Source organism: Polaromonas sp., from assembly GCF_029945685.1.
Lineage (GTDB): Bacteria > Pseudomonadota > Gammaproteobacteria > Burkholderiales > Burkholderiaceae_C > Polaromonas.
Genome location: NZ_JAQSDA010000014.1, coordinates 57,672 through 139,153 on the forward strand (window position 1 = coordinate 57,672; position 81,482 = coordinate 139,153).

General features: G+C 62.9%; 89 protein-coding genes and 2 tRNA genes (1 of these 91 only partly in view). 62 read left to right on the forward strand and 29 right to left on the reverse strand.

The genetic code is table 11. From position 1 onward, the window contains the following. The 9 genes from hisA to tatC form a co-directional block, all read left to right on the forward strand. A protein-coding gene (gene hisA, locus PSV26_RS10400) for a 1-(5-phosphoribosyl)-5-[(5-phosphoribosylamino)methylideneamino]imidazole-4-carboxamide isomerase (RefSeq protein WP_300511823.1) crosses the window boundary here: on the forward strand, positions 1-85 show its 3' end. The gene continues 656 nt to the left of window position 1, outside the view; 85 of the gene's 741 nt are visible here — the last part of the coding sequence; its start codon lies beyond the left edge, outside the window; the stop codon is at positions 83-85. 106 nt (positions 86-191) lie between these two features. Next, positions 192-971: an imidazole glycerol phosphate synthase subunit HisF gene (gene hisF, locus PSV26_RS10405; RefSeq protein ID WP_300570384.1), complete on the forward strand. Its 780-nt coding sequence runs from the start codon at positions 192-194 to the stop codon at positions 969-971. A 200-nt stretch (positions 972-1,171) separates the two neighbouring features. After that, positions 1,172-1,570: a phosphoribosyl-AMP cyclohydrolase gene (gene hisI / locus PSV26_RS10410; RefSeq protein ID WP_300511821.1), complete on the forward strand. Its 399-nt coding sequence runs from the start codon at positions 1,172-1,174 to the stop codon at positions 1,568-1,570. A gap of 3 nt (positions 1,571-1,573) precedes the next feature. Continuing rightward, positions 1,574-1,954: a phosphoribosyl-ATP diphosphatase gene (locus tag PSV26_RS10415; RefSeq protein WP_300570387.1), complete on the forward strand. Its 381-nt coding sequence runs from the start codon at positions 1,574-1,576 to the stop codon at positions 1,952-1,954. Between the two features lie 22 nt (positions 1,955-1,976). Then, complete coding sequence (locus tag PSV26_RS10420; protein WP_300570390.1) at positions 1,977-2,348, forward strand: hypothetical protein; 372 nt, start codon at positions 1,977-1,979, stop codon at positions 2,346-2,348. 21 nt (positions 2,349-2,369) lie between these two features. Continuing rightward, positions 2,370-2,744 carry a histidine triad nucleotide-binding protein gene (locus PSV26_RS10425; RefSeq protein ID WP_300570393.1) on the forward strand — a complete coding sequence of 125 codons (375 nt, stop codon included), beginning with the start codon at positions 2,370-2,372 and terminating at the stop codon, positions 2,742-2,744. A gap of 166 nt (positions 2,745-2,910) precedes the next feature. Beyond that, positions 2,911-3,153, forward strand: coding sequence for a Sec-independent protein translocase subunit TatA (tatA, locus tag PSV26_RS10430; RefSeq protein ID WP_300570396.1), 243 nt, complete (start codon positions 2,911-2,913; stop codon positions 3,151-3,153). Positions 3,154-3,215: 62 nt separating this feature from the next. Further along, positions 3,216-3,695: a Sec-independent protein translocase protein TatB gene (tatB, locus tag PSV26_RS10435; RefSeq protein WP_300570399.1), complete on the forward strand. Its 480-nt coding sequence runs from the start codon at positions 3,216-3,218 to the stop codon at positions 3,693-3,695. 63 nt (positions 3,696-3,758) lie between these two features. Beyond that, the gene (gene tatC, locus PSV26_RS10440) at positions 3,759-4,559 is read left to right on the forward strand and encodes a twin-arginine translocase subunit TatC (protein WP_300570402.1); all 801 of its coding nucleotides are present in this window, start codon (positions 3,759-3,761) and stop codon (positions 4,557-4,559) included. Between the two features lie 70 nt (positions 4,560-4,629). Here tatC and PSV26_RS10445 read toward each other — a convergent pair whose 3' ends face one another. Further along, positions 4,630-5,784 carry a trypsin-like peptidase domain-containing protein gene (locus PSV26_RS10445; protein WP_300511814.1) on the reverse strand — a complete coding sequence of 385 codons (1,155 nt, stop codon included), beginning with the start codon at positions 5,782-5,784 and terminating at the stop codon, positions 4,630-4,632. Between the two features lie 242 nt (positions 5,785-6,026). Here PSV26_RS10445 and cysK point away from each other — a divergent pair, with 242 nt between their 5' ends. Both cysK and PSV26_RS10455 read left to right on the forward strand, forming a co-directional pair. Further along, positions 6,027-6,950 carry a cysteine synthase A gene (gene cysK / locus PSV26_RS10450; RefSeq protein WP_300570404.1) on the forward strand — a complete coding sequence of 308 codons (924 nt, stop codon included), beginning with the start codon at positions 6,027-6,029 and terminating at the stop codon, positions 6,948-6,950. 117 nt (positions 6,951-7,067) lie between these two features. Beyond that, on the forward strand, positions 7,068-7,850 hold the full coding sequence (locus tag PSV26_RS10455) for a Nif3-like dinuclear metal center hexameric protein (protein ID WP_300511812.1): 783 nt from the start codon (positions 7,068-7,070) through the stop codon (positions 7,848-7,850). 15 nt (positions 7,851-7,865) lie between these two features. On the opposite strand, the gene PSV26_RS10460 is transcribed toward PSV26_RS10455, so the two are convergent. Further along, entirely contained in the window at positions 7,866-8,870 is a 1,005-nt protein-coding gene (locus tag PSV26_RS10460) for a hypothetical protein (RefSeq protein ID WP_300570406.1), read from the reverse strand. A 193-nt stretch (positions 8,871-9,063) separates the two neighbouring features. On the opposite strand from PSV26_RS10460, the gene pdxA reads away from it, so the two are divergent. After that, complete coding sequence (gene pdxA / locus PSV26_RS10465) at positions 9,064-10,125, forward strand: 4-hydroxythreonine-4-phosphate dehydrogenase PdxA (protein WP_300570408.1); 1,062 nt, start codon at positions 9,064-9,066, stop codon at positions 10,123-10,125. A 161-nt stretch (positions 10,126-10,286) separates the two neighbouring features. On the opposite strand, the gene mscL is transcribed toward pdxA, so the two are convergent. After that, positions 10,287-10,715, reverse strand: a complete 429-nt coding sequence (mscL, locus tag PSV26_RS10470; protein ID WP_300511808.1) for a large conductance mechanosensitive channel protein MscL — start codon at positions 10,713-10,715, stop codon at positions 10,287-10,289. A 240-nt stretch (positions 10,716-10,955) separates the two neighbouring features. On the opposite strand from mscL, the gene petA reads away from it, so the two are divergent. The 6 genes from petA to PSV26_RS10500 all read left to right on the forward strand — a co-directional run bounded on the left by petA (position 10,956) and on the right by PSV26_RS10500 (position 15,306). Beyond that, on the forward strand, positions 10,956-11,579 hold the full coding sequence (gene petA / locus PSV26_RS10475) for a ubiquinol-cytochrome c reductase iron-sulfur subunit (RefSeq protein WP_300563400.1): 624 nt from the start codon (positions 10,956-10,958) through the stop codon (positions 11,577-11,579). 72 nt (positions 11,580-11,651) lie between these two features. Then, positions 11,652-13,052 (forward strand): cytochrome bc complex cytochrome b subunit, encoded by a 1,401-nt coding sequence (locus PSV26_RS10480; protein ID WP_300511806.1) that lies wholly within the window; start codon positions 11,652-11,654, stop codon positions 13,050-13,052. 17 nt (positions 13,053-13,069) lie between these two features. Continuing rightward, positions 13,070-13,837, forward strand: a complete 768-nt coding sequence (locus PSV26_RS10485) for a cytochrome c1 (RefSeq protein ID WP_300511881.1) — start codon at positions 13,070-13,072, stop codon at positions 13,835-13,837. A gap of 88 nt (positions 13,838-13,925) precedes the next feature. Further along, positions 13,926-14,537 (forward strand): glutathione S-transferase N-terminal domain-containing protein, encoded by a 612-nt coding sequence (locus PSV26_RS10490; protein ID WP_096667159.1) that lies wholly within the window; start codon positions 13,926-13,928, stop codon positions 14,535-14,537. 150 nt (positions 14,538-14,687) lie between these two features. Then, the gene (locus PSV26_RS10495; RefSeq protein ID WP_300511804.1) at positions 14,688-15,218 is read left to right on the forward strand and encodes a ClpXP protease specificity-enhancing factor; all 531 of its coding nucleotides are present in this window, start codon (positions 14,688-14,690) and stop codon (positions 15,216-15,218) included. A gap of 12 nt (positions 15,219-15,230) precedes the next feature. Continuing rightward, positions 15,231-15,306 (forward strand) — tRNA-Thr (locus PSV26_RS10500). A 109-nt stretch (positions 15,307-15,415) separates the two neighbouring features. On the opposite strand, the gene PSV26_RS10505 is transcribed toward PSV26_RS10500, so the two are convergent. Then, positions 15,416-15,736, reverse strand: coding sequence for a hypothetical protein (locus PSV26_RS10505; RefSeq protein WP_300511803.1), 321 nt, complete (start codon positions 15,734-15,736; stop codon positions 15,416-15,418). Positions 15,737-15,773: 37 nt separating this feature from the next. Here PSV26_RS10505 and PSV26_RS10510 point away from each other — a divergent pair, with 37 nt between their 5' ends. The 5 genes from PSV26_RS10510 (at position 15,774) to PSV26_RS10530 (ending at position 22,391) form a co-directional block, all read left to right on the forward strand. Continuing rightward, positions 15,774-16,754 (forward strand): M23 family metallopeptidase, encoded by a 981-nt coding sequence (locus tag PSV26_RS10510; RefSeq protein ID WP_300511802.1) that lies wholly within the window; start codon positions 15,774-15,776, stop codon positions 16,752-16,754. Positions 16,755-16,889: 135 nt separating this feature from the next. After that, positions 16,890-19,655, forward strand: coding sequence for a preprotein translocase subunit SecA (secA, locus tag PSV26_RS10515; RefSeq protein ID WP_300511801.1), 2,766 nt, complete (start codon positions 16,890-16,892; stop codon positions 19,653-19,655). A 37-nt stretch (positions 19,656-19,692) separates the two neighbouring features. Further along, entirely contained in the window at positions 19,693-20,934 is a 1,242-nt protein-coding gene (gene argJ, locus PSV26_RS10520) for a bifunctional glutamate N-acetyltransferase/amino-acid acetyltransferase ArgJ (RefSeq protein ID WP_300570411.1), read from the forward strand. Between the two features lie 18 nt (positions 20,935-20,952). Then, a complete protein-coding gene (locus PSV26_RS10525) occupies positions 20,953-21,924 on the forward strand; it encodes an ATP-binding protein (RefSeq protein ID WP_300511798.1) in 972 nt (323 codons plus the stop codon). After that, on the forward strand, positions 21,921-22,391 hold the full coding sequence (locus PSV26_RS10530) for an NUDIX domain-containing protein (RefSeq protein ID WP_300570414.1): 471 nt from the start codon (positions 21,921-21,923) through the stop codon (positions 22,389-22,391). The genes PSV26_RS10525 and PSV26_RS10530 overlap by 4 nt, the downstream gene beginning before the upstream one ends. Before the next feature lie 126 nt (positions 22,392-22,517). Here PSV26_RS10530 and PSV26_RS10535 read toward each other — a convergent pair whose 3' ends face one another. Then, a complete protein-coding gene (locus tag PSV26_RS10535; protein ID WP_366945994.1) occupies positions 22,518-23,066 on the reverse strand; it encodes a lytic transglycosylase domain-containing protein in 549 nt (182 codons plus the stop codon). 140 nt (positions 23,067-23,206) lie between these two features. Further along, positions 23,207-24,949 (reverse strand): proline--tRNA ligase, encoded by a 1,743-nt coding sequence (locus PSV26_RS10540; RefSeq protein ID WP_300570420.1) that lies wholly within the window; start codon positions 24,947-24,949, stop codon positions 23,207-23,209. Between the two features lie 114 nt (positions 24,950-25,063). Here PSV26_RS10540 and PSV26_RS10545 point away from each other — a divergent pair, with 114 nt between their 5' ends. Further along, on the forward strand, positions 25,064-25,762 hold the full coding sequence (locus tag PSV26_RS10545) for an RNA pyrophosphohydrolase (protein ID WP_300570423.1): 699 nt from the start codon (positions 25,064-25,066) through the stop codon (positions 25,760-25,762). Continuing rightward, complete coding sequence (locus PSV26_RS10550; protein WP_300570426.1) at positions 25,752-26,249, forward strand: CNP1-like family protein; 498 nt, start codon at positions 25,752-25,754, stop codon at positions 26,247-26,249. The genes PSV26_RS10545 and PSV26_RS10550 overlap by 11 nt, the downstream gene beginning before the upstream one ends. Here the strand turns inward: PSV26_RS10550 and proB are convergent. The 4 genes from proB to rplU form a co-directional block, all read right to left on the reverse strand. Next, positions 26,239-27,375: a glutamate 5-kinase gene (gene proB, locus PSV26_RS10555; RefSeq protein ID WP_300570429.1), complete on the reverse strand. Its 1,137-nt coding sequence runs from the start codon at positions 27,373-27,375 to the stop codon at positions 26,239-26,241. The genes PSV26_RS10550 and proB overlap by 11 nt on opposite strands. Positions 27,376-27,466: 91 nt before the next feature. Beyond that, entirely contained in the window at positions 27,467-28,552 is a 1,086-nt protein-coding gene (gene cgtA / locus PSV26_RS10560; protein WP_300570432.1) for an Obg family GTPase CgtA, read from the reverse strand. A 131-nt stretch (positions 28,553-28,683) separates the two neighbouring features. Then, positions 28,684-28,941, reverse strand: a complete 258-nt coding sequence (rpmA, locus tag PSV26_RS10565) for a 50S ribosomal protein L27 (protein WP_096667180.1) — start codon at positions 28,939-28,941, stop codon at positions 28,684-28,686. A 28-nt stretch (positions 28,942-28,969) separates the two neighbouring features. Then, entirely contained in the window at positions 28,970-29,281 is a 312-nt protein-coding gene (rplU, locus tag PSV26_RS10570; RefSeq protein ID WP_300570435.1) for a 50S ribosomal protein L21, read from the reverse strand. A gap of 159 nt (positions 29,282-29,440) precedes the next feature. Here rplU and PSV26_RS10575 point away from each other — a divergent pair, with 159 nt between their 5' ends. The 9 genes from PSV26_RS10575 to PSV26_RS10615 all read left to right on the forward strand — a co-directional run bounded on the left by PSV26_RS10575 (position 29,441) and on the right by PSV26_RS10615 (position 36,547). Continuing rightward, entirely contained in the window at positions 29,441-30,424 is a 984-nt protein-coding gene (locus tag PSV26_RS10575; RefSeq protein ID WP_300570438.1) for a polyprenyl synthetase family protein, read from the forward strand. Between the two features lie 19 nt (positions 30,425-30,443). Next, positions 30,444-30,520, forward strand: a tRNA-Pro gene (locus PSV26_RS10580). Between the two features lie 157 nt (positions 30,521-30,677). Further along, on the forward strand, positions 30,678-32,414 hold the full coding sequence (gene pilB / locus PSV26_RS10585; RefSeq protein ID WP_300511788.1) for a type IV-A pilus assembly ATPase PilB: 1,737 nt from the start codon (positions 30,678-30,680) through the stop codon (positions 32,412-32,414). A gap of 83 nt (positions 32,415-32,497) precedes the next feature. Next, positions 32,498-33,715, forward strand: coding sequence for a type II secretion system F family protein (locus PSV26_RS10590; protein WP_300511787.1), 1,218 nt, complete (start codon positions 32,498-32,500; stop codon positions 33,713-33,715). Further along, positions 33,715-34,575: an A24 family peptidase gene (locus PSV26_RS10595; protein ID WP_300511786.1), complete on the forward strand. Its 861-nt coding sequence runs from the start codon at positions 33,715-33,717 to the stop codon at positions 34,573-34,575. The genes PSV26_RS10590 and PSV26_RS10595 overlap by 1 nt, the downstream gene beginning before the upstream one ends. A gap of 4 nt (positions 34,576-34,579) precedes the next feature. Beyond that, the gene (coaE, locus tag PSV26_RS10600; protein WP_300511785.1) at positions 34,580-35,179 is read left to right on the forward strand and encodes a dephospho-CoA kinase; all 600 of its coding nucleotides are present in this window, start codon (positions 34,580-34,582) and stop codon (positions 35,177-35,179) included. Between the two features lie 38 nt (positions 35,180-35,217). Further along, on the forward strand, positions 35,218-35,973 hold the full coding sequence (zapD, locus tag PSV26_RS10605; protein WP_300570441.1) for a cell division protein ZapD: 756 nt from the start codon (positions 35,218-35,220) through the stop codon (positions 35,971-35,973). A 57-nt stretch (positions 35,974-36,030) separates the two neighbouring features. After that, entirely contained in the window at positions 36,031-36,237 is a 207-nt protein-coding gene (locus tag PSV26_RS10610) for a DNA gyrase inhibitor YacG (RefSeq protein WP_300511783.1), read from the forward strand. 64 nt (positions 36,238-36,301) lie between these two features. Then, positions 36,302-36,547: a hypothetical protein gene (locus PSV26_RS10615; protein ID WP_300570444.1), complete on the forward strand. Its 246-nt coding sequence runs from the start codon at positions 36,302-36,304 to the stop codon at positions 36,545-36,547. A 64-nt stretch (positions 36,548-36,611) separates the two neighbouring features. On the opposite strand, the gene grxD is transcribed toward PSV26_RS10615, so the two are convergent. The 4 genes from grxD to hemA form a co-directional block, all read right to left on the reverse strand. After that, the gene (gene grxD / locus PSV26_RS10620; protein WP_300511781.1) at positions 36,612-36,932 is read right to left on the reverse strand and encodes a Grx4 family monothiol glutaredoxin; all 321 of its coding nucleotides are present in this window, start codon (positions 36,930-36,932) and stop codon (positions 36,612-36,614) included. A gap of 98 nt (positions 36,933-37,030) precedes the next feature. Then, the gene (gene prmC / locus PSV26_RS10625; RefSeq protein ID WP_300570507.1) at positions 37,031-37,903 is read right to left on the reverse strand and encodes a peptide chain release factor N(5)-glutamine methyltransferase; all 873 of its coding nucleotides are present in this window, start codon (positions 37,901-37,903) and stop codon (positions 37,031-37,033) included. Positions 37,904-38,016: 113 nt separating this feature from the next. Continuing rightward, on the reverse strand, positions 38,017-39,135 hold the full coding sequence (gene prfA, locus PSV26_RS10630; RefSeq protein ID WP_300511780.1) for a peptide chain release factor 1: 1,119 nt from the start codon (positions 39,133-39,135) through the stop codon (positions 38,017-38,019). Positions 39,136-39,241: 106 nt separating this feature from the next. Continuing rightward, the gene (gene hemA, locus PSV26_RS10635) at positions 39,242-40,522 is read right to left on the reverse strand and encodes a glutamyl-tRNA reductase (protein ID WP_300570447.1); all 1,281 of its coding nucleotides are present in this window, start codon (positions 40,520-40,522) and stop codon (positions 39,242-39,244) included. Between the two features lie 139 nt (positions 40,523-40,661). Here hemA and PSV26_RS10640 point away from each other — a divergent pair, with 139 nt between their 5' ends. Continuing rightward, positions 40,662-40,952 (forward strand): hypothetical protein, encoded by a 291-nt coding sequence (locus tag PSV26_RS10640; protein ID WP_300511778.1) that lies wholly within the window; start codon positions 40,662-40,664, stop codon positions 40,950-40,952. 9 nt (positions 40,953-40,961) lie between these two features. On the opposite strand, the gene ugpQ is transcribed toward PSV26_RS10640, so the two are convergent. The 5 genes from ugpQ to ugpB all read right to left on the reverse strand — a co-directional run bounded on the left by ugpQ (position 40,962) and on the right by ugpB (position 45,876). Continuing rightward, positions 40,962-41,708, reverse strand: coding sequence for a glycerophosphodiester phosphodiesterase (gene ugpQ / locus PSV26_RS10645; RefSeq protein WP_300570450.1), 747 nt, complete (start codon positions 41,706-41,708; stop codon positions 40,962-40,964). 4 nt (positions 41,709-41,712) lie between these two features. Next, on the reverse strand, positions 41,713-42,717 hold the full coding sequence (locus tag PSV26_RS10650; RefSeq protein ID WP_300511776.1) for a sn-glycerol-3-phosphate import ATP-binding protein UgpC: 1,005 nt from the start codon (positions 42,715-42,717) through the stop codon (positions 41,713-41,715). 14 nt (positions 42,718-42,731) lie between these two features. Continuing rightward, positions 42,732-43,583, reverse strand: a complete 852-nt coding sequence (gene ugpE / locus PSV26_RS10655) for a sn-glycerol-3-phosphate ABC transporter permease UgpE (protein WP_293594205.1) — start codon at positions 43,581-43,583, stop codon at positions 42,732-42,734. Then, complete coding sequence (ugpA, locus tag PSV26_RS10660) at positions 43,583-44,470, reverse strand: sn-glycerol-3-phosphate ABC transporter permease UgpA (RefSeq protein WP_300511775.1); 888 nt, start codon at positions 44,468-44,470, stop codon at positions 43,583-43,585. The genes ugpE and ugpA overlap by 1 nt, the downstream gene beginning before the upstream one ends. 98 nt (positions 44,471-44,568) lie before the next feature. Further along, complete coding sequence (ugpB, locus tag PSV26_RS10665; protein ID WP_300511774.1) at positions 44,569-45,876, reverse strand: sn-glycerol-3-phosphate ABC transporter substrate-binding protein UgpB; 1,308 nt, start codon at positions 45,874-45,876, stop codon at positions 44,569-44,571. A gap of 211 nt (positions 45,877-46,087) precedes the next feature. Here ugpB and PSV26_RS10670 point away from each other — a divergent pair, with 211 nt between their 5' ends. The 21 genes from PSV26_RS10670 (at position 46,088) to PSV26_RS10770 (ending at position 68,143) form a co-directional block, all read left to right on the forward strand. Then, a complete protein-coding gene (locus PSV26_RS10670) occupies positions 46,088-50,041 on the forward strand; it encodes an FAD/FMN-binding oxidoreductase (RefSeq protein WP_300570453.1) in 3,954 nt (1,317 codons plus the stop codon). Positions 50,042-50,063: 22 nt separating this feature from the next. Beyond that, the gene (locus tag PSV26_RS10675) at positions 50,064-50,477 is read left to right on the forward strand and encodes a DUF971 domain-containing protein (RefSeq protein WP_300511772.1); all 414 of its coding nucleotides are present in this window, start codon (positions 50,064-50,066) and stop codon (positions 50,475-50,477) included. 160 nt (positions 50,478-50,637) lie between these two features. Next, on the forward strand, positions 50,638-51,369 hold the full coding sequence (gene ubiE, locus PSV26_RS10680; protein WP_300511771.1) for a bifunctional demethylmenaquinone methyltransferase/2-methoxy-6-polyprenyl-1,4-benzoquinol methylase UbiE: 732 nt from the start codon (positions 50,638-50,640) through the stop codon (positions 51,367-51,369). Positions 51,370-51,392: 23 nt separating this feature from the next. Next, complete coding sequence (locus PSV26_RS10685; protein ID WP_300511770.1) at positions 51,393-52,337, forward strand: Tim44 domain-containing protein; 945 nt, start codon at positions 51,393-51,395, stop codon at positions 52,335-52,337. Between the two features lie 180 nt (positions 52,338-52,517). Continuing rightward, positions 52,518-53,099 carry a hypothetical protein gene (locus PSV26_RS10690; protein WP_300511769.1) on the forward strand — a complete coding sequence of 194 codons (582 nt, stop codon included), beginning with the start codon at positions 52,518-52,520 and terminating at the stop codon, positions 53,097-53,099. Continuing rightward, positions 53,096-54,649 carry a ubiquinone biosynthesis regulatory protein kinase UbiB gene (ubiB, locus tag PSV26_RS10695; protein WP_300570456.1) on the forward strand — a complete coding sequence of 518 codons (1,554 nt, stop codon included), beginning with the start codon at positions 53,096-53,098 and terminating at the stop codon, positions 54,647-54,649. Before PSV26_RS10690 ends, ubiB begins: the two co-directional genes overlap by 4 nt. A 44-nt stretch (positions 54,650-54,693) precedes the next feature. Then, a complete protein-coding gene (locus PSV26_RS10700) occupies positions 54,694-56,139 on the forward strand; it encodes a sodium:solute symporter family protein (protein WP_300511767.1) in 1,446 nt (481 codons plus the stop codon). A 152-nt stretch (positions 56,140-56,291) separates the two neighbouring features. Further along, complete coding sequence (locus PSV26_RS10705; RefSeq protein ID WP_300570459.1) at positions 56,292-56,627, forward strand: FmdB family zinc ribbon protein; 336 nt, start codon at positions 56,292-56,294, stop codon at positions 56,625-56,627. Continuing rightward, positions 56,627-57,247: a DUF502 domain-containing protein gene (locus PSV26_RS10710; RefSeq protein WP_300570462.1), complete on the forward strand. Its 621-nt coding sequence runs from the start codon at positions 56,627-56,629 to the stop codon at positions 57,245-57,247. Before PSV26_RS10705 ends, PSV26_RS10710 begins: the two co-directional genes overlap by 1 nt. Before the next feature lie 48 nt (positions 57,248-57,295). Next, complete coding sequence (aspS, locus tag PSV26_RS10715; RefSeq protein ID WP_300570465.1) at positions 57,296-59,095, forward strand: aspartate--tRNA ligase; 1,800 nt, start codon at positions 57,296-57,298, stop codon at positions 59,093-59,095. Positions 59,096-59,270: 175 nt separating this feature from the next. Continuing rightward, a complete protein-coding gene (gene nudB / locus PSV26_RS10720; RefSeq protein ID WP_300570467.1) occupies positions 59,271-59,717 on the forward strand; it encodes a dihydroneopterin triphosphate diphosphatase in 447 nt (148 codons plus the stop codon). Positions 59,718-59,727: 10 nt separating this feature from the next. Beyond that, positions 59,728-60,972: a cardiolipin synthase ClsB gene (gene clsB, locus PSV26_RS10725; protein WP_300570469.1), complete on the forward strand. Its 1,245-nt coding sequence runs from the start codon at positions 59,728-59,730 to the stop codon at positions 60,970-60,972. A gap of 33 nt (positions 60,973-61,005) precedes the next feature. Further along, the gene (locus tag PSV26_RS10730; RefSeq protein ID WP_300570472.1) at positions 61,006-62,064 is read left to right on the forward strand and encodes a ligase-associated DNA damage response exonuclease; all 1,059 of its coding nucleotides are present in this window, start codon (positions 61,006-61,008) and stop codon (positions 62,062-62,064) included. Further along, positions 62,061-63,755, forward strand: a complete 1,695-nt coding sequence (locus tag PSV26_RS10735; protein ID WP_300570475.1) for an ATP-dependent DNA ligase — start codon at positions 62,061-62,063, stop codon at positions 63,753-63,755. The genes PSV26_RS10730 and PSV26_RS10735 overlap by 4 nt, the downstream gene beginning before the upstream one ends. Before the next feature lie 90 nt (positions 63,756-63,845). After that, the gene (gene folE / locus PSV26_RS10740; RefSeq protein ID WP_300511758.1) at positions 63,846-64,577 is read left to right on the forward strand and encodes a GTP cyclohydrolase I; all 732 of its coding nucleotides are present in this window, start codon (positions 63,846-63,848) and stop codon (positions 64,575-64,577) included. 9 nt (positions 64,578-64,586) lie between these two features. Next, positions 64,587-65,012 (forward strand): BLUF domain-containing protein, encoded by a 426-nt coding sequence (locus PSV26_RS10745; protein ID WP_300511757.1) that lies wholly within the window; start codon positions 64,587-64,589, stop codon positions 65,010-65,012. Positions 65,013-65,076: 64 nt separating this feature from the next. Further along, complete coding sequence (locus PSV26_RS10750) at positions 65,077-65,958, forward strand: DMT family transporter (RefSeq protein WP_300511756.1); 882 nt, start codon at positions 65,077-65,079, stop codon at positions 65,956-65,958. Positions 65,959-65,970: 12 nt separating this feature from the next. After that, the gene (locus PSV26_RS10755) at positions 65,971-66,804 is read left to right on the forward strand and encodes a DUF429 domain-containing protein (RefSeq protein ID WP_300570478.1); all 834 of its coding nucleotides are present in this window, start codon (positions 65,971-65,973) and stop codon (positions 66,802-66,804) included. Positions 66,805-66,895: 91 nt separating this feature from the next. Then, on the forward strand, positions 66,896-67,309 hold the full coding sequence (locus tag PSV26_RS10760; RefSeq protein ID WP_300511754.1) for a thermonuclease family protein: 414 nt from the start codon (positions 66,896-66,898) through the stop codon (positions 67,307-67,309). 138 nt (positions 67,310-67,447) lie between these two features. Continuing rightward, entirely contained in the window at positions 67,448-67,645 is a 198-nt protein-coding gene (locus PSV26_RS10765; protein WP_300570481.1) for a CsbD family protein, read from the forward strand. A gap of 42 nt (positions 67,646-67,687) precedes the next feature. After that, positions 67,688-68,143 (forward strand): BON domain-containing protein, encoded by a 456-nt coding sequence (locus tag PSV26_RS10770; RefSeq protein ID WP_300570484.1) that lies wholly within the window; start codon positions 67,688-67,690, stop codon positions 68,141-68,143. Positions 68,144-68,339: 196 nt separating this feature from the next. Here the strand turns inward: PSV26_RS10770 and PSV26_RS10775 are convergent, their stop codons facing one another. From PSV26_RS10775 to PSV26_RS10800, 6 genes are all read right to left on the reverse strand, one after another. Further along, positions 68,340-68,654, reverse strand: coding sequence for a BON domain-containing protein (locus PSV26_RS10775; protein ID WP_300511878.1), 315 nt, complete (start codon positions 68,652-68,654; stop codon positions 68,340-68,342). 94 nt (positions 68,655-68,748) lie between these two features. Then, positions 68,749-69,171: a hypothetical protein gene (locus PSV26_RS10780; RefSeq protein ID WP_300570487.1), complete on the reverse strand. Its 423-nt coding sequence runs from the start codon at positions 69,169-69,171 to the stop codon at positions 68,749-68,751. A gap of 4 nt (positions 69,172-69,175) precedes the next feature. Next, positions 69,176-69,541, reverse strand: coding sequence for a hypothetical protein (locus PSV26_RS10785; RefSeq protein ID WP_300511750.1), 366 nt, complete (start codon positions 69,539-69,541; stop codon positions 69,176-69,178). A 43-nt stretch (positions 69,542-69,584) separates the two neighbouring features. Then, positions 69,585-69,986 (reverse strand): hypothetical protein, encoded by a 402-nt coding sequence (locus PSV26_RS10790; protein WP_300511749.1) that lies wholly within the window; start codon positions 69,984-69,986, stop codon positions 69,585-69,587. Positions 69,987-70,059: 73 nt separating this feature from the next. Continuing rightward, positions 70,060-70,224, reverse strand: coding sequence for a DUF1328 domain-containing protein (locus PSV26_RS10795; RefSeq protein WP_300511748.1), 165 nt, complete (start codon positions 70,222-70,224; stop codon positions 70,060-70,062). A 211-nt stretch (positions 70,225-70,435) separates the two neighbouring features. After that, positions 70,436-71,776, reverse strand: coding sequence for a CHASE3 domain-containing protein (locus PSV26_RS10800; protein WP_300511747.1), 1,341 nt, complete (start codon positions 71,774-71,776; stop codon positions 70,436-70,438). A 132-nt stretch (positions 71,777-71,908) separates the two neighbouring features. On the opposite strand from PSV26_RS10800, the gene PSV26_RS10805 reads away from it, so the two are divergent. After that, positions 71,909-72,541 (forward strand): response regulator transcription factor, encoded by a 633-nt coding sequence (locus PSV26_RS10805; RefSeq protein WP_096698225.1) that lies wholly within the window; start codon positions 71,909-71,911, stop codon positions 72,539-72,541. A 24-nt stretch (positions 72,542-72,565) separates the two neighbouring features. Here PSV26_RS10805 and PSV26_RS10810 read toward each other — a convergent pair whose 3' ends face one another. Continuing rightward, positions 72,566-72,964, reverse strand: coding sequence for a response regulator transcription factor (locus tag PSV26_RS10810; protein WP_300511745.1), 399 nt, complete (start codon positions 72,962-72,964; stop codon positions 72,566-72,568). A 338-nt stretch (positions 72,965-73,302) separates the two neighbouring features. On the opposite strand from PSV26_RS10810, the gene PSV26_RS10815 reads away from it, so the two are divergent. Continuing rightward, positions 73,303-75,345, forward strand: coding sequence for an AsmA family protein (locus tag PSV26_RS10815; protein ID WP_300570489.1), 2,043 nt, complete (start codon positions 73,303-73,305; stop codon positions 75,343-75,345). A 45-nt stretch (positions 75,346-75,390) separates the two neighbouring features. Here the strand turns inward: PSV26_RS10815 and PSV26_RS10820 are convergent, their stop codons facing one another. The 3 genes from PSV26_RS10820 to gpmA form a co-directional block, all read right to left on the reverse strand. Then, entirely contained in the window at positions 75,391-76,146 is a 756-nt protein-coding gene (locus PSV26_RS10820; RefSeq protein WP_300570492.1) for a HesA/MoeB/ThiF family protein, read from the reverse strand. Positions 76,147-76,223: 77 nt separating this feature from the next. Further along, complete coding sequence (locus tag PSV26_RS10825) at positions 76,224-77,660, reverse strand: S41 family peptidase (RefSeq protein ID WP_300511877.1); 1,437 nt, start codon at positions 77,658-77,660, stop codon at positions 76,224-76,226. Positions 77,661-77,860: 200 nt separating this feature from the next. Beyond that, on the reverse strand, positions 77,861-78,604 hold the full coding sequence (gene gpmA, locus PSV26_RS10830) for a 2,3-diphosphoglycerate-dependent phosphoglycerate mutase (RefSeq protein ID WP_300511742.1): 744 nt from the start codon (positions 78,602-78,604) through the stop codon (positions 77,861-77,863). A gap of 184 nt (positions 78,605-78,788) precedes the next feature. Here gpmA and PSV26_RS10835 point away from each other — a divergent pair, with 184 nt between their 5' ends. The 4 genes from PSV26_RS10835 (at position 78,789) to PSV26_RS10850 (ending at position 81,154) form a co-directional block, all read left to right on the forward strand. Further along, entirely contained in the window at positions 78,789-79,199 is a 411-nt protein-coding gene (locus PSV26_RS10835; RefSeq protein ID WP_300511741.1) for a rhodanese-like domain-containing protein, read from the forward strand. A 41-nt stretch (positions 79,200-79,240) separates the two neighbouring features. Next, complete coding sequence (gene grxC / locus PSV26_RS10840; protein WP_300562825.1) at positions 79,241-79,498, forward strand: glutaredoxin 3; 258 nt, start codon at positions 79,241-79,243, stop codon at positions 79,496-79,498. A gap of 96 nt (positions 79,499-79,594) precedes the next feature. After that, positions 79,595-80,062 carry a protein-export chaperone SecB gene (gene secB, locus PSV26_RS10845; RefSeq protein WP_096667270.1) on the forward strand — a complete coding sequence of 156 codons (468 nt, stop codon included), beginning with the start codon at positions 79,595-79,597 and terminating at the stop codon, positions 80,060-80,062. A gap of 42 nt (positions 80,063-80,104) precedes the next feature. Continuing rightward, on the forward strand, positions 80,105-81,154 hold the full coding sequence (locus tag PSV26_RS10850; RefSeq protein WP_300570495.1) for an NAD(P)H-dependent glycerol-3-phosphate dehydrogenase: 1,050 nt from the start codon (positions 80,105-80,107) through the stop codon (positions 81,152-81,154). Positions 81,155-81,482: the final 328 nt, after the last annotated feature.

The following is an 81,482-nucleotide window of genomic DNA, read 5'->3' on the forward strand; positions in this document are numbered from 1 at the left end:
AGGCGTGATCTGCGGCCGCTCGATTTACAGCGGCGACCTGGACTTTGCCGCGGCGCAGGCCAAGGCAGACGAACTCAATGGATAACCCCCCGAAGCGGCCTGTGGCCGCCTCCCCCGAGGGGGCGCCACCTGCGGACCGGCAAAGCCGTTCCGCGATGGCCCTGATCTAAAACCACGCCGGCCTGCTGATCTTGTTAGCTAAAAGAATCATCCCCTGTCTGGACGTTACCGGCGGCCGCGTCGTCAAGGGCGTCAACTTTGTCGAGCTGCGCGATGCCGGTGACCCGGTCGAGATTGCGGCGCGTTACAACGAGCAGGGCGCCGACGAGCTGACCTTTCTGGACATCACCGCCACCAGCGACGGGCGCGACCTGATCCTGCACATCATCGAAGCGGTGGCGTCCCAGGTCTTCATTCCGCTGACGGTGGGCGGCGGGGTGCGCACGGTGGAAGACGTGCGGCGCCTGCTCAATGCCGGCGCCGACAAGACCAGCTTCAATTCGGCCGCGCTGGCCAACCCGCAGGTGATTGAAGACGCCTCCGGCAAATATGGCGCGCAGTGCATCGTGGTGGCCATCGATGCCAAGCGGCGTTCCGACGAAGAGGCGCTGACACGCGGCCCCGGCTGGGACGTCTACAGCCATGGCGGCCGCAAGAACACCGGGCTGGACGCCGTGGCCTGGGCCAGCGAGATGGCGCGGCGGGGCGCTGGCGAGATTTTGTTGACCAGCATGGACCGCGACGGCACCAAGTCCGGCTTCGACCTGGCCTTGACACGCGCGGTCAGCGACGCTGTCAGCGTGCCGGTGATCGCCTCTGGCGGCGTCGGCAACCTCGACCACCTGGCTGACGGCATCCAGATCGGCGGCGCCGACGCCGTGCTGGCCGCCAGCATCTTTCATTACGGCGAATACACGGTGCAGCAGGCCAAGGTCCATATGGCCGCGCGCGGCATCCCGGTCCGTCTGTAGTTCCAGGCCTTTTTGGCCTCCAGCCCCCGTCTGGTGGTCGCAAGAAGCTATAAATTTGATAGTAAACACGAGCGTGCGCGGAACAGACTCCCATTTCAGCCGGGGCCGCGGGTCCGGCTTTGCCGGCCCGCAGGCGCAGCGCCCCCTCGGGGGGCAGAGAGCTACGCGTAGCGAGCGAACGTGGGGGCGATAATACTTCGATGAACTGGTTAGACGACATCCAATGGGACGACAAGGGCCTGATCCCGGTCATCACGCAAGAGGCATCGAGCGGCGACGTGCTGATGTTCGCCTGGATGAATCGCGAGGCGCTGCAGAAGACTGCCGAACTCGGCCAGGCCGTGTATTTCAGCCGCTCGCGCGGGCGCCTGTGGCACAAGGGCGAAGAGTCCGGCCACCTGCAGACCGTGCACGAGATCCGGCTGGACTGCGACAACGACGTGATTTTGCTCAAGGTGACGCAACTCGGCCATGAACCCGATCAGCCAGGAATTGCCTGCCACACCGGGCGCCACAGCTGCTTTTTCAGCCTCTACAAAAACGGCCAATGGGTGGTGACCGAGCCGGTCCTCAAAGACCCGACAAGCATTTACAAGTAAGCCATGACTTCCAACGACTCCCTGCAGCGCCTCGCGCAAACCATCGAAAGCCGCAAGCCGGCCCGCGGCGGCGACCCGCAAACCAGCTACGTGGCGCGTCTGCTGCACCAGGGCCCGGACGCCTTCCTGAAGAAAATCGGTGAAGAGGCCACAGAAACCGTGATGGCTGCCAAGGACCTGGAGCACGGCGGCGCCACGCCCGAACTCAGCGCGAAGCTGGTGGGTGAAGTTGCCGACCTGTGGTTTCACAGCCTGATCGCGCTGGCGCACTACGGCCTGTCGCCGGCCGACGTGATTGCCGAGCTGGAGCGCCGCGAAGGCACCAGCGGGATCGAGGAAAAAGCCCTGCGCAAGGCGCAAGCCCGCGAAGCCGCTGAAAAATGATACGAAGCAAGAAAGGCTACCCATGAGCGAGACCGACCTGGCTGAATTCGACAGCAAGAACCCGAACGACCGCCTCGTCATGCATGTGCTGTACGGCCTGCACACGCTGGCCTGGTTCAGCGGCGGCGTTTTTGCGGTCGTTGCGCTGATCGTCAACTACGTGCGGCGTGCCGAGGAGTCCGACTTGCTGTACATCGACCACCACAACTACATGATCCGGACCTTCTGGTGGACGCTGATGTGGCTGGTCCTGCTGTCGCCGCTGTGGCTGCTGCTGTTCCTGCCGGGTGCCATCGCCTACGGCATCGTCTGGCTCTGGTACCTGTACCGCTGCATCCGCGGCTGGATGCGCTTCAACAGTCACCGGCCTGCCCGCAACCTGCCTCTTGTCTGACCCCTTGCGCCGCAACCTCCCATGAGCCCGTCCAGCCCCCACGCCCCCGACAACTGCATTTTCTGCAAGATCGCCGCCGGCCAGATCCCCAGCCGCAAGGTGTACGAAGACGACGAGATTTTCGTTTTTCATGACATCCATCCCTGGGCACCGGTGCATTTCCTGATGATCCCCAGGACCCACATGGCGTCGATGGCCGATGTCGGACCCGAACACGCAGGCCTGCTGGGCCGCATGATGGCGCTCGCTCCCCGGCTGGCCCTTGAACAGGGCTGCAAGCCCTATCCAGAAGGCGGTTTCCGCATGGTGGTCAACACCGGCGCGGAAGGCGGACAGGAAGTGCACCACCTGCACATCCATGTCATGGGCGGCCCGCGGCCCTGGCTGAAGGGTTGAGACGGCAGGGTAAATGCCCACTTGAGCCGCCCCCGCCGAGCCCCAGCTAAAGCAGTCACGCTGGCAGGGTGGTTTATGCGGGTCATTCCCGCCCATTCGTGTGGCAAGGCCATTTAGAATGGACACAATGTTGTGCAAGCTTGCAATTAAAGTTTAGGAGAGAAACATGGGCTCATTTTCCATTTGGCACTGGCTGATCGTGTTGTTGATCGTCGTGATGGTGTTCGGTACCAAGAAACTCAAGAACATGGGCAGCGACCTTGGTGGCGCTGTCAAGGGCTTCAAGGACGGCATGAAAGAAGGCGGGCAGAGCGCCGCCGATGCCAAGGACACCCCGCCCGGCCAAGTCAGCCACGCCCAGACCACCGACAAAGCCACGATCGACGTGGAAGCCAAGCAGAAATCCTGATCAGGATGGCTGCCCCCACACTCGCCACCGCATGTGTTGCGTCATGCGGGGCCTGATCTCCAATGATTGATCTCGGCATCTCGAAAATCGCGCTGATAGGCGCTGTGGCCTTGATCGTGATCGGCCCGGAGAAACTGCCGCGGCTGGCGCGCACGGTGGGCACCCTGCTGGGCAAGGCGCAGCGTTATGTGGCCGACGTCAAGCAGGAAGTCAACCGCTCGATGGAGCTCGACGAGCTCAAGAAAATGAAGGAAACGATGGAAGGCGCCGCCCGCGACGTCGAAAACTCCATTCAGACCAACGCCAGTGATTTCGAGAAATCGTGGGCGGAAACCACCGGCACGGCCGCCAGCGACGAGTTGCCCGGGATGATCAGTTTCCCCGAGTACAAACACCCGAAAAAAAACTGGCGCCTCAAGCAGGGCGCCACGCCGCAGTGGTACAAGGCCCGTTCGGGTACGCGCACGCGCGCACAGTCCGGCGCGGCGCGTGTGGCGCGGTTTCGCCCCCGTTCCGGCCCTTCCTCCGGGCGCCATGCCTGATTTTCCTGATCTTCCTTTTTTCGCGCAATTCCCGGCGCCACCCCATCAGCGCAAACACCTTCCATGAGCGACCCCAACACCGACAAGCCCGACGAACTCGCGGGCACCGAGCAGCCTTTCGTGCAGCACCTGATGGAGCTGCGCGACCGGATGATCAAGGTGGTCATCGCGATTGGCGTCTGTGCGGCCCTGCTGGCGCTGTACCCCGGCCCGGGCGCGCTGTACGACCTGCTCGCCGCGCCGCTGGTGGCAGCCCTGCCCAAGGGGGCCACGCTGATCGCCACCAACGTGATTTCGCCGTTTGTGGTGCCGATCAAGATTCTTTTCATGGCCGCCTTCATGATTGCGCTGCCGGTGGTGCTGTACCAGGTCTGGGCCTTCGTGGCGCCCGGCCTGTATTCGCACGAGAAAAAGCTGGTGATGCCGCTGGTCATCTCCAGCACCTTGCTGTTTTTTATCGGTGTGGCCTTTTCCTACTATTTTGTGTTCGGCCAGGTCTTCAGCTTCATCCAGAGCTTTGCACCCAAGTCGATCACCGCCGCGCCAGATATCGAGGAATACCTCAACTTCGTGCTCGGCATGTTCTTGGCGTTCGGCCTGGCCTTTGAGGTGCCGATTGCGGTGATCCTGCTGGTGCGCATGGGCGTGCTCACCGTGGCGCAGCTGCGCGAATACCGCGGCTACTTTTGGGTGATCGCCGCCATCGGTACCGCGCTGGTCACGCCGCCCGACGCCGGCTCGATGATCATCCTGCTGCTGGTGGTCGGCGGGCTGTACGAAGTCGGCATCCTGGCCGCGCAGATGTTCGTCAAGCACACCGTCAAGCCCGGCGCCGAGAGCGACACCGAGGCTGCCAAGCCCTAAGCAAAAAAAGGCCTGCGGCCCTTGTCTACAGGGCGCAGCCAGCTCTCGAAGTGATAGCGTCGGCAGCGCCTTAGCGCTGGATTTTGGGCCGCTGCCGGGTCCCCGGCACCACGCTGATTTCCGTTTTCCTGTCCTTGCGCAGAACCCCCAGCGGTGCCGCCACACCGGGCTTGAGGGCCGCCACCGCGCTCAGCAATTCGGTCACCGTGCGCACCGGCTTGCCTGCCACGGTGGTGATCACGTCGCCCGGCACGATGCCGGCCTGCGCGGCCGGACCGTTTTGCAGCACACCGGTGATGATCACGCCGCCTGCGCCCAGTGCCTCGGGCTTGATGCCAAAGGTCTCGGCGACTTCGGGGCTCAGGTCCTGCGGCTCCACACCTATCCAGCCCCGTGTCACCTGGCCGTCCTTGACGATGCTCTCGAGCACCTGCTTGCCGGTGGACACCGGGATGGCAAAGCCGATGCCCATGGAGCCGCCCGAACGCGAATAGATCGCGGTGTTGATGCCGAGCAGCCGGCCTTGCGTGTCGACCAGCGCGCCGCCGGAATTGCCCGGGTTGATGGCGGCGTCGGTCTGGATGAAGTTCTCGAAGGTGTTGATGCCCAGCTGGTTGCGGCCCAGCGCGCTGACAATGCCGCTGGTGACGGTCTGGCCGACACCGAAGGGGTTGCCGATGGCCAGCACCGGGTCACCCACCTGCAGGGTGTCGGAGCTGCCGAGCACGATGACCGGCAGCTTGTCGAGTTCGATTTTCAGGATCGCCAGGTCGGTTTCCGGGTCGGTGCCTATGACTTTGGCCTTGGCCTTGCGCGTGTCGTTGAGGATGACCTCAATGTCGTCCGCGCCTTCGACCACATGGTTGTTGGTCAGGATGTAACCGTTGGGGCTGACGATCACGCCACTGCCCAGTCCGACCTGCGGCTCGTTTTGCCCCCCCTGGTCGCCAAAAAAGAACTTGAACCAGGGGTCGTCCATGTTCGGGTTGCGGGCTGCCGCCTTGCTGGTGTTGATGCTGACCACCGCCGCCGAAGCCGCCTTGGCCGCCGCGGCAAAGCTGCCGGCCGGTGCCGGCGCGCCCGGCAGGCCGGCCGGCGCTTCGATCACCGCCACCGAGCCGATGCCTGGCCGGTTCAGCCACTGGGGCTTGAGCGTGGCCACCACAAAGTAGGCGGCCAGGAAAACCGTTACGGTTTGGGAAAACAGAAGCCAGAATTTGCGCATGGTGGGTCCAGAAGGAAACGGCCGTGAAGACGGAAAAACCAGAAAAGCAGAAAACGCGGCTGGGCAGGAAAGCGGGGGCCGGCAGGCAATTGCCAGAAGTTTCGATTTTCTCCCACTTTGCGCGGGCGTGGCCGGCCGCGGAGCCATGTCCTGCGCGTCCTGGCTGGAGGGGAGATAATTTGCAGCAACCCTGCGCCCATGCAACCGCTCCGGTTTCGGGCCTCAAACACAAGGAATCCGTCATGAAAGCTGCCAGTGTCCTCGCCACCATCGGAAACACGCCGCATATCCGGGTCAACCGGCTGTTTGGTGCGGCCTGCCAGACCCACCAGATCTACATCAAATCGGAGCGCAGCAACCCCGGCGGCTCCATCAAGGACCGCATCGCGCTGTCCATGGTGGAGGCGGCCGAACAATCGGGCGCGCTCCAGCCCGGGGGCACCATCATCGAGCCGACCTCGGGCAACACCGGCGTGGGCCTGGCGATGGTGGCGGCCGTCAAGGGCTACACGCTGGTGCTGGTGATGCCCGACAGCATGAGCATCGAGCGGCGCCGCCTGATGCTGGCCTACGGCGCCAGTTTCGAGCTCACGCCGCGCGAAAAAGGCATGAACGGGGCGATTGCCCGCGCCAAAGAGCTGGTAGCGCAGACCCCCGGCTCCTGGATGCCGCAGCAGTTTGAAAACCCGGCCAACATCGACATTCACGTGCGCACGACAGCGCAGGAAATCCTGGCGGATTTTCCTGACGGCGTGGACTACCTGATCACCGGAGTCGGCACCGGCGGGCACCTGAGCGGTGTCGCGCAGGTGTTGAAGGCCAAATTTCCGCGCACCCAAGTCTTTGCGGTGGAACCCTCGGCCTCGCCGGTGATCAGCGGCGGCAAACCCTCGCCGCACCCGATCCAGGGCATAGGCGCGGGCTTCATTCCGGCCAACCTGAAAACCAGCCTGCTGGACGGCGTGATCCAGGTCGAAGGCGATGCCGCCAAGGACTATGCCCGCCGCAGTGCGACCGAAGAGGGCCTGCTGGTCGGCATTTCCTCAGGCGCCACGCTGGCCGCCATTGCCCAGAAGCTGCCGGAGATTCCTGCCGGCAGCACGGTGCTGGGTTTCAACTACGACACCGGTGAGCGCTACCTGTCGATTGAAGGCTTCCTGCCTTGAAACAAGCCCCCACGCTTGTTGCTGCGCGTACTGCGCTGCCTCCCGAGGGGGCGCTGCGCCTGCGGCCCGGCGAAGCCGGTTCCGCGGCCCCGGCTGGAAAAGAAAGGTGGGGTGTCCATGAGTTCTGACAGCTCCGCGATTGCGCCGCGCGCCCTGTTGCTGGGCGCTTTTGACCAGTTGCTGCAGCCCGAAGGTTTCAAGGACTATGGGCCGAACGGCCTGCAGGTCGAGGGCAAGGCGGAGGTGCGCAAGATCGTCTCCGGCGTCACCGCCAGCCTGGCGTTGATCGAAGCGGCGGTGGCCGCGCAGGCCGACGCGATTTTTGTGCACCACGGCCTGTTCTGGCGCGGGCAGGACGGCCGGGTCACCGGCTGGATGAAGCAGCGGCTGGCACTGCTGCTGGCACATGACATCAATCTCTACGCCTACCATTTGCCGCTCGACGCCCATCCCGGACTCGGCAACAACGCGCAACTGGGCCTGCAGCTGGGCTTGAAGGCGGACCGCTGGTTCGGCGAGAACAAGCTGGGCTTCCTGGGCGGGCGCAGCGGCGCCGAAGAAGGTTTTGCCAGCGCCGCCAGCCTGGCTGCCCATGTCGAAAATGCATTGAACAGGCCGGTTACCCTTGTCGGTCTTGCGCCGGCAGCTATTAAAAACATAGCATGGTGCAGCGGTGGTGCGCAGGGCTACTTCGAGGACGCGATTGCCGCCGGGGCCGATGCCTTCATCACCGGCGAGATCTCCGAGCCCCAGGCGCATTACGCCCGCGAGATGGGCGTGGCCTTCATTGCCTGCGGTCACCATGCGTCCGAGCGTTACGGCGCGCCTGCGGTGGCGGCGCACGTGGCCGCGCAGTTCGGGCTGGCGCACGAGTTCATCGACATCGACAACCCGGCCTGAGAGTGGTGTGTGTTGTCAGGCCGGCGTCTTGCGTGGGCGGGCGCCATGGCCGTTGCGTGCTTGGTGCGGCCGCACCGAGCGCATGGCATTCCAGCTGACGCCCAGCTGGGCGTTTTCCACCGGCACGGCCTGACGGCTGATCTCGTCGAGCAGGGCGGCGCGTGAGCGCATGCCGCGCGCCGCCATGGCCATCTCCTCGGCCTCGTGCAGCAGCTGGGCCACGTCCCGGCCCGCGCCGGTCAGATGAACCATACCGACGCTGATGTCGGCGCTGATCCGGATGCGTTCGCCACTCAGCGCGCTGATCTCCAGCGGCCGCCGCAGGCTGGAGGCCTCGCGCAATCCCATGGTGCGTATCCAGTCGGGCGAATGCATGCTTTCGATCAGCACCACGAAACAGCGGTCGTCATACCGACCCGCGGGGTTGACGACGCCGGTGTGGCGCTGCATGCCGGTCTGCAGCAGCACTGACGGCCGGCCGGTGTCGAGCGCCAGCCAGTACAGGCCGAGTTGCAGTGGAAGGGTCAGCAGGCAGCCGGCAGCCAGCCCCCAGGCGAGTCGGTCGCCCTGCTGCGCCGCGCGCACGGCCAGCCACAAGGCCACCGACAGGCTCAGGATGGCCAGCGCCGCCGACGCCGGCAGTTGCCAGCCAGGCGCGAGCAGCAGGCACAGCGGCCCACCCGTCAGACACAGAATGCTGGCACTGCGAAAACCCAGTTCGGTGAGCCGGTCGCGCCTGGCGGCGGCCAGCCACTGACTCGCACCGTGCGTACCCAGGCCGCCGCACATGGGCCCGAGCAGCACCTGGGCCGTGTGCAGCCAGGACGCATCGGGGCGTGGCAGCAAGGTTGCAGCAAGACCGCTGAGCAGGAGGAAAAAACCCCAGCAGGCCGTGAGGTAAATCAGGCTCTGCACACTGGCCCGGCTTCGGCTGAAGAGCGCGTCTGCCGCGCCGAGCAGAACCACCAGGCCCATCGATCCTGCGGCGGCGCTCCAGATGATGGTTTCGGCCGTGTTCATGCCGCTTCCTTGTGCGGCGCAGGGGCGCCGCAGAGCGTTTGCGCGAGAATACCGGCAGGATGCATGTCTTCGCTTTCCCTTGCACAGTGGCCCTGTCGGCTACTCGTCCGTCAGGTGGGCCGGCAAGCAGCTTGTGGACGCCGTGGCGCGCCCGGCAAACCATTATGAGACGAACAGACCACCAGAGGAAGACATGCACGAGTTGAGAAACCGGCCTCTGGCCATCACCATGGGCGATCCGGCCGGGATCGGGCCGGAAATCATCGCCAAGGCTTTTCGCGACGCGCCGGCCGAGCTGGCCGGCTGTGTCGTGGTCGGTGATGTCGCCAGCTTGCGCCGCGCCGCACAGCTGGTGGGCGGCGGTGCGGCTCGGGCATCCCCCGTGGCCCAACTCGACGCGGCCAGCCACTGGCAGGACGTGCCGCCGCGCTGCATCCCGGTGCTACAAAAATGTGAGCTGCCTGCGCCCGTGGCGTTTGGGAAAATCAGTGCTTTGGCTGGAAAAGCGGCGGCGGACTGCATTGTCTGGGCGGCCCGCGCGACCCTGGCCGGCGAGTGCGCGGCCATGGTCACCGCGCCGATTCACAAGGAGGCGCTGGCCGCCGCCGGCACGGCGTTTGCGCGTTTCCCCGGCCACACCGAACTGCTGCAGGCCGAAGCCGCGGCCTTTCTCGGCAAGGACGTGTCCGCGTTGCCGGTGCGCATGATGCTGGCCAACGATGAGCTCAAGACCGTGCTGGTCAGCATCCACCTCTCTCTTCGCGAGGCGATAGCCGCCGTCACCTTCGACAACGTGTTGCAGACCCTGCGCATCACGCATCAGGCGGTGCGTAGCGCCTCGGGCGGCAGGGCGCGCATTGCGGTAGCCGGCCTCAACCCGCATGCGGGCGAGGGCGGACTGTTCGGCCGCGAAGAGCTGGACATCATCGCGCCGGCGATCGCCAGGGCCCGCGAAGAGGGGCTGGATGTGAGTGGCCCCTTCGCGCCCGACACCGTGTTCATGAGAGCCCGCGCCCCGGCCGATCGGGACGGCGAGTTCGACGTGGTGGTGGCGATGTACCACGACCAGGGCCTGATCCCGGTCAAGTACCTCGGGGTGGAGCAGGGCGTCAATGTCACGCTGGGCCTGCCGCTGGTGCGCACCAGCCCGGACCACGGCACCGCGTTTGACATTGCGGGCACAGGAAGGGCCGACCCGTCCAGCCTGCTGGCGGCCATTCGCATGGCACGAAGGCTGGCCGCCTTAAGCGGTTAAAACGCCTGCGGTCAAACAGGGACGGGCGTCAACAGCTATCAAATCAATATCAAAAGCCATGACTTTTCAAGCGGGGGCCGCCGGTCTGGCTTCGCCAGCCGGCAGGCGCCGCCCCTGAGGGGGAGGGCCGCTACACGAAGTGAGCGGCCAACGGGGGGAACCTACTTCCTTAGGCTGTCCCGGATCTCCCGCAACAGCACCACGTCTTCGGACGGGGCGGCGGGCGCCGCCGGTGCTGCCGGGGTTTCCCTCTTCAGGCGATTGATCTGCCTGATCATCAGGAAGATGATGAACGCCAGAATGGCGAAGTTGACCGCCACCGTGATGAAGTTGCCATAGGCAAACACCGGAACGCCGGCCTTTTTCAGCGCGTCGAGTGTCATGACCGTGCCCGCAGGCACACTGCCCAGGACGACAAAAAGATTCGAGAAGTCGATCTTGCCGACCAGCGCGCCCACCAGCGGCAGGATCAGGTCGCTGACCACCGAATCCACAATCTTGGCGAAAGCGGCGCCTATGATCACGCCCACCGCGAGATCGACGACGCTGCCCTTGACGGCAAACTCCTTGAATTCCTGCATCATTCCCATGGTGTTCTCCTTGTGCTGCTTCTGTTGGCCGCCACCAGACGTTTCCTGGGGCAAGAAGGCGATTATCAGTGTTGCCGGGCCCACCGTGCCAGCCACCGGTCCTGGGCGCCTGATGCCGCAGTCGCACCGTCGGGATGGCTTTCCCGCCTTGAAAAAGAACTTCGCGCTCCGTTACAATCCCGGGTTGACCCCAATAAGCCCTCTTTCAAGTTTTTCAAGCCCTGTTCTTGTAGGACATCCATGACCCAAGCAAGCCTTAACGTGCCGCCCGGCGCACCGATTGACAAAGACAAAAGAAACTGGATCGTGACCACTTGCGCCGTCGGCGGTGCCGGCGTGGCCGCTGTCGCGGTGCCCTTCGTCAGCACCTTCCAGCCTTCCGAGCGTGCCAAGGCCGCCGGTGCGGCTGTCGAGGTGGATATCTCGGCCCTGAAGCCCGGCGAGAAGCTCACGGTGGAATGGCGCGGCAAGCCGGTGTGGATTGTCAGGCGCACGCCCGAGCAGCTGGCCGAACTGCCCAAGCTCGATGCGGAGCTGGCCGATCCGAAGTCGCTGCGAAAACCCGGGGAACTCACGCCGGAGTACGCGCGCAATGAACACCGCTCGATCAAACCGGAATTCCTGGTGGCCGTCGGCATCTGCACCCACCTGGGTTGCTCGCCCAGCGACAAGTTCCAGCCGGGGGCCCAGCCCTCGCTGCCCAATGACTGGGCAGGCGGTTTCTTGTGCCCTTGCCACGGCTCGACCTTCGACATGGCCGGCCGTGTCTTCAAGAACAAGCCGGCGCCGGACAACCTCGAAGTGCCGCCCCACATGTACCTGTCAGACGCCAAGCTGCTGATTGGCGAAGACAAAAAAGCCTGAAGCTTTGCTGGACATTCCGCAGGCGCCGCGACGCCCGCCAAGTCCCCCATCGAGTAGCAAATAGGACCCCTTATGGCTGAATTCAAAGAAATTTCCCCCGAAGCGCCGGCTGCCGCCAGGTTGATGAACTGGGTCGACAACCGTTTCCCGGCGAGCAAGCTCTACAAAGAGCACATGAGCGAATATTACGCACCGAAGAACTTCAACTTCTGGTACGTGTTCGGCTCGCTGGCCCTGCTGGTGCTGGTCATCCAGATCGTCACCGGCATTTTCCTGACCATGCATTACAAGCCCGACGCCGCACAGGCGTTCGGTTCGGTCGAGTACATCATGCGCGACGTGCCCTGGGGCTGGCTGATCCGCTACATGCACTCGACCGGCGCCTCGGCATTTTTTGTCGTGGTCTACCTGCACATGTTCCGCGGCCTGCTCTACGGCAGCTACCGCAAGCCGCGCGAGCTGATCTGGATTTTCGGCTGCGCGATTTTTCTGGCACTGATGGCCGAGGCCTTCATGGGCTACCTGCTGCCATGGGGGCAGATGAGCTACTGGGGCGCCCAGGTGATCGTCAACCTGTTTGCCGCGATTCCCTTCATCGGTCCCGATCTGGCCCTGCTGATCCGCGGCGACTACGTGGTCGGCGACGCCACGCTGAACCGCTTCTTTGCCTTTCACGTGATTGCCGTGCCGCTGGTGCTGCTGGGCCTGGTGGTGGCGCACCTGATTGCGCTTCACGAAGTCGGCTCCAACAACCCTGACGGTGTGGAAATCAAGAAGCACAAGGATGCAAGCGGCAAGCCGCTCGATGGCATTCCTTTCCATCCCTACTACACGGTGCACGACATCTTTGCCGTCAGCGTGTTCCTGATGATCTTCTCGGCCATCATCTTCTTTGCGCCTGAGGCGGGCGGTTATTTCCTCGAATACAACAACTTCATCCCGGCCGATTCGCTGAAGACGCCGCTGCATATCGCCCCGGTGTGGTACTTCACGCCCTACTACTCGATGCTGCGCGCCATCACCAGCGAGATGATGTACGCCCTGATCGCCTGCGTGCTGGCGGGTGCGGTGCTGGGTGTGCTCAAGGCCAGGATGGCCGGCCTGTTCAAGGCCATCATCGTGGGCGCAGCCGTCGTGCTGATTGCCGCGATGCTGATGATCGACGCCAAGTTCTGGGGCGTGGTTGTCATGGGCGGCGCGGTCATCATCCTGTTTTTCCTGCCCTGGCTGGACAACAGCGCAGCCAAGTCGATCCGTTACCGGCCCACCTGGCACTCCTGGTTGTACGGCATTTTTGTCGTCAACTTTCTGGTGCTCGGTTATCTGGGCATCAATCCGCCCTCAGTGATCAACGAGCGCGTCTCCCAAGTTGGAACGCTGTTCTATTTCGGCTTCTTCCTGTTGATGCCCTGGTGGAGCCGCCTGGGTACTTTCCGGCCGGTGCCTGAGCGCGTGACTTTTGCTGCCCATTGAGCGGAGATCCTGACATGATGAAAACACTGAAAAAAATCGCTCTGGGCCTGGCGACTGTGCTTGCGCTTTCCGCGACCGCTGCATCTGCGGCCACCACCGGCATAGCCTGGGACAAGGCGCCCAGCAAGACCAACGACCTGGGCGCTCTGCAAAACGGCGCCAAGCTGTTCGTCAACTACTGCCTGAACTGCCACTCCGCAGCGTTCATGCGCTACAACCGCCTGAAGGACATTGGCCTGACCGAGCAGCAGATCAAGGACAACCTGCTGTTTCCCACTGACAAGGTGGGCGAGACCATGAAGGCCTCGATCGACCCCAAGCAGGCCAAGGACTGGTTTGGCGGCAATCCGCCTGACCTCACCGTGATCGCCCGTTCACGCGCCGGCGCTGGCGGCTCGGGTGCCGACTACCTCTACACCTACATGCGCACTTTCTACCGCGACGAAACCACCGCCACCGGCTGGAACAACCTGGCCTTCCCCACGGTGGCCATGCCACATGTATTGTGGGAACTGTCGGGCGAGCGCAAGCCCCTGTACGAGGAAAAGGAAGAGCACGGCCACAAGGTGGCGGTCTTCAAGGGCTGGCAGCAAGTGACACCCGGTACCATGACGAACCTGCAGTACGACCAGGCCATGGGCGACCTGGTTGGCTACCTGCAATGGATGGCCGAGCCGGCACAAAATACCCGTGTCAGGGTCGGTGCCTGGGTGCTGTTGTTCCTGCTGTGTCTGACTTTTGTTGCCTGGCGCCTGAACGCGGCGTTCTGGAAAGACATCAAGTAATTTTTTTTCGCCGGGGCTGGCTTCCCGGCACCTTCTGGAGTGGATGCCTTCAACGTATCCACTCCTTTGCATTTAGGAGTTCCGAGACATGATGGTCCTTTATTCAGGCACGACCTGCCCGTTTTCGCATCGCTGCCGTTTTGTGCTGTTTGAAAAAGGCATGGACTTCGAAATCCGCGATGTTGATTTGTACAACAAGCCCGAAGACATCAATGTCATGAACCCCTACGGCCAGGTGCCCATCCTGGTCGAGCGCGACCTGATTCTGTACGAGTCGAACATCATCAATGAGTACATTGATGAGCGGTTCCCGCATCCGCAGCTGATGCCTGGCGACCCGGTCGACCGTGCGCGGGTTCGCCTGTTCCTGCTCAACTTCGAAAAGGAACTGTTTGTGCATGTCAGCACGCTGGAAGCACGCGCCTCCAAAGGCAACGAAAAAGCGCTCGAGAAGGCCCGCTCGCATATCCGTGACCGCCTCACGCAGCTGGCACCCGTGTTTCTGAAGAACAAGTTCATGCTGGGTGACAACTTCTCCATGCTCGACGTGGCGATTGCCCCGCTGCTCTGGCGCCTGGACTATTACGACATTGACCTGTCGAAAAATGCCGCGCCCCTGCTCAAATATGCCGAGCGTATTTTCTCGCGTCCGGCCTACATCGAGGCGCTGACCCCTTCCGAGAAGGTCATGAGGAAGTAATGGCCCCCGCGCTCGCCACTGCGTGTGCTTCGCTGCCCCCCGGGGGGGCGCTGCGCCTGCGGCCCGGCGAAGCCGGTTCCGCGGCCCCGGCTGGTAAAGAGTGCACTGCTGCACATATCGTCCTGGCCCGGATCTCGCGTGGCTGATTTCATGAACGCACTGGACTCCACCTCCACGCGGCCCTACCTGATTCGGGCGCTGTACGACTGGTGTACCGACAACGGCCTGACGCCTTATGTGGCGGTGGCCGTGGATGAAACCGTGCAGGTGCCGCGTGAATACGTCAAGAACAATGAGATCGTGCTCAATATCAGTTTTGATGCGACCAGTTCGCTCAAGCTGGGCAACGACTTCATCGAGTTCAAGGCGCGTTTTGCGGGGAGTGCCCGCGAGATCATGGTGCCGATTGGCCGTGTGATTGCCATTTACGCACGGGAAAATGGTCAGGGAATGGCGTTTCCGCTGGCCGCAGGGCCTTCAGCGGGAGTTTCCCAGTCACCGGTTCCCGCGCAAGCTCAGCCGCCCGCATCGGAGGCAGAGCCGGCTGCTGGATCAGAAGCGAAGATCGTACAATTGGTTCCAGCCAACAACATCTCTTCTGGTCGCGACGATGATCCGGAACCGCCCGAACCACCCAAGCCGCAGCAGGGCACGCGCCCTTCACTCAAGCGCGTCAAGTAAAATAGAGTTTGTGCCGCTTTAGCTCAGTTGGTAGAGCAACCGCCTTGTAAGCGGTAGGTCGTCAGTTCGAATCCGACAAGCGGCACCATTGTCACCCAGCCATCCCCGGCGATTCGCCAGCGGGCAGGACCAACTACCGGTTTGATAGCAGTCCATCCAGTATGGACCGGCCTTAGCCGTGGACCGGCCTAAATTTCCTACGACTTCCGGCTGATTAGTATCTTCAACCGAATTGAGGTAACCTTCCAACCTTTGTCGGTCAGGCGGGACTGGATCAGGGGCAGCAACTGGCGCACTTTGGCTGCAGCGGCATTGCTGCTGACCAGCAGGCACCATGCCCCGTCCTCGATCGGCCCGGCCTGAATAGCGGGGCGCAAGGCTTCGGGAATCAGGGACTCCACGGCCTTGAGCCTGTCGCTGGATTCCTGGACAAGTCCGGCCAGACGCGCCAGCGATGGCGAGTTTTCGACAGCCTGGCTGAAAGTGACGGCCTGGTGAAGGCGAGGGCTGGAGTTCAAGGTGATCAGGCTCTGATTGTGTGAAGGAGACGAACACGTGCATTTGATTATCACGGATGCCTGGTTGGCGCAAAGCCGTGCCATTTATCTGAGTGGGACCAAGCTGGTGGTGGCGGGTTTTGTCGCGGCATTGGGATTGATGCTGGTGGCTGCGGGTATGTACCACTGGGTTTTCCTCAAGGGTGCGCGTGAGGGTTGGCCGGTGATCGGGGCCCTCGTCAAACTGGTGGTCAAGGACGAGTTCGAACAGCGGGACCGCTTCATGCGGGAAAACCTCGACGCCATGGCCAAACGCCTGGGCGAAATGCAGGCCAAGATGATGCAGCTCGAATCGCTCGGTGAGCGGGTGTCGGGGCTGGCAGGTGTCAACCCCAGCGAGATCAGGACCCCGCCCGGGCGCGGCGGTGCATTGGTGGAAGGGCGTTCGCTGAGCATGGAAGAGCTGCAGGCGACCCTGGCCGACCTCGACAAGCTGACGGACCAGCGCGTGGACCTCATGACCGTGATGGAATCCAGGCTGTTTGACCAGAAGATCAAGAAGATGATGGTGCCCACCCAGCAGCCGGTCGCGGGGGGCGTGCTTGGCTCGGCCTTCGGCTGGCGCATCGATCCGCTGAACGGGCGCTCCGCCTTGCACACCGGGCTGGATTTTCCAGCCGAACCCGGCACGACGATCCTCGCCGCAGCGGGGGGCGTGGTGGTCACGCAGGAATATCACCCGGCGTACGGCAACATGGTCGAAATCGACCACGGCAACGACCTGGTGTCCCGCTATGGTCATGCCTCCCGGGTCATGGTCAAAAAGGGCGATCTGGTCAAACGGGGCCAGAAAATAGCCGAAGTAGGCACGACCGGGCGCTCGACCGGGCCGCACTTGCACTTTGAAGTGCTGGTGCAGGGGGTGTTCCAGGATCCCCAGAAATTCCTGACGGCGGGCCAGAAACTGCCCGCACCGGTGGCGCTCGCCACGGTGCCGCCGGCTCCGGGACCGACCGTCCAGGCCGTCCGGCCGAAGTAAGGGCCCGGCAGAGGTAAAATCTGCGCTTCGCGCGCAGTTGAAACCAGCTGGCAGCGCCCACACCTAAGTCGATACTCAATAAGGATTTCGGCCGCACTGCCCGCTCATGGGAGCTGTCAGCGCGGCCTCGCATTTATGGCTTCCAATATCCTGACCAAAATCTTCGGCAGCCGCAACGACCGCCTGCTCAAAACCTACCGCAAATCCATCGAGAAAATCAATGCGCTGGAAGCACCGCTGGAAGCCCTCAATGATGAGCAGCTGCGCGCCAAGACCCGCGAATTCATAGACCGCGTGGCCGCGGGTGAAACGCTTGATGACATCCTCCCTGAAGCTTTTGCCGTGGTCCGGGAAGGCAGCAAGCGTGTCATGAAGATGCGCCACTTCGACGTGCAGATGCTTGGCGGCATGGCGTTGCATAGCGGCAAGATCTCCGAGATGGGAACCGGCGAAGGCAAAACCCTGACGGCGACGCTGCCGGTCTACCTCAACGCGCTGACCGGCAAGGGCGTGCATGTGGTGACTGTCAACGATTACCTCGCCAACCGCGATGCCCGCTGGATGGGCAAGCTCTACAACTTCCTGGGCCTGACGGTCGGCATCAACCTGCCGAACATGCAGCGCCCCGAGAAGCAGGAGGCCTACCGCGCCGACATCACCTATGGCACCAACAACGAATTCGGTTTCGACTACCTGCGCGACAACATGGTCTACGAAGTGGCCGACCGCGTGCAGCGCGGACTGAACTTCGCCATCGTTGACGAGGTGGACTCGATCCTGATCGATGAAGCCCGCACGCCGCTGATCATCAGCGGCCAGGCCGAAGACCATACCGCCATGTACCTGGCCATCAACAAGGTCGTTCCCCTGCTGACGCGTCAGGAAGGCGAGGCCGACCCGCGCACCGGGGAGGGCATCATCAAGCCCGGTGACTTCACGCTCGATGAAAAGACCCACCAGGTGTTCCTGACGGAGCAGGGCCATGAAAATGCAGAACGCATCCTGTTCAGCCTGGGCCTGATCCCCGAAGGCGCCACACTCTACGACCCGGCGAACATCTCGCTGATGCACCACCTGTACGCAGCCCTGCGTGCCAACCACCTCTATCACCGCGACCAGCACTATGTGGTGCAGGACGGCGAGATCGTGATCGTCGACGAATTCACCGGCCGCCTGATGTCGGGCCGGCGCTGGAGTGAGGGCCTGCACCAGGCCGTCGAGGCGAAAGAAGGCGTGGAAATCCAGGCCGAGAACCAGACTCTGGCGTCGATCACCTTCCAGAACTACTTCCGCCTGTACGGCAAGCTGGCCGGCATGACCGGCACCGCCGACACCGAGGCCTACGAGTTCCAGGAAATCTACGGACTCGAGACCACCGTGATTCCGCCGAACCGTCCGAGCCGGCGCGAGGACCAGCTCGATCGCGTGTACAAGACCACACGTGAAAAATACGAAGCGGCCATCAAGGACATCCGCGAATGCCACGAACGCGGCCAGCCGGTGCTGGTGGGCACCACGTCGATCGAAAACTCGGAAATCATCGACCAGCTGCTGGACAAGGAAAAACTGCCGCACCAGGTGCTCAACGCCAAGCAGCATGCACGCGAAGCCGACATCGTGGCCCAGGCCGGCCGCCCCGGCATGATCACGATCGCCACCAACATGGCCGGCCGCGGCACGGACATCGTGCTTGGCGGCAACGTGGAGAAGCTGGTCGAAGCGGTCGAGGCGGATGAGTCGCTGGACGACGGGGCCAAAGCCGTTGAAATCGCCCGCCTGCGCGCCCAGTGGGCGCAGGACCACGAGCAGGTGAAGTCGCTCGGTGGGCTGCGCATTATTGCGACGGAGCGGCATGAGTCCCGCCGCATCGACAACCAGCTGCGCGGCCGCTCGGGCCGACAGGGCGACCCCGGCTCCTCGCGTTTTTACCTGAGCCTGGACGACACGCTGATGCGCATTTTTGCCGGCGACCGGGTCCGCGCCATCATGGAGCGGCTCAAGATGCCGGACGGCGAGGCCATCGAGGCCGGCATCGTGACGCGCAGCATCGAGTCTGCCCAGCGCAAGGTGGAGGCACGCAACTTCGACATCCGCAAGCAGTTGCTGGAATACGACGATGTGGCCAACGACCAGCGCAAAGTGATTTACCAGCAGCGCAATGACATCATGGACGCGGCCAGCCTGGAAGGGCAGATTGCCTCCCTGCGTGAGGGTTGCTTTACCGACCTGGTGCGCCAGTACATCCCCGCCGAAAGCGTGGAAGAGCAGTGGGACATTCCCGGTCTGGAGAAGGTCTTGCGCGACGAGTGGCAGATGGATCTGTCGTTGCAGGGCGATGTGGAGGCTGCCACGGCCATCACCGACGAGGACCTGATGGAAAAGGTGATTGCCGCCGCCAATGCCGCCTTTGCCGACAAGGTCGAGAAAATCGGCGCGGAAAACTTCACCCAGTTCGAGCGCATCGTGCTGCTGCAGAGCATTGACTCGCACTGGCGTGAGCACCTGAGCTCGCTCGACTACCTGCGCCAGGGCATCCACCTGCGTGGTTACGCCCAGAAACAGCCCAAGCAGGAGTACAAACGCGAAGCCTTCGAGCTGTTTGGCCAGCTGCTTGACAGCGTGAAAAACGAAGTCACCAAACTGCTCATGACGGTCCAGGTCCAGTCGGGCGAGCAGCTCGGCCAGGCTGCCGAGGAAATGGAAGACCGCGCCGAGAGGATCGCCAACGTGACCTACACGGCACCCACCGAAACCGGCGAAGTGGAAACCACGGTGGACGAGGAATCACTGCGCTACAAGCAGGCCTTGCCGGCCGGCGCGGTGCCGCGCGTGGGCCGCAACGACCCGTGCCCTTGCGGTTCGGGGAAAAAATACAAACTCTGCCACGGCAAACTCAATTGAGTTGCGTCCGCCGGCCTGCTTCTGGAGTCAAGACAAGATGCCCGTGAACCTCATTGCCACGCCTGCCGACCAGCTCCATCCCGTGCCCGGCGTGCGCTGGGGCATTGCCGAGGCAGGCATACGCAAGGCCGGCCGCAAGGACCTGTCGGTGCTCCTGCTCGATCAAGGCGCCTCGGTAGGCGCGGTGTTCACGCAAAACCGCTTCTGCGCCGCGCCGGTGCAGATCTGCCGCGAGCACCTCGCCAGAAACGGCGGCCAGAGCCTGGGCATACGCGCGATGCTGATCAACACCGGCAACGCCAATGCGGGCACCGGTGCGGACGGCCTGAGCCGGGCGCACGCCAGCTGCATTGCGCTGGCGCGCGAGCTCAATATTGCGCCGGAGCAGATCCTGCCCTTTTCAACCGGTGTGATCATGGAGCCGCTGCCCCATGAGCGCATCGCCGCGGGCCTGCCTGCCGCACTTGCCGATGCCAAAGCCGACAACTGGGGCAGGGCCGCCGAAGCCATCATGACCACGGACACCGTGGCCAAGGCGTTTTCCAGCCGCATCACCCTGGGCGGTGTGCCTGTCACCATCACCGGCACAGCCAAGGGCGCCGGCATGATACGACCCAACATGGCCACCATGCTGGGTTTTCTGGCGACCGACGCCTGTGTGGCGCAAGGCCTGATGGCGCAGCTGGCCACCGAACTGGCCGAGGGTTCTTTCAACCGCATCACGGTCGATGGGGATACCTCCACCAACGACTCGTTTGTCGTCATCGCAAGCAACCAGGCCAGTCATGCCACCATCACTTCGCTGGACAGCCCCGATGGCCAGGCCCTGAAGTCGGCCATGCTGGACATCGCGAAAAAGCTGGCGCAGGCCATCGTGCGCGACGGCGAAGGCGCCACCAAGTTCATCACCGTCCGCGTCGAAGGCGGCAAGACCGGCGCCGAATGCCGCCAGGTGGCGTATGCGATTGCGCATTCGCCGCTGGTCAAGACGGCATTTTTTGCCAGCGACCCCAACCTCGGCCGCATTCTTGCCGCGGTCGGTTATGCCGGCATCGCCGATCTGGATCAGACAAAAATTGATCTGTACCTGGACGATGTGCTGGTGGCCCAACACGGCGGCCGGCATCCGGGCTATGTCGAGGCCGACGGCCAGCGCGTGATGAAACAAAGCGAAATCACCGTGCGTGTGGTGCTGGGCCGCGGCCAGGCCTTTGACACGGTGTGGACCTGCGACCTGTCCTACGACTACGTCAAGATCAACGCCGATTACCGCAGCTGAGAGCTGCCACTACCGACCATGAACGAGCAGTTTGAACGCCTGATGGCGCGCGCGGAATCCCTGCTGGCGCGCATTGAGTCCGTGTTGCCGCAACCGCTGTCCGCACCCGACTGGAGCCAGGCAATCGCCTGGCGCTACCGCAAGCGCAGCTCCGGTCACGGCTCGCTGGAGCCGGTGCGCCACATCGGCACCATGCGCCTCACCGACCTCAAGGAAATCGAGGACCAGAAGGAAAAGATCCGGCGCAACACCGAGCAGTTCGTGCTCGGCAAGCCTGCCAACAACGTGTTGCTCACTGGCGCCCGCGGCACCGGCAAATCCTCGCTGATCAAGGCCTGCCTCAACGCCTATTCGGCGCGCGGCCTGCGGCTGATCGAGGTCGACAAGACCGACCTGACCGATCTCCCCGACATCGTCGACGTGGTCTCCGGTCTGAGCGAGAAATTCATCGTGTTCTGCGACGACCTGAGTTTTGAGGAAGGCGAGCCCGGCTACAAGGCGCTCAAGTCCATCCTCGACGGCTCCATCGCCGCGGCAACGCCGAATGTGCTGATTTACGCGACCAGCAACCGGCGCCACCTGTTGCCCGAGTACATGACGGAAAACCTGACCTACTCCCGCAGCGAGGACGGCGAGGTGCATCCCGGCGAAGTGGTGGAGGAGAAGATTTCGCTGTCTGAACGCTTCGGCCTGTGGGTCAGCTTCTACCCGTTCAGCCAGGACGAATACCTGACCATCGTGGCGCAGTGGCTGTCCTCGTTCGATGTGACGCCCGAGGCCATCACCGCGGCCAAACCGGCGTCGCTGGTCTGGGCGCTGGAGCGCGGCTCACGCAGCGGCCGCGTGGCCTACCAGTTTGCGCGTGACTATGCGGGCCGTGACAGCGACCAGCGGCCGGTCAGCGCAGCGCCCATCGCCGCTTACGAGCGCCCTGGTGCCGTGGCTGCGGCGTCCGACCCCGGCGACCAGGCCGCTGACCACGCGACATGAATGTGCTGGTTGCCGACGGCGAGCGCCCGCGCGAGGGTGGCGCTGACCGCCAGGTGGTCGATGTCGCGGTCGGTGTGTTGCTGCGGCCGGACGGCGACTTCCTGTTGACCTCGCGCCCGCCAGGCAAGGTCTACGAGGGCTACTGGGAGTTTCCCGGCGGCAAGCTGGAGGCCGGCGAGACGGTGGAGCAGGCCCTGCGCCGTGAACTGCAGGAAGAAATCAACATCACGATTGGCGCGGTCCAGCCGTGGAAGGTCGAGCTGGTGGATTACCCGCATGCGCTGGTGCGGCTGAACTTCTGCAAGGTGTTCGACTGGACGGGGGAGCTGCACATGCGCGAAGGCCAGTTGTTTGCCTGGCAGCGCCTGCCGGTGGAGGTCGCGCCGGTGTTGCCGGGCACGCTGCCGGTGCTGTCCTGGTTCGCGGCGGAACGCGCGTTTTCCGGTGCGACACAGGTCGCCGGCTGACCGAGTCACCGAGTCACATTCAGGTCGTGTTAGGTTGCTCTGTTATTGATAGCTGCCGGCGCTTTCCGCATAAGGGCTATCGGCACATTTGACTTGTACATCCGGCGTTCTGCCTGGTGCCCGGCCTCAAGCTGTGAATTCCCACTGTTTTCTCGCACCCAGCACCGCATCGGGGTAGGCTGCCTTGCCACGCGAACCGTTGTAGCGGCCCAGGCCCAGAAACAGGTCGCCTTTCTCCCGGTCCAGGTAATGCCTCAGGATCACGCAACCAAAGCGCAGGTTGGTCTGCATGTGAAACAGCTTGCCGGCATCGCCGTCGCCGATCACCCGGGTCCAGAAAGGCATGACCTGCATGTAACCCCGGGCACCGACGCGGCTGACCGCAAATTTACGGAAATTGCTTTCGACCTGGATCAGGCCCAGCACCAGCGCCACGTCCAGGCCGGCGCGTTTGCTTTCGTACCAGACTGTCTGCAGAAATTCCTTGCGGATCTGCCATTCCGGCTTTTTCTTCCAGAGCCGGTCGCTCATGGCACCCAGCCAGCGCAGGTAGGCGAGGCGGCTTTCGGTATCGCGAAATTCGGGCACTGGCGGCGCCTGGCTGGCAATGGCCGAACTCAGCGCCGTGCGAACCGAGTCGATGAGTGGCTCTTCGATCTGTGCACCAGCCCACACCTGCTCCGAAAACAGGAGCGATCCCCCCAGGGCAGAAAAGGACTGCAGGCACTTTCTTCTTGAAAGCCCGGCAACCGGCGGGGGGGCTGCTGCAGCGGGACTCAATGGCGATATAAAGAAGTTGGACAGCCTCATTGCGCTCAGAGGGCCAGTTTTTCCTTGAGGAAGTTGAAGGCGCGTGCTAGGTCGATCTTGCTCGATGCGGCGTCGCGGCGGTGCTGGTATTCCAGCTGGCCGTCTTTCAGGCCGCGGTCGCCGATGGTGACGCGGTGCGGCACGCCGATGAGCTCCCAGTCGGCAAACATGGCTCCGGGCCGCTCGCCACGGTCGTCCAGGATCACGTCCACGCCGGCCGCGGCCAGCTCGTCATGAAGCTTTTCCGCCGCTGCTTTCACCTCGGGAAAACGATCCGGGCTGATGGGGCAGAGCACCACGGTAAAAGGTGCAATCGCGTCTGGCCAGATGATCCCGCGTTCGTCGTGGTTCTGCTCGATCGCCGCCGCCGGCAGGCGCGTGATGCCGATACCGTAGCAGCCCATTTCCAGGAACTGCGGCTTGCCGTTTTCGTCGAGAAAGGTGGCGTTCATCGCCTGGCTGTATTTGGTGCCCAGGTAAAACACATGGCCCACTTCGATGCCGCGTTCAATCGCCAGCACGCCCTTGCCGTCGGGGGAGGCGTCGCCCGCGACCACGTTGCGCAGGTCGGCGATCAGGTCGGGCTCGGGCAGGTCGCGGCCCCAGTTGACGCCGGTCAGGTGAAAGTCGGGCTCGTTGGCGCCACAGACCCAGTCGGCCAGGGCGGCCACCTCGCGGTCCACGGCCAGCTTGACCGGCTTCTTCATGTTCAGCGGGCCGAGGTAGCCCGGCTTGCAGCCGAAGTGGTCCTCGATTTCGGCCAGGGTGGCGAAACGGAAGCCGGCCAGGCCAGCCACCTTGCCGACCTTGACCTCGTTCATGTCGTGGTCGCCGCGCAGCAGCACCAGCCAGACCTGGGTTTTGTGGACCTTGCCCGCGTCGTCGAGCTCGTCGGTGGCCAGTACCAGGGACTTGACGGTGGACTGCAGCGGGATGGACAGCAGCTCGGCCACCTCGCCGCAAGTCGCCTTGCCCGGGGTCGCGGTTCTGGTCAGGGCCTGCACGGCCGTGGGCCGTCCGGCTGGCGGTGCCAGCGCTTCGGCTTTTTCCATGTTGGCAGCGTAGTTGCTCTCCGGGCAGTAGACGATGGCGTCTTCGCCGGTGGCGGCAATCACCTGGAACTCTTCACTGAGGTCGCCGCCAATCGCGCCGCTGTCGGCCGCGACGGCGCGGTAGGTCAGGCCGAAGCGGTCGAAAATCCGGCGGTAAGCCTGCGCCATGACCTGGTAACTGGCCTTGGCGGCGGTTTGGTCGCGGTCAAAGCTGTAGGCGTCCTTCATGATGAACTCGCGCCCGCGCATCAGGCCAAAGCGTGGCCGGCGTTCATCGCGGAACTTGGTCTGGATCTGGTACAGGTTTTTCGGCAGCTGCTTGTAACTCTTGATGTCCTGGCGCATCACGTCGGTGATGACTTCCTCGCTGGTCGGCTGCACCACAAAATCGCGGCCATGGCGGTCCTTGATGCGCAGCAGTTCCGGGCCCATGCTTTCAAAGCGTCCGGTTTCCTGCCAGAGCTCGGCCGGCTGGATCACCGGCATGCTCATTTCAACGGCGCCGGCGCGGTTCATTTCCTCGCGGACGATGGCTTCCACCTTGTGGATCACACGCAGGCCCATGGGCATGTAGTTGTAGATGCCGGCGCCCAGTTTCTTGATCATGCCGGCGCGCATCATCAGCTGGTGGCTCACCACCTCGGCGTCGGCGGGCGCTTCCTTGAGGGTGGAAATGAAGAACTGGGAGGCTTTCATGGCTTGTTTTTCTGGGCTTCGTGAAGTTTTTGGGACGACCGTCCCGGGGTGCGCTTGGCTCTGAGCATTCTGCTGTGCATAATGGACTCAGTTTAAAAAATTTGAGGTTTGATTATGCTTGACCGGGACGGCTTTCGGCCCAACGTCGGCATCATCTTGCTCAACCAGAGAAGTCAGGTATTTTGGGGCAAGCGTATCCGTACCCACTCGTGGCAGTTTCCGCAGGGTGGCATTGACCGGGGCGAAAATCCCGAGCAGGCCATGTTCCGCGAACTGCACGAAGAAGTGGGGCTGATGCCGCAACATGTGCAGGTGCTTGCCCGGACCCGGGACTGGTTGCGCTATGAGGTGCCTGACCGGTTTATCCGCCGCGATGCGCGCGGACATTACAAAGGCCAGAAACAGATCTGGTTTCTCCTGCAACTGGTCGGCCACGACTGGGACCTGAACCTGCGCGCCACCGACCATCCGGAGTTCGACGCCTGGCGCTGGAATGACTATTGGGTTCCACTGGACGTCGTCGTGGAATTCAAGCGCGGTGTCTATGAAATGGCGCTGACCGAGCTGTCGCGGTTCGTGCCGCGTTTTGACAACCGCTTCGAGCCACGGCCGGACCACCGGAACCGCTATTTGCGTGGTGGCTTGCGCCACCGCGATCCGGCCGATGCCGGCCCGCTGGATCAGGGGATTCACGGGCTGCGTGGTGCCGGTTTGCCCGGCGCATCTTTCGAGTTGCCTCCCGGCGCAACCTTTGAGCCCGATCCCCAGACCAGCCTGATGGCAGCCTCCAGAAAAGACAAGCATGACCTTTAAATCCTGGAGTGCGGCATGTTTGCTGGGCCTTTGCCTGGCAGCCTGGGCGCAGCCCAATATCAATACCGATCCCCTCGACTGGAAAGAAGGCGAGGTGCCGGCGCCACCGGCTTTTGAGACTCGAAAACTCCTGACTTTTGAAGTCCCGGGTTCCTCGCTGGTCTTTGGCGTTGATCCGGCCACCCTGCGCATCTCGGAAGACGGGATTGTCCGCTACGTGATGGTTGCCAGCAGCGCCACCGGTGCGCGCAATGTGTTTTATGAAGGCTTGCGCTGCGTCAGCGGGGAGCTCAAGACCTATGCCCGTTACACCCCGGAAGGCGCCTGGGTCAAGGTGGACAAACCGGAGTGGCGCTCGCTTTTCGGCAGCCCTTCGACTCGCCACGCGCTGCAGCTGGCCAAGGCTGGGGCCTGCAACAACGCTGCACCCCCGACCTCGGTCGAGGAAATGGTCCGACAGATCAAAACCCTGGGATTCAGGCCGTAAGGACCAAGTTGGTCCGGTGAATCATTTCGGCTTCACCGGTATAACCGAGCAGTTTTTCGAATTCTGAAGAGGGTTTGCGACAGATCAGCCGGGCCTCGGCGCTGGAGTAGTTGGCCAGCCCGCGGGCGACTTCGGCGCCGTTGCCGTCGCGAATGGCGATCACGTCGCCGCGGGAAAACTCGCCCTGCACGGCGGTCATGCCGATGGGGAGCAGGCTTTTGCCCTCGTCGCGTACCTTGACGGCCGCGCCGGCGTCCACCGTCACGGCGCCTCGCAACTGCAGATGGTCGGCGATCCATTGTTTGCGGGCCTGGTTCTTTCCCGTCGGGGCAACCAGCAGCGTGCCAATGGCTTCGCCCTGTGTCAGTCGGATCAAGGCATTCGGTTCCCGGCCCCAGGCAATCACGGTGGAAGCGCCGGACCCGGCCGCGCGTTTGGCCGCCAGGATTTTCGTGATCATGCCGCCCTTGCCGATGCTGGAGCCTGCGCCGCCCGCCATGGCTTCCAGCGCAGGGTCGCCGGCTTGCGCCTCATGGACAAAACGCGCCGAGGCATCCTTGCGCGGGTCGGCGGTGTACAGGCCTTTCTGGTCGGTCAGAATGATCAGTGCATCAGCATCGACCAAGTTGGCCACCAGGGCGCCCAGGGTGTCGTTGTCGCCGAACTTGATTTCATCGTTGACCACGGTGTCGTTTTCGTTGATCACCGGCACCACGCCGAGCTGGAGCAAGGTCAGCAGGGTAGAGCGGGCATTGAGATAACGTTCGCGATCGGCCAGGTCGGCATGGGTGAGCAGCACCTGCGCACTGCCGACACCGTTTTCGCGAAGCTGGCTTTCATACACCTGCACCAGGCCCATCTGGCCCACGGCGGCGGCGGCCTGCAGTTCATGGATGGCCTTGGGACGCGTGGCCCAGCCCAGACGTTTCATGCCCTCGGCGATGGCACCGCTACTGACCATGATGACTTCCCGGCCACTTTTGACCAGCACGGCGAGCTGCTGACACCACTGCCCGATCGCCAGCGCGTCCAGCCCCCGGCCTTCGTCGGTGACCAGGCTGGAGCCAACCTTGACGACGATGCGTCTGGCGCTGAGGAGGACGGTGGACGCTGTTTTTTCCTGCATGTTCAGGGTATTTTAGGGCTCCAGCCCTTGGTGGACGGACGCAAGTAGCTACTATTTTTGTAGCACAGCAAAAAAACGGCGGGAGGCGCTTTCAGCCGGCCGCTGGCGGCTCTGCCGGCAACTCTGCAAAGCGCGGGTCGATCTCTTCCGGCTCCTGCTCGCTTTTCTGCACTGACTTGACGTGCTGGTAAATCGTCTTGACCAGCTGCTCGCAACCCTCGCGTGTCAGGGCCGAGATCTCGAACACCGGACCCTTGAACTTGAAACGCTTGACAAAGTCCTTGACCCGCGCGGCGCGCTTGTCCGCATCCACCATGTCGAGCTTGTTGAGCACCAGCCAGCGCGGTTTGTTGTACAGCGCCTCATCGTATTTCTTGAGCTCGGCCACAATGGCCTTTGCCTGTGCCACAGGATCCACGCTGTCGTCAAAAGGCGCCATGTCCACGATGTGCAGCAGCAGGCGGGTGCGCTGCAGGTGGCGCAGGAACAGGTGGCCCAGACCGGCGCCTTCGGAGGCACCCTCGATCAGGCCGGGTAAATCCGCAACAACAAAACTCTGTTCGGGGCCGACCCGCACCACACCAAGGTTGGGGTGCAGGGTGGTGAAAGGGTAGTCGGCAATACGCGGCCTGGCGTTGGAGATGGCCGAGATGAAGGTGGATTTGCCCGCGTTGGGCATGCCCAGCAGGCCGACATCGGCCAGGACTTTCAGTTCCAGCTTGAGACTTTTGTGTTCACCGGGCCAACCCGGTGTCTTGCTGCGCGGCGCGCGGTTGGTCGAGCTCTTGAAGCGCAGGTTGCCGAAGCCACCGTCGCCGCCCTTGGCGATCAGCACTTCCTCGCCGGGGACCAGCAGCTCATACAGAACCTCGCCGGTTTCGGCATCGGTCAGGATGGTGCCCACCGGCATCTTGAGGATGATGTCGTCGCCCTTGGCGCCAAACATGTCCGAGCCCATGCCATGCTCGCCGTTGCGTGCATGGTGACGGCGTGAAAACCGGAAATCCACCAGGGTGTTCAGATTGACGTCTGCCAGGGCATACACATGTCCTCCGCGTCCGCCGTCACCCCCGTTGGGCCCACCGAACTCCTTGTACTTTTCATGGCGGAAGGAGACGCAGCCACTCCCGCCATCGCCAGCGGCGATGTCAATATAGGCTTCGTCAACAAATTTCATGATCTTGTAAAGGAGTCCGGCAGCACGGGCCGCCGGACTCCTGAAGGTAGTTTACAAACATTAAAAACAAGAGGGGCCAAAACAACAAAGCCCCGACCAAGCGGGGCTTCGATGCCATCGAAGTGATCAGCTTACGCTGGTGTCACGTTGACGGTGTGCTTGTTCAGCGCGCCTTTGACGGCAAACGAGACCGAACCGTCCACCAGTGCAAACAGCGTGTGGTCCTTGCCGATGCCGACATTGACGCCAGGATGGAACTTGGTGCCACGCTGGCGCACGATGATGCTGCCTGCGTTGATCACTTCGCCGCCAAACTTCTTGACGCCCAACATCTTGGGCTTGGAATCCCGCCCGTTTCGCGTAGAGCCGCCGCCTTTTTTCTGTGCCATTTTTCAATACTCCTTGGTGCGTCGCTGCTTAGCCGGCGATGACGCCGATTTGCAATTCCGTGAAGTTCTGACGGTGACCTTGACGTTTTTGGTAGTGCTTGCGCCTACGCATTTTGAAAATGCGCACTTTGTCGCCCCTGCCGTGAGACAGGACAGTTACCGTAACAGTAGCGCCGGACACCAAGGGCGTACCAACCGTGATTGTGCTGCCGCTTCCGACAGCCAATACCTGGTCAATAACGATCTCTTGGCCTACGTCCGCAGCAATCTGTTCTACTTTAATTTTTTCACCAGTGGCAACTCTGTATTGTTTGCCGCCGGTTTTTATGACCGCGTACATGTAAGACCTCGTATGTGAGTTCTGCGGACGGATTTCCACAGAGCCCTAGATTCTAGCACGGCGCCATTATTTATCCCAGGTCCTGGGGTTCGCAGCCGCTGGAGGTGCCGGACGGGGTGCTGCTTTCTATAATTCATGAAATCTCATGTCTGGACTGTTTTGACTGTAAATTCTTCTAGCACCGCCGCCGCACTGGCCCTGATTGCCGACGACATGCAGGCCATGGACGCCGTGATCGCGCGCCGCCTGAGCACCGAAGTGCCCTTGGTCAGTGAGGTATCGCAATACATCATCGCAGCCGGTGGCAAGCGCCTGCGCCCTGCGCTGCTGCTGCTGATGTGCGGTGCCTTGGGCTACCAGGGTGAGCAGCGTTTCAATCTGGCCGCTGTGGTGGAATTCATACATACGGCGACCTTGCTCCACGATGACGTGGTTGACGAGTCCTCCCTGCGCCGCGGCCGTGCCACCGCCAACGCTGCATTTGGCAACCCGGCCAGTGTTCTGGTGGGGGATTTCCTTTATTCCAGGGCCTTCCAGATGATGGTTGATGCCGGCGACATGCGCATCATGCAAACCCTGGCCGAGGCGACCAACATCATTGCCGAAGGCGAAGTGCTTCAGTTGATGAACATGCACGATGCCGGCTTGTCCGAGGAAGACTATCTGCGCGTAATCCGCTCGAAAACCGCCAAGCTGTTTGAGGCGAGCGCCCGGCTGGCTGCATTGCTGGCGCAGGTGCCGCCCGACATGGAGCGTGCCTGCGCCGATTACGGACAGGCGCTGGGAACCGCCTTCCAGGTGATTGACGATGTGCTGGACTATGACGGTGATGCCGATGAAATGGGAAAAAACCTCGGGGACGATCTGCGCGAAGGCAAGGCCACCCTGCCGCTGATCATCGCCATGCAGCGCGGCACCTCTGAAGAGCAGGCCACCATCCGGCGGGCCATCGAGACCGGCGGGACGGGGCAACTGGCCGAGATCGTGGTCATTGTCCGCAAGACCGGTGCCTTGCAGGCGACCCGGGATGCAGCGGCCGCGGAGGCCCAACGCGCCATACGGGCGCTGGCGGCATTAGGGGCCAACCCCTATAGCGAGGCCTTGCTACAATTGGCATCTCAGTTGCTGCAGCGTCGTTCCTGACGCTTGTTCGAGCACTTTTCGGGGTGTAGCTTAGCCTGGTAGAGCGCTACGTTCGGGACGTAGAGGCCGGAGGTTCGAATCCTCTCACCCCGACCATTCAAGGTCCGCTCCCGTCCCCCGCATCCCGTCCGAGGATGTCCGATCTTTGCTTTGTTCCAACACCGGGTCAGGGGCAGCACGCTTTTAGATTTACACCGCCAGATCTATCGGCGATGATGTCAATTTTATCAATTCGGGCTGGATTCTCAACACCATGGCAGCTGTCGATACAGTAAGCACCGCACCCGCAGCGCTGGCATTGCCCGGCTTGGGCAGGGCGTTGGTCATTGCAGGCAAGCTGGGCCAAAAGGCCGCGGAGGACATCTTTCGCAAGGCCCAGAGCGGGCGGACCAGCTTCATTGCCGAATTGACAGGGTCCGGCGCGGTATCCCCGTCCGACCTTGCGCACACCATGTCCACCGCGTTTGCGGCCCCCCTTCTTGACCTGAATGCGATAGACACACAGCGTTTGCCCAAGGGTTTGCTGGACACGAAAATCTGTCAGGCCTACCGGATTGTGGTTCTGAGCAAGCGCAGCAACCGCCTGATTGTTGCGACCGCCGACCCGTCCGATCAGGAGGCTGCGGAAAAGATCAAGTTCTCTACCCAGATGGGGGTGGACTGGGTCATTGCCGAATACGACAAGCTGTCCAAGATGGTGGAAGCGTCCGCCACTACCGCGTCCGAAGCCATGGACAGCATCATCGGCGACGATTTCGAATTTGATGAATCCACCGCCGAAGCGGCCAGCGCGGACAGCAACGACACAGGTGTTTCGGAGGTCGAGGACGCGCCGGTCGTCAAGTTTCTGCACAAAATGCTGCTCGACGCTTTCAGCATGCGGGCTTCTGACCTGCATTTCGAGCCCTATGAGCATACCTACCGGGTGCGCTTCCGCATCGACGGCGAGCTGCGCGAGATTGCCTCGCCTCCTGTGGCCATCAAGGAGAAGCTGGCCTCGCGGATCAAGGTCATCTCGAAAATGGACATTTCGGAAAAGCGGGTTCCCCAGGACGGGAAAATGAAGCTGAAAATCGGTCCCGACCGGGTGATCGATTTCCGTGTCAGCACCCTGCCCACCATGTTCGGTGAAAAGATCGTGATCCGTATCCTGGATCCGAGCAGCGCCAAACTCGGCATTGATGCCCTGGGGTACGAGCCCATCGAAAAGGAGCGCCTGCTCAAGGCTGTTCAGCGTCCCTACGGCATGGTGCTCGTGACAGGCCCGACCGGGTCCGGCAAAACCGTGTCCCTTTACACCTGCCTGAATATCCTGAACAAGCCGGGCGTGAACATCGCAACGGCAGAGGACCCGGCCGAGATCAACCTGCCGGGCGTCAACCAGGTCAGCATGAACGACAAGGCCGGCCTGACGTTTTCCGTGGCCCTGAAAGCCTTTTTGCGGCAGGACCCGGACATCATCATGGTCGGCGAGATCCGCGATCTGGAAACGGCCGAAATCTCCATCAAGGCCGCCCAGACCGGCCACCTGGTGCTCTCCACCCTGCACACCAACGATGCGCCGGCCACCCTGACGCGGCTACGCAACATGGGCATTGCCCCCTTCAACATCGCCTCGAGCGTCATCCTGATCACGGCACAGCGCCTGGCGCGGCGCCTTTGCCCCAATTGCAAGGCGCCCGCTGATATTCCGCGTGAGACGCTGCTGGACGCGGGTTTCAAGGAGGAGGATGTGGATGGCACCTGGACGCCTTACCGTCCCGTCGGGTGCTCCATGTGCAACAACGGCTACAAGGGCCGGGTCGGGGTTTACCAGGTCATGCCCATCACTGAAGAGCTCCAGCGGATCATCCTGCGCGATGGCAGCGCGCTCGAAATCGCTGCGCAGGCAGAAAGCGAGGGCGTCAAAAGCCTGCGTGGAGCGGGGCTGCACAAAGTCAAGCTCGGCATGACCTCACTCGAAGAAGTCCTGGCCTGCACCAATGTTTAAGCCATTGTTTCTCAACAGGCCGGTCGCTGGCATCGCTGGGCATTTCGAGTCCCCATCATCACTTCCTTACTGAAGAAGGCACCATGGCAACTGCAGCATCCAGAGACATCAAGGAGTTTGTCTTCGAGTGGGAAGGCAAGGATCGCAATGGCAAGCAGGTGCGGGGAGAAACCCGTGCGGTGGGCGAAAACCAGGTCAAGGCTTCCCTGCGCCGGCAGGGTGTGCTGGCGACCAAGATCAAAAAGCGTGGCATGCGTTCGGGCAAGTCCATCAAGCCCCGGGATATCGCCATTTTCACCCGTCAGCTGGCCACCATGATGAAGGCTGGCGTGCCTTTGCTGCAGGCTTTCGACATTGTCGGGCGCGGCAACGCCAATGCCAGCGTGACCAAGCTGCTCAATGACGTGCGCACCGATGTTGAAACCGGCACGTCCCTGAGCGCTGCCTTTCGCAAATACCCTCTGTACTTCAATGCGCTGTATTGCAATCTGGTGGAAGCTGGCGAGGCGGCAGGTATCCTGGAGCAGTTGCTGGATCGTCTTGCCGTCTATATGGAGAAAACCGAGGCCATCAAGTCGAAAATCAAGTCGGCACTGATGTACCCGACTTCGGTGGTGGTGGTGGCTTTTGTGGTGGTTGCGGTGATCATGATTTTCGTGATTCCCGCGTTCAAGGAAGTGTTCACCTCTTTCGGTGCGGATTTGCCGGCTCCGACACTGTTTGTCATGGCCATCAGCGAGTTTTTTGTGGCTTACTGGTGGCTCATTTTTGGTGGCGTCGGCGGGAGCGTCTATTTTTTCATGCAGGCCTGGAAGCGCAATGAAAAAGTACAGCGGGTGATGGACCGCCTTCTGCTGAAAATGCCGGTGTTTGGTGCACTGATTGAAAAGTCCTGCATCGCCCGCTGGACGCGCACGCTGTCAACCATGTTCGCAGCGGGTGTGCCACTGGTGGAGGCCCTGGACTCGGTCGGTGGCGCGTCCGGCAACTCTCTTTACGAGGACGCTACCCGAAAGATCCAGCAGGAAGTCTCGACCGGCACCAGCCTGACGGCAGCCATGGGCAATGCCAACCTGTTTCCGACCATGGTGTTGCAGATGTGCGCCATCGGCGAGGAGTCGGGTTCCGTGGACCATATGCTTGGAAAAGCAGCAGATTTTTATGAGGCAGAGGTCGATGAGATGGTGGCGGGCCTGTCCAGCCTGATGGAGCCCATCATCATCGTGTTCCTCGGTGGGCTGATCGGCGGGATTGTGGTGTCCATGTACCTGCCGATCTTCAAACTGGGCCAAGTGGTCTGATGCCCGGGCTTGCGCTCGGTTTGCCTGCGGAATTCAACGCCGCACTGGCCGGTATCCTGGGGCTCTTGGTCGGCAGCTTCCTCAATGTGGTCATTTACCGCTTGCCGAAAATGATGGAGAGGCAGTGGGCGGCCGAATGCGCCGAGCTTGCCGGCAAGGTTGCCGATCATGGCGAAAAATTCAATTTGATGGTGCCCCGTTCCCGCTGCTCAAGCTGCGGCCATGTGATTGCCTGGTACGAAAACATTCCCATTCTGAGTTACCTTTTCCTGCGGGGAAAGTGTTCTGTCTGTGGCACGAAGTTCGGATGGCGCTATCCGTTGGTGGAGGCCGTCACGGGTGCTTTTTTCTTTTTTTGCGCCTGGCGCTGGGGCTTGACCGCCACCGGCCTGGCCTGGAGCGGTTTTGCCGCCACCTTGCTGGCACTGGCGCTGATTGACTGGGATACCACGCTGTTGCCGGACGACGTCACCTTGCCGCTGTTGTGGGCGGGGCTGATCGTCGCGGCGCTGGGCTGGAATCCGGCGGTGCAACTCACGGCGGCGCTGTGGGGCGCGGTGGCCGGTTATCTGTCCCTGTGGCTGGTGTACTGGGCTTTCAAGCTGGTGACCGGCAAGGAAGGCATGGGATACGGAGACTTCAAGCTTTTTGCGGCCCTGGGTGCCTGGTTCGGCTGGAGTGCCCTGGTGCCGATGATCCTGATGGCGTCGGTGATCGGCGCCCTGGTTGGCATTGCATTGAAGTTCTCCAGTGGCTTGCGCGAAGGCGGGTATGTGCCTTTTGGCCCCTTCCTGGCAGGTGCTGGATTGACGGCCATGGTGTTTGGTCCCCAGTCCATTCTGCGGTTTATCGGGTTGTAGCCTCATGCGGGCATTGCGCTTGGGTTTGACGGGCGGGATTGGCAGCGGAAAAAGCACGGTTGCGACGATGCTGGCCGACTGCGGGGCTGCGGTGATTGATTCCGACGCCATCTCGCGTCAGCTCACGGCGCCAGGAGGCGCTGCCATGGACAGGATTTCAGAGCAGTTTGGTGCCCGGTTCATCACGCCGGAAGGCGGCTTGAACCGCGACGCGATGCGTGAGCACGTTTTTGCGGATGCCAAGGCAAAAAAACAGCTGGAAGCGATTATCCATCCGCTGGTCGGCGAAGAAACCGCCCGGCAGGCCGGGCAGGCCAACAGCGCATGTATCGTGTTTGATGTCCCCCTGCTGGTTGAGTCAGGCCGCTGGCGCCAGCGTGTGGACCAGGTGCTGGTGGTGGACTGCAGCGAGGCAACACAGGTCAGCCGGGTGATGGCGCGCAATGGATGGACGCGTGAAGCGGTGGAACGTGTCCTGGCCGGGCAGGCGAACCGCGACCAACGGCTCGCGGCCGCCGACATCTGCATTTACAACGATGCGCCCTTGTCGCTGGCTGCGCTGGCGGTCATGGTTCAGCAACTGTCGCAGCGCTTCGGGCTATGATGGATGGACAACCAACCCGCTGAAAAAGATATATCGCAGTGATCCTTTACGAGTATCCCTTCAACGAACGCATTCGTACCTATTTGCGACTTGAGCATCTGTTTCACCGCTTGGGCGAATTGGCTGCGCGCGAACATCCGACCGACCACCACTACGCCATCACCACCATTTTCGAGATCATGGACGTGGCGGCCCGGGCCGACCTGAAGACCGATGTACTCAAGGACCTGGACCGGCAGAAACACACACTGAACGGCTACCGCGGCAACCCTGCGATTTCCGAGGCGGTGCTGGACGAGGTCACCGGGCAGCTCGATGGCTGTTTTGCGGCGCTGAACAGCCTGCCCGGGAAGGCGGGACAGTCCCTGACTGAAAACGACTGGCTCATGAGCATTCGCAGCCGCATTGGCATCCCCGGCGGAACCTGCGAGTTCGATCTGCCGGCTTATTTCGCCTGGCAGCACTTTGACGCGCACCAGCGGCAACAGGACCTGCAGCGCTGGATCGCCACGCTGGTGCCGCTGGCCGAGTCGGTCCGGATGTTGCTCAAGTTGTTGCGCGACTCCGGTCTACCGCAAAAAGTCGTGGCGGCGGGTGGGCAGTACCAGCAAACCCTGCCGCAGGGACGTACGTTCCAGCTTCTGCGCCTGCTGATCGACCCCAGCCTCGGGCTGATTCCGGAGATCAGCGGTAACCGCCTGATGGTTTCCGTGCGCCTCATGCGCCATGAAAGCGACGACCGGCTGCACGCCAGCACTGACGACGCCGCGTTCGAACTGACACTTTGTTCCTGAGACCGTCCGTTGGACGCCGGTCCTGCCCCCAGATTTTTCCAGCGTGAACTCGCCACCATGAATCCCGACCAGCCTCCACCCAAAACAGTGGTCTGCCCCACCTGCGGCGGCCCCAGCATTTTTGCGCCGGAAAACCGGTTTCGGCCTTTTTGCAGCGAGCGCTGCAAAAATATCGATCTGGGCGCCTGGGCCAGCGAGGGTTTTCGTTTGCCGGCCGACGCCCCGCCGGATGACCAGGTCTACGGCGACGCCAGGTTGCAGTAAGGGCCTGCCATCGTGTAAAAAGCGGTGTGGCAGCGCGCCGACCGATAACCAGGAGGAGAGGGACATGATTCACACATCCTTTGCACGCCGTAAAGCGGCCGTGTTGGCGGCGTCCCTGGTGCTGTGCCTGGCGGCCAGCCCAGGCTTGGCGGCCAGCAAGAAGGCCAAAAAGACAGGCAATGCGCCACCCGGCAAAAGCGCCAAGTTCATGCCCGGCTCTCAGGAAACCGCCAGGGAGCGCTCTGCAAGGCTCAAGCGCGAGTGCAAGGGCCGTGTCAACGCCGGGGCCTGTGAAGGGTATACCCAATAGGGCCGGTTGGCCCGAGTGAGGGCCCCACAACCTGCCGGTGAAGGGCAGGTCGGCGGGACGGTCTTTACTCGGTGGGTGTGCCCAGCACCTGCTGCAATTCGCCGCTCTGGTACATCTCCATCATGATGTCCGAGCCGCCGACAAATTCGCCTTTGACATACAGCTGGGGAATCGTCGGCCAGTTGCTGTATTCCTTGATGCCGTGGCGGATCTCCTCGTCCTCGAGCACATTCACGGTCGCCGGTTTGGTCACGCCGCAGGCTTTGAGCACCTGGATCGCGCGTCCGGAAAAACCGCACATGGGAAACTGGGCCGTGCCTTTCATGAAAAGCACAACCTCGCTGGATTTGACGATCTGGTCAATGCGTTGCTGGGTATCGCTCATGGGAGGGTCCTTTGGTGGGGGTATGGGGCGGCCGAAGGGAAGCCGGCCTTTGCTTTGTTCAGATAAGTGGATGTCAGAAGCGGTAAGTCAATGCCTGATTATCCCGCCGTTTGGCTGCCGGTGCCCAGAGCCGCGCCGGGCCAGCGCCCGCCCGAGCAGCGCGGTATGCCCGCCAGGTCGGCCCGGCTTTGCACTTCGGCAAAGCCCCGCTGCTCAAACAGCGTACACACCGCCCGAGCCTGGTCGTAGCCGTGTTCAAGCAGCAACCAGCCTTGCGTTTGCAGGTAGGCCGGCGCCTGCTCGATGATTTCCCGCAGGTCGTCCAGGCCGTCTTTCCCGGCCGTCAGTGCCTGCAGAGGTTCATGCTGCAGGGCCGGCAAATGGGGATCGGCATCGGCCACATAGGGCGGGTTGCTGACGATCAGGTGAAAGGGGGCACTTACATTTTCGAACCAGTTGCCCTGGATGAAGTGGACTGCCAGCTGGTGCTCCTGCGCGTTGGCGTCCGCAACCGCCAGCGCATCGATGCTGGCGTCCACCGCCGTGACGTCGAGCGCGGGCCGGCTTTTCTTGAGCGCGAGGGCAATCGCGCCGCTGCCGGTGCCCAGGTCGAGGACCCGGGCGGAATCCGGCATATCCGCTTGGGCCAGTTGTTGCAGGGCCCAGTCCACCAGGGTTTCCGTGTCCGGACGCGGCACCAGAACGCGGCGATCCACCTGGAGTTTCAGACCGAAGAACTCCTTGCTGCCGATGAGGTAGGCCAGCGGCTCCCCGGCTGCGCGGCGCAGGCTGAGTTCGCGGAAATGCTGCCCTGTCTCTTGCGGCAAAAAGGTCGTGTCATGTGTGAGCAGCCAGGCGCGGTCGGTGCCGGGCTTGCCCAGCACGTGCAGCAGTAGCAGCTGGGCGTCCAGCCGCTCCAGCCCGAGTTCCTGGGCTGCTGTCAGTGCCTGCGCGCAGGTGAGGATGTTCACGGGGAGGAATTCAGTCACGGTGATTTGCTATGAAAACAGGAGCTGTTGGCGCTTTCCAATCAAGGGCTGGAGGCCGATTTGTTGTTAAAAATTCAGCCCTTAGCCCTTAGCCCTTAGCCGTTGGACGAGTTTTCCAGGTCCGCCAGCAGTTCCGCGCCGCGCGCGACCTGCAGCGCCGTGACCACGTCGTCCATATCGCCTTCCATGATGGACAGCAGCTTGTACAGCGTCAGGTTGATGCGGTGGTCGGTCAACCGCCCCTGCGGAAAGTTGTAAGTCCGAATCCGGTCGCTGCGGTCGCCACTGCCGATCAGGCCCTTGCGCATGGCGGCGTCCTTGGCGGCGCGTTCGGAGCGGTCTTTTTCGTGGATGCGGGCGGTCAGCACCTTCAGCGCCTGGGCCTTGTTGCCGTGCTGGCTGCGGCCCTCCTGGCACTCGGCCACGATGCCGGTCGGCAGGTGGGTGATGCGCACCGCCGAGTCGGTCTTGTTGATGTGCTGGCCGCCAGCGCCGCTGGCGCGGTAGGTGTCGATGCGCAGGTCGGCCGGGTTGATCTGGATGGCCACCGCCTCGTCGGGCTCGGGCAGCACCGCGACCGTGCAGGCACTGGTGTGGATGCGGCCCTGGGTTTCGGTGGCCGGCACCCGCTGAACGCGGTGGCCGCCTGACTCAAAACGCAGCTTGCCGTATACGCCGACGCCCAGGGCATCGGGCGGGCCGTCCAGACGCAGCACCACTTCCTTGTAGCCGCCGAGCTCGCTGACCGATTCGCTGATGATCTCGACGGCCCAGCGCTTGCGCTCGGCGTAACGCGTGTACATGCGAAACAGGTCGGCCGCGAACAGCGCGGATTCATCGCCGCCCGCGCCGGCGCGGATCTCGATGAACGCCGGGCGCGCGTCGTCCGGGTCCCTGGGGATCAGCATCAGCTGCAGGGCTTCGTCCAGCCGGGCCATGTCGGCCTGCGCGGCCGTGATCTCTTCTTCGGCCATGGCGGCCATCTCGGGATCGTCTTTCGCCTCGGCCAGCATGGCCTGCGCACTGGCCAGATCAGCCTCGCGTGCCGTCAGTTGCTGGTACTGCGTGACCACGATGCTGGCCTCGGCGTGTTCACGCGTCAGGTTGCGAAAACGCTCCATGTTGCTGACAACGTCGGCGGCCGACAGCAGGGCGTCGAGCTCATGCAGCCGGAAAATCTGGCGGTCCAGGGTCTGGCGGAGAAAAGGTTTCATGGAAGGAGAAAGGGGAGCCGGGTGGCAAAAACGTTCAGGAAGGTGGCCGGCGGAGCCGACGCCGCGTTCAGCCCGCCGGGTGGGCTGTGGGTTCGCGGAAAGAACGCTAACGCTCTTTTTGCTGCCTGGGCAGGTTGCCGCGCAGAAACAGCCGGGAGACGGTCTGCGCCGTCGCTTCCCGGTTTTCCGCACTGCCGGCATGCAGCTCGGCGAGTGCACCGTGCAGCATTTTTTGCGTCAGCCCGCGCGATAACGCCTCGAGGACCGCATCCACCGGTTCGCCTTTGGCCAGCAGCTTTTTGGCGCGGGCAATTTCCAGCGCACGCCATTCGTCGGTCTGGGCGTTGAGTTGCTGGATCAGTGGCACGGTACGCCGCTGGTCCAGCCAGTGCATGAAATTCTGCACACCGGCATCGATGATGACTTCGGCTTCGGCCACGGCCGCCTGCCGGCTGTCCTTGCCGGTCTGCACCACATGCGCCAGATCATCGACGGTGTAGAGGTAGATGTCCGGCAGTTCCTTGACTTCCGGCTCGATGTCCCGCGGCACGGCCAGGTCGACCATGAACATCGGGCGGTGTTTGCGCAGCTTGACGGCGCGCTCGACCGCTCCCAGGCCGATGATGGGCAGGGTGCTGGCGGTGCAGCTGATCACCGCGTCGAACTCGTGCAGGCGGCCCGGCAGATCGGCCAGGCGCATGACCTCGGCGCCGAAGCGCCCGGCGATTTTTTCGCCGCGCTCCAGGGTGCGGTTGGCCACCGTCATGGCTTTCGGGTTTTTGGCGGCGAAGTGGGTGGCGGCCAGGTCGATCATCTCGCCCGCGCCGACAAACAGGATCCTGATATCGCTCAAATCCTCGAACAGCTGGCCGGCCAGCCGGACCGAAGCAGCCGCCAGGCTGATGCTGTGCGCGCCGATTTCGGTGCTGGTGCGCACTTCCTTGGCGACCGCGAAGGAACGCTGGAACAGCTGGTGCAGCGTGGTGCCCATGGCGCCGGCGTCTTCGGCGGCGCGTACCGCGTCCTTCATCTGGCCCAGGATCTGCGGCTCGCCCAGCACCATGGAGTCGAGTCCGCTGGCGACGCGAAAGGCGTGGCGCGCGGCGTGGTCGTTTTCCAGGGTGTAGGCGTGGGAACGCAGCAGGGCCGGCGAGACGCCGCCGCGGTGTGCCAGCCATTCGAGCGTGTGCTCCAGGTCGGACTTGTCGCCAGCGCAGTAGATCTCGGTGCGGTTGCAGGTGGACAGCAGCGTGGCTTCGGGCTGGCGCGCCAGCGACTCGCGCAAGCCCCTCAAGGTGGGCTCGATCTGCTCGATGGCGAACGCAAACCGGCCGCGCAAATCGAGCGGTGCGGTGGTATGGTTGATCCCCAAGGTCCAGACTGACATGGCCCGATTATAAAATTGAAGGGTGGCCAGACGCGGACATTCTTTCAATCCCCTTGATACAGGGCAAGCCGGGGCGCCGATGACGCGCCTGGCCCCTTTCGATGGACTCCCCGACTGACTCCGTTCAATCCGCCCCGGCATGACTGCACTCAACCTGATCAACCAGCTGCTCAATTTCATGGCTCCGGCCGCCTTTGTGGCGCTGTTCATGGTGCTGGTGGCCCATGTCTTTGCCCGATTTTTCAGGTCAAAAAGGATGTTAGCCCTTTCCCTGACTGCGCAACTAGCTATTGTTTTTATAGCGTCTCTGACCCTGCTGTTGGCCGGTCTGGTCATTTTTGGCCGCGACGGCAAGATGGCCAGTTATGCCCTGCTGGCCGTGGGTGCAGCGACCTGCCAGTGGGTGTTGCTGCGCGGCTGGAAAGCCTGAACGCGCTGTTCAGGCGTCGGGGGCGAACAGGTCGACCCGGTCGGTGATGATGCCGTCGGTCCCCAGATCCAGCAGGCGCTGGGCCGCCCATTCGTCGTTGACGGTGTAGCTCAGGCAGCGAAACCCGGCGCTTTGGGCCTGCAGCACGGTGGAGCTGTCCCACAGGGCCTGGTTGCAGACCAGTGCCGCGCAGTCCAGCGTCAGCGCCGTTTCCAGCCAGCCCATCCACAGACTGTCGAGCAGCAGGCCACGCGGCAACTGCGGTTGCGCGGCTTTTGCAGCTTCCAGCGCCTCGGGCTGAAAAGAAGTCAGCAGTGGTGGCACGGCGGCGCCTTCCCAAAGGCGGGCGGCGGCATTGGCCACGACCGTGCCCGTGCGGGCTTCAAGGCCGGGGGTGGGCTTGATCTCGATGTTCAGGAAATAACCGTTGCGCTGGCAATAACGCGCCACGTTGTCCAGGCTGGCCAGCGGCTCGCCGGCATAGGCCCGTGAGTGCCAGCCGCCCGCGTCCAGCCGCGACAGCGCTTCCCACGGCTGGTCGCCGCCTGTGCCCTGGCCGCTGGTCGTGCGTGCCAGCGTGGCGTCATGCATCAGGAAGGGCACGCCGTCGGCGCTCAGCTTCACATCACACTCGAACATGCGGTAGCCGTGGGCCGCGCCCAGGCGGAAGGCTGCCAGCGTGTTTTCGGGCGCCAGCTTGCCGGCGCCGCGGTGCGCGATCCAGCGCGGATAGGGCCAATCGGGCAAACCGTTCACCGCGTCAGAGGCGCTTGCCCGTGGCGCCGTCAAACCAGTGCACCCGGTCTTCGCGTGGTGCAACCAGGATGGTGCTGTCGGGCTTGGGAGCGGGGTACTGTTCGTCGGTGCGCACGATGAGCGTCTCGTCCCCAAGGCGGCAGTAAATAAGGCGCTCGGCGCCCAGCAGTTCCACGGTCTCGACCTTCAGTTCCCAGCCAGTGTTGCCAATGTCCAGATGCTCGGGTCGTATGCCCATGATGCTTCCCTCGCGTGCGCCGGGGGCGTTCTTGAGGAGATTCATCGGTGGTGAACCGATGAAGCTGGCCACGAAGGTGGACGCTGGGCGGTGATACACCTCTTCGGGTGTGCCGAATTGCTCCATCACGCCGGCATTCATCACCATCATGCGCTGGGCCAGCGTCATCGCTTCAACTTGGTCGTGCGTCACGAACAGACTGGTGATGCCCAGTTCGCGGTGCAATTTCTGAATCTCCAGCCGGGTCTGGGCGCGCAGCTTGGCGTCCAGGTTGGACAGCGGCTCGTCGAACAGGAAAACCTGCGGCTGGCGCACGATGGCGCGGCCCATGGCCACGCGCTGGCGTTGCCCGCCCGAGAGCTGGCGGGGCTTGCGGTCCAGCAGGTGGCCCAGCTCCAGGATGCCGGCCGCCTTGTCGACACGGACCTTGATCTCGTCAAGGGGCACCTTCTTGATCTTCAGGCCATAGGCCATGTTGTCAAACACGCTCATGTGCGGGTAAAGCGCGTAGTTCTGGAACACCATCGCGATGTCGCGTTCGGCCGGTTCCAGATCGTTGACGACACGCCCGCCTATGGATATCTCGCCAGCGGTGATTTCTTCCAGGCCGGCCACCATACGCAGCAGGGTCGATTTACCGCAGCCCGAGGGGCCCACGATGACGATGAATTCGTGGTCTGCAATCTCGGCATTGACGCCGTGGATCACCTTGACCGCAGTTTTGCCGGCGCCGTAGTGCTTGACGACATCTTTGAGTTGAATCGAAGCCATGTTCTGTTTCCGTCTTATTTTTCTGTATCGACCAGGCCCTTGACGAACCAGCGTTGCATCAGCATGACCACCAGTGCGGGCGGAATCATGGCCAGCACAGCGGTTGCCATGACGATGTTCCAGTCGGTGGCGGCATCGCCACCGCTGATCATGCGCTTGATGCCGATCACCACGGGATACATGGTTTCGTTGGTGGTGACAAGCAGAGGCCACAGGTACTGGTTCCACCCGTAGATGAACTGGATCACGAAGAGCGCAGCAATACTGGTGGTTGACAGCGGCACCAGTACATCCTTGAAAAAGCGCAATGGCCCGGCACCGTCCATGCGTGCCGCTTCCACCAGTTCGTCGGGCACGGTCAGAAAGAACTGTCTGAACAGGAAGGTGGCTGTCGCCGAGGCAATCAACGGGATGGTCAGACCGGCGTAGGTGTTGAGCATGCCCAGGTCGGACACCACCTGGTAGGTCGGACCGATGCGTACCTCCACCGGCAGCATCAGCGTGACAAAAATAGCCCAGAAAAAGAACATGCGAAACGGAAACCGGAAGTACACGATTGCAAACGCCGACAGCAGCGAGATGACGATCTTGCCGATCGCGATGACCAGTGCCGTGATCAGGCTGACCATCATCATGCGGCCCACCGGCGCATTCGAGGCCGCGCCCATGCCGGTGCCTTTGAGCGCAGCAGTGTAGTTTTCGACCATGTGCGAGCCGGGCAGCATGGACATCGGTGCCTGCAAAATCTCGTCGGCCGTCTGGGTGGAGGCGACGAAGGTCACATACAGCGGAAACGCCACGACAAACACGCCGATGATCAGTACGAGGTGCGCGAGGATGCGCAGGAAAGGGCTGCGTTCGACCATCAGTACTGCACCTTCTTTTCGACGAACCGGAACTGGATAACGGTCAGAATGATGACGATGAACATGAGCACCACCGACTGCGCGGCCGAGCCACCCAGGTCGAGCGCCTTGAAGCCGTCGTAATACACCTTGTAGACCAGGATGGCGGTATCGCGACCCGGCCCGCCTTCCGTCGCCGCGTCGACGATGGCGAAGGTGTCGAAGAAGGCGTAGACCATGTTGATCACGAACAGAAAGAACGTGGTGGGTGACAGCAGCGGGAACTGGATCGACCAGAAGCGGCGCCAGGGTCCGGCGCCGTCAATGGCCGCTGCCTCGACCAGCGACTTGGGAATACTCTGCAGGCCCGCCAGGAAGAACAGGAAGTTGTAGGAGATCTGCTTCCACACCGCCGCCACCACGATCAGCGTCATGGCGTGGTTGCTGTTGAGCAGGCTGTTCCATTCGATGCCCAGCTTGCGCAGCGCGAACGACACAATGCCAATGGATGGCGCAAACATGAACAGCCACAACACCCCGGCCACCGCAGGTGCGACGGCGTAGGGCCAGATCAGCAAGGTGCGGTAGACCCCCGTTCCCTTGACAACCCGGTCGGCAAACACGGCCAGCAGCAGCGACAGCCCAATGCCCAGAGAAGCCACCAGCACTGAAAAAACCGCCGTGATTTTGAAGGACGCCAAGTAAGTAGGGTCGTCAATCAGGTTCGCGAAGTTCTTCAGTCCCACCCACTCGGTGGACAGACCGAAAGCGTCGGACTGCTGGAAAGACTGCAGCAAGGCCTGGGCAGCCGGCCAGAAGAAGAAGATGGCAATGACCGCCACTTGGGGCGCCAAAAGCACCCAGGGCAGCCATGCAGAGCGGAAGACAACGCGTTTTTCAGAGGCCACAATTTTTTAACCAGAAAGGGCCGCGCCCCGGGTGGGGCAGCGGCAGGCAGAGCCGGGAGTGTAGTACGTCAGCACCACCCGGCCCGCGCGCGTCAGTCTCAGTTGGCTTTCTGGAACCGCTCAAGCTGCTCGTTGCCGCGGCTCACGATGGCGTCCAGCGCTTCCTTGGCGCTCTTCTTGCCAGCCCACACCTGCTCGAGTTCTTCGTCCTCGATGGCGCGGATCTGGATGAAGTTGCCCAGACGGATGCCGCGCGACTTGTCGGTGGTCTTGCGGATCATCTGGTTCACAGCCACATCGGTGCCAGGGTTCTGCTTGTAGAAACCGGATTTTTCGGTCACATCAAACGAGGCCAGGGTGATCGGCAGGTAGCCAGTGCGCTGGTGGCTCTTGGACTGGATGTCGGCATTGGTCAGGTAGTGGAAGAACTCGGCCACACCCTTGTACTCAGCAGGCTTCTTGCCGCCCATGACCCACAGCGAGGCGCCGCCGATCACGGTGTTCTGCGGTGCGCCGGCCACATCAGGGTAGTAAGGCAGGGGCGCAATACCAAAGTCGAACTTGGCGTTTTTCTTGATGCTGGCGTAGGTGGACGACGAAGCCGTCGCCATGGCACATTCGCCAGAGTAGAAAGGCGCGTCGGCCTTGTTGCCGCGGCCACGGTAGACAAACAGGCCCTGCTTGGCCATGTTGGACAGGTTCTCAACGTGACGCACGTGCAACGGGCTGTTGGTGACCAGTCGGGCGCTGGTGCCGCCAAAACCGTTGCCTTTGGTGGCGAACTCTGTGTTGTGCCAGGTGGAGAAACTTTCCAGCTGGGTCCAGCCTTGCCAGCTGGTGGTGAACGGGCAGCTCACGCCGGCGGCTTTGAGCTTGGCTGCGGCCAGCACCAGTTCAGGCCAGGTGGCTGGCGGCTTGTTCGGATCCATGCCGGCTTTTTTGAACAGATCCTTGTTGTAGTTCAGCACAGTGGTGGAGCTGTTGAACGGGAAGCTCAGCATCTGGCCGCTGGGGGCGGTGTAGTAACCCACCACGGCCGGAATGTAGGCCTTGGGGTCGAACTTGTAACCGGCATCGGTCAACACCTTGCCAACCGGCACCACGGCGCCCTTGGCGGCCATCATGGTGGCGGTGCCCACTTCGAACACCTGCAGGATGTGCGGGGCGTTGCCGGCGCGGAAGGCAGCCACGGCCGCCGGCATGGTTTCGTCGTAGGTGCCCTTGTAGGTCGGGACGATCTTGTATTCCTTCTGGCTCTTGTTGAAGCCGTCGGCCAGATCGAGCACCCAGTCATTGAGCCCGCCGGTCATTGAATGCCACCACTGGATTTCAGTTTGCGCATGGCTGGCGACGGGTAGGGCGAGTACGCAGGCCGCCAGGGTAAGCGCCGTTAAATTTTTCTTCATTACAACTCCTGATTGGATCGGTTGGACAAAACGATGAATCGTTAGTCTAAGAATGATTTGTGACAGAGGAATTTAAGCGATTTCCCAAACGGCTCGCAAGCGGGTTTCCACGAGGAGACCGGTTGAGCGCATCGGGAAGCCCAATGTTGCACTGCGGTAACATAGACCTACCGCATGCATGGCCGCTGGCCACGGCTGAATTTCCCCCACGATGAACGCCCCTGACACTCTCCAAGAACTGAATGTTTTCGCGGAAGACACCGCGCCTGACGCGGCGAACGGGCAAGCCCGCATCCGCGAGATTCCTTACAACTACACCTCGTTTTCCGACCGCGAGGTCGTGATCCGGCTACTGGGCGTGCGCGCCTGGGATCTGCTGAACCTGCTTCGCGACGAACGCCGAACCGGCCGTTCGGCCCGCATGTTGTACGAAGTGCTGGGGGACGTCTGGGTGGTGCAGCGCAACCCCTATCTTCAGGATGACCTGCTGGACAACCCCAAGCGCCGCAGGATGCTGGTCGAGGCCCTGCAGCACCGGCTCTCCGAGGTCGAAAAACGCCGTACGCCCCAGGCGGACAGCCAGCGCGACGCCATTGTGGGCGAGCTGCTTGAAACCGCGCGCGCCGCGGTCAGCCGTTTTGCAACCTCGTTCGAGGACATGGCCGACCTGCGTCGCCAGACCGCACGCCGGCTAGGCAAGTTCACGCTCAAGGACAACATCAAATTTGACGGCCTGTCACGTGTCTCGCATGTGACCGATGCGACCGACTGGCGTGTCGAATACCCGTTTGTCGTGCTGACGCCGGACACCGAAGTCGAGATGGCCGGCCTGGTCAAGGGCTGTATCGAGCTCGGGCTGACCATCATTCCACGCGGCGGCGGCACCGGCTACACCGGTGGCGCGATTCCCCTGAGCTGGAAGTCGGCCGTCATCAACACTGAAAAACTCGAGGCCATGACCGAGGTCGAGCAGGTGGCGCTGCCCGGGCTGGACCAGCCCGTGGCCACCGTCTGGACCGAGGCCGGCGTGGTCACGCAGCGTGTGGCCGATGCGGCCGAACGCGGCGGGTACGTCTTTGCGGTCGATCCGACCTCAGCCGAAGCCTCCTGTATAGGCGGCAATATCGCGATGAATGCCGGCGGCAAGAAGGCCGTGCTTTGGGGCACGGCGCTCGACAACCTCGCCTCCTGGCGCATGGTGACTCCCGAGGCCGAGTGGCTGGAAGTCACCCGCCTGAACCACAACCTTGGCAAGATCCACGACGCCGAGATGGCCAGCTTCGAGCTGAAATATTTCGAGGCCGACGGCAAAACGCCGGTGCGCACCGAGCGTCTCGACATCCCCGGCAAAACCTTCCGCAAGGAAGGCCTGGGCAAGGACGTGACCGACAAGTTCCTCAGCGGCCTGCCCGGCATCCAGAAAGAAGGGTGCGACGGCCTGATCACCAGTGCACGCTGGATCGTGCACCGCATGCCGGCGCACACGCGTACGGTGTGTCTGGAGTTTTTCGGCAATGCCAAGGACGCGGTCCCCAGCATCGTCGAAATCAAGGACTTCATGTTCGCCGAGCAAAAGCGCGGTGGCGCCATCCTGGCCGGCCTGGAGCACCTGGATGACCGCTACCTGAAGGCGGTCGGTTATGCGACCAAGTCCAAAACCCACGGCGGCCTGCCCAAGATGGTGTTGTTCGGCGACATTGCCGGCGACGACGCGGACGTGGTGGCCCGCGCCACCTCGGAAGTGGTGCGCATCGCCAATTCGCGCCGCGGCGAGGGTTTCATTGCCATCAGCCCCGACGCGCGCAAGAAATTCTGGCTGGACCGCAAGCGAACCGCCGCCATTTCGCGCCACACCAACGCTTTCAAGATCAACGAAGACGTGGTGATTCCGTTGCCGCGCATGGCCGAATACACCGACGGCATCGAACGTATCAACATCGAACTGAGCCTGGCCAACAAGGTCAGGCTGTGCGACGCGCTCGAGGCTTTTTTCCTCAAGGGCAATTTACCCCTGGGCAAGTCGGACGACGCCGGCGAGATCCCCTCGGCCGAACTGCTGGAAGACCGCGTCGGCCAGGCCGTGACGCTGATTGCCGACGTGCGCGCCTTGTGGACGGGCTGGTTGCGCGATATCGATACTTTGTTTCCTCAGTTGCAGGACCACTCGCTGCGTGCCAGCTGGAAAACCCAGTTGCGTGCGCCGCTGCAGGCCATTTTCTCGGGCGCTGCCTTTGCGCCCATCCTGGCCGAGTGCAGCGCCATCCACAAGCAGGTGCTCAAGGGCCGGGTCTGGGCCGCGTTGCACATGCATGCGGGCGACGGCAATGTGCACACCAACCTGCCGGTCAACAGCGACGACTACGACATGCTGCAGACGGCGCACGAGGCGGTGGCGCGCATCATGGTGCTGGCGCGTTCGCTGGACGGCGTGATCTCCGGCGAACACGGCATCGGCATCACCAAGCTGGAGTTTCTGACCGATGCCGAGCTGCAACCTTTTGCCGACTACAAGACCCGGGTCGATCCGGAGGGGCGCTTCAACAAGGGGAAACTGCTACGAAATCAGGAGCTGACCGCGCCCGTGGCTATTGGGCAAAGTGCCAAAAACGCTGATCATTTCGCGCCGGAGAGCCTGTTTGCAGACTTGACCAACGCCTACACGCCCAGCTTCGGCCTGATGGGCCACGAGTCGCTGATCATGCAGCAGTCCGACATCGGGGCGATCGCCGACAGCGTCAAGGACTGCCTGCGCTGCGGCAAGTGCAAGCCGGTCTGCGCCACCCATGTGCCGCGCGCCAACCTGCTGTACAGCCCGCGCAACAAGATCCTGGCGACTTCGCTGCTGGTCGAGGCGTTTCTCTACGAAGAGCAGACGCGGCGCGGCATCAGCATCAAGCATTGGGAAGAGTTCGAGGACGTGGCCGACCACTGTACGGTCTGCCACAAGTGCCTGAGCCCCTGTCCGGTGGACATCGACTTCGGCGAGGTGTCCATGAACATGCGCAACCTGCTGCGCAAGATGGGGCAGAAGTCCTTCCGTCCCGGCAATGCGGCGGCCATGTTTTTCCTGAACGCGACCAGCCCGCAGACCATCAAGTTCATGCGCGGTGCGATGGTGGACGTCGGCTTCAGGGCCCAGCGTGTGGCCAACCAGCTGCTCAAGCGCCTGGCACGCAAACAGACGGCCAGGCCACGGGCGACCGTCGGCCCGGCGCCCGTCAAGGAGCAGGTGATCCATTTCATCAACAAGAAGATGCCGGGCGGCCTGCCGAAAAAGACCGCACGCGCCCTGCTCGACATCGAGGACAAGGACTACGTCCCCATCATCCGCAATCCGGCCAGTACGACGGCCGAAACCGAGGCGGTGTTTTATTTCCCCGGTTGCGGCTCGGAGCGCCTGTTTTCGCAGGTTGGCCTGGCGACCCAGGCCATGCTCTGGCACGCCGGCGTGCAGACCGTGCTGCCGCCCGGTTACCTGTGCTGCGGCTACCCGCAAAAAGGCAGCGGTCAGTTCGACAAGGCCGAGAAAATCATCACCGACAACCGGGTGCTGTTCCACCGTGTGGCCAACACGCTGAACTACCTGGACATCAAGACGGTGGTGGTGAGCTGCGGCACCTGCTACGACCAGCTGCAGGGGTATGAGTTCGACAAGATTTTCCCGGGCTGCCGCATCATCGACATCCACGAGTACCTTCTGGAAAAGGGCATCACCCTGCGCACCGACCAGCCGGGCCAAGGCTACCTGTACCACGACCCCTGCCACAGCCCGATGAAGCTGCAGGAGCCGATGAAAACCGTCAAGGCCCTGCTCGGCGACCAGGTGCTCAAGTCCGAGCGCTGCTGCGGCGAGTCCGGCACGCTTGGCGTGACGCGCCCCGACATTTCCACGCAGATCCGCTTTCGCAAGGAAGAAGAGCTGCGCAAGGACGAGGCCAGGCTGCGTGCCAGCGGCGCAGTGGCCGACACCGGCAACGTCAAGATCCTGACCAGCTGCCCGAGCTGCCTGCAGGGCCTGACCCGCTACGGCGATGACCTGCAAAACGGCCTGCTCGAGGCCGATTACATCGTGGTGGAAATGGCCAACCAGATCCTGGGCAAGGAGTGGTTGCCCGGTTATGTCGAAGCGGCCAACAACGGCGGCATCGAACGCGTGCTGGTTTAGGCATCCTTTCAGAAAGAACACCATGGCAGGCCTGACCCCCGACACCCCCACACCCACCGCGCTGACCGTGCACGCCCAGTCGCGGGTGCTCGAGATTGCGTTTTCGGACGGCAGCGAGTTCAGGATTCCGTTCGAACTGATGCGTGTCTATTCACCGTCGGCCGAAGTCCAGGGCCATGGCCCCGGCCAGGAAGTGCTGCAGACCGGCAAACGCGAGGTCACTCTGGTCGAGCTCGAACCCATCGGCAACTACGCCGTCAAGCCGGTGTTTTCGGATGGTCATGAAAGCGGCATTTTTTCCTGGGACTACCTTTATTTCCTGGGCTCGGAGCAGGCGCGGTTGTGGGCCGACTACCTGCAGCGCCTGGAGGCGGCCGGCATGCAGCGCGACGCGCCCATGCTCGCGGCGGGCGGCCATGCCTGCGGCAGCCATTGATGGTTGATGCGGGCAAACCCTCGTCCGCTATTCTTTTTATAGCTGACCGCGCCCGACGCATGGGCGCAGCTGTTGTTTTTCAACATAAATCTGCCGCAATGCCCCAAGCAGGGGCAGGGTTGTCACTTGAATCCCCGGCATTCACCCCTAGCATTGACTTATGAGCAGCACCCATTTCGGATTTGAGTCGGTCGACGAACAGGACAAGGCGCGCCGCGTGCGTGGCGTCTTCGATTCCGTGGCGCCGAAATACGACGTCATGAACGACCTGATGTCCATGGGGCTGCACCGGGTCTGGAAGGCCTACACCGTGATGGTGGCTGATGTCCGGGAAGGCCAGTGTGTGCTGGACATCGCCGGAGGCACCGGCGACCTGGCCCTGGCGTTCGCCTCCAAGGTCGGCAACACCGGCTGTGTGGTGCATACCGATATCAATGAAGCCATGCTGCGCGAAGGCCGCAACCGCATGCTGGACGCCGGCAAGGTGTTGCCCACCACGGTCTGTGACGCCGAACACCTGCCCTTTGGCGACGCCCGTTTTGATCTGGTGACAGTGGCTTTCGGTTTGCGCAACATGACGCACAAGGACGAGGCCCTCAAGGAAATGAACCGCGTGCTCAAGCCCGGGGGCAAGCTGCTGGTGCTGGAGTTTTCCAAAATTGCCAAGCCGCTGGAAAAGGCCTACGACTGGTATTCCTTCAAGGTACTGCCTCGTCTGGGCAAGCTGGTGGCCAATGACGACTCGAGTTACCGCTATCTGGCGGAGTCCATCCGCATGCATCCCGGGCAGGAAGAGCTAAAGGCCCTGATGCACAAAGGTGGTTTCGGCCATGTGGACTATCACAACCTCACCGGCGGGGTGGTGGCATTGCATGTTGGAATCAAGTGTTGAAATATTCAATCAGAGGAGACGTTATGAAACTTTGGTCTGCAATCCTGGCGGCAGTGCTGTCCGTCACCATGCTGCTGGCCTATGCGCCTGCGGAGGCCAAACGCATGGGCGGCGGCGGCTCCGTCGGACGGCAATCGTCCAATGTGACGCAGCGTCAGGCTGCCCCTCCGGCCGCGCCCGCCAACACCGGGGCCGCTGCGGCAGCGCCCAAGAAGCCCTGGGGCGCGATGCTGGGCGGTCTGGCAGCCGGCCTGGGTCTGGCCTGGCTGGCATCTTCGCTCGGTCTGGGCGGCGCTTTTGGGCAGATCATCATGTTTGCCCTGCTCGCCATGCTGGTGATGGTGGCCGTCGGCTTCATCATGCGCAGGCTCAAGGCCAACAGCAACCAGGGCGCGACGCCTTATGCCATGCAGGGAGCCGGCAATGCGGCGACACCGCGCAACTACAGTCCCCAAAACGTGGGCAACGATGCCTCGGCCCGACCCTGGGAGCGCGGCAGCATGGCGTTTGAGGCCAACAAGGCAGGCGCTGCTGCCGGCGGCTCGATGATCGGGTCCGCCCTTGGCGGTTCGCAGTCCTGGGGTGTGCCGGCAGGTTTTGATGCTGAGGGTTTTCTCAAGGCCTGCAAGGCCAACTTCGTGACGCTGCAGGACGCCTGGGACCGCTCCGACGTCAACAGCCTGCGCGCCATGATGACCGACGAGATGCTGGAGCAGATCAAGGCGCAGCTGGCCGACCGTGAGTCGCACACCGGCGGCGTGACCAACAAGACCGACGTGGTCATGCTCGATGCCCAGTTGCTGGGCATTGAAGAACTCAGCGATGTCTACATGGCCAGCGTGGAGTTCTCCGGCATGATCCGTGAAGACGCATCGGCGGGCCCCAGCCCGTTCCGCGAAGTCTGGAACATGACCAAGCCGCGCAACGGCGGCGGCTGGCTGGTCGCAGGCGTACAAGCTCTGCAATAAGCCCCCACGCTCCGCCGCTGCGAGCCTGCGGCAGTCGCTGCCCCTGGGCCTCGAGGGAGAAGGGCGCTGCGTCTGTGGACCGGCGAAGCCGGATCTGTGGCCCCGGCTGGTCTTTAAAGTCCCTCCAATCGCTTGCGCGATTGGAGGGACTTCTTCAATCTGCTGCAAAATCGGGGATGTATGAATACCACGTCCCCATTTTCTTTTCTGCAGTCCCTGGTCACCCGTTTTCAGCCCCCCGCCTGGGCGGTCGATGAAGGGCAGCAGAAGCTGGTCCTGTTGCTCAACCATGTCCTGATGCAGGAAAAGGAGGCACAAAACCGCCTGCTGCGCAAAAAGGGCAGCGTGGTTCATGTCCGTTGGGGTGTGTTTGCCCTGGATTTGCTGATCACTCCCGCGGGGCTCGTGGACCGTGCGCCGGCCGCGGCCAGGCCGGACCTGTTGTTGGCCGTGGCGGCAGAGTCACCGGGCGTGGTGCTGCAGTCGGTGCTGGCAGGCAAGGCCCCCCCGGTCAAGATAGAGGGCGATGTCCAGCTTGCCGCCGAACTCGGCTGGCTGGCCGACAACCTGCGTTGGGACGTGGAGGAAGACCTGTCGCGCCTGATCGGGGACGTGCCAGCTCACACACTGGCCAGCGCGGCGCGCCAGGGCCTGGCGGGCTTGCGGCAGTTTCTTGCGCAGGGCCCACGACCTTCTTCGGCCGTTTCCCCGGTACAGCCCGGCACAGCACCGGTGACGGAGCCTCCGAAAGCTTCTGCATGAGCCGCCTTTTCAGGGGCATTTATATCGTCTGGACGGTGCTGCGCTTCGGCCTCGACGAACTGGTACTTTCCAGTTTCAGCCGGCCTTGGGTCCGGATGCTGACGCGGATTGTCTCGCTGGGCCGGAACCTGAAAGCGCCGCGCGGCGAGCGTCTGCGCGAGGCCCTTGAAAGCCTTGGGCCGATTTTTGTCAAGTTCGGTCAGGTCATGTCGACCCGCCGTGACCTGCTGCCGCTGGACATTGCCAATGAGCTGGCGCGCCTGCAGGACCGCGTGCCGCCTTTCGACTCGGACTTGGCCATTGCCATCATTGAAAAGGCCTTCGGCCGGCCGATCGGGCAGATTTTTGCGACCTTCGAACGCCAGCCCGTGGCCAGCGCCTCGATTGCGCAGGTTCACTTTGCCACGCTGCCTGGCGGCCGTGAGGTGGCCGTCAAGGTGCTGCGCCCCCACATGCTGCCCGCGATCGAAAAAGACCTGGCGCTGATGCACATGATGGCCGGCTGGGTCGAGGGCCTGTCGGCCGATGGCAAGCGCCTGAAGCCGCGTGAAGTGGTGGGCGAGTTCGACAAGTACCTGCACGACGAGCTCGACCTGCTGCGCGAAGCCGCCAATGCGGCCCAACTGCGCCGCAACATGCAGGACCTGAACCTGGTGCTGATTCCCGAGATGGTCTGGGATTTCTGCATGCCCGACGTGATGGTCATGCAGCGCATGGACGGCGTGCCCATCAGCCAGGTGCAGCGCCTGCGGGACGCTGGCGTGGACATGAAAAAACTGGCGCGTGACGGCGTCACCATCTTTTTCACCCAGGTCTTCCGCGACGGTTTTTTCCATGCCGACATGCACCCCGGCAACATCCAGGTGAGCCTGGACCCCGCGACCTTCGGACGTTATATCTCGCTGGACTTCGGCATCGTGGGCACCCTGACCGAGGTTGACAAGGAATACCTGGCGCAGAATTTCAGTGCCTTTTTCCAGCGCGACTACAAACGGGTGGCCGAGCTGCACATCGAGTCAGGCTGGGTTCCCGCGCAGACACGCGTCGATGAGCTGGAGTCCGCGATACGCGCCTGCTGCGAACCCTACTTTGACCGGCCGCTCAAGGAGATCTCACTGGGCATGGTGTTGATGCGACTGTTCCAGACCTCGCGGCGTTTCCATGTGGAGATCCAGCCGCAACTGGTGCTGCTGCAGAAGACCTTGTTGAACATCGAAGGCCTCGGCCGGGAGCTCGACCCCGATCTGGACCTCTGGAGCACGGCCAAGCCTTTTCTGGAAACCTGGATGCTGGAGCAGGTCGGTCCCGAAAAACTGCTGGAGCAACTCAAGGCCGAGGCGCCGACCTACGCCAAGCTGCTGCCCGGCCTGCCGCGCCTGTTGCAGCAATACCTGAAGGGACAAGGCGGCGCAAACCAGCGGGAGCTTCAGGAGCTGCTGCAGGAGCAACGGCGCACCAACAAGCTGCTGCAAAGCCTGATTTATGGTGGTCTGGGTTTTGCTTTGGGCCTGCTGGCCATGCAGATGCTGCTGAAAATCCGGCTTTTTTGAGCCGGAAAATCTGGTGATAATCACGCATTCCTGAGGAGATCGCCGTGCTCTTGACCCTGGTTTTTGTCTATCTTCTGATCACCATCATCATCGGCCTGTACGCCGCCAGGCGGGTTAAAAACACCGCCGACTATGCGATCGCGGGGCGCAATCTGCCGCTGATCATGATCGTGACAACAACGTTTGCAACCTGGTTCGGCTCGGAAACCGTGCTGGGCATCCCGGCCAAATTTGTCAGCAGCGGCTTGAACGGCGTGGTGGAAGACCCTTTTGGCGCCGGCACCTGCCTGATCCTGGTGGGCCTGTTTTTTGCGGGCAAGCTCTACAAGATGTCCCTGCTGACCATCAGTGACTACTACCGCGAGCGTTATGGCCGCACCATCGAGGTGGTGTGCTCCATCATCATCATGATCAGCTACCTCGGCTGGGTGGCCGCCCAGATCACCGCGCTCGGGCTGGTGTTCAACCTCCTGTCGGGCGGCGCCATCAGCACGACGGCCGGCATGATCATCGGCACGGCCTCGGTGCTGGCCTACACGCTGTTCGGCGGCATGTGGTCGGTGGCGGTGACCGACTTCATCCAGATGATTGTGCTGGTGGCCGGCCTGGCCGTGCTCGCGGTATTCGCCGGCAACCTGGCCGGAGGCGCGGACAAGGTCGTTGCCCTGGCCACCAGCCAGGACCTGTTCAGGTTCTGGCCCGAACCGAACTTCAGGGACATGGTGTTTTTCTTTGCCGCGGCCATCACGATGATGTTCGGCTCGATTCCGCAGCAGGACGTTTTCCAGCGCGTGATGTCGGCCAACAGCCAGAGCGCAGCGACCAAGGGGCCGGTCATTGGCGGCATTTTCTACATCCTGTTTGCCTTTGTCCCGATGTTTCTGGTGGCCAGCGCGCTGATCATCATGCCGGAGCAGACAGCCCTGCTGCTCAAGGAGGATCCGCAGAAAATCCTGCCGACGCTGGTCCTCGAAAAAATGCCTTTCATCATGCAGGTGCTGTTTTTTGGCGCCTTGCTGTCGGCCATCAAGTCCACCGCGTCGGCGACCCTGCTGGCGCCCAGCGTGACTTTTGTCGAGAACATCTGGCGCCAGTTCAAGCCCCGCATGAGTGACAAGCGCGAACTCAAGCTCATGCGGACCACGGTGTTGATCTTCAGCGCGCTGGTGCTGAGCTACGCCATCTTCATGCAGGGCACCTCGATTTACGACATGGTCTCGGGCGCCTACCAGGTGCCCCTGGTCGGGGCTTTTGTCCCGCTGGTATTTGGGCTGTACTGGAAAAAGGCCAGCACCCAGGGCGCCATTTTCTCGGTCGTCTGCGGCATCGCGACCTGGCTGCTCTTCACCTTCAGTACCCTGGGGGAGCAATTCCCCGCCCAGCTGGCGGGTGTGCTGGCCGCCACGCTGGGCATGCTGGTGGGATCGCTGACACCGCAGACGATAGAAAACAGCCGGGGCAGCCACCACCGCCTGTCCACCGAAGGCTGACCGGCACCCCTCCCGGCGCCAGCCGTCCAGCCCGGGAGGGGTGTTGGTGCCTTCAGGCGCCGGCTCCGGAAATTCGCAGCGCCTATAATTAAAGGTTTTGCATCCTGCGGGTCACTTCGGGACAGCACCCCTCTGACAAAACCTCTAGAACCATGCCAATCTACGCTTACAAATGCGAGTCCTGCGGGCATACCAAGGACGTTTTGCAAAAAATGTCGGATGTCCCGCTGACCGACTGCCCTCAATGCGGCGCGCCCGCCTTCAAGAAGCAGCTCACCGCGGCCGGATTCCAGCTCAAGGGTTCCGGCTGGTACGTCACTGACTTCCGCGGCGGGGGTGGTGCCACCGCCGTTCCGCCGGTCAGCGGCGGGGAGGCTCCAGTTGCTGCCGACAGCAAGCCTGCTGAGCCGGCCGGGAAAGCAGCCGCTGCCCCTGCGGCGGCCCCGGCTCCCGCGCCGGCGCCTTCCGGCCCCACCAAGGCAAGTTGATGGGCTCGATACGCCGATGGTTGCTCGCCGGGTTGCTGGTTCTGGTGCCGCTGGCGGTCACGGTCTGGCTGCTCAACTGGATCATCGGCACGCTGGACCAGACCTTGCAGATCCTTCCGTCGGACTGGCATCCCGACAAGCTGCTGGGTTTTCACCTCCCGGGTTTTGGCGTTCTGCTGGCCCTGGCGATTGTGCTGTCCATAGGCGCCTTCGCCAGCAACTTCTTCGGCAGGAAGCTGGTCAGCTGGTGGGATGCGCTGCTCAGCCGCATCCCCATCGTCCGGTCCATTTATTCCAGCGTCAAGCAGGTCTCCGACACCCTGTTTTCGGAGAACGGCAATGCATTCCGCAAGGCCTTGCTGGTGCAGTGGCCGCGCGAAGGCGTCTGGACCATCGCGTTCCAGACCGGCATGCCGGGGGGCGATGTGGCCAATCACCTTCAGGGGGACTACCTCAGTGTGTATGTCCCGACGACGCCCAATCCCACGGGTGGCTATTTCATCATGTTGCCCAAGGCCGACTGCATCGAACTCAAAATGAGTGTTGACGAAGCCTTGACCTATGTGATCTCCATGGGTGTGGTGGTGCCTGGCAGCGCCGCCAGCTACAAACCGAAATAATCTTTTCCTCCAGGGCGTGCGAGCGCCACAAGCACAAGCGATTTATCTATGACTTCCCAAATGCGTTCCCACTACTGCGGTCTGGTGACCGAAGCCCTGATGGGCCAAACTGTGAGCCTGTGCGGCTGGGTCAATCGCCGGCGTGACCACGGCGGCGTGATTTTCATCGACCTGCGCGACCGCGAGGGTTATGTGCAGGTGGTGTGTGACCCCGACCGTGCCGACATGTTCAAGACGGCCGAAGGCGTGCGCAACGAGTTCTGCGTGCAGATCAAGGGTCTGGTGCGGGCGCGCCCCGAAGGCACCGTCAATGACGCGCTGAAAAGCGGCAAGATCGAAATCCTGTGCCACGAGCTGACCGTGCTCAACCCGAGCGTGACGCCGCCGTTCCAGCTCGACGACGACAATCTGTCGGAGACCACCCGCCTGACACATCGCGTGCTGGACCTGCGCCGTCCCTACATGCAGAACAACCTGATGCTGCGCTACCGCGTGGCCATGGAAACGCGAAAGTTCCTCGATGCCAACGGCTTCATCGACATCGAAACGCCGATGCTGACCAAGAGCACGCCCGAAGGCGCGCGCGACTACCTGGTGCCCAGCCGCGTCAACGAAGGCATGTTTTTTGCGCTGCCGCAAAGCCCGCAGCTGTTCAAGCAGCTGCTGATGGTGGCGGGCTTCGACCGCTACTACCAGATCACCAAATGCTTCCGCGACGAAGACTTGCGTGCCGACCGCCAGCCCGAGTTCACACAGATTGATATCGAGACGTCCTTCATGGGCGAGCAGGACATCCGAGACCTGTTCCAGGGCATGATCAGCAACATCTTCAAGACCGTGCTGGCCACTGACCTGGGCGAGTTTCCGGTCATGGCTTATGCCGACGCCATGCACCGCTTCGGCTCCGACAAGCCCGACTTGCGTGTCAACCTGGAGTTCACCGAGCTGACCGACGTGATGGCCGATGTGGACTTCAAGGTCTTCAGCGCACCGGCCACGACAGCGGGTGGACGCGTGGTGGCCCTGCGTGTGCCGGGTGGCTCCGAGATGAGCCGTGGCGAGATCGACGGCTACACCGAGTTTGTCAAGATTTACGGCGCCAAGGGGCTGGCGTGGATCAAGGTCAACGACATCACCAAGGGCCGCGACGGCCTGCAGAGTCCCATTGTCAAGAATATCCACGACGCAGCGGTGGCCGAGATCCTCAAGCGCACCGGTGCGCAGAACGGCGACATCATTTTCTTCGGCGCCGACAAGGCCAAGGTGGTCAACGACAGCATAGGTGCGCTGCGCCTGAAGGTCGGCCTGAGCCCCTTCGGCAAGAAGACCGGCATCTTCACCGCCGGCTGGAAGCCGCTATGGGTGGTGGACTTTCCGATGTTCGAATTCGACGAGGAAGGCCAGCGCTGGAGCGCGGTGCACCACCCGTTCACCGCGCCCAAGGACGGCCATGAGGACTGGATGGACACCGATCCCGGCAAATGTATTGCCAAGGCCTACGACATGGTGCTCAACGGCTGGGAGCTCGGTGGCGGCTCGGTGCGTATCCACCGCGCCGAGGTGCAGAGCAAGGTCTTCAATGCCCTGAAAATCGGACCCGAGGAAGCGCAGGAGAAGTTCGGCTTCCTGCTCGACGCGCTGCAGTACGGCGCGCCACCGCACGGTGGTCTGGCCTTCGGCCTGGACCGCATTGTCACCATGATGACCGGCGCCGAGTCCATCCGCGACGTGATTGCCTTCCCCAAGACCCAGCGCGCGCAGTGTCTGCTCACGCACGCGCCCAGCCCGGTCGACGAGAAGCAGCTGCGCGAACTTCACATCCGCCTGCGCAATCCGCAGCCGGTTTGAGGCCCGTCGCCGCTCCTGCCGCGGCGTCAGTTTGCTACGTTATTAATAGCTGCTTGCGTCCGGTTTGACTGGGCTGAAAGCCTGTGAGGCATGTGATTCCCGGCGGACCCAGGTCGATGTATCCGGTGCGTCGGCACTGCTGCCTTGCCATCTCGCCGGAACCAGGGAGCAGGACGTGAAACCATGGAAGATTCCCGAGTCGGTGCTGGTGGTCATTCACACCCCGGCGCTCGAAGTGCTGTTGATCGAGCGCGCGGATCACCCGGGGTTCTGGCAAAGCGTGACCGGCGCGCGGGAAACGCCGGACGAGCCCCTGCTGCAAACCGCGGTGCGCGAGGTCGGGGAAGAAACCGGCATCGTGGTGGGTCTTGCGGACTTGCGCGACTGGGCGGTTTCCAACATATACGACATCTATCCGCAATGGCGCGGGCGTTATGCGCCCGGGGTGACGCGCAACACCGAGCATGTCTTCAGCCTGTGCGTGCCGCGCACCACCGCCGTCACACTGAGTCCGCGCGAACACACGGCCTGCCAGTGGTTGCCCTGGCTGGAGGCTGCCGACCAGTGCTTTTCAGCGTCCAATGCCGAGGCCATTCTGATGCTGCCCCGCATCCTGGCTTGAGGCCGCGCGCATGAACGTCCTGCGCCGCTCGGAAACCCTGCAGCTGCTGGAAGGCGGGCAACAGTATTTTCCGGCCCTGATCCGCGCCATCGACGCTGCCACCGCCTGGGTGCAGTTCGAGACCTATATTTTTGATGTGCACCGGTCTGGCGAGGCTGTGGCCGAGGCGCTGGCGCGGGCCGCGCGGCGTGGCGTGCGTGTCGAGGTGCTGGTGGACGGCATTGGCTCCGACCCCCTGCCACCGGCATGGCAGCAAAAAATGAAGGAGGCCGGTGTGCAGTGGCTGGTGTATTCGCCGCTGGCGTCCGGCCTGGGCGGGCTGGGCCTGCTGGTGCCCGACCGCTGGCGCCGCCTGCACCGCAAGCTGTGCGTGGTGGACCAGCGCACTGTTTTTTGCGGCGGCATCAATGTGCTGGACGACTTTTACGACCCCAACCACGGCGACCTGCAGGCCGCCCGCTTTGACTTTGCGGTGGCGGTCACCGGGCCCATGGCCGCCGAAGCGGCAGAGGCCATGGCCCTGTTGTGGTGGCGCGTGCAGGCCGGTTACAGCGCGCGGCAAAACCATCTGGCTGCCGCCTGGGAGAAATTCAAGGCAGGCGGTTATGGCCGCCGCACTGAAGCAAAGGGGCTGTCCGACCCGGCGGCGGCTGCGGGGCCGGGCAACGCAGGCGCGTCCGGCGGCAAGGCCGCGCTGGTGCTGCGGGACAACCTGCGCAACCGCGGCAGTATTGAAAAGGTGTACCGCCAGGCGATCGGCCGGGCGCGCCACGAAATATTGATTGCGAACGCCTACTTTGTGCCCGGCGGCAAACTCAGACGCGCCCTGATCAAGGCCGCCAGACGCGGCGTTCATGTGACCCTGCTGCTGCAGGGCCGCTACGAGTACTTCATGCAGTACCACGCTGCGCGGCCGGTTTATGGTGCCTTGCTGGCCGCAGGGGTGGAGATTCACGAGTACGAGGCCAGTTTTCTGCACGCCAAGGTGGCGGTGATTGACGGGCACTGGGCCACCGTCGGCTCGTCCAACCTCGACCCGCTGAGCCTGCTGCTGGCGCGCGAGGCCAATGTGGTGATTGAAGACAAGGTCTTTGCCGGTGAGCTGCGCGACAGCCTGCGCACCGCAATAGCCGGGCACGGACGCCTGCTCGATCCCGTCGCCTACAGCCAGCGGCCCTGGCGCCAGCGTATTCTGGACCACGTCGCCCATGCGCTGATGCGCCTGGCCATTTTTGTGTCAGGCCAGCGGTACTGATTTTTTTTCGCTCCCTGTCGCTCATACCCTCCGATGCAGGACCTGATTGTTCAACGGCCCCAGGGCCTGTACTGCCCGCCGGGTGATTTTTACATCGATCCCTGGCGACCGGTGGAGCGGGCCGTCATCACGCACGCGCACGCCGACCACGCCCGTCCTGGCCACGCGCACTACCTGGCGGCGAGCCAGGCAGAAGGCGTGCTGCGCTCGCGCCTGGGCCAGGGCATCCGCCTGCAGACCCTGGCTTATGGCCAGCAGATCACCCACCACGGCGTGACGCTGTCGCTGCACCCGGCCGGCCATGTGCTGGGCTCGGCGCAGGTGCGGCTGCAATATCGGGGTGCGGGGGGCGGGCAGACCTGGGTCGCCAGTGGCGATTACAAGGTGGCACCCGATGCCACCTGCACCCCGTTCGAGGCGGTGCGCTGCGATGTTTTCATTACCGAGTCCACCTTCGGGCTGCCGATTTACCGCTGGCGTCCGGATACCGAGCTGCTTGCCGGGATCAACGCCTGGTGGGCCGCCAATGCGGCGGCCGGCCGCGCCAGTGTGTTGATGTGTTACAGCTTCGGCAAGGCGCAGCGCATCCTCAGCGGCGTCGACGCATCGATTGCGCCCATCATCGTGCACGGCGCGGTGCAAACCCTCAACCAGGCTTACCGCGCGGCGGGCGTGGCGCTGCCCGAAACGCGGACGGTTGAAGAAGTCAGCGATGCGGGGGATTTCAAGCGTGCGCTGGTGCTGTGCCCTCCGGGCGCTGCGGCAGGCCCCTGGGTGAAGCGCTTCGGCGATTTCAGCGACGCTTTTGCCAGCGGCTGGATGCAGGTGCGCGGAGCGCGACGGCGCGGCGCCTACGACCAGGGCTTCCCGCTCAGCGACCATGCCGACTGGCCGGGCCTGATGGGCGCCATCGCCGCCACCGGCGCGCAGCGCGTGATCGTCACCCACGGCAGTGTGCCGGTGATGGTGCGTTATCTGTCCGAGCAGGGGCTGCAGGCCGGGGCATTTCACACCGAGTATGGTGACGCCGCGGTGGAAGAACAGAGTGAGACCGTGCCGCAGGCGCCAACGACAGCGCAGAGCGGGCCATGAAACATTTCGCCCGGCTGTTCACGGAAATCGACAGCACTACCTCAACCAACGCCAAGGTCGAGGCGCTGCAGCGGTACTTCGCCCGCACGGCGGCGCAGGACGCCGCCTGGGCGGTGTACTTTCTGTCGGGCGGCAAGCCGCGCCAGGTGGTGAAGACGGCCACGCTGCGCGCGCTGGCCTGCGAGGTGGCGGGCATTGCCGACTGGTTGTTCGAAGAGAGTTACCAGGCCGTTGGCGATCTGGCCGAAACCATTGCCCATATCCTGCCGCTGGAGAGCGTTGATTCGGATCTGGGTCTGGCTGACTGGGTGGAAAACCGGTTGCTGCCGCTGCGCGGCCTGCCTGAGGACGAGGTGGCGCAGCGCGTCAAGTCCTACTGGCACGAGCTGGACGCACAGGGGCGCTTTCTGCTGGTCAAGCTGGTGGGTGGCGGCTTTCGGGTGGGCGTCAGCAAGTTGCTGGTGCAGCGTGCGCTGGCGGCCTGGTCTGGCGTGGACGCCAAACGCATCGCGCAACGCATGATGGGTTACACGGACGCCAAAAGCCCGCCGTCTGCTATTAAATATGAAGCACTTGTCGCAGATGGGACGGGGGCTAGGGCCGATATTCTTGATGCAGGTCAGCCTTACCCGTTTTTCCTGGCGCATCCGCTGGACACGCCGCTGGAAGCCCTGGAGGCCAGGCTCGGGCCGGTAGCGGACTGGCAGGTGGAGTGGAAGTACGACGGCATCCGCGGCCAGGTGGTCAAGCGCGCCGGTCAGGTCTGGCTCTGGTCGCGCGGCGAAGAACTGGTGACCGAACGCTTTCCGGAAATTGTGGCGCTGGCGCAGACCCTGCCCGACGGCACGGTGCTGGACGGGGAAATTCTGGTGTGGGGCGAGGGCGCGCCCGCGCCGTTTGCCCTGCTGCAGCAGCGCACAGGCCGAAAAACGCTGGGCCGCAAGATGCTGGCCGAGGTGCCGGTGACCTTCATGGCCTACGACCTGCTGGAGCTCGGCGGCCAGGATCTGCGCGAGCAGACCCAGCAGCTGCGCCGCCAGAAACTGGAGCAGGTGCTGGCGGCCACGCCGCTGAAGATGTCGCCCATTCAACGCCTGGCCTCCTGGCCGGCATACGCCACCCTGCGAGCCGAGTCGCGCGCGCGTGGCGTCGAGGGCTTCATGCTCAAGCGCCTGGATGCCGCCTACGGCACCGGCCGCAGCAAAGCCGATGGCTTGTGGTGGAAGTGGAAGGTGGAACCCATGACGATCGACGGCGTGTTGATCTATGCGCAAGCCGGTCACGGGCGGCGCGCCTCGCTCTACACCGACTACACCTTTGCCGTGTGGAGCCGCGCGCCGCAGGACGCCGCAGAGGCAGCCGCCGTGCTCGATGCCATCGCGCGTCGCGAAGCCGCGCAAGCCGGGGCGCTGCAACTGGTGGCCTTTGCCAAGGCCTATTCCGGCCTGACCGACGAAGAGTTCAAACGCATCGACAGCGTGATCCGTAAAACCACGCTGGAGAAGTTTGGCCCGGTGCGCAGTGTCAGGCCAACGCTGGTGTTTGAGCTCGGTTTTGAGGGCATCAACCGCAGCCCCAGGCACAAAAGCGGCATGGCGCTGCGTTTTCCACGCATGCTGCGCATCCGGGACGACAAGCCCCTGCACGAGGCCAATACCCTGGAGGACCTCAAATTGCTCCTGAATTCATAGCTGCCAACGACCGCCCATCAAGGGCTGAATGCGTAAACCCCTCGCAAAAGTGGGGCATGCGGGTTTGGGGCCGGGCTGGTAACATCCTGCATGCTCATGAAATCCAACACGCCTGATTCCCCGGCCCCTCTCGACGAAGGAACGCCGGTCTCCGTCAAGATCCGCGAACGCCTCGCCCTGGCGAAAAAACGCTTCAATGCCAACGACAACATCGCCGCCTTTATCGAGCCGGGCGACCTGGAAAAGCTGCTGGACGAGGTGGAAGGCAAGATGCAGGGCGTGCTCGACAGCCTGGTGATCGACACCGCGCGCGACCACAACACCCACAACACCGCGCGCCGCGTGGCCAAGATGTACCTCAACGAGGTATTCAAGGGCCGGTATGTCACCGCCCCCACGATCACCGAGTTTCCCAACGCCGAGCACCTCAACGAACTGATGATCGTCGGGCCCATCACGGTGCGCAGCGCCTGCTCGCACCACTTCTGCCCGGTGATCGGCCAGGTCTGGATCGGCGTGATGCCCAACGAGCACACCAACGTCATCGGCCTGTCCAAATACGCGCGCCTGGCCGAATGGGTCATGGGCCGCCCCCAGATCCAGGAAGAAGCCGTGGTACAGCTGGCCGACCTGATCCAGGAAAAAACCCAGCCCGACGGCCTGGCCATCGTCATGGAGGCCAGCCACTACTGCATGGGCTGGCGCGGCGTGAAGGACATGGACAGCAAGATGATCAACTCCGTCATGCGCGGGGTGTTCCTCAAGGACCCCAACCTGCGCCGCGAATTTTTGTCGCTCATCCCCAAAAAGAGCAACAGCTAAGGACACACGATGTTGGTACGACTTCTTTACGCGAGCCGCTCGGTCAACCCCGGCTCCAGCGATCTCACCGAATCCATCCTCGCGCAGTCGCGCAGCCACAACCCGGCCATGGGCATCACCGGCATCCTCTGTTACGGCGGCGGCATTTTCCTGCAGGCCCTCGAAGGCGGGCGCATGCAGATCAGCGAGCTCTACGGCCACATTCAGAAAGACCCGCGCCACAAGGATGTGGTGCTGCTGCATTACGAGGAAATCTCCGAGCGCCGTTTTGGCGGCTGGACCATGGGCCAGGTCAATGTCGAGCGTATCAACGCCTCCATCCTGCTCAAATACTCCGAGAAAGCCGAGCTGGACCCTTACTCGGTGTCGGGCAAGGTGTCGCTGGCCTTGCTGGAAGACCTGATGGCCACCGCCTCGATTTGCGGCAAGGTCTGAGTTTTCCCGGCCAGGCGGCTGCGCGGGCGCACGGCGTTCATGCGCGCTGCCCGCCGCTTGCGCCATGCCGCTGTCCGCTTTTGCCCTGGTCCTGCTAGCCGGCCTGATACACGCCAGCTGGAACATTGCGGCCAAAAAAGCCGGCGGCGACGCCCGTTTCGCCTTTTTCACCAGCGTGACCTTGATGCTGGTCTGGGCGCCGGTAGGTGCGTGGGCCGCCTGGGGTGTGCTTCCCGGCTGGGGCTGGCGCGAATGGGCCTTCATCGCCTTCAGCGGCGTGTTGCACGTGCTGTATTACGTGATCCTGCTGCGCGGTTACCGCAAGGCCGACCTGACCGTGGTCTATCCGCTGGCACGCGGCTCCGGGCCGCTGCTGTCCTCGCTGGTGGCCATCACGTTGCTGGGCGAGCAGATCTCGGCGCTGGGGCTGGCAGGCATTGCCGGCGTGGTGCTTGGCGTGTTCCTGATTGCTGGCGGTCCCGGCCTGCTGCGTGCCGCGCACGACCCGGCCCAGCGCCGCCGCGTGCACAAGGGCATGCTGTACGGCCTGCTCACCGGGGCTTTTATCGCCAGCTACACCGTGGTGGACGGTTATGCGGTCAAGTTCATGCTGATGTCGCCCATCCTGCTCGACTACCTCGGCAATTTCGTGCGGCTGGCGCTGCTGGCGCCGGTGGTCCTGCGCGACAGGCCGGCGGCGGCGCTGCTGTGGGCCCACCAATGGAAGTACGCGCTGCTGGTTGGCGCCATCAGTCCGGTCTCCTATGTGCTGGTCCTGTATGCGATGCAGGTGGCACCGCTGTCGCATGTGGCGCCGGCGCGCGAGGTCTCCATGCTGTTTGCCGCGCTGATAGGCGGGCACTTGCTCGGCGAGGGCGACCGTTTGCAGCGCCTGCTGGGCGCCGGCCTGATTGCGGCGGGCGTGAGCGCGCTGGCCCTGGGCTGACGGAACTTTTCGATGCATTCAACCCCGACCCTGCTGATTGGCTGCGATTTTTCCAGCAGTCCGACGCGCCGCAAGCCTATCGTTGTGGCCAGCGGCTCACTTGCCGGCGGGCGTGTGTTGCTGGGTGGGCTGGAGCGCATCGCGTCGCTGGAAGCCTTCGGCGACTGGCTGAGCCAGCCACGCGCCTGGCTGGGGGCTTTTGACTTCCCGTTTGGCCTGCCGCGCGAGCTGGTGGAGTATCTCGGCTGGCCGCGCACCTGGCCAGCGCTGATGGCCCACTACGCCAGCCTCAGCCGAGAAGAGGTCCGGCAGACTTTTGCAGGCTTCTGCGCTGCACGCCCGGTGGGCGGCAAGTTTGCGCACCGCGCCACCGACGTCCCGGCCGGCTCCAGCCCGTCCATGAAATGGATCAATCCGCCGGTGGCCTTCATGCTGCACGCGGGGGTGCCGCGGCTGCTGGCCGCCGGCGTTCACCTGCCGGGCCTGCACGCGGGTGACCTGTCGCGCGTTGCGCTCGAAGCCTATCCGGGGTTGCTCGCGCGCGAGGTGCTCGGCCGGCGATCCTACAAAAGTGATGACCGGCTCAAGCAGACGCCGGACCGGCTGATTGCGCGCAAAGACCTGATCACCGCGCTGGAGATGGGCCAGACCCGGCTCGGCCTGCGCCTGAAACTCAGCCATGCCCAGCGTGACACCCTGGTCGACGACGCCAGCGGCGACAGCCTGGATGCGGCGCTCTGCCTGATGCAGGGCGCGTGGGCCCAGGCGCAACATGCGCTAGGTGCGGCGTGTTATGGTCTGCCCGCCGATGTCGACCCGCTCGAGGGCTGGATCGTGACTGCATGAACCCTGCCGTGCAGGAGGCAAGACCGTGACGCTGCTCAAAGTTGCTCTGTTTTTGATAGCTGCTGCCGCCCATCCTGTTTGGGCGGAAAGCATGAAAGTCACTCATGTTACTGACGGAGATACCCTCTGGGTCCAAGCGGCAGGAGGCGTCCGGCCGGTGAAGCTGCGCATGGCCGGCATCGATGCGCCCGAGATCTGTCAGGCCGGTGGCCGTGCCGCGCGTGCGGCCCTGGCCAGCCGTGTGGCGCGCCGCTGGGTGGTCGTGACAACCCGCGGTCATGACGACTACGGCCGCGCCGTGGCGACCGTGTACCTGAAGGGCGAAGACATGGCCGCCTGGATGGTCGCGCACGGCCATGCCTGGTCGTACCGGTATGGACGCGAAGGCGGACCCTATCTGACCCTGCAGACACAGGCCCGGTCGGCGCAACGTGGGCTGTTTGCCGATCCGCAGGCTCTGCCGCCCCGCCTTTTCCGCCAGCAGCACGGATCCTGTCACCCTTGACGCGCCGCTGTGAGGCACTGCCTGTCGTCCTACATGGAATTCCGCAGGCGCTGACGAGTTGCCCTTGCTTGCCTGTCTACAGTGAAGCTGTGTCCGCCATCCTGGTGGGCCGCATCCATTTTCAAAGGAAAAAGCACCATGAACAAGCATCAAGTCGAAGGCCGTGTGGACCAGGCTGCGGGCAAAGCCAAGGAAGTGGCTGGTCGCGTGGTTGGCAATGAAGAGCTGGAGGCCGAAGGTCTGGTGGACCAGGCCAAGGGCAAAACCCAGGCGGGTTACGGCGACGCCAAGGAAAACGTCAAGGACAACGCCAAAAAACTGATCGACAAGATCTGAGCGCTGCGCTTGCAGATCTCATCCCAAACCAGGAGAGCCATCATGAACCCGACCCCTCTTCAAGCGCGGCGCCCGCTTCTGGCGCTGGCGTGTTCCGCTGCCGTGCTGCTCGCGCTGACGGCTTGCAACAAGGCCGATGACGGCAAGACCGTCGGGCAGTCGATCGACGCCGGTATCGCCAAAACAGAGAAGGCTGCCAAGGATGCTGGCAATACCATGAAGGAAGCGTCCAAGGACGCGCAGGCCACAGGCAGCCAGGCCAGCGCCACCATGGGTGACAAGATCGACGACGTGACCATCACGGCAACCGTTTCCACCGGACTGGCCAAGGACCCGGATCTCAGCGCCATCAAGATCAACGTCGACACCAGGGACGGCGTCGTCACCCTGAATGGCCCGGCACCCAGTGCTGCAGCGAAGGACAAGGCCACGGACATCGCCAAACAGGTCAAAGGCGTGACGTCGGTGAACAACCAGTTGACGGTCACACCGGGCTGATTCACCTCCCGCCCGCGAAGGTCACTGGCACGCGCCTTCGGGTGGCGTACCAGTGACCTTTTTTTTTGGGGGCGGCCACGCGGAGCACCGGCAGCGCGTACCGTCCGCGAAAAAGCAAGCGGGGCCCGGTTGCAGACAACCGGGCCCCGCTTGACGGGCTGGCAGAGCCGGCCCGTGTCACCCCATCGGGGATGGTTTAAGGACGAATGACGATGTCATTGCGCACAGCGCGGACGTTCTTGGTGTTGCGGGCAATGCTCTCAGCCTGGGCTTTTTCAGTAGCGGACTTGGCAAAACCGGACAGTTGCACCGTGCCGTTCAGCGTTTCGACGCTGATCGAGGTGGCGGCAACCGTCTTGTCTGCAGCGAACTTGGCCTTCACGGCGGTGGTGATGGCAGCGTCGTCGACGTAAGAGCCGGCGGTTTCCTGACCACGGGTAACTGCGCAACCAGCGCTGATGATGGTGATGCCGGCCAGGGCGGCGAATGCAATTGCGCGAGCGTATTTCATGGTTTTTCCTTGAAGTTTATAGATATGTTTTGGTGCGGAGAGTTGAGAAGCTGGCCGACTGACGGCACCACGCCGGTCGGTTTGCGAATGGAATTCATCGAAGGCGGTCATTGCGGCTGCGGGAAGCCAGCAGAGAACTGGCCAGGCCGGTGACCTCGGAAGACTTCAGCGCCGCGAAAACGAGGCCGGTGAGCGATACCAGACGCCAGGGTCGCAACAGCACGGTGGCCGCGCCCAGGCCTGCAGAGATGCCGAGCAGCTTCAGGGGCTGCTCCTGCGCAAAACGCTGCATTCTCGGCTGGGCAAAATCCAGCGCCAAGCTGGCCGGATGGCCTTGCCACCAGGACAGGGCGGTTTGTTTGACAAGCGACCAAGTGCTGGCGGAGGCGTCAATTTCAACGTCGCTGCCGCCCTGCTCGATTGCGGTGGAAGTGTCATGGTTCATCTGCCGCACCAGCGCCTGCCGGGTCATGGCCAGTCGTTCGCGGGGCGAAAGAGGACTGAGCTCGGTCGTCATCGGATCAGGCCGCGGCGCGCAATGCCTGCGCGTCGCGTTCCAGTTGATCTTTGAGTTCTGCAAAGCCGTTGGCGCCCAGCGGCTGCCGGGCTTTGCCGAAGGCGATCAGGAGAAAAAGCAGCATGACCGCCGGCATCGCCACCAGCACCCAGTGAAACTGGTTCAGCAGCAGGCCCAGCATCAGCGCGACACCGGCGAGCGTCAGAAAGACCCCGGCACACAGGATGACCGCGCCCCAAGCCAGAGCGCGCTGAAGCAGTTCCGACCCGGCTTCCGAGACTTCCTCGTGGACCAGTGCGCCATAGGCCGACAGGTGATCGACCACCAGGTCGGGGCGTCTGACGAGAATGGAAAACAACGGGTGCAGCATGGCGGCCAGGTGGTTTTAGAAAAAGGGGATGAAACCGCAGGGATCAGCGATGGTCGCGATGCGCGATCGACGTCACCAGCAAGGCGACGGCTGCGCCCACTGCGGCAGCAATCAGGACCGACTTCACTGGCTCATTGGAGACATAACGCGTGGTCGCGTCTGCATAGCGGTGCATGGAGCGCTGCGCCCGGTGGCTGGCCTCGGAGGCCATGTCCAGGCTCTGGCGCGCCAGTTTCTGGGCCTGGGTGGCCAGCTTGTCGACCAACGGATCAATGCTGCCGCGCAAATGGCGTACTTTGTCTTCGGCGCGGTCCAGCGTGTCGTTGGCCAGGCTGCGTGTGCTGTCCATGGCCCTCTCGGCGCCGGTCAGCATCTGCTCGGACATCTGACGTGCGCCCGACAGGGTGTCTTGGGCTTGGGGATGGCTGGAGAGAGGGTTTTTCATGGGGTCCTTGGGTAGTGAAAGGAAAAGGCCGGGTCCAGCGCGATGCGCGCGTGGGCTGGAATAAACGGGAAATTCACTTTCTCTTCATCAGGCTGACCACGAAGCTGATCACCGCCATGATGGCAAAAATGAAAAAGAGGATCTTGGCAATTTCCACCGCGCCGGCGGCGATGCCGCCGAAACCGAACACGGCTGCAATGAGTGCAATCACGAGGAAAACAACGGAATAGTGCAGCATGTCGATCTCCTTGCAGGGGCGTGCCCTTCTTTGGTGTGTATGGCGCTCGCATTTGAAACACCTGCAGTGAGCTTAGTCAGGGACGCCTCTGGTGATCATCGGTGAGTACCGGATGCCCATGTCGGCGAGCATGATCACGCGGTGTAGGACGAAGCCGATGGGCGCCTGCAGTGGCACGCTGCCGCGGCCCGGTCGGCAGCGCTGCCGATGCCTAGTGAGTTTTGGGCAGCACCGCGGAGATGCGGGTGCCCTGGCCGTGGCTGGAGACCACGGTCAGGCGACCACCGGCCGCTTCGACCCGGTGGCGCATGCCGGCCAGCCCGTGGCTCGAACCCTTGATCTGCATGGTGTCGAAGCCCGTTCCGTCGTCCCGGACCTCGACCGTGATGTAGCCGTCGAAATCATGCAGGCTGATTTCAGCCTGTTTCGCGTCAGCGTATTTGCCCATGTTGGTGAGCGACTCCTGCACCAGGCGGTAGACCGTGAGCTGGGCCGAGCCGCCCAGCTCCACGGTCTCCAGGTCGGTGATGATGCTCAGGCCGGACCGGTCTTCGAATTCGCGCGCGAGGATTTCGAGGGATGCGACCAGCCCCAGATGCGACAGCGACGAGGGTCGCAAGTCCTCGACAATGCGGCGCTTGAGCGCAATACCGCTGTTGAGTGTTTCGATCAGATGCTGCATGCGTTCGGCCGCCTCCGGCGAAATGACGCCGAGGCGCGATTTGATGCGCGCCACATCGAGCTTGGCCGCCGTCAGCAGCGCACCGAGTTCGTCGTGCAGTTCACGTGCCAGGTGGCCGCGTTCGTCTTCCCGCACCTGCTGCAGGTGGGTGGCCAGCTCGGCCAGCGTGGCCGTGCGGTCGCGCACTTCCTTGTCGAGCTGGTCGCGTTCGCGCTGAAGGGCCTCCTGTTCGCGCCTGCCGGCATCCAGCAGGGCGTCCGTTTGCCGCAAATACATGTAAAACGCCAGCAACCCGGCCAGCGCCATCAGGGCGATGCCAATGCGCGACAACTGAAGCGACCGGGTGATCTGGGCCTGGGCTGTGCCCATCTTGCTGTCGCTGGCCTGGACCAGCTTTCCGATCTGGCTGCGGATGGTGTTCATCTGGTCCATGCCCACGTCGGTTGTCAGCACAAACTTCCAGGCATCTTCATTGCCCTGCTTGCGCATGCGTACGCTGAGGTCCATCTCCGCCAGCTTGCGCGACACGCTGCGCGACAGCAGTGCGAACTCCGTCATCTCCTCCGGGTAGGGGGTGTAGTGCCGGCGCAGGGTGTCCAGGGTCTGATTGAGGTCGGCGGTCGCCGCGTCGTAAGGTTCCAGGTATTTGGGATCGCCGGTCAGCAGATAGCCGCGCTGCCCGGTTTCGGCATTCAGCATCTGCTGCAGCAGCGTATTGACAGCCCCGCGCGTGGCCTGCGACTCCTCAATGCGGGTAACCGCCCCGGTGGACAGGCGAAAACCTGCCTCGTTGATGGAAATCAGAACGCCCGCTGCCAGCACCGCCAGCGGAAGGCTGATTGCCATTTTCGGGATCGCAAACCATCTCATCCTGATCTCCGTTCGCATGGATCAATAATTCGTGAATAATCGCTACTGAAGATAGAAGCCTCGTAATTGCGCGAGGCTGTGTTGCTGCATTGTGCCGTTTTGGCGATGCCAGCCTAACCAAGAGGACATGAAATGATCAAAATCGGAATTGTGGACGACCATGCCATCGTGCGCTCAGGGCTCAAGCAGTTCTTCTCGGATCAGGTCGATTTCAGGGTCGTGGGTGAAGCCGCCAGCGGCCGTGAAGCCATTGACCTGGTGCGAAATGTCGAACTGGACATTCTGGTCATGGACCTGTCCATGCCCGGCCAGAGCGGGATTGATGCCCTCGCCATGATCCGCGCCAAGGCGCCCGATGTCGGCATCCTGATTCTCAGCGGATATCCGGAAGAGCACTACGCGGTCAACCTGATCCGCCAGGGCGCCAGCGGCTACCTGAACAAGGAGTGTGATCCGATGGAGATTGTCAATGCAATCCGTGTCATCTCGCTCGGCAAACGCTACATCACGCCGGCAGTGGCCGAGTTGCTGGCCCAGCAGCTGAACCGGAAAAATGATGCCACGCCGCACGAGCAGCTCTCCGAGCGCGAGTTTCAGGTGTTCCTCAAGCTCGCCAAGGGCGAAACCGCGGGCGACATTGCCAAGGCGTTGTCCCTGAGTGTCAAAACGGTCAGCACCTACCGGACCCGGGTGATGGAAAAAATGAGCCTGGCGTCCAACAGCGACCTGACGTATTACGCCCTCAAGAACAAGCTGATCGACTGAGCTTTTGCCGTCAGCCGCCCGTCCCTATGGCTGGGGCTGGCCGGCATTGATGGACCTGCACTGTTCGATGCAGTAGTCAATCAGCGCGTCTATTTCGTTGGACTTGTCAAAAACCGCGTCGACGCCGAGCTGAGCGCAGCGCTTGCGGATGTCGGCCGTTGCGTAATTGCTCAGAACAATCACTTTTTGATGCGGCTGACGGTTGCGGCAGGCTTCCAGAACGCCGAGTCCGCTCCCCTGTTTGAGAAACAGATCCACAATCGCCAGGTCCCATTGCTGGGCGTTTGCCAGCAACCAGGCCTTGCTTTCATTTTCTGTTTCCGCCGTACCTACTGCGTCAATTCCGGCCAGCTCTTCCAGCGTGGCCATGAGATTGTCACGGATGGTGGCGTTGTCTTCGACGATATAAGTTTTTAGTCCCACTGAGCTTCAATCCCGGTCTGCCATCCCTGACCGCGGTATTTTTCAAACGGTTACAACAAGAGTTTACCGGGTATGCCTTGACCTGATAACGAATGTATCCATGTTGCTGGTCAATTCTGACAGGCTGGGAGTCCCTGGCTTGTAGGATGTTTCCTACTCATGAACTGTAGGCAGGCACTGACAGTCATCGATGGCTGTCGCCCACGGTGTGCCGCGACTGACTGGCAGATACTTCGCTGTCAGCTGATTTCCCCTTCGCTGTCAACAGCGGGGTGCCAACCACTTGCAGGTGTCGGGCCTCTCCCGGTCTTCCAAATCAAGAATCGCAGGCCGCCCCTATGACCCGTGTCGCCACTTTCCTCTCCAGCGCTCGCATACCAACCTGGGGTCGTGTTGTGGCGGCGGTGGCACTGGTGCTGGTGGTCCTGGCGCTGGCGGTCTTGTTTTTTCCGTGGGACTGGTTGCGTGGGCCGCTGAACCGCTACGTCAGCGACCGGACCGGTCGCCCGTTCGAAATCACCCGGCGGCTGGACGTGCAGTTGGGACGCACTATCACGGTCAAGGCCGATGGCATCACGTTTGCCAACCCCGACTGGGCTCGCGACCCTCACTTGGTCAAGGCCGAGTCCGCCGAGTTCGACATCCGGTTCTGGCCCTTGCTGCGCGGCCAGGTCGAGCTCCCGCGAGTCAGCCTGAGCCAGCCGGTGCTGGGGCTGCAGATCCAGCCGGATGGCCGGCGCACCTGGGCCTTGGGCAAAGACACGTCCGATGCCGGGACCGTGCCGCGCATTGGCCAGTTGCTGGTGGACAAGGGCGTGCTCAACTACCTCGCTGAAGCGCAGGGGGCTGATATCAAGACCGAGTTTGGCATGACTGCAGCGAGTGAGGCGGAAGCCGGAACAGCGGCGGCGGCCCGGGACATGCCGCTGAGCTACAAGGCGCAAGGCACCTGGAAAAAAGAGCCCTTCGCGGCCCAGGGGCGCGCCGGGAGTGTCCTGCAGCTCAGTGACACCCAGGTCAACCCGTTTCCCCTGCAGATCAATGCCAGTGCAGGCCGTACATCGCTGCTAGCCAGCGGACGCATTGGCAATCTGGCGTCACTCGACGGCCTGGATGCCAATTTCGACCTCAAGGGCCGCACACTGGCCGACCTCTACAACCTGCTGGGTGTCGTTTTGCCGGATACGCCCACCTATGCCCTGCGCGGCCACCTCGGCAAGCAGGGGGCTGTGTGGAAGGTGGGAGCCATCCAGGGACGTCTGGGCAAGTCGGATCTGTCGGGCGATCTCGCCTATGACCGCTCGGGCCCGTTGGCCCTGCTGTCGGGCAAGGTGCAGTCCAGGTCGCTCGATTTCGAGGACCTGGGCCCGCTGATTGGCGTGCCGACAGGTACTTCACGCACAACGACCAAAACCGTTGCCAAAGCCAAGCCATCTTCGGCTGCCAAGCAGGTGCAGACCGCCGGCAAGGTGTTGCCGACGGCGACGCTGGACTTTGAACGGCTCAAGACCATGAATGCCGACGTCAGCTACAAGGTGGTGGATGTCAAGAATGCCGGCGCCTTCCCGCTGGACCGGTTTGACGCACGCATTGTGCTGAAGGACGGTGTGTTGCAGCTCGACCCGCTGGACATGGGCGTGGCTGGTGGCCGGCTTGCCGGCCTGATCCGCATCGATGCCAACAGCAAGCCCGCCCTGGTGCACGCCAGACTCGAAGCCCGCACGCTGCAGCTGAACCAGCTGTTCCCGCGCATCGAACGCACCGAAGGCAGCCTGGGCAAGCTCAATGGCCGGATCGACCTGACGGGACGCGGCAGCTCCGGCGCCCAGGTACTTGGTTCATCCTCCGGCAACGTGGCTCTGCTGATGGGCCGGGGTCAGGTCAGCAACATCCTGCTTGAGTTCATGGGGCTGGACGGCGGTGAGATCATCAAGTTTCTGGCCAGCGGCGACCGCAATGTCACCCTGCGCTGCGCTGCCGCCGCGTTTGATGTCAAGCAGGGCCTGATGACCAGCCGGGCCCTGCTGCTGGACACTTCCGACACGCTGATCAATGGCACTGGTGTGATCAGTCTGGCCGATGAAACACTCAACATGGTGCTGTACCCGCAGCCCAAGGACCAGAGCATCCTGAGCCTGCGATCACCCCTGAAAATCACCGGCACGTTCGCCAGGCCGGCAGCTGGCCCCGACAAGGCGGCACTGGCGGGCCGGGCCGGCATTGCCCTGCTGCTGGGGGCGATCAACCCATTGCTCGCACTGGCCGCCACGGTGGAGACCGGGCCGGGCAAGGATGCCGACTGTGAGCGGGTGCTGGCGGTGGCCAGCCCGGTGAAGCCGCCGGACAAGCCTGCAGCAGCCACCAGCGCGGCCACCAGGTAACACGTCAGGTGGCGGCGCCTCAGAGGCGCCGGACGTGCGCGGCGTTCAGGCCGACCCGTTGCCGCACACCGGACAGGAGGCATGGCGTGCGACCCGCACGTGATGCCAGTCCATGTTGCGTGCGTCAAGCATCAACAGCCGGCCCGTGAGCGCCTGGCCAATGCCGCACAGCAGCTTGAGCGCTTCGGCCGCCTGCACAGTGCCAACCATGCCCACCAGGGGAGCAAACACGCCCATGGTGGCGCACTGGGCCTCCTGCACGGTCTCCGTCGGTGGAAAGACACAGGCATAACAGGGTGAGCTGGTCTGGCGCGGATCGTAGACCGTCACTTGGCCGTCGAAGCGGATGGCCGCACCGGACACCAGTGGTTTGCGGTGTTTCACGCAGGCCCGGTTGATCATCTGGCGCGTGGCAAAGTTGTCGGTGCAGTCCAGCACCACGTCGGCCTGCTGGACGTGTTCGTCGAGCAGGGCAGCGTCGGCACGCAGGGTGACGGCCGTGACCTCGACGTCCGGATTGATGGCGGCGACGGCCTGCTGCACCGAGTGCGCCTTGTACTGGCCGACACGGGCCAGTGTGTGGGCGATCTGCCGTTGCAGGTTGGTGGCATCGACCCGGTCATCATCCACCACGGTGATGCGCCCGACCCCGGCGCTGCCCAGGTAAAGTGCGGCGGGAGAGCCCAGGCCGCCGGCACCCACAATGAGCGCACGGGACGACAGCAGCGTGTTCTGGCCTTCCACGCCCAGTTCGTCGAGCAGAATGTGGCGGGAATAACGCAGCAGCTGGGTATCGTTCATGGCGGACGTGACCCGGGCAGTGCGGGGCAGCCAGGCGACCGGTCCGTCCGGACCCGCAGCCTGGCAGGCAGACGCGGTCAGTTTTCCTTTTTCTCGTCCTTGCGCTCGACCATGGTCTTGCTGATCATCACGGGCCGGCCCTTGAGCTGGTTGATGGCCTGCGCGAGCTGGAAGTCCTTGTCGCTGCCGAACTCGGGCGGCCTGCGCTGCTCGGGGCTCTTCCTGGACTCTTCTTCCAGGCGCTTGAGCGCTTCCTCGCGGGCTTTTTCACGGCCCGGGTCTTTCACTTCGGCACCCTGGCCGCTGGCCAGGTGTTTTTCCAGATCGGCTTCGCGCGTGCGCAGGGCAGCAAACGGGCTGCCTTCCAGCGTTTCGTCCACCATCACGTCGGGCACGATGCCCTTGGCCTGGATCGACTTGCCGCTGGGCGTGAAATAACGCGCGGTGGTGAGCTTCAGGCCGGTGTCGGGACCCAGGGGGCGAACGGTCTGCACCGAGCCCTTGCCGAAGGTCTGGTTGCCCATGATGGTGGCGCGTTTGTAGTCCTGTAGCGCGCCGGCGACGATTTCGCTGGCCGATGCCGAGCCTTCGTTGACCAGCACCACCAGTGGCACGTTCTTGACAGCCGCAGGCAGGCGCTTGAGCGGGTCGGCGGCATTGCGGCGCTGGTAGAACTCGGGCGCCGCCTTGTAGGTGAACTTGCTTTCCGCAAGTTGTCCGTTGGTGGACACCACGGTGACGTTCTCGGGCAGGAAGGCGGCGGACACGGCCACGGCGGCGTCCAGCAGGCCGCCCGGGTCGTTGCGCAGGTCCAGCACCAGCCCCTTGAGGTTGGGCTCCTGCCTGTAGATCTGTTCGAGCTTGGCGACGAAATCATCAACCGTGCGTTCCTGGAACTGGCTCAGGCGGATCCACGCGTAACCAGGCTCGATGACCTTGCTGCGTACCGACTGGGTGCGGATCTCCTCGCGCGTGATGGTCACCGGGAAGGTGCGATTTTCATCCTTGCGGAAGATCATCAACGTGACCTTGGTGCGGGGTTCGCCGCGCATCTTCTTGACGGCATCGTTCAGGCTCAGGCCCTTGACCGCGGTGTCATCGATCTTGGTGATCAGGTCATTGGGCTTGAGGCCGGCGCGGTCGGCGGGCGAACCCTCGATCGGCGAGACCACCTTGACCAGGCCGTCTTCCTGAGAAATCTCGATGCCGACACCAACGAAGCGGCCACTGGTGCCCTCCCGGAATTCCTTGAAGGATTTCTTGTCGAAATAGACCGAGTGCGGGTCCAGGCTGGCGACCATGCCCGAGATCGCGTCAGTGATGAGTTTTTTCTCGTCAACAGGCTCGACGTAGTCGGTTTTGACCATGCCAAACACGGCGGCCAGCTGTTGCAGCTCTTCCAGCGGCAACGGTGTGAGTCCGCCCCGTGCCACCGCCTGCAGTTGCACGGTGGTCAGCGCACCGGCGACCGCTCCGATCGAAATCCAGCCTGCTATCTTGAGTTTCTGACCCATAAACACCTTCATTGGCCCCGGTTTCGGGGCAGTTGCCACAGAATTTGAAACAATATACACCTTGGAGAAAGGCCTTGACCAACAGTTCCCGCTACCGGCGCTCCCACCGGTGCCGGCATGCAGAAATATTCCAAAAACAGGCCACCTTTACCTCGCCTTGACACAGGGGTGGCGGCGTGACACCGGCACCCGTCCGGGGCTCAGGCCTTGCCCTGCGCGGCGACCGCCGCCTCGGCTTTGGCAATCGCCTCGCTGTCGCCCAGGTAGTAGTGGCGCAGCGGTTTGAGACTGGCATCGAGTTCGTAGACCAGTGGAATGCCGTTGGGAATATTCAGCCCGACGATGTCCTTGTCGGCAATGTTGTCGAGGTACTTCACCAGCGCGCGTATCGAATTGCCGTGTGCCGCAACCACAATTCGTTTGCCGGCCAGAATGGCTGGCGCCATGGACTCGTTCCAGAAGGGCAGCACCCGGGCCACCGTGTCTTTCAGGCATTCGGTCAGCGGCACCTGGCCGGGTTTCAGTTTGGCGTAACGCGGGTCGTCGCGTTCGCTGCGCGGATCGTTGGGATCCAGCGGCGGCGGCGGCACGTCGTAGCTGCGGCGCCAGATCAGGACCTGCTCATCGCCATATTTTTTGGCGGTCTCCGCCTTGTTCAGGCCTTGCAGGGCGCCGTAGTGGCGCTCGTTGAGGCGCCAGCTGTGAACCACCGGCAACCAGGTGCGGTCCATCTCGTCCAGCGTGTGCCACAGGGTGCGGGTGGCGCGTTTGAGCACGCTGGTGTAAGCCAGGTCAAAGTCGTAGCCCTCCGTTTTGAGCAAGCGGCCGGCGTTGATGGCCTGCTGCACGCCGGTGGCGGTCAGGTCCACGTCGGTCCAGCCGGTAAAGCGGTTGTCCAGGTTCCAGGTTGATTCGCCGTGGCGGATGAGCACAAGTTTGTACATGGTGTGAAGCGGCTTCGTGAAGTTGAAAAGGGGGCCAGTCCCGGCGGGGTGTCCGGGGCGAAAAAAGTGTCCAAAAGGGCGGGCAAAAACTGCGGCAGGCACCAGAGAAAGCCCAAGGAAAACCGGCATTGCTCCCTGCATTCTAAAATCAGTCCTTAATTGCAAACACCAAGAAGGACTTACAGTGAAATTTCTCATCGACAACTGGATGCTGATCGCCATTGCGCTGGCATCCGGCGGCATGCTGCTCTGGCCCCTGATCTCCAGCGGCATGGCAGCCGGTTCGCTCAGCGCCGCCGGCGCCGTGCAACTGATCAACCGTGAGAAGGCAGTGGTCATCGATGTCTGTGAAACCCCGGAATTTGCCGCGGGCCACGTTGCCGGCGCCAAAAACCTGCCGCTTGGACAGTTCGAGGAAAAGCTGCCTGCCACGGTGAAAAACAAGGCGCTCCCCCTGATTCTGGTATGTGCCTCCGGCGCACGCGCCAACCGGGCGCTGGCCATCGCCAAAAAACTCGGCTACGAGCAGGCCCAATGCCTGTCGGGTGGGCTGAAATCGTGGAAAGAGGCTAACCTTCCGATCGAGAAGGCCTGAGAAGCTGCCGCTGCCCATTGACCCCCGACCCGGAGATTTCGATGTCCCCTGTGAAGATATACCTGACCGCCTCCTGCCCCTATTGCATTCAGGCCAAGCAGCTGCTCAAGCAGCGCGGTGTGACCGAGATCGAGGAAATCCGTGTCGACCTGCAACCGGACGAGCGCCAGAAAATGATGGAAATCACCGGTCGCCGGACCGTGCCCCAGATCTTCATTGGCCAGACCCATGTGGGCGGCTGCGATGACCTGATGGCGCTGGATGGCCGCGGCGGCCTGTTGCCTTTGCTGGCCGGCTGAGCGCAGGCTTTCCGGGGGCCTGCGGCCGAACGGGGATAATGTTGCGTGCCTGCTGTTCAGCGGGCTTTTATTTTTCAAGCAATCCGAAAGACCACCATGGCCGAAGCCAACCTTGATCCCGTGTTCCAGATCCAGCGCGTTTACCTCAAGGACGTGTCCCTGGAGCAGCCCAATTCTCCCGAAATCCTGCTCAACCAGGAGCAGCCCGCGGTCGATATCCAGCTCGGCGTAGAGGCGACCCCGATCGCCGACGGCCTCTACGAAGTCAGCGTGACCGCCACGGTGCACACCAAGATCGAAGACAAGACCGTGTTCATGGTCGAGGCCAAGCAGGCCGGCATTTTTGAAATCCGCAACATGGCGGCCGAGCAGCTCAACGCGGTGCTGGGCATTGCCTGCCCGCAGATCGTGTACCCCTACCTGCGCGGCAACGTGGCTGATGTGATCCAGCGCGGCGGTTTCCCGCCCGTCAACCTGGCGGAAATCAACTTCCAGGCGATGTTCGAGCAACAGCAGGCCGCGGCAGCCTCGGCCGCCCAGGAAGCCCCGCAAATCATCGTTTGAGGTCGCGGTGGTGCTGGCACTGCCCCTGGCCTTTTCATTCCCATGAAAATTGCCGTCATTGGCGCCGGTGCCTGGGGCACGGCGCTGGCCATCAGCGCGGCCAATGCAGGCGGCACCTCTGCGCGGCATCAGGTCACCTTGTGGGCGCGTGACGCCGCGCAGCTGGCGGCGATGCAGGCGCAGCGGATCAACACACGCTACCTGCCCGGCATCGCCTTGCCCGATGCCCTGCTGCTGGCGGGCGGCTCCGACGCTTCGCTGGATGCCGTGCTGGCGCAGCAGGACCTGATCGTCATCGCCACGCCGATCGCGGCCTTGCGCGTCATGTTGCAGCGCATGCAGAACGTTAGCGTGCCGGTCGCCTGGCTGTGCAAGGGGTTTGAAACGCCGCTTCCGGCCCTTCCGGCCAACACCTCATTCTTGCAGTCTTTTGGGCTTCTGGCCCATGAAATACGGGCGCAGGTAGCTATTGATTTAAGAGCGGGCGCACTCAGCGGCCCGAGCTTTGCACAGGAAGTGGCGCGCGGCCAGCCGACCGCGCTGGTGGCCGCCAGCGAACACGCCGAAGTGCGCGACACGCTGGTGGCGGCCTTCCACAGCCCGACCCTGCGCATCTACGCCAACGACGACATCGTCGGCGTCGAGGTCGGCGGCGCCGTCAAGAACGTGCTGGCGATCGCAACCGGCCTGTGCGACGGACTGAACCTGGGGCTCAATGCCCGCGCCGCGCTGATCACGCGCGGCCTGGCCGAAATGACGCGCCTGGGCCTGGCCCTGGGGGCGCGGGCCGAAACCTTCACCGGCCTGTCCGGCCTGGGCGACCTGGTGCTGACGGCCACCGGCGACCTCAGCCGCAACCGCAAGGTCGGCCTGCTGCTGGCCCAGGGCCAGAGCCTGCCGCAGGCCGTGGCCTCGCTGGGCCATGTGGCCGAAGGGGTGTACTGCGCCCGCACGGTGGTGCAACGCGCGCAGGGGCTTGGTGTCGAGATGCCGATTTCCGAAGCGGTGGTGGCTTTGCTGGACGGGCAGGTGAAGCCGGCTGAGGCGGTGGCGGCGTTGATGGGACGGGATCCGGCGGCTGAGCTGCGTTAGGGGCTGCTGCGGTCGGGTTTGGATCCGGCTGGTGGTGTTTTGCGGCTGCAGCCCTTATTCAACGGGTCCAGGCAGCTATTGAATTTATAGCAAATGTGTTCTGCTAACCATTCTGGCTGAGCTTGCCGAGGCCTGCGCAAGCTTGTGCAGTTGTGGGTCTTCCAGCACGCCGGGGGTTGCCCGGCGGCAACTCACTTTTCTTTTGCGTCGCCAAAAGAAAAGTAAGCAAAAGAAAAGGCGACCCGATGGTCTGGGTCCCTCCGCTGCGCTGCGGGCAACCTGCGCTGCTCGACTCCGGCGGGGGTCGGCAGAACTCGCTTCGCTCGGA

What these genes read in the sequence shown, in the direction of transcription:
- ugpB (WP_300511774.1), bottom strand. Translation starts at nt 45,876, where the DNA reads ATGAAGAAAAATTTAACGGCGCTTACCCTGGCGGCCTGCGTACTCGCC.
- PSV26_RS10760 (WP_300511754.1), top strand. Translation starts at nt 66,896, where the DNA reads ATGAAAGTCACTCATGTTACTGACGGAGATACCCTCTGGGTCCAAGCG.
- pilB (WP_300511788.1), top strand. Translation starts at nt 30,678, where the DNA reads ATGGCAGCTGTCGATACAGTAAGCACCGCACCCGCAGCGCTGGCATTG.
- aspS (WP_300570465.1), top strand. Translation starts at nt 57,296, where the DNA reads ATGACTTCCCAAATGCGTTCCCACTACTGCGGTCTGGTGACCGAAGCC.
- folE (WP_300511758.1), top strand. Translation starts at nt 63,846, where the DNA reads ATGCTCATGAAATCCAACACGCCTGATTCCCCGGCCCCTCTCGACGAA.
- hisI (WP_300511821.1), top strand. Translation starts at nt 1,172, where the DNA reads ATGAACTGGTTAGACGACATCCAATGGGACGACAAGGGCCTGATCCCG.
- PSV26_RS10685 (WP_300511770.1), top strand. Translation starts at nt 51,393, where the DNA reads ATGAAACTTTGGTCTGCAATCCTGGCGGCAGTGCTGTCCGTCACCATG.
- PSV26_RS10785 (WP_300511750.1), bottom strand. Translation starts at nt 69,541, where the DNA reads ATGCTGCACCCGTTGTTTTCCATTCTCGTCAGACGCCCCGACCTGGTG.
- PSV26_RS10480 (WP_300511806.1), top strand. Translation starts at nt 11,652, where the DNA reads ATGGCTGAATTCAAAGAAATTTCCCCCGAAGCGCCGGCTGCCGCCAGG.
- PSV26_RS10610 (WP_300511783.1), top strand. Translation starts at nt 36,031, where the DNA reads ATGAATCCCGACCAGCCTCCACCCAAAACAGTGGTCTGCCCCACCTGC.
- PSV26_RS10455 (WP_300511812.1), top strand. Translation starts at nt 7,068, where the DNA reads ATGAGTTCTGACAGCTCCGCGATTGCGCCGCGCGCCCTGTTGCTGGGC.
- coaE (WP_300511785.1), top strand. Translation starts at nt 34,580, where the DNA reads ATGCGGGCATTGCGCTTGGGTTTGACGGGCGGGATTGGCAGCGGAAAA.
- PSV26_RS10690 (WP_300511769.1), top strand. Translation starts at nt 52,518, where the DNA reads ATGAATACCACGTCCCCATTTTCTTTTCTGCAGTCCCTGGTCACCCGT.
- rpmA (WP_096667180.1), bottom strand. Translation starts at nt 28,941, where the DNA reads ATGGCACAGAAAAAAGGCGGCGGCTCTACGCGAAACGGGCGGGATTCC.
- PSV26_RS10420 (WP_300570390.1), top strand. Translation starts at nt 1,977, where the DNA reads ATGAGCGAGACCGACCTGGCTGAATTCGACAGCAAGAACCCGAACGAC.
- pdxA (WP_300570408.1), top strand. Translation starts at nt 9,064, where the DNA reads ATGCACGAGTTGAGAAACCGGCCTCTGGCCATCACCATGGGCGATCCG.
- PSV26_RS10800 (WP_300511747.1), bottom strand. Translation starts at nt 71,776, where the DNA reads ATGAGATGGTTTGCGATCCCGAAAATGGCAATCAGCCTTCCGCTGGCG.
- PSV26_RS10815 (WP_300570489.1), top strand. Translation starts at nt 73,303, where the DNA reads ATGACCCGTGTCGCCACTTTCCTCTCCAGCGCTCGCATACCAACCTGG.
- PSV26_RS10525 (WP_300511798.1), top strand. Translation starts at nt 20,953, where the DNA reads ATGAACGAGCAGTTTGAACGCCTGATGGCGCGCGCGGAATCCCTGCTG.
- tatB (WP_300570399.1), top strand. Translation starts at nt 3,216, where the DNA reads ATGATTGATCTCGGCATCTCGAAAATCGCGCTGATAGGCGCTGTGGCC.
- cysK (WP_300570404.1), top strand. Translation starts at nt 6,027, where the DNA reads ATGAAAGCTGCCAGTGTCCTCGCCACCATCGGAAACACGCCGCATATC.
- secA (WP_300511801.1), top strand. Translation starts at nt 16,890, where the DNA reads ATGGCTTCCAATATCCTGACCAAAATCTTCGGCAGCCGCAACGACCGC.
- PSV26_RS10730 (WP_300570472.1), top strand. Translation starts at nt 61,006, where the DNA reads ATGCAGGACCTGATTGTTCAACGGCCCCAGGGCCTGTACTGCCCGCCG.
- PSV26_RS10820 (WP_300570492.1), bottom strand. Translation starts at nt 76,146, where the DNA reads ATGAACGATACCCAGCTGCTGCGTTATTCCCGCCACATTCTGCTCGAC.
- PSV26_RS10790 (WP_300511749.1), bottom strand. Translation starts at nt 69,986, where the DNA reads ATGAAAAACCCTCTCTCCAGCCATCCCCAAGCCCAAGACACCCTGTCG.
- ubiB (WP_300570456.1), top strand. Translation starts at nt 53,096, where the DNA reads ATGAGCCGCCTTTTCAGGGGCATTTATATCGTCTGGACGGTGCTGCGC.
- PSV26_RS10495 (WP_300511804.1), top strand. Translation starts at nt 14,688, where the DNA reads ATGAACGCACTGGACTCCACCTCCACGCGGCCCTACCTGATTCGGGCG.
- PSV26_RS10460 (WP_300570406.1), bottom strand. Translation starts at nt 8,870, where the DNA reads ATGAACACGGCCGAAACCATCATCTGGAGCGCCGCCGCAGGATCGATG.
- PSV26_RS10550 (WP_300570426.1), top strand. Translation starts at nt 25,752, where the DNA reads ATGACCTTTAAATCCTGGAGTGCGGCATGTTTGCTGGGCCTTTGCCTG.
- PSV26_RS10805 (WP_096698225.1), top strand. Translation starts at nt 71,909, where the DNA reads ATGATCAAAATCGGAATTGTGGACGACCATGCCATCGTGCGCTCAGGG.
- PSV26_RS10850 (WP_300570495.1), top strand. Translation starts at nt 80,105, where the DNA reads ATGAAAATTGCCGTCATTGGCGCCGGTGCCTGGGGCACGGCGCTGGCC.
- PSV26_RS10415 (WP_300570387.1), top strand. Translation starts at nt 1,574, where the DNA reads ATGACTTCCAACGACTCCCTGCAGCGCCTCGCGCAAACCATCGAAAGC.
- PSV26_RS10615 (WP_300570444.1), top strand. Translation starts at nt 36,302, where the DNA reads ATGATTCACACATCCTTTGCACGCCGTAAAGCGGCCGTGTTGGCGGCG.
- PSV26_RS10650 (WP_300511776.1), bottom strand. Translation starts at nt 42,717, where the DNA reads ATGGCTTCGATTCAACTCAAAGATGTCGTCAAGCACTACGGCGCCGGC.
- PSV26_RS10775 (WP_300511878.1), bottom strand. Translation starts at nt 68,654, where the DNA reads ATGAAATACGCTCGCGCAATTGCATTCGCCGCCCTGGCCGGCATCACC.
- PSV26_RS10710 (WP_300570462.1), top strand. Translation starts at nt 56,627, where the DNA reads ATGGGCTCGATACGCCGATGGTTGCTCGCCGGGTTGCTGGTTCTGGTG.
- PSV26_RS10825 (WP_300511877.1), bottom strand. Translation starts at nt 77,660, where the DNA reads ATGGGTCAGAAACTCAAGATAGCAGGCTGGATTTCGATCGGAGCGGTC.
- PSV26_RS10755 (WP_300570478.1), top strand. Translation starts at nt 65,971, where the DNA reads ATGCATTCAACCCCGACCCTGCTGATTGGCTGCGATTTTTCCAGCAGT.
- PSV26_RS10640 (WP_300511778.1), top strand. Translation starts at nt 40,662, where the DNA reads ATGACTGCACTCAACCTGATCAACCAGCTGCTCAATTTCATGGCTCCG.
- PSV26_RS10765 (WP_300570481.1), top strand. Translation starts at nt 67,448, where the DNA reads ATGAACAAGCATCAAGTCGAAGGCCGTGTGGACCAGGCTGCGGGCAAA.
- tatC (WP_300570402.1), top strand. Translation starts at nt 3,759, where the DNA reads ATGAGCGACCCCAACACCGACAAGCCCGACGAACTCGCGGGCACCGAG.
- ubiE (WP_300511771.1), top strand. Translation starts at nt 50,638, where the DNA reads ATGAGCAGCACCCATTTCGGATTTGAGTCGGTCGACGAACAGGACAAG.
- argJ (WP_300570411.1), top strand. Translation starts at nt 19,693, where the DNA reads ATGCCCGTGAACCTCATTGCCACGCCTGCCGACCAGCTCCATCCCGTG.
- hemA (WP_300570447.1), bottom strand. Translation starts at nt 40,522, where the DNA reads ATGTCAGTCTGGACCTTGGGGATCAACCATACCACCGCACCGCTCGAT.
- cgtA (WP_300570432.1), bottom strand. Translation starts at nt 28,552, where the DNA reads ATGAAATTTGTTGACGAAGCCTATATTGACATCGCCGCTGGCGATGGC.
- PSV26_RS10485 (WP_300511881.1), top strand. Translation starts at nt 13,070, where the DNA reads ATGAAAACACTGAAAAAAATCGCTCTGGGCCTGGCGACTGTGCTTGCG.
- PSV26_RS10770 (WP_300570484.1), top strand. Translation starts at nt 67,688, where the DNA reads ATGAACCCGACCCCTCTTCAAGCGCGGCGCCCGCTTCTGGCGCTGGCG.
- grxD (WP_300511781.1), bottom strand. Translation starts at nt 36,932, where the DNA reads ATGAGCGATACCCAGCAACGCATTGACCAGATCGTCAAATCCAGCGAG.
- PSV26_RS10590 (WP_300511787.1), top strand. Translation starts at nt 32,498, where the DNA reads ATGGCAACTGCAGCATCCAGAGACATCAAGGAGTTTGTCTTCGAGTGG.
- PSV26_RS10705 (WP_300570459.1), top strand. Translation starts at nt 56,292, where the DNA reads ATGCCAATCTACGCTTACAAATGCGAGTCCTGCGGGCATACCAAGGAC.
- mscL (WP_300511808.1), bottom strand. Translation starts at nt 10,715, where the DNA reads ATGGGAATGATGCAGGAATTCAAGGAGTTTGCCGTCAAGGGCAGCGTC.
- PSV26_RS10745 (WP_300511757.1), top strand. Translation starts at nt 64,587, where the DNA reads ATGTTGGTACGACTTCTTTACGCGAGCCGCTCGGTCAACCCCGGCTCC.
- PSV26_RS10795 (WP_300511748.1), bottom strand. Translation starts at nt 70,224, where the DNA reads ATGCTGCACTATTCCGTTGTTTTCCTCGTGATTGCACTCATTGCAGCC.
- secB (WP_096667270.1), top strand. Translation starts at nt 79,595, where the DNA reads ATGGCCGAAGCCAACCTTGATCCCGTGTTCCAGATCCAGCGCGTTTAC.
- proB (WP_300570429.1), bottom strand. Translation starts at nt 27,375, where the DNA reads ATGCAGGAAAAAACAGCGTCCACCGTCCTCCTCAGCGCCAGACGCATC.
- PSV26_RS10675 (WP_300511772.1), top strand. Translation starts at nt 50,064, where the DNA reads ATGGCAGGCCTGACCCCCGACACCCCCACACCCACCGCGCTGACCGTG.
- PSV26_RS10780 (WP_300570487.1), bottom strand. Translation starts at nt 69,171, where the DNA reads ATGACGACCGAGCTCAGTCCTCTTTCGCCCCGCGAACGACTGGCCATG.
- PSV26_RS10735 (WP_300570475.1), top strand. Translation starts at nt 62,061, where the DNA reads ATGAAACATTTCGCCCGGCTGTTCACGGAAATCGACAGCACTACCTCA.
- PSV26_RS10425 (WP_300570393.1), top strand. Translation starts at nt 2,370, where the DNA reads ATGAGCCCGTCCAGCCCCCACGCCCCCGACAACTGCATTTTCTGCAAG.
- ugpE (WP_293594205.1), bottom strand. Translation starts at nt 43,583, where the DNA reads ATGGTCGAACGCAGCCCTTTCCTGCGCATCCTCGCGCACCTCGTACTG.
- PSV26_RS10595 (WP_300511786.1), top strand. Translation starts at nt 33,715, where the DNA reads ATGCCCGGGCTTGCGCTCGGTTTGCCTGCGGAATTCAACGCCGCACTG.
- PSV26_RS10530 (WP_300570414.1), top strand. Translation starts at nt 21,921, where the DNA reads ATGAATGTGCTGGTTGCCGACGGCGAGCGCCCGCGCGAGGGTGGCGCT.
- tatA (WP_300570396.1), top strand. Translation starts at nt 2,911, where the DNA reads ATGGGCTCATTTTCCATTTGGCACTGGCTGATCGTGTTGTTGATCGTC.
- PSV26_RS10670 (WP_300570453.1), top strand. Translation starts at nt 46,088, where the DNA reads ATGAACGCCCCTGACACTCTCCAAGAACTGAATGTTTTCGCGGAAGAC.
- PSV26_RS10445 (WP_300511814.1), bottom strand. Translation starts at nt 5,784, where the DNA reads ATGCGCAAATTCTGGCTTCTGTTTTCCCAAACCGTAACGGTTTTCCTG.
- prfA (WP_300511780.1), bottom strand. Translation starts at nt 39,135, where the DNA reads ATGAAACCTTTTCTCCGCCAGACCCTGGACCGCCAGATTTTCCGGCTG.
- grxC (WP_300562825.1), top strand. Translation starts at nt 79,241, where the DNA reads ATGTCCCCTGTGAAGATATACCTGACCGCCTCCTGCCCCTATTGCATT.
- PSV26_RS10490 (WP_096667159.1), top strand. Translation starts at nt 13,926, where the DNA reads ATGATGGTCCTTTATTCAGGCACGACCTGCCCGTTTTCGCATCGCTGC.
- clsB (WP_300570469.1), top strand. Translation starts at nt 59,728, where the DNA reads ATGAACGTCCTGCGCCGCTCGGAAACCCTGCAGCTGCTGGAAGGCGGG.
- petA (WP_300563400.1), top strand. Translation starts at nt 10,956, where the DNA reads ATGACCCAAGCAAGCCTTAACGTGCCGCCCGGCGCACCGATTGACAAA.
- rplU (WP_300570435.1), bottom strand. Translation starts at nt 29,281, where the DNA reads ATGTACGCGGTCATAAAAACCGGCGGCAAACAATACAGAGTTGCCACT.
- PSV26_RS10750 (WP_300511756.1), top strand. Translation starts at nt 65,077, where the DNA reads ATGCCGCTGTCCGCTTTTGCCCTGGTCCTGCTAGCCGGCCTGATACAC.
- gpmA (WP_300511742.1), bottom strand. Translation starts at nt 78,604, where the DNA reads ATGTACAAACTTGTGCTCATCCGCCACGGCGAATCAACCTGGAACCTG.
- PSV26_RS10540 (WP_300570420.1), bottom strand. Translation starts at nt 24,949, where the DNA reads ATGAAAGCCTCCCAGTTCTTCATTTCCACCCTCAAGGAAGCGCCCGCC.
- PSV26_RS10545 (WP_300570423.1), top strand. Translation starts at nt 25,064, where the DNA reads ATGCTTGACCGGGACGGCTTTCGGCCCAACGTCGGCATCATCTTGCTC.